The 94,007-nt window shown below is 66.5% G+C and carries 75 protein-coding genes and 1 pseudogene (1 of these 76 cut by a window edge); 44 read left to right on the top strand and 32 right to left on the bottom strand.

Going from position 1 to position 94,007, the window contains the following annotated elements; genetic code table 11:
- The 10 genes and pseudogenes from H3H37_RS15540 to H3H37_RS15495 form a co-directional block, all read left to right on the top strand.
- Positions 1–263, top strand: a pseudogene (locus tag H3H37_RS15540) (type VI secretion system protein TssA); the annotation flags it as partial.
- An 88-nt stretch (positions 264–351) separates the two neighbouring features.
- On the top strand, positions 352–852 hold the full coding sequence (gene tssB / locus H3H37_RS15535; protein WP_182153339.1) for a type VI secretion system contractile sheath small subunit: 501 nt from the start codon (positions 352–354) through the stop codon (positions 850–852).
- A gap of 20 nt (positions 853–872) precedes the next feature.
- A complete protein-coding gene (gene tssC, locus H3H37_RS15530; RefSeq protein ID WP_182164040.1) occupies positions 873–2,366 on the top strand; it encodes a type VI secretion system contractile sheath large subunit in 1,494 nt (497 codons plus the stop codon).
- Between the two features lie 113 nt (positions 2,367–2,479).
- Complete coding sequence (locus H3H37_RS15525; RefSeq protein WP_182164038.1) at positions 2,480–2,971, top strand: Hcp family type VI secretion system effector; 492 nt, start codon at positions 2,480–2,482, stop codon at positions 2,969–2,971.
- Between the two features lie 81 nt (positions 2,972–3,052).
- Entirely contained in the window at positions 3,053–3,886 is an 834-nt protein-coding gene (locus H3H37_RS15520; protein ID WP_182164036.1) for a type VI secretion system accessory protein TagJ, read from the top strand.
- Positions 3,879–4,382, top strand: coding sequence for a type VI secretion system baseplate subunit TssE (gene tssE / locus H3H37_RS15515; protein ID WP_182164034.1), 504 nt, complete (start codon positions 3,879–3,881; stop codon positions 4,380–4,382). The genes H3H37_RS15520 and tssE overlap by 8 nt, the downstream gene beginning before the upstream one ends.
- Positions 4,379–6,265: a type VI secretion system baseplate subunit TssF gene (gene tssF / locus H3H37_RS15510; protein WP_182164032.1), complete on the top strand. Its 1,887-nt coding sequence runs from the start codon at positions 4,379–4,381 to the stop codon at positions 6,263–6,265. Before tssE ends, tssF begins: the two co-directional genes overlap by 4 nt.
- On the top strand, positions 6,250–7,275 hold the full coding sequence (tssG, locus tag H3H37_RS15505; protein WP_182164030.1) for a type VI secretion system baseplate subunit TssG: 1,026 nt from the start codon (positions 6,250–6,252) through the stop codon (positions 7,273–7,275). Before tssF ends, tssG begins: the two co-directional genes overlap by 16 nt.
- A gap of 9 nt (positions 7,276–7,284) precedes the next feature.
- The gene (tssH, locus tag H3H37_RS15500; RefSeq protein WP_182164028.1) at positions 7,285–10,008 is read left to right on the top strand and encodes a type VI secretion system ATPase TssH; all 2,724 of its coding nucleotides are present in this window, start codon (positions 7,285–7,287) and stop codon (positions 10,006–10,008) included.
- Between the two features lie 164 nt (positions 10,009–10,172).
- Positions 10,173–11,315 carry a GGDEF domain-containing protein gene (locus tag H3H37_RS15495; RefSeq protein WP_229218861.1) on the top strand — a complete coding sequence of 381 codons (1,143 nt, stop codon included), beginning with the start codon at positions 10,173–10,175 and terminating at the stop codon, positions 11,313–11,315.
- Here H3H37_RS15495 and H3H37_RS15490 read toward each other — a convergent pair.
- From H3H37_RS15490 to H3H37_RS15480, 3 genes are all read right to left on the bottom strand, one after another.
- A complete protein-coding gene (locus H3H37_RS15490; protein ID WP_182164026.1) occupies positions 11,312–12,682 on the bottom strand; it encodes a tetratricopeptide repeat protein in 1,371 nt (456 codons plus the stop codon). The genes H3H37_RS15495 and H3H37_RS15490 overlap by 4 nt on opposite strands.
- A 21-nt stretch (positions 12,683–12,703) precedes the next feature.
- Entirely contained in the window at positions 12,704–13,291 is a 588-nt protein-coding gene (locus H3H37_RS15485; RefSeq protein ID WP_182164024.1) for a DUF4337 domain-containing protein, read from the bottom strand.
- A gap of 83 nt (positions 13,292–13,374) precedes the next feature.
- Complete coding sequence (locus H3H37_RS15480) at positions 13,375–14,844, bottom strand: type VI secretion system contractile sheath domain-containing protein (protein ID WP_182164022.1); 1,470 nt, start codon at positions 14,842–14,844, stop codon at positions 13,375–13,377.
- A 166-nt stretch (positions 14,845–15,010) separates the two neighbouring features.
- On the opposite strand from H3H37_RS15480, the gene H3H37_RS15475 reads away from it, so the two are divergent.
- From H3H37_RS15475 to tagF, 5 genes are all read left to right on the top strand, one after another.
- Positions 15,011–15,400: a DUF4280 domain-containing protein gene (locus H3H37_RS15475; RefSeq protein ID WP_182164020.1), complete on the top strand. Its 390-nt coding sequence runs from the start codon at positions 15,011–15,013 to the stop codon at positions 15,398–15,400.
- Positions 15,401–15,470: 70 nt separating this feature from the next.
- Entirely contained in the window at positions 15,471–17,417 is a 1,947-nt protein-coding gene (locus tag H3H37_RS15470; RefSeq protein WP_182164018.1) for a type VI secretion system Vgr family protein, read from the top strand.
- A gap of 28 nt (positions 17,418–17,445) precedes the next feature.
- The gene (gene tagH / locus H3H37_RS15465) at positions 17,446–19,146 is read left to right on the top strand and encodes a type VI secretion system-associated FHA domain protein TagH (protein ID WP_182164016.1); all 1,701 of its coding nucleotides are present in this window, start codon (positions 17,446–17,448) and stop codon (positions 19,144–19,146) included.
- 32 nt (positions 19,147–19,178) lie between these two features.
- Positions 19,179–20,510 carry a type VI secretion system baseplate subunit TssK gene (gene tssK, locus H3H37_RS15460; RefSeq protein ID WP_182164014.1) on the top strand — a complete coding sequence of 444 codons (1,332 nt, stop codon included), beginning with the start codon at positions 19,179–19,181 and terminating at the stop codon, positions 20,508–20,510.
- A 12-nt stretch (positions 20,511–20,522) separates the two neighbouring features.
- The gene (tagF, locus tag H3H37_RS15455) at positions 20,523–21,257 is read left to right on the top strand and encodes a type VI secretion system-associated protein TagF (RefSeq protein WP_182164012.1); all 735 of its coding nucleotides are present in this window, start codon (positions 20,523–20,525) and stop codon (positions 21,255–21,257) included.
- On the opposite strand, the gene H3H37_RS15450 is transcribed toward tagF, so the two are convergent.
- On the bottom strand, positions 21,241–22,113 hold the full coding sequence (locus H3H37_RS15450; RefSeq protein ID WP_220456450.1) for a PP2C family protein-serine/threonine phosphatase: 873 nt from the start codon (positions 22,111–22,113) through the stop codon (positions 21,241–21,243). The genes tagF and H3H37_RS15450 overlap by 17 nt on opposite strands.
- Positions 22,114–22,238: 125 nt before the next feature.
- Here H3H37_RS15450 and H3H37_RS15445 point away from each other — a divergent pair, with 125 nt between their 5' ends.
- Entirely contained in the window at positions 22,239–24,962 is a 2,724-nt protein-coding gene (locus tag H3H37_RS15445) for a serine/threonine protein kinase (protein WP_182164008.1), read from the top strand.
- Positions 24,963–24,987: 25 nt separating this feature from the next.
- Here H3H37_RS15445 and H3H37_RS15440 read toward each other — a convergent pair whose 3' ends face one another.
- From H3H37_RS15440 to H3H37_RS15415, 6 genes are all read right to left on the bottom strand, one after another.
- Positions 24,988–25,662, bottom strand: a complete 675-nt coding sequence (locus H3H37_RS15440) for a hypothetical protein (RefSeq protein ID WP_182164006.1) — start codon at positions 25,660–25,662, stop codon at positions 24,988–24,990.
- Entirely contained in the window at positions 25,659–26,711 is a 1,053-nt protein-coding gene (locus H3H37_RS15435; RefSeq protein ID WP_182164004.1) for an ABC transporter substrate-binding protein, read from the bottom strand. The genes H3H37_RS15440 and H3H37_RS15435 overlap by 4 nt, the downstream gene beginning before the upstream one ends.
- Before the next feature lie 32 nt (positions 26,712–26,743).
- Entirely contained in the window at positions 26,744–28,741 is a 1,998-nt protein-coding gene (locus H3H37_RS15430; protein ID WP_182164002.1) for an MFS transporter, read from the bottom strand.
- Entirely contained in the window at positions 28,738–29,427 is a 690-nt protein-coding gene (locus H3H37_RS15425; protein ID WP_182164000.1) for a hypothetical protein, read from the bottom strand. The genes H3H37_RS15430 and H3H37_RS15425 overlap by 4 nt, the downstream gene beginning before the upstream one ends.
- Positions 29,428–29,541: 114 nt before the next feature.
- On the bottom strand, positions 29,542–30,468 hold the full coding sequence (locus H3H37_RS15420) for a lipase secretion chaperone (protein WP_182163998.1): 927 nt from the start codon (positions 30,466–30,468) through the stop codon (positions 29,542–29,544).
- Positions 30,469–30,477: 9 nt separating this feature from the next.
- Positions 30,478–31,392 (bottom strand): lipase family alpha/beta hydrolase, encoded by a 915-nt coding sequence (locus H3H37_RS15415; protein WP_182163996.1) that lies wholly within the window; start codon positions 31,390–31,392, stop codon positions 30,478–30,480.
- Positions 31,393–31,695: 303 nt separating this feature from the next.
- Here H3H37_RS15415 and H3H37_RS15410 point away from each other — a divergent pair, with 303 nt between their 5' ends.
- On the top strand, positions 31,696–32,352 hold the full coding sequence (locus H3H37_RS15410; protein WP_182163994.1) for a TetR/AcrR family transcriptional regulator: 657 nt from the start codon (positions 31,696–31,698) through the stop codon (positions 32,350–32,352).
- 83 nt (positions 32,353–32,435) lie between these two features.
- Here H3H37_RS15410 and H3H37_RS15405 read toward each other — a convergent pair whose 3' ends face one another.
- Complete coding sequence (locus tag H3H37_RS15405) at positions 32,436–34,679, bottom strand: penicillin-binding protein 1A (protein WP_182164081.1); 2,244 nt, start codon at positions 34,677–34,679, stop codon at positions 32,436–32,438.
- Between the two features lie 261 nt (positions 34,680–34,940).
- On the opposite strand from H3H37_RS15405, the gene glpD reads away from it, so the two are divergent.
- Entirely contained in the window at positions 34,941–36,479 is a 1,539-nt protein-coding gene (gene glpD / locus H3H37_RS15400; RefSeq protein WP_182163992.1) for a glycerol-3-phosphate dehydrogenase, read from the top strand.
- Positions 36,480–36,569: 90 nt separating this feature from the next.
- On the opposite strand, the gene H3H37_RS15395 is transcribed toward glpD, so the two are convergent.
- Positions 36,570–38,018, bottom strand: a complete 1,449-nt coding sequence (locus H3H37_RS15395) for a peptide MFS transporter (protein ID WP_446033166.1) — start codon at positions 38,016–38,018, stop codon at positions 36,570–36,572.
- Between the two features lie 360 nt (positions 38,019–38,378).
- Between H3H37_RS15395 and ppnN the strand changes: the two genes are divergently transcribed.
- A complete protein-coding gene (gene ppnN / locus H3H37_RS15390) occupies positions 38,379–39,749 on the top strand; it encodes a nucleotide 5'-monophosphate nucleosidase PpnN (protein WP_182163988.1) in 1,371 nt (456 codons plus the stop codon).
- Between the two features lie 75 nt (positions 39,750–39,824).
- Here the strand turns inward: ppnN and lysS are convergent, their stop codons facing one another.
- The 3 genes from lysS to prfB form a co-directional block, all read right to left on the bottom strand.
- The gene (lysS, locus tag H3H37_RS15385) at positions 39,825–41,354 is read right to left on the bottom strand and encodes a lysine--tRNA ligase (RefSeq protein WP_182163986.1); all 1,530 of its coding nucleotides are present in this window, start codon (positions 41,352–41,354) and stop codon (positions 39,825–39,827) included.
- A gap of 27 nt (positions 41,355–41,381) precedes the next feature.
- Positions 41,382–42,068, bottom strand: a complete 687-nt coding sequence (locus H3H37_RS15380) for an HAD family hydrolase (RefSeq protein ID WP_182163984.1) — start codon at positions 42,066–42,068, stop codon at positions 41,382–41,384.
- A 3-nt stretch (positions 42,069–42,071) separates the two neighbouring features.
- A protein-coding gene (gene prfB, locus H3H37_RS15375; protein WP_182163982.1) for a peptide chain release factor 2 occupies positions 42,072–43,176 on the bottom strand; the annotation gives its coding sequence in 2 pieces (ribosomal slippage) (positions 42,072–43,094 and positions 43,096–43,176; 1,104 coding nt in all).
- A gap of 150 nt (positions 43,177–43,326) precedes the next feature.
- On the opposite strand from prfB, the gene H3H37_RS15370 reads away from it, so the two are divergent.
- Positions 43,327–45,345 carry a bifunctional 2',3'-cyclic-nucleotide 2'-phosphodiesterase/3'-nucleotidase gene (locus tag H3H37_RS15370; RefSeq protein WP_182163980.1) on the top strand — a complete coding sequence of 673 codons (2,019 nt, stop codon included), beginning with the start codon at positions 43,327–43,329 and terminating at the stop codon, positions 45,343–45,345.
- On the opposite strand, the gene H3H37_RS15365 is transcribed toward H3H37_RS15370, so the two are convergent.
- Positions 45,321–47,936, bottom strand: coding sequence for a cation-translocating P-type ATPase (locus H3H37_RS15365; RefSeq protein WP_182163978.1), 2,616 nt, complete (start codon positions 47,934–47,936; stop codon positions 45,321–45,323). The two genes, H3H37_RS15370 and H3H37_RS15365, sit on opposite strands and share 25 nt — an antisense overlap.
- Positions 47,937–48,092: 156 nt before the next feature.
- Here H3H37_RS15365 and H3H37_RS15360 point away from each other — a divergent pair, with 156 nt between their 5' ends.
- Positions 48,093–48,818, top strand: a complete 726-nt coding sequence (locus H3H37_RS15360) for a cytochrome b/b6 domain-containing protein (protein WP_182163976.1) — start codon at positions 48,093–48,095, stop codon at positions 48,816–48,818.
- A 77-nt stretch (positions 48,819–48,895) separates the two neighbouring features.
- Positions 48,896–51,325: a heavy metal translocating P-type ATPase gene (locus tag H3H37_RS15355; RefSeq protein ID WP_182163974.1), complete on the top strand. Its 2,430-nt coding sequence runs from the start codon at positions 48,896–48,898 to the stop codon at positions 51,323–51,325.
- A gap of 9 nt (positions 51,326–51,334) precedes the next feature.
- Here H3H37_RS15355 and H3H37_RS15350 read toward each other — a convergent pair whose 3' ends face one another.
- The 5 genes from H3H37_RS15350 to H3H37_RS15330 form a co-directional block, all read right to left on the bottom strand.
- Positions 51,335–52,621: a glycerate kinase type-2 family protein gene (locus H3H37_RS15350; protein WP_182163972.1), complete on the bottom strand. Its 1,287-nt coding sequence runs from the start codon at positions 52,619–52,621 to the stop codon at positions 51,335–51,337.
- A gap of 163 nt (positions 52,622–52,784) precedes the next feature.
- Positions 52,785–53,693: a PaaX family transcriptional regulator gene (locus tag H3H37_RS15345; protein ID WP_182163970.1), complete on the bottom strand. Its 909-nt coding sequence runs from the start codon at positions 53,691–53,693 to the stop codon at positions 52,785–52,787.
- A gap of 26 nt (positions 53,694–53,719) precedes the next feature.
- Positions 53,720–54,979 carry a permease gene (locus H3H37_RS15340; RefSeq protein WP_229218860.1) on the bottom strand — a complete coding sequence of 420 codons (1,260 nt, stop codon included), beginning with the start codon at positions 54,977–54,979 and terminating at the stop codon, positions 53,720–53,722.
- Positions 54,980–55,064: 85 nt separating this feature from the next.
- Entirely contained in the window at positions 55,065–55,316 is a 252-nt protein-coding gene (locus tag H3H37_RS15335) for a DUF2249 domain-containing protein (protein ID WP_182163968.1), read from the bottom strand.
- Positions 55,313–55,777, bottom strand: coding sequence for a hemerythrin domain-containing protein (locus H3H37_RS15330; RefSeq protein WP_182163966.1), 465 nt, complete (start codon positions 55,775–55,777; stop codon positions 55,313–55,315). The genes H3H37_RS15335 and H3H37_RS15330 overlap by 4 nt, the downstream gene beginning before the upstream one ends.
- Before the next feature lie 128 nt (positions 55,778–55,905).
- Between H3H37_RS15330 and H3H37_RS15325 the strand changes: the two genes are divergently transcribed.
- The 6 genes from H3H37_RS15325 to ipdC all read left to right on the top strand — a co-directional run bounded on the left by H3H37_RS15325 (position 55,906) and on the right by ipdC (position 61,674).
- Positions 55,906–57,069, top strand: a complete 1,164-nt coding sequence (locus H3H37_RS15325; protein WP_182163964.1) for an NAD(P)H-dependent flavin oxidoreductase — start codon at positions 55,906–55,908, stop codon at positions 57,067–57,069.
- Positions 57,070–57,145: 76 nt separating this feature from the next.
- On the top strand, positions 57,146–58,189 hold the full coding sequence (ubiU, locus tag H3H37_RS15320; RefSeq protein WP_182163962.1) for a ubiquinone anaerobic biosynthesis protein UbiU: 1,044 nt from the start codon (positions 57,146–57,148) through the stop codon (positions 58,187–58,189).
- A gap of 17 nt (positions 58,190–58,206) precedes the next feature.
- Entirely contained in the window at positions 58,207–59,109 is a 903-nt protein-coding gene (gene ubiV, locus H3H37_RS15315) for a ubiquinone anaerobic biosynthesis protein UbiV (protein WP_182163960.1), read from the top strand.
- Positions 59,106–59,606 (top strand): ubiquinone anaerobic biosynthesis accessory factor UbiT, encoded by a 501-nt coding sequence (gene ubiT, locus H3H37_RS15310; protein WP_229218859.1) that lies wholly within the window; start codon positions 59,106–59,108, stop codon positions 59,604–59,606. The genes ubiV and ubiT overlap by 4 nt, the downstream gene beginning before the upstream one ends.
- Before the next feature lie 26 nt (positions 59,607–59,632).
- A complete protein-coding gene (locus H3H37_RS15305; RefSeq protein ID WP_182163958.1) occupies positions 59,633–60,052 on the top strand; it encodes a putative zinc-binding protein in 420 nt (139 codons plus the stop codon).
- Positions 60,049–61,674 (top strand): indolepyruvate/phenylpyruvate decarboxylase, encoded by a 1,626-nt coding sequence (gene ipdC / locus H3H37_RS15300; protein ID WP_182163956.1) that lies wholly within the window; start codon positions 60,049–60,051, stop codon positions 61,672–61,674. The genes H3H37_RS15305 and ipdC overlap by 4 nt, the downstream gene beginning before the upstream one ends.
- A gap of 114 nt (positions 61,675–61,788) precedes the next feature.
- Here the strand turns inward: ipdC and H3H37_RS15295 are convergent, their stop codons facing one another.
- The 9 genes from H3H37_RS15295 to H3H37_RS15255 all read right to left on the bottom strand — a co-directional run bounded on the left by H3H37_RS15295 (position 61,789) and on the right by H3H37_RS15255 (position 70,940).
- Positions 61,789–62,496 carry an anaerobic ribonucleoside-triphosphate reductase activating protein gene (locus H3H37_RS15295; protein ID WP_182163954.1) on the bottom strand — a complete coding sequence of 236 codons (708 nt, stop codon included), beginning with the start codon at positions 62,494–62,496 and terminating at the stop codon, positions 61,789–61,791.
- 2 nt (positions 62,497–62,498) lie between these two features.
- Positions 62,499–62,684 (bottom strand): anaerobic ribonucleoside-triphosphate reductase, encoded by a 186-nt coding sequence (nrdD, locus tag H3H37_RS26340; protein WP_511262178.1) that lies wholly within the window; start codon positions 62,682–62,684, stop codon positions 62,499–62,501.
- Between the two features lie 36 nt (positions 62,685–62,720).
- Positions 62,721–64,724, bottom strand: coding sequence for a ribonucleoside triphosphate reductase (locus tag H3H37_RS15285; RefSeq protein WP_182163952.1), 2,004 nt, complete (start codon positions 64,722–64,724; stop codon positions 62,721–62,723).
- Between the two features lie 148 nt (positions 64,725–64,872).
- Entirely contained in the window at positions 64,873–65,499 is a 627-nt protein-coding gene (locus tag H3H37_RS15280; protein ID WP_182163950.1) for an SCO family protein, read from the bottom strand.
- 29 nt (positions 65,500–65,528) lie between these two features.
- On the bottom strand, positions 65,529–66,311 hold the full coding sequence (locus tag H3H37_RS15275; RefSeq protein WP_182163948.1) for a formylglycine-generating enzyme family protein: 783 nt from the start codon (positions 66,309–66,311) through the stop codon (positions 65,529–65,531).
- 2 nt (positions 66,312–66,313) lie between these two features.
- Positions 66,314–67,801: a copper-containing nitrite reductase gene (nirK, locus tag H3H37_RS15270; RefSeq protein ID WP_229218858.1), complete on the bottom strand. Its 1,488-nt coding sequence runs from the start codon at positions 67,799–67,801 to the stop codon at positions 66,314–66,316.
- 110 nt (positions 67,802–67,911) lie between these two features.
- Positions 67,912–68,289 (bottom strand): SirB2 family protein, encoded by a 378-nt coding sequence (locus H3H37_RS15265; protein WP_182163946.1) that lies wholly within the window; start codon positions 68,287–68,289, stop codon positions 67,912–67,914.
- Positions 68,290–68,298: 9 nt separating this feature from the next.
- The gene (locus H3H37_RS15260; RefSeq protein ID WP_182163944.1) at positions 68,299–68,562 is read right to left on the bottom strand and encodes a DUF2249 domain-containing protein; all 264 of its coding nucleotides are present in this window, start codon (positions 68,560–68,562) and stop codon (positions 68,299–68,301) included.
- A 98-nt stretch (positions 68,563–68,660) separates the two neighbouring features.
- Positions 68,661–70,940 (bottom strand): nitric-oxide reductase large subunit, encoded by a 2,280-nt coding sequence (locus tag H3H37_RS15255; protein WP_182163942.1) that lies wholly within the window; start codon positions 70,938–70,940, stop codon positions 68,661–68,663.
- A gap of 221 nt (positions 70,941–71,161) precedes the next feature.
- On the opposite strand from H3H37_RS15255, the gene H3H37_RS15250 reads away from it, so the two are divergent.
- The 10 genes from H3H37_RS15250 (at position 71,162) to H3H37_RS15205 (ending at position 82,474) form a co-directional block, all read left to right on the top strand.
- The gene (locus tag H3H37_RS15250) at positions 71,162–71,656 is read left to right on the top strand and encodes an RrF2 family transcriptional regulator (RefSeq protein WP_182163940.1); all 495 of its coding nucleotides are present in this window, start codon (positions 71,162–71,164) and stop codon (positions 71,654–71,656) included.
- A gap of 105 nt (positions 71,657–71,761) precedes the next feature.
- A complete protein-coding gene (locus H3H37_RS15245) occupies positions 71,762–73,018 on the top strand; it encodes an MFS transporter (RefSeq protein ID WP_311197512.1) in 1,257 nt (418 codons plus the stop codon).
- 55 nt (positions 73,019–73,073) lie between these two features.
- Positions 73,074–74,459 carry a NarK family nitrate/nitrite MFS transporter gene (locus H3H37_RS15240; RefSeq protein ID WP_182163938.1) on the top strand — a complete coding sequence of 462 codons (1,386 nt, stop codon included), beginning with the start codon at positions 73,074–73,076 and terminating at the stop codon, positions 74,457–74,459.
- Positions 74,460–74,545: 86 nt separating this feature from the next.
- The gene (hemN, locus tag H3H37_RS15235; protein WP_182163936.1) at positions 74,546–75,973 is read left to right on the top strand and encodes an oxygen-independent coproporphyrinogen III oxidase; all 1,428 of its coding nucleotides are present in this window, start codon (positions 74,546–74,548) and stop codon (positions 75,971–75,973) included.
- Between the two features lie 7 nt (positions 75,974–75,980).
- A complete protein-coding gene (locus tag H3H37_RS15230) occupies positions 75,981–76,661 on the top strand; it encodes a Crp/Fnr family transcriptional regulator (protein WP_182164069.1) in 681 nt (226 codons plus the stop codon).
- A 31-nt stretch (positions 76,662–76,692) separates the two neighbouring features.
- Positions 76,693–78,390, top strand: a complete 1,698-nt coding sequence (locus H3H37_RS15225) for a methyl-accepting chemotaxis protein (protein WP_182163934.1) — start codon at positions 76,693–76,695, stop codon at positions 78,388–78,390.
- A 14-nt stretch (positions 78,391–78,404) separates the two neighbouring features.
- Positions 78,405–79,055 (top strand): carbonic anhydrase, encoded by a 651-nt coding sequence (locus H3H37_RS15220; RefSeq protein WP_182163932.1) that lies wholly within the window; start codon positions 78,405–78,407, stop codon positions 79,053–79,055.
- A 20-nt stretch (positions 79,056–79,075) separates the two neighbouring features.
- The gene (locus tag H3H37_RS15215) at positions 79,076–79,318 is read left to right on the top strand and encodes a DUF3079 domain-containing protein (RefSeq protein WP_182163930.1); all 243 of its coding nucleotides are present in this window, start codon (positions 79,076–79,078) and stop codon (positions 79,316–79,318) included.
- 128 nt (positions 79,319–79,446) lie between these two features.
- Positions 79,447–80,595 (top strand): ribosomal protein uL16 3-hydroxylase, encoded by a 1,149-nt coding sequence (locus H3H37_RS15210; RefSeq protein WP_182163928.1) that lies wholly within the window; start codon positions 79,447–79,449, stop codon positions 80,593–80,595.
- Positions 80,596–80,755: 160 nt separating this feature from the next.
- Positions 80,756–82,474 (top strand): putative bifunctional diguanylate cyclase/phosphodiesterase, encoded by a 1,719-nt coding sequence (locus H3H37_RS15205; protein WP_229218857.1) that lies wholly within the window; start codon positions 80,756–80,758, stop codon positions 82,472–82,474.
- Between the two features lie 43 nt (positions 82,475–82,517).
- Here the strand turns inward: H3H37_RS15205 and H3H37_RS15200 are convergent, their stop codons facing one another.
- Positions 82,518–82,910: a hypothetical protein gene (locus tag H3H37_RS15200; RefSeq protein ID WP_182163926.1), complete on the bottom strand. Its 393-nt coding sequence runs from the start codon at positions 82,908–82,910 to the stop codon at positions 82,518–82,520.
- A 238-nt stretch (positions 82,911–83,148) separates the two neighbouring features.
- Here H3H37_RS15200 and H3H37_RS15195 point away from each other — a divergent pair, with 238 nt between their 5' ends.
- The 6 genes from H3H37_RS15195 (at position 83,149) to H3H37_RS15170 (ending at position 91,291) form a co-directional block, all read left to right on the top strand.
- Complete coding sequence (locus H3H37_RS15195; protein WP_182163924.1) at positions 83,149–83,700, top strand: nitrous oxide reductase accessory protein NosL; 552 nt, start codon at positions 83,149–83,151, stop codon at positions 83,698–83,700.
- A 155-nt stretch (positions 83,701–83,855) separates the two neighbouring features.
- Complete coding sequence (locus tag H3H37_RS15190; protein ID WP_182163922.1) at positions 83,856–87,551, top strand: nitrate reductase subunit alpha; 3,696 nt, start codon at positions 83,856–83,858, stop codon at positions 87,549–87,551.
- A gap of 29 nt (positions 87,552–87,580) precedes the next feature.
- Positions 87,581–89,137, top strand: a complete 1,557-nt coding sequence (narH, locus tag H3H37_RS15185; protein ID WP_182163921.1) for a nitrate reductase subunit beta — start codon at positions 87,581–87,583, stop codon at positions 89,135–89,137.
- A 34-nt stretch (positions 89,138–89,171) separates the two neighbouring features.
- On the top strand, positions 89,172–89,831 hold the full coding sequence (narJ, locus tag H3H37_RS15180) for a nitrate reductase molybdenum cofactor assembly chaperone (protein WP_182163919.1): 660 nt from the start codon (positions 89,172–89,174) through the stop codon (positions 89,829–89,831).
- A gap of 11 nt (positions 89,832–89,842) precedes the next feature.
- On the top strand, positions 89,843–90,526 hold the full coding sequence (narI, locus tag H3H37_RS15175) for a respiratory nitrate reductase subunit gamma (protein WP_182163917.1): 684 nt from the start codon (positions 89,843–89,845) through the stop codon (positions 90,524–90,526).
- 18 nt (positions 90,527–90,544) lie between these two features.
- Positions 90,545–91,291, top strand: a complete 747-nt coding sequence (locus H3H37_RS15170; RefSeq protein WP_182163915.1) for a peptidylprolyl isomerase — start codon at positions 90,545–90,547, stop codon at positions 91,289–91,291.
- 100 nt (positions 91,292–91,391) lie between these two features.
- Here the strand turns inward: H3H37_RS15170 and H3H37_RS15165 are convergent, their stop codons facing one another.
- Positions 91,392–94,007 carry the 3' portion of a DUF4214 domain-containing protein gene (locus H3H37_RS15165; protein ID WP_182163913.1) on the bottom strand. Its footprint extends 1,728 nt past the window's final position, so 2,616 of the gene's 4,344 nt are visible here — the last part of the coding sequence; the start codon falls outside the window, past its right edge; its stop codon occupies positions 91,392–91,394.

Raw genomic sequence — 94,007 nt, 5'->3', positions numbered from 1 at the left:
CGGCCGATGGCGCGCCCCGTGCCGCCGCCGCGCCGGCCGCCATCAGCGGCGAGATCACCAGCCGCGCCGATGTCGTGCGCATGCTCGACAAAATCATCAAATACTACGCCCAGAACGAGCCGGCCAGCCCGGTGCCGTTGCTGCTGGGCCGCGCCAGGCGGCTGGTGCCCAAGAATTTCTTCGAAGTGCTGGAAGACCTGGCGCCCGACGGCATTGCCCAGTTGCTGGTGGTGAGCGGGCCGCGCGATACACCGGAATCGTAGCAGGAGGGCAGGTGGCCGGCGCCCGCTGCGGCGCCGGCACAGTTGGTTAGCAATGCGGGCAGTGTTTATCAACGTGGAGGAGTCTATCGTGGGCAAAGAAAGTAGCCAGAAATTCATCGCGCGCAACCGCGCGCCGCGCGTGCAGATCGAATACGACGTCGAGGTCTACGGCGCCGAAAAAGCCGTGCAACTGCCCTTCGTGATGGGCGTATTGGCCGACCTGTCGGGCCAGCCGGCCGATCCGCTGGCGCCGGTGGCGGACCGCAAGTTCCTCGAAATCGACGTCGACAACTTCGACGAGCGCCTCAAGTCCATGAAGCCGCGGGTGGCCGTGCAGGTGCCCAACACGCTCACGGGCGAGGGCAACCTGAGCGTGGACATGACGTTCGAGAGCATGGACGACTTCACCCCGGCCGCCATCGCGCGCAAGGTCGGCTCGCTCAACAAGCTGCTGGAGGCGCGCGGCCAGCTGTCCAACCTGCTCACTTACATGGACGGCAAGACCGGGGCCGAGGAACTGATCGCCAAGCTGCTGGCCGAACCGACCTTGATGCAGGCCCTGACGGCCGCGCCCAAGCCCCAAGAATAAAGACCACGAGGAGGAACAACATGGCTGAGACTACAGCGGAATTGCAGCAAGGCGCGACCGGCACGCTCGAAATGAGCGATTTCAGCAGCCTGCTGCAGAAGGAATTCAAACCCCAATCGGACAAAGCCAAGGAGGCGGTGGAAAACGCCGTGCGCACCCTGGCCGAACAGGCGCTGGTGGGGGCCAACGTGGTGTCGGGCGACGTGCTGGGCACCATCGAAAGCCTGATCGCGCAACTGGACAAGAAGCTCACCGAGCAGATCAACCTGATCCTGCACACGCCCGAGTTCCAGCAGCTCGAAGGGGCGTGGCGCGGCTTGCACTACCTCGTCAACAACACGGAAACGGACGAGATGCTCAAGATCCGCGTGATGAACATCTCCAAGAACGACCTGGGCAAGACGCTCAAGAAGTACAAGGGCACGGCCTGGGACCAGAGCCCGATCTTCAAGAAGATGTACGAGGAAGAGTACGGCCAGTTCGGCGGCGAACCGTTCGGCTCCATCGTGGCCGACTACTATTTCGACAACACGGCGCCCGACGTCGAGCTGCTGTCGTCGATGGCCAAGGTGGCCGCCGCCGCCCACGCGCCGTTCATCTCGGCCGCCGCGCCCTCCGTGATGCTGATGGAGTCGTGGCAGGAGCTGTCCAACCCGCGCGACCTGACCAAGATCTTCCAGACCCCGGAGCACGCCGCCTGGCGCTCGTTCCGCGAGTCCGAGGATGCGCGCTACGTGGGCCTGGCCATGCCGCGCTTCCTGGCGCGCCAGCCCTACGGCGCCAAGACCGACCCGGTCGAGGCCTTCGACTTCGAGGAGGACACCTCGGCCCCCGGCAGCAAGAACTACACGTGGGCCAACGCGGCCTACGCCATGGCCGTCAACATCAACCGCTCGTTCAAGGAATACGGCTGGTGCTCGCGCATCCGCGGCATCGAGTCCGGCGGCGCCGTCGAGGGCCTGCCGGTGCACAGCTTCCCGACCGATGACGGCGGCGTGGCCATGCAGTGCCCGACCGAGATCGCCATCTCCGACCGCCGCGAGGCCGAGCTGGCGGCCAACGGCTTCATGCCGCTGGTGCACAAGAAGAACACGGACTTCGCCGCCTTCATCGGCGCCCAGTCGCTGCACAAGCCGGCCGAATACGACGATCCGGACGCCACCGCCAACGCCAACCTGGCAGCGCGCCTGCCTTATTTGTTCGCCACCTGCCGCTTCGCGCACTACCTCAAGTGCATCGTGCGCGACAAGATCGGCTCGTTCAAGGGCCGCGACGAGATGGAGCGCTGGCTCAGCAACTGGATCAACAAGTACGTGGACGGCGACCCGGCCAACTCCAGCGAAGGCACCAAGGCCCGCAAGCCGCTGGCGGCGGCCGAGGTGCAGCTGGAGGAGGTCGAGGGCAATCCGGGCTATTACACCTCCAAGTTCTTCCTGCGGCCCCACTATCAGCTCGAAGGGCTGACGGTGTCGCTGCGGCTGGTGTCCAAGCTGCCGTCCGGTAAAGGCGCCTGACGCCGTATCACGCCGCACCATCTTCATCGCAGGCAGTCGCGCCGGGCGGTTCGCCGCCCGGCATTGTCAGTTCCAACCCGTGCCGGCCACGCCGGCCATACAAGGAGAGCAAAATGGCTGTAGACATGTTCCTCAATTTAGGCGCCACCATCAAAGGCGAAACCAAGGATTCGGCCCAGAAGGAAGCGGGCGACATCGACGTGCTGGCCTGGAGCTGGGGCGCCAGCAATTCCGGTTCCTTCCACATGGGTGGCGGCGGCGGCGCCGGCAAGGCCAACTTCCAGGACATCTCGATCACCAAGTACCTGGACAAGGCCTCGCCCGCGCTGCTGAGCGCACTGGCCAAGGGCTCCCACATCCCCACGGCCAAGCTGCTGGTGCGTAAGGCCGGCGAGGGCCAGCAGAAATACCTGGAGATCACGCTCACCAACGTGCTGGTGACGTCCGTGTCCACCGGCGGCAGCGGCGGCGAGGACCGGCTGACGGAGAACATCTCGCTCAACTTCGCGGAAGTGAAATTCGAGTACTTCCTGCAGAACGAGAAGGGCGTGACGGCGTCCGGCGGCGAGTTCCACTACGATATCGCCGGCAACATCACCAAGTAAAAGACGGTTGCGCGGGGGCGGCAGCGCCGGCCCCGTTCCCGCGACAGACCGCATCGCCACGGGCCGGGGGAGAGCACGGATATGGATGCGCAACAGCTGATCGCCGAGGGCAAGCTCGACGCCGCGCTGGCGGCCTTGCAGGACCAGGTGCGCAAGGACGCATCGAACGCGAAGTACCGGATTTTCCTGTTCCAGCTGCTGGCCGTGATGGGCCAGTGGAACCGCGCGCTGACGCAGTTGAACGTGGCCGCCGAGCTGGATGCGGCCGCGCTGCCGATGGCGCAAACCTACCGCGAGGCCATCCAGTGCGAGGCCCTGCGCGGCGAGATTTTCGCCGGCAAGCGGGCGCCGCTCGTGTTTGGCGAGCCGCCCGCCTGGCTGGCGCTGCTGATCGAGGCGCTGCGGCTCGATGGCGAAGGCCAGTACCAGCGCGCCGCCGATGCCCGCGCGCGCGCCTTCGAGGACGCGCCGGCCGGCGCCGGCGCCATCAACGGCGCCCCGTTTGCCTGGCTGGCCGACGCCGACCAGCGCCTGGGCCCCGTGCTCGAAGCCATTGTCAATGGCCGCTACTTCTGGATTCCGTTCCAGCGCATCAGCCGCATCGAATGCGACGCGCCGGCTGACCTGCGCGACGCCGTGTGGACGCCGGCCCGCTTCACCTGGGCCAATGGCGCGTCGACCGTCGGCCTGATTCCGACCCGCTACGTCGATACCCGCGCCGGCGCCGACGATGCATTGCTGCTGGCGCGGCGCACCGAGTGGGCCGAACAGGGCCCGCTGTGCGGCTACGGCCTGGGCCAGCGCCTGCTGGCCACCGACGCCGGCGAATACGCGCTGATGGACGTGCGCACCATCGCCTTCGAGGGCAATGACGAGGGCGGAAGCCAGGGCCAGGCGGACGGCGAGCATGGCTGAACTGGCGCCCCGTGAACGCTTGCAGCCCTCGCTGCTGGATCGCCTGACGGACGATGAACCCGACAAGACGGTCGAGTCGCGCGAGCGGCGCGTGCTGTCCGTGCGCACGCTGCGCGAGAGCGTGCTGCGCGACCTGGGCTGGCTGCTCAACGCGACCAACCTGTTTTCCGTGACGGAGGGCGGCGGCCTGCCGCACGTGGCCAGCTCCGTCGTCAACTACGGCATGCCCGACATTTCCGGCCTGTCCGTCGCCGGCCTGAACCTGTCCGACCTGGAGCGCGGCATCCGCCAGGCCATCTGGGACTTCGAGCCGCGCCTGCTGCGCGCCTCGGTGGTGGTGCGCGCCAACGCCTCGCAGTCCAGCACCAACAAGGTGATGTTTGAGATTGAAGCCGACATGTGGGCCCAGCCCTACCCGGAACGGCTGTACCTGAAGACCGAACTGGACCTGGACCGGGCCGCCATCCGCCTCAGCGAAATGGGAGCGCCGCGATGAATCCCCGTTTCCTGCGTTACTACAGCCAGGAGCTGCAGCACCTGCGCGAGGTGGGCGGCGAGTTCGCGCGCGAGTATCCGAAGGTGGCCGGGCGGCTGGGCCTGGAAGGCTTTGAATGTGCCGACCCCTACGTGGAGCGGCTGCTGGAGGGCTTCAGCTTCCTCACGGCGCGCGTGCAGATGAAGCTGGACGCGGAATTCCCGCGCTTCACCCAGCACCTTTCGGAGCTGGTCTATCCCCACTTCCTGGCGCCCACGCCGTCGATGACGGTGGTGCAGTTGCAGCCCGATCTGAGCAATCCCAGTCTCAAGCAAGGCTTCCTGGTCCCGCGCGGCAGCGCCCTGCGCAGCGTGCTGGGCAAGGGCGACACCACGGCCTGCGAATACCGCACCGGGCATGACGTGACGCTGTGGCCGGTGGAACTGGCCGAAGCCAAGTTCTACACCCACAGCGGGGTGCAGGCCGGCAGCGAGCTGCAATTGCCGGCCGCCGTCAAGGCCGGGCTGCGGCTGCGGTTGCGCACCAGCGGCGGCGTGCCGTTCGAGGAACTGGCCATGGACAGCCTGGTGCTGCACCTGCGCGGCAGCGACGACATGCCGGTGCGGATCTACGAAAAGCTGCTGGCCTGCGTGGAGGGGGTGCTGGTGCAACCGCCGCAGGCGCAGCGCGGGGCGGGGCGTACCCACACGCTGCTGCCCAAGTCCGTGCTGGCGCCGATGGGGTTCAGCGAGGACGAGGCGCTGCTCCCCACGGGCAAGCGCACCTTCCAGGGCTACCGGCTGCTGCAGGAGTATTTCGCCTTCCCGCAGCGCTTCCAGTTCCTGCGGCTGCAAGGCTTGCGCCAGGCCCTGGCGCGTTGCGGCGGCGAGGAGTGCGAAGTAGTGATCCTGTTGAACCGGGCCGACCCGCACCTGGAGCAGGTGCTCGACGCGTCCAACTTCGCGCTCAACTGCACGCCCGCCGTGAATCTGTTCCTGCGCCGGGCCGACCGCATCAACGTCTCGGGCGAGCAGCTGGAGCACCACGTGCTGGTGGACCGCACCCGCCCCATGGATTACGAGGTCTACCAGATCGAGGAGGTGACGGGCTACGGCACCGGGCCGGAGGCGGAGCAGACCTTCCGCGCCTTCTACACGGCGCGCGACATCGGCAGCCTGCACCAGGACCGCGCCTTCTACCAGGTGCGGCGCGAACAGCGCACGATCTCGCAGCGCCAGCGTCGCGTGGGGCCGCGCTCCAGCTACATCGGCAGCGAGATGTACCTCACCATCGTGGACGCTGCCGAGGCGCCGTACCGCAGCGACCTGCGCCAGCTCGGCCTGTCCGTGTGGTGCACCAACCGCGACCTGCCGCTGTCGATGCCGATCGGGGTCGGCAAGACCGACTTCATCCTCGATTCCGGCGCGCCCGTGACGGCCGTGCGCTGCGTGGCCGGCCCCAGCGCGCCCCATCCGTCGTTCGCCGAGGGCAGCGTGACGTGGCGCCTGCTCAACCACCTGTCGCTCAACTACCTGTCGCTGGCCGACAGCGATCCGCAGCAGGGCGCCGTGGCGCTGCGCGAGATGCTGGCGCTGTATTGCCACGCGGGCGACCTCAATGCCCAGCGCCAGGTCGAGGGCGTGCGCTCCATCACCACCACGCCGGTCACGCGGCGCATGCCGTCGCCCGGCCCCATCACCTTCGGGCGCGGCCTGCAGGTCACCGTGACGCTGGACGACGCGGCCTTCGAAGGCACGGGCGCCTTCCTGCTGGGCGCGGTGCTCAGCCACTTCTTCGGGCAGTACGTGTCCATCAACTCGTTCACCGAGACCGTCGTCAGGACGCTGGCGCGCGGTGACATCATGCGCTGGCCGGCGGCGGGGGGCGTATGCGCGATCCTGTAGCGGTCGAACTGCAGCTGGAGGCCCATTCGGCCCGCATGGATTTCTTCCAGGTGCTGCGGCTGATCGAGGCGGCCCACCCGGAGCAGCCGCGCATCGGCACCTCGCTGCGCCCGCGCGACGACGCCGTGCGCTTCGGCCAGGACCCGTCGCTGTGCTTCCATCCGACCGCGCTGGGGCGCTTCACGCGCGCCAGCGGCGAGGCGCGGGCGCGGCTGGCCGTCAATTTCTTCGGCCTGCTGGGCGCCAACGGCCCGCTGCCGCTGCACCTGACCGAATACACGCGCGACCGCCTGCGCAACGGCGGCGACGGCACCTTGCTCGCTTTTCTCGATGTATTCCACCACCGCCTGCTGTCCTTGTTCTACCGGGCCAGGGCACAGGCCGAACCGGCGCTCAACCTGGACCGGCCGGAGACGGACCGCTTTGCTGAATTCGTGGGCAGCCTGTTTGGCATCGGCGCCCCGGGCCTGCGCGAGCGCGATGCCGTGGGCGACTTCGCCAAGCTCCATTTCGCCGGCCTGCTGGCCAACAACGCGCGGCCGGCGTCGGGGCTGGTGTCGATTTTGCGCGAATATTTCCGGCTGCCGGTGCGGGTCGAGCAGTTCGTGGGCCACTGGATGCGTTTGCCGCCGGAGGTGCAGTCGCGCCTGGGCGGGCCGGGCGGGCTCGGTGAAGGCAACCGGCTGGGCGTGTCCACGGTCCTGGGCAGCAAGGTGTGGGACAGCCAGAACAAGTTCCGCATCGTGATCGGGCCGTTGAATTACACGGACTACCGGCGCATGCTGCCCGGCGGCGACAGCATGAAGCGGCTGCTGGCATGGGTACGCAATTACGTGGGCGGCGCACTGGACTGGGACGTGCGCCTGATCCTGGACAAGGGCGACATTCCGCCCCTGCGGCTGGGTGGTGGCGAGGCGGGCGCGCGATTGGGCTGGAGTACCTGGCCCATGAGCGGGCCGGCCACGCGCGATCCGGACGATCTGCTCATCAACCCCAGTGCCTACCTATAGGACATCATCATGGCAGAAATCAGTCGCGTTGCCCTGTTCGGCAAACTCAATCCCCTGTGCTACCGGGCCATTGAAAGCAGCACCGTGTTCTGTAAGCTGCGTGGCAATCCCTATGTGGAACTGGCGCACTGGGTCCATCAGATATTGCAGCTGCAGGATTCGGACCTGGCGCGCATCATCCGCCAGTACGAGCTGGACCCGGCGGGCCTGGCGCGCGACCTGACGGCGGCGCTGGACCGGCTGCCGCGCGGCTCGACCTCCGTCACCGACCTGTCGTCGCAACTGGAGGAAGCGGTGGAGCGGGCCTGGGTCTACAGCACCCTCATGTTCGGCGAATCGCAGATCCGTTCCGGCCACCTGGTGGTGGGCATGCTCAAGACGGCCAGCCTGCGCAACGCGCTGTATGGCCTGTCGCGCCAGTTCGAGCGGGTCAAGGTGGAGGACTTGTGCGAGCGCTTCGGCACCTTGCTCAAGGAATCGCCCGAGGCCATCATGGGCGCCACGGACGGCTTCCAGGCGTCCGGCGAGGCCGGGGCGGCGCCCGGTGAAGCGTCCGGCGCCATCGCGCCGGCGGCCATGGGCAAGCAGGAGGCGCTGAAGAAATTCACGGTCGACCTGACGGCCCAGGCGCGCGGCGGCAAGATGGACCCCATCGTCGGGCGCGACGACGAGATCCGCCAGGTGGTCGATATCCTGATGCGGCGACGCCAGAACAATCCCATCCTGGTGGGCGAGGCCGGCGTGGGCAAGACGGCCGTGGTGGAAGGCTTCGCCCAGCGCATCGCGCGCGGCGACGTGCCGCCCAGCCTGAAGGAGGTGCAGTTGCTGGCGCTGGATGTGGGCCTGCTGCAGGCCGGGGCCAGCATGAAGGGCGAATTCGAGCAGCGGCTGCGCTCCGTGATCGATGAAGTGCAGGGCAGCCCCAAGCCCATCATCCTGTTCATCGACGAGACCCACACGCTGGTGGGTGCGGGCGGCGCGGCCGGCACCGGCGACGCGGCCAACCTGCTCAAGCCGGCGCTGGCGCGCGGCACGCTGCGCACCATCGGCGCCACCACCTTCGCCGAATACAAGAAGCATATCGAGAAGGACCCGGCGCTGACGCGGCGCTTCCAGACCGTGCAGGTCGATGAGCCGGGCGAGGAACGGGCCATCCTGATGATGCGCGGCGTGGCCTCCACCATGGAGGCGCACCACAAGGTGCAGATCCTGGACGAGGCGCTGGAGGCGGCCGTCAAACTGTCGCACCGCTACATCCCGGCCCGCCAGTTGCCCGACAAGTCGGTGAGCCTGCTGGACACGGCCTGCGCCCGCGTGGCCGTGAGTCTGCACGCGACGCCGGCCGAGGTGGACGACTGCCGCAAGCGCATCGAGGCGCTGGAGACGGAACTGGGCATCATCGCCCGTGAAAAGGCGATCGGCGTCGATATCGGCAAGCGCGAGGCGGAAGCCCACGTGCTGCTCGACAGCGAACAGGCGCGCCTGACGGCGCTGGAGGAGCGCTGGAACGCGGAGCGCCAGCTGGTCGACCAGTTGCTGGCCCTGCGCGCGCGCCTGCGCGACGGCGTGCATCCGGTGGAAGGCACGGGCAGCCAGCTGGAGGAGGCGGCCGAAGCGGTGGCCCCGGTGCTGGACCCGGCCGAGCGCGCGGCCCTGATGGAGCAGCTGCACGCGGTGCAGAACCAGCTGACAGAACTGCAGGGCGAGACGCCGCTGATCCTGCCCACCGTCGATTACCAGGCCGTGGCGGCCGTGGTGGGCGACTGGACCGGCATCCCTGTCGGCCGTATGGCCCGCAACGAGATGGAGACGGTGCTCAAGGTGGCCGATCTGCTGGGCCAGCGCGTGATCGGCCAGGACCACGCGATGGAGATGATCGCCAAGCGTATCCAGACCTCGCGCGCGGGGCTGGACAACCCCAGCAAGCCGATCGGCGTGTTCATGCTGGCCGGGACCTCCGGCGTCGGCAAGACGGAGACGGCGCTGGCGCTGGCCGAGGCCTTGTATGGCGGGGAGCAGAATCTGATTACCATCAACATGAGCGAATTCCAGGAGGCGCACACGGTGTCCACGCTCAAGGGCGCGCCACCTGGATACGTGGGCTACGGCGAGGGCGGCGTGCTGACCGAGGCCGTGCGGCGCAAACCGTATTCCGTGGTGCTGCTCGACGAGGTGGAGAAAGCCCACCCGGACGTGCACGAGATGTTCTTCCAGGTGTTCGACAAGGGCTTCATGGAGGATGGCGAGGGCCGCTTCATCGACTTCAAGAACACGCTGATCATCCTCACCACCAACGCCGGCACGGACCTGATCGCGGGCCTGTGCAAGGACCCGGACCTGATGCCCGACCCGGAAGGCATGGCCAAGGCCCTGCGCGAGCCGATGCTCAAGGTGTTCCCGCCGGCGCTGCTGGGGCGGCTGGTGACGATTCCTTACTATCCGCTGTCGGACCAGATGCTGGGGCGGATCGTGCGCCTGCAGCTGGACCGCATCAAGAAGCGGGTCGAGGCGCGCTACAAGATCCCGTTCGAGTACAGCGACGACGTGGTCAAACTGGTGGTGTCGCGTTGCACCGAAGGCGAATCGGGCGGGCGCATGATCGACGCCATCCTCACCAACACCATGCTGCCCGATATCAGCCGCGCCTTCCTGACGCGCATGATGGAGGGCGGCCAGATCGAACGGGTGCAGGTGACGGCGCCGGATGGGGAATTCGCCTACGCCTTCGAGTAGGGCACCAGACCGCGCCACATGATTGTGGCGTACCTCCGTGCCGCAGAAAGAGGCTCCCCCGGGGAGCCTCTTTTTTCGCCCGGCCCCGTGGCATTTTGTGACGGCGCGACAGGTGCGGCGATTGCCACTGCCACGCCGCTGCGTTACATTGACAGCAAGCGCCCATGGGATACAACGTGCTCAATTACGACACGCTCTTGCTGGTCCAGATCTGCATCACCGTGCTGACGACGGTGCTGTTGGCCATGGCCGCCCTGTATTCGGAGGGCGCCAACGAGCAGCGCTGGTGGGCCCTGGGCAACGTGGTGTCATCCGTCGGCTTGGCCATGAGCAGCCTCGAAAGCGGGCCGGCCGTGCTGCACGCGGTGCTGGGCTACGGGGTGCTGGCGCTGGGCATGGGGCTGGTGTTGCGCGGCCTGCGCCAGTTCTGTGACGCGACCCTGGGCTGGCGCTGGATAGGCGCCATCGTGGCCGGCGCCTTGCTTTCTGCGCTCTTCTTTACCTACGTGGTGCCCAGCGCGAACTGGCGCCTGAGCGCGACCGGCTTCTACTTTGCGCTGATGAACTTCCTGTGCGCTGCCACGCTGGCGCGGCAGGCGGACTGGCGCGCCGTGAGCGCCGCCGTCGCCGGCTTCGTCACGCTGGGACTGGCGCTGGGCGTGCGCGGCGTCTACCTGCTGCAACACGGGCAGGACGAGCAGCGCGCGTTGCTGGTGCAGGGCGTGGTGATGCTGATCGTGCCGCTGGCCCAGGTCAGCATCGCCTTTGGCCTGATCCTGATGGTGATGCGGCGCTACGCCGAACGCTTGCGCAACCTGTCGTGGGTCGACAGCCTGACCGGGGCGCTGAACCGCGCGGGCCTGGAGGCGCAGGGGCGGCGCGTGGCCCAGCGTACCTTGCGGGCCGGCCGCAGCCTGTCCGTGATCATGCTCGACGCCGACCATTTCAAGGACATCAACGATACCTGGGGCCATCCGGTCGGCGACGCCGTGCTGCGCCACCTGACGCGCCAGATCAAGGCGGAACTGCGGCCGCTCGATCTGCTGGCCCGGTACGGCGGCGAGGAGTTCGTGATGCTGCTCGATGGCGTCAACCGGGACGACGCGCTGCGCGTGGCCGAGCGGCTGCGGGCCAGGGTCGAGGCGGAGCCGGTGGAGGTGGCCGGCCATACCGTGCGCTACACGGCCAGTATGGGCGTGGTGTGCTCCGACCAGCATGGCTACGATATGTTGGAACTGATCGTGGCCGGCGACGCGGCCATGTATGCGGCCAAGCGGGCCGGCCGCAACCGGGTGATGGCCGGTTAGCCGGCGGTTTCCGTAGCCGGCGCGCGCGCCGCCACCAGCAGGCCCGCCACGGGTTTGCCCGCTTCCAGCCGCAGCGTCACCGGATCGAGTGCCGTCAGTGTCAAGCCGGCCGCTTCCAGCGCTGCGCGCACGTGCCGCTCCGTATGGCTGTAGCGGCCGTGCCCGTGCAAACGGTAACCTTCCGGCGTGTCGTCGTCCGAGCCTTGTTCGACGGTGAACACCAGCAGCCCGCCGGCCCGCAATGCCAGCCGTGCCGCCGCCAGCACTTCCTGCAGGGCGCCGAAATAGCACAAGGTGTCGGCCGAGACGATCAGGTCGTAGGCGGCCGGATGCTGGGCGAGCCAGGCCGTCAGCTCGGCCTCGTCCAGGGTGTCGTAATCGCCGCGCAGGGCGGCCTTCTCCAGCATGGCCCCGGCCAGGTCGACGCCATGCAGCACGCGCGCATAAGGGCGCAGCAGCGGGCCGCACAGGCCAGTGCCGCAGCCGGCGTCGAGCACGTCCAGCTGGCGCGCCGGCGCGTCGGCCTGGGCGGCCACCAGTTGCGCGCACAGGGCCGGGGCGCGGTATTCCAGCCGCGCCAGCACCTGGTCGAAACTGTCGGCGAAGCGGTTGAAGGTGGTCTGCACGAACGCGTCGGAGGCGCGCGCCGGTGCGCTGGCGCCTTGGCAGGCGGCCACCATGTGGGCCACCACCGGATTGTCCGGCTCCCGTTCCTGCCAGCGGCGGTAGACTTCCAGCGCTTCGGCGTCGCGCCCGTAGGCCACCAGCGCGCGGCCCAGGCTGTGCAGCATACGGCCGTCGTCCGGCTTGAGCAGGATGGCTTCCCGGTAGGCGCTCAGGGCTTCCTCCTGCGCGCCGGTCTTCTTCAGGACGTGGCCCAGATTGGTCCAGGCCTCCACAAAGCCGGGCGCCAGCGCCACGGCTTGCCGGTAGGCGGCGATGGCTTCATCATGGCGGCCCTGTTCCTTGAGCACGACGCCCAGGTTGTTGTGGGCCTGGGCGAAATCGGGGCGCGCGTCGATCACCTTGCGATAGGACAGTTCGGCGTCTGCATAGTGTCCGCACTCCTTTTGCACGTTGCCCAGGTTGTTGCGCGCATCCACGTAGTCGGGCGCCAGCTCCAGCGCGCGGGCGATCAGGCGCAGCGCGTCGTCGCGTTGGCCCAGTTGGTGCTGGGTCACGCCCAGGTAGTGCAGCGCGTCCACATGGCCCGGCGCCACCTGCAGGATGGCGCGGTAGTGGCGCGCGGCCAGCCCCGGTTGGCCGCGCCGGTGCACCGTCATGGCCAGCTGGAAGGCGTCGGCCAGGCTGATTTGCTGCGATGGCCGGCGCGAGTGACGGGGCGTGGGGCGGGACGACTTGGGCATGCGGGCTCCTGGAAAGGGTGGCTAGGACAGCAGGGCGATCAGGCCGTTGGGGTGGATGGGCCAGCCGGCCAGGCCGGCAAGCCCCATCAGCACGCCGAAGCCGGTGGGCACCAGTGCGGCGAGATACAGGCCGCGCTGCTGCGTGAGGGCGGTGATGGCGAGCAGCGAGATGGCGATGGCCAGCAGGGTGTCGGACAGGTCGAACTGGTCGTCGCGGAAGTTGAGGGCGTCGTAGTCCTTCTGGTCCTGTTCGGCCGACGCCTTGGCCTCGGCCTTTTTGGTGGACTGTTCGGTCGCCAGCGTCTGGTATTGCGTGATGGCGTCCTGGTAGCCCGCCTGCTCGGCGGCCGGGCGGCCCACGGCGGCCAGCTTGAGCTGGGTGACCGTGGCGCGCGCCACTTCCTCGCGCAGGTTGCGGGCCTGGTAGTAGTTCCAGTGGTCGACCCGGTTGGCCTGGGCTTGCTGCATGGCCTGGTTGATGTTGTCGTCCTTGACCTTGCAGATGCCCATGAAGGTGGCCAGCAGCGCCACCGTGATGGCGACGGCGGCATTGAGCTTGCCGGCGGCCGGGGTGTCCTTCTGGGAGTCGACGATATCCAATGGTTCCATGTGTTGTCCGGTTGCGCAAAAAGCGGCTACGGTAGCATGTCCCGTGGCGGCCGGTGGCGTGGCATGGTGCGATTTTTTGTAACTTATCTTTGCCAGGGCCCGCACAGCGCCTGCGGCGGCTGCGCCAACGACTGGCAGCGTTGGAAGCGGGCCGCGTTGCGGTCGCGCAGGCTACGCAGTGGCATCAGGCCCAGGCGCAGCACGGCTTCCGCCGCGCGGTCGGACAGCCAGGTTTCGGCGCAGGCCTGCATGTGCGCTTCGCCATCGCGCCGGAAGGTGTGGGCTGGCAGGTCGTCCAGTTCGAGCTGGCCGCCCGGGTCCATGTCCCAGCCTTCGGCGTTGAACGCCTGGCCCAGCAGCAGGGCCAGGCCGAACGCGGCATTGCCCCACAGGTAGTGGTCGTGATCGAGCTGGCCGTCCGCCTCTTCGAAATTGAAGTGGTCGATGCGGTCCGTCAGTTTGCCGTAGGGCAGGCGCAGCAGCATGCGGGGCACCGCCAGCGCCAGCCAGCCGGCGTGCGGGCTGGCGCGCAATGCCTGCCACCGTTCGCTGGCCGCCGCTTCCGGCGCGGTCCAGTCGTCCGGATCGGGCGTGCTGGCCAGTTGGGCGCATCCGAGCACGCTGTCGTGGGCGCCGGCCAGCAGCGGCGCGCCGGCCTGGCTGGCCAGGGCGGCCAGCGCCGACAGCGATTGCACGTCTTCCTCGCCGGCGTCGAAGCGGTAATCGCCGACCAGGATGGACCAGGGCGCGCCATCGGGCGACTGGCGCGGCCGCTCCACCAGCAGCTGATACAGGGCGCTCTGCTGGAGCTGGGCGCCGGCGGACTTCAGGTCGGCCGCCAGTTCGTCCTTGCTGATATCGACCAGGTACAGTTCCAGCCCGCTGTCCAGCTCCAGTTCCGTGACCAGCTTGTGGACGCTGCGCCATGCCGCTTCCAGCCGCTGGAACGCGGGCGTGTGGAGCAGTTCGCGCATGCGCGCGCCGATCACGCTGTCGGCCGCCGCCAGGTAGCTGGACTGGCGGGTATCGGTGCCGGGCACCGCGCCCACCAGTGCCTTGACCAGGGCGTCGATGTCGCTTCGGGGCGCGGCGGGACGGACGGCGCCACCGAGCAGGCTGGCGAAATCACCACCATCGGCCTGCGCGGGCGCGGGCGCGGGGGAGGGGGCCGGCGTGGTTGGGGCCTGCATCTGGGCGGCGGCCGCTGCGAAACTGGTGGGGCAACTGAGGCGCTGGCGCTGGTTGCGCAGCGGCTGGAAGGTCTCGGCTTGCTGGTATAACTGGTCGGGATGGAAGTCGTCCAGGCAGGTGAAGCGCACGGTGGCGGGCGCACCGTCCAGCGTCAGGTCCAGGGCGGGCGCGCAGCGGGCCATCACCTGGTCGAAATGATCGAGGTCGAGACGGTGGATCGGGCGCCGGGCCAGGGGCGTATCGGGCGCACGGCCGGAAAAGTCGCCCAGCACCAGCAAACGCATGGGCTGGCCCGGCGCCACCGGTTCCGCATCGTGCTCGGGCAATTCAAGCTGGAATTCGAAGATCAGTGATCCTGCCATGTCAGCCTCCTCAAGTACATCGTCCTGGTGTCGGCTCGCGTCGTGCGTGCGCCACGCGCGGCCTGGCTTTCGTACGCCAGCTTACCCTAAAAGCTTTCCTTTCTTACAGTTTTATCGGTCATAATAGACCACAGAAATTCGCCCGCAGCAACAACCGGAGGATGCGATGCCCAATCAAGTGTCGATGGGAGCGATGATGACCTGTACCTTCGGGGCGGCGCCGTCGTCGTTGGTGGTGTTGCCCACAAACAAGGTGCTGGCCGAAGGGCCGCCGGCGGCCAACATCATGGACCATATCCCGCTGGTCAACATCATGCCGTTTGGCGTGTGCAGTTCGCTGGCCAATCCCACCGTGGCCGCCGCCACGGCCGCCGCGTTGGGGGTGCTCACGCCCATGCCCTGCATTCCGGCTACGGCCGCCCCGTGGGTGGCGGGCGCGCCGACCGTGTTGATCGCCAATATGCCGGCGCTCGACAACGTCTCTCAGTGCATGTGCAACTGGGGCGGCGTGATCACATTCAGCAACCCCGGCACCACCAAGACCATGATACCCTGAGCCGACCCGGCTTCGACCCCGACCACCACCACGAAGATTCCGACTCCACTCCCCAGCCAGAGACGCCGCCATGCCGATCACCCAAGCCAACCGCGAAGTGGATGTGAGTACTGAACTGGGCGCCGATGTGCTGTTGTTCGACCGCATGAGCGGCACGGAGCAGCTGGGCCGCCTGTCCGAATACCGGGTGCAGCTGCTCAGCACCCGGTCCGACATCAAGATCGCCGACGTGCTGGGCAAGCCGATGGGGATACACCTGGACCTGCCGGCCGGCGGCAAGCGCCATTTCGGCGGCGTGGTGACGCGCTTCGCCAGTTGCGGCTGGCACGGCTCCATGTGCCGTTACGAGGCCGTGGTCCATCCCTGGCTATGGCTGCTGACGCGCTCCTCGAACTGCCGCATCTTCCAGGACAAGTCGGTGGTCGACATCGTCAAGGCCGTGTGCGGTGACGCGGCCTACGGTGGTCTGGTGGAACTGGACGCGGGTTCGCTGAGCGGCACCTACGAGGCGCTGCCTTACTGCGTGCAGTACCGCGAGACGGACTTCCAGTTTGTGTGCCGGTTGTTGGAAACGGCTGGTATCTATTTCTACTTCAAGCACGAGGAAAGCAAGCACACCATGGTGCTGGCCGATTCCTACGGCGCCCATGCGACCATCCCCGGCTATGAAACGGTGGAGTATTCGGGCGAGACTGCACGGCGCATCATCGACCAGGAAGCCGTGTATGGCTGGGAGGCCGCCGGCACCATCCAGTCCAGCAGCTATGAGCTCAATGATTTCGACTTCGAGAAGACCGCTTCCAGCAACAGCGGCGGCTTGCGCGTGAAGTCCACCATCGCGGCCGCCTTTTCGCAGGCGGCCTACGAGATGTACGATTATCCGGGCGGCTACACGGTGGCCAGCAATGGCACGGCGCTGGCGCGCGGGCGCATGGAGGCGCTGCACGGGCAGTGCGAGGAGATCGTCGCCGATACCAATGCGCGCGGCCTGTACCCGGGCGGGCTGTTCGCGCTCAAGGAGCATCCGCGCAGCGACCTCAATCGCGAGTACCTGGTCACCTCGGCCCGCTACGAACTGGTGGGCGACGACTACAGCACGGGCGGCAGCACGCCGGCCGACATGCAATGCCAGTTCACAGCCATCGGCAAGGAGCACAGCTACCGCGCGCCGCAGTACTACGACAAGCCCGTGGTGCGGGGACCGCAGACGGCGATGGTGGTGGGTAAATCGGGCGAGGAGATCTGGACCGACAAGTATGGCCGCGTCAAGCTGCAGTTCCACTGGGACCGCGACGGCAAGGAGGACGAGAACAGTTCGTGCTGGGTGCGCGTGGCGCAGGGCTGGGCCGGGAAGGGCTGGGGCGCCATGTTCTTGCCGCGCATCGGCATGGAGGTGATCGTCAGTTTCCTGGAGGGCGACCCGGACCGGCCGCTGGTGACCGGCTGCGTCTACAACAGCGACGCCATGCCGCCGTATGAACTGCCGGCCAACCAGACCCAGTCCACCATCAAGAGCAACAGCTCCAAGGGCGGCGGCGGTTTCAATGAGATCCGCTTTGAGGACAAGAAGGATTCGGAAGAGATCTTCATTCAGGCCGAGAAGGACTTCAACCGGGTAGTGAAGAACAACGACACGCTCAAGGTGGGCTTCGAGAAGGCCGACAAGGGCGACCAGACCATCTCCATCAAGAACGACCAGAGCCTGGAAGTGGGCGGTAACCAGACCGTGAAGATCACGGGCGACCAGAAGCTGGAGGTGAAGGGCAACCAGACCGAGGACATCACGGGCGACCAGAAGGTGACCGTCTCCAAGACCATCGTAATCGAAGCCACCACCTCGATCGAACTGAAGGTCGGCAGCAGCAGCATCAAGATCGAACCGGCCAAGATCACTGTCAAGTCGCCTGAGATCATGGTCGAATCGGATGCCAACACCACCATCAAGGCGGGCGCCATGATGCAGATAAAATCGGGCGCCATCATGACCATCGAAGGCGCGCTGGTGAAGATTAACTGAGGATTAACTGAGCAAGACGATCAAGCCGATGCCACTGACCCTGCGGATCCAGACCTACCAAAAGCAAGCGCCGGCGCTGCCCGTCGCGCGCACCTTCGACCGGCTGGGCGGCACCATCGGCCGCGCCGCCGGCAACGACCTGGAATTGCCGGACCCGGGCAAGTACATCTCCCGCAACCACAGCAAGGTCGATTACGTCGATGGCCATTTCGTGCTGACCGATATGGGCAGCAATCCGACCTGGGTCAACGACGCGCCGGTAGGGCTGGGCAAAAGCGTGCGCCTGCGCCAGGGCGACGTGCTGCTGATCGGCGACTACGTGCTGGTGGCCGAAGTGGATGAAAGCGCGCCGCCCGCCATTCCCGTGTTCCAGCCCGAGACCTCCGATGCCTTGCCGTTCCAGGCGCAGCCGGCGGCGCCCGGCGCGCGCGCACCGGCCTTTGGCGACGAGCCGTGGCACGACACGCTGGCCGGCGCGCGGATACTGGAGGCGACGGGCAGCTTCGATCCCATCGTGGCGCCGTCGGCCGATGACCCGCTGGGCCTGAATATCCAGCATGGCGGCCGTAGCAGGGCCGCCAATCTGCCCGCATCGGCATTCCGGGGCTCGGAGCCGGACCACGTGGCGCCCCAGTTCGTGCCCATGCCGGGTGTGATGGTGCCGGCACCCGCGCCCGTCGCCGCGCCGGCCGCGCCCGTCCCGCCGCCGGTGGCGCTGATCCCGGAAGATTTCGACCCGCTGGCATCGTTCGTTCCGCCCCGCGTGGCGGTGGAGACGGAGACGGTGTATGCACCGCCACCCGTGGTTGTGCCGGCGGCGCCAATGGCACTCGCACCCGCGCCCGTTACGGTGCAGGTGCAGGTGCCGATGCAGGAAGCGGTGGAAGTGCACGTCCACGTCCAGGCGCCGCCAATGGCTGTCGACCCCGTTTCAAATACGCTATCCGCGTCTGTCGAACCTGCGCCGGCTGCAACTGCGCCTCTACTGATGCCGGTTGAGGCGCAGCCGGTGTACGCCGCCCCCGCGCCGATCGCTGCGACCGCACCCACACACGCGCAAGCACCCACGCAAGCGCCCACGCCCGCGGCATTTGCACCAGCGGATCCTGTGGCCGCCTCCACCGCTCCCGCCGGTGCGGACCAGCAGGTATTGCAGGCGTTGCTGCGCGGCCTCGGTGTGCCCGACATCACGCCATCGCGGGCGGCGGCCGAGACGGCCGAACTGGTGGGCGCCATGCTGCGCGAGGCCATGTCCGGCACCATGGCCGTGCTGCTGGCGCGCGCCATGACCAAGCGCGAATCGCGGCTGGAGGTGACGGTGCTGGGTGCGCAGGCCAACAATCCACTCAAATTCTTCCCCGATGCCGATATGGCGCTGACCCAGATGCTGGCCGGCTCCGTGGGCGGCTACATGCCGCCTGTGAAAGCCGTCGCCAGCGCTTTCGATGATCTCAAGTCGCACGAGCTGGCCGTGATTGCCGGCATGCGGGCGGCGCTGGCGGGCGTGCTGGCGCGCTTCGACCCGGCCCGCGTGGAGGCGACCATGGAGCCGGCCGGGGTGATGGACAAGATGATGAGCGCCAGCCGCAAGGCCCGCATGTGGGACCGCATGGTCGAGCAGTACGGCGCCATAACGCGCGAGGCGGATGACGACTTCCAGCGCCTGTTCGGCGACAAATTCGCCGCCGCGTACGAGGAACAGATAGCAAGGCTGCAGCACAAGAACTGAACCACCCGAACAATTTGCCGAAGCGAGACGCCATGTCATGGAACCGTAAAGTCATCTGGTCCGAAGGGATGCTGCTGCAGCCGCAGCATCTGCAGCAGCACGACCGTTATCTGCAAACCCAGCTCGAAGCGCGCGTGGCGCGGCTGCGGCCCTACGCCTGGGGCTTCTCCTCGCTGCGCATCGACGAGCAGCAGCTGGCGCTGGGTAAGCTGGCCCTGTTGTCCTGCCACGCCGTGCTGCCGGACGGGACGCCGTTCACGCTGCCGGCCGACGACGACCTGCCGCTGCCGCTCGACATTCCCGAGGATGCGCGCAACGTGATGGTGGTGCTGGCGCTGCCCGTGCGCCGGCCGGGCATCGCTGAGACGGGCAACAGCCCCGCGCCCGACAACTACGCCCGCTACGGCACGGTGGACCACGAGGCGTGGGACAGCAACGGCATCGACAACAGCGCGCTGATGCAAGTGGGCCGGCTGCGCCTGCGGCTGGCGCTGGAGCCGGAAGTGGCCAACGCCTACGCCTGCCTTGGCGTGGCGCGCGTGATCGAGCGCCGGCCCGACAACCGTCTGGTGCTGGACCCGGAATACTGCCCGCCATGCCTGGACTTGCGGGTGGCGGCGCGGTTGGGCGCATTCGCTGATGAGCTGGTGGGCCTGCTGCACCAACGCGGCGACGCGCTGGGCAACCGCCTGTCGCAGCCCGGCGCGGCCGGCGCGGCGGAAATCGCGGACTTCCTGCTGCTGCAACTGATCAACCGCAGCGAACCGCTGTTCGGCCATCTGGCCACGATGACGGGACTGCACCCGGAGGACTTCTTCCGCGAGGCCGTGCAACTGGCCGGGGAACTGGCCACCTTCAGTCCCGTCAACAAACGCGCGCAGCAGTATCCCGTCTACCGCCACGATCAGTTGCGCGAAAGCTTCCAGCCTGTGATCGACGATTTGCGCGAGGCGCTGTCGATGGTGCTCGACACCCACGCCGTCCCCATCCCGCTGGAGGAGCGCCAGTTCGGCATCCGCGTGGCCGTGCTGCGCGACCCGGAACTGGTGAAGTCGTCCACCTTCGTGCTGGTGGTGAATGCCCAGGTGCCGCCGGAGACCATACGTTCCACCTTCCCGCGCCAGGTCAAGATCGGGTCGGTGGAGAAGATCCGCGACCTGGTCAATCTGCAGCTGCCCGGCATTGCGCTGCGACCGCTGCCCGTGGCGCCGCGCCAGTTGCCGTTCCACGCAGGCTTCACCTATTTTGAATTGGACCGCAACAGCGAATACTGGCAGCAGCTCTCCACGTCGGCCGGATTTGCCATGCACGTGGCGGGTGAATTCCCGGGCTTGCAGATGGAGTTCTGGGCGATCCGTAAATAACGGGGCATGGCCATGGATGATGTGACTGCCGCCGCCGGGGCCCAGCTTCCCGCTACGTTCAGCACCACGGCCGGATTCTTCGGCAAGGTGGTCTCGAACGGTGATTTCGTGTCGCGCCGGCTGCCGCCGGCGCTGGTGGGCTTGTGGGATGCGTGGTTGCAGGCGGGATTGCAGGCCAGCCGCGAACAGTTGGGTACCCGCTGGCTCGACGTCTACCTGACCAGCCCCGTGTGGCGCTTTGCCCTTGCGCCCGGCGCCTGCGATGACCATGCTTGGGCCGGGGTGCTGATGCCCAGCGTGGACCGGGTGGGGCGCCATTTTCCGCTGACCATCGCGGCCGGGGCGCCCGGCGGGGCGGCCCTGCTGGACTGGCTGACCACGGGCCAGGACTGGTACGCGCAGGCCGAGGCGCTGGCCCTGTCGACGCTGCAGGAGGGCTTCGTGTTTGAGCGTTTCGACAACGCCGTGCAGGCACTGGCGCCATTACCGGACGCGCCGCTGGCCGGTCAGCTGGCCGGTGCGCAGGGGAGCGCCGCCTGGCGCCTTGATGTCGCTTCGTTTGACGCGCTGGCCGCGCTGGCGCCGCAGATCGCGGCGGCCGCATTGCGCGGCCATAGCCTGTGGTGGACGGAGGGTTCGGCGGAAGTGGCGCCTTCACTGCTGATGTGCCGGGGCTTGCCCTCGCCGGAGCAGTTTGGCGGCATGCTGGCCGGGATCTGGCCCGACCCCGTCAGCCCGTGCACTTGACCAGCAAGGCCGTGATGTTGTCGCGGCTGCCGTCACGCTTGGCCATCTCCACCAGCGCGGCGCAGCAGGCGTCCAGGTTGTCGGCGGTGGCGCTGGCCAGGATGGTTTCAATGCTGCCCGGCGCCGATTCGCCATACAGGCCGTCGCTGCACAGCAGATAGACATCGCCCGGCATCATCACCTGCGACTGCAGTTCTGGCACCAGTTCCGGCGCCGGTCCCAGCGCTTGCAGCAGCAGGTTGCGCGGCGGGAGCAGCGCCTGGGCGCCTGCGTCCAGCGCTTGTTGGTACAGGGTCTGGTCGCGCGTCAGTTGTTCCATGCGGCCCTGGCGGAAACGGTACAGGCGGCTGTCGCCGACGTGGAAGATGAACATGGGGCCATCGGGCGGCAGTTGCCACAGGCCCGTCAGGGTGGTGCCCATGCCGCTGCCGTCGGCGCGGTCGTTGGCCAGGTTGGTCTGGTACATGCGGTTGTTGGCGTATTCCACCGCATCGTGCAGCGTGATCATGGCCTTCATGGCGGCGTCGGACCAGGTCGCGTCCGGGTCGGCCAGGGCCGGATCGAACGGCGTGGCGCGGAACATGGGCACCGTGGTTTCGCTGCCCGGCGGCGTGGCCGGCGCGTTGTGGGCGGCGCGCACGAAGTTGTAGACCAGGTTGAGCGCGTCGGCGCTGGCGATCTCGCCGCCGTTGTGGCCGCCCATGCCGTCGGCCACCATCACCAGGCCCAGGTCGGGCGCGATGAAGAAATTGTCCTGGTTCGATTCGCGCACAGTGCCGATGTCGGTCAGGCCGAACGCCACGCCGAAATCGAGGTGGTGCGGCACGGATGGCGATAATTGTTTCCAGTTATCCAAGGTGTCTCCTGGCCAGAAAAAAGCGCAACCGCGAAGATGACTTTTCGCCAATGGGGAAGTATCCCATGCTAGCATGAGCCATGCATTAGTTCGATGTATATTCCCCAAAAAAAATGTGGAGTCGCATGGACCGTAGTGACGATCGTCCCCAGCCTGATGATGCCAGCGGCGATGCCGGCGGCGCCGCGCGCGAGGCCGAGCTGGCGCGCCGGGTGGTAGCGCTGGAGACGGTGGTGACGCTTGAGCGGCGGTTGCGCGAAGTCCACGCGGAGGCGGCCCGTAGCGCCCAAAGCCAGTTGGCGGCGCTGGAGGCGCAGCTGGGCGGCGGCGCAGCCCAGCCGCTGCGCGATGAGCAAGTTACCAGGCTGGCTTCCGTTGAGCCGGGAGACGATGATGCGACCCGCATCGCGCCCGCCGCGTCGATTACGCCTGCCGATGACGTGACCCACGTGCCGCACGCCGCGCCGGTCGCGCCAGCCGATGATGCCACTCGCGTCGCCACATCTGCGCCTGCCGATGACGCCACCCGCGTCGCTGCCAGTGCGCCGGGAGCAGGATCTAGCATGTCGTTGGCGGCAACGCGCAGCGTCACCGATGCTGGCGTCCCGTCCATCGCGCCCTCGGCGCCGCCGCGCAGCGTGCTGCCGGCCGCGCCGCCGCCGGCCCGCGCCGCGCCGGGCGAAGAACTGCCGCTGGCGCTCAGTCCCGGTTTCCAGCTATTCGAGTACCGCATCGACGCCGTGCTGGGGCAGGGCGGTTTTGGCATCACCTACCTGGCCACGGACGTCAACCTGAACGCCAAGGTGGCGATCAAGGAATACCTGCCCGGTGACTATGCCACGCGCGCGTCGGACCATTCCGTGTCGCCGCGCTGGGCCGAGGACAACGATTTCTACCTGAGCGGGCTGGAAAGCTTCCTGGTCGAGGCGCGCACGCTGGCCACGTTCCGCCATCCGAATATCGTGCGGGTGGCGCGCTTTTTCGAAGCCCATCGCACCGCCTACATGGTGCTCGAATACGAGCGGGGCAAGCCGCTCAAGCAGTGGTGGGAAAAGCGCAAGGCGATGCCCGAAGCGCAGTTGCTGTCATTGCTGCACCCGCTGTTCGATGGACTGGCGCTGGTGCACGAATCGGGTTATCTGCATCGCGACATCAAGCCCGATAACATCTACGTGCGTAAGGAGGACGGCAGCCTGGTGCTGCTCGACTTTGGGGCCGCGCGCCAGACGGCCGGCGGCGCGCAGGCGGCGGCCGACGTGGTCACGCCCGGCTATGCTCCGCCGGAACAGTACGAGGGCGGTCCGCAGGGGCCGTGGACCGACATCTATGCGCTGGGCGCGACGCTATACTGGATGGCCACCGGCACCAAGCCGCCGCCAGCGCCGGAACGCCAGCACGGGGTCGCGCACTACGTGCCCGCGCGCGAGGCGGCTGCGGGCCGCTACAGCGACGCCTTCCTGGCGGCGATCGACCAGGCGCTGATGCTCGATCCCGCGCAGCGCCCGCAAACGGTGGCCGACTTCGCTCATGGCCTGTTCTCGGCCCACGCCGGCAGCCTGGGATTGCAGGATGCGCTGCGGGTGGGGGAGCTGGAGGCGCAGCGGCGCCTGTCCAAAGGCATGCGCAGGCTGGGCCGCGCCGTGTGGCGGCCCGCTTCCTGGCCGCTGGGCGTGAAGCTGACGCTGGCGCTGGTGCTGGCCGCGCTGCTGCCGATGACCATCACGGCCTATTACAACCTTCGGGCCAGCGTGGCCACGGTGTCGGCCAGCGAATTGCGCAACCTGGAAAGCCTGGCCCGGAGCACGGCCGGGCGGGTGGCGCAACTGCTGGGCGACAGCCGCCATCTCGCCGCCTACCTGTCCACCGATCCCGTCTTCATCCAGTACCTGCGGGCACCTGCGGCGGCGGGGCGCGACGCCGTGCACGCGCGGCTGGTCAGCGTGGTCAAATCCAATCCCGACGTGCACCTGATGTTCCTCATGAATGCGAAGGGCGACGCGCTGGTGTCCAGCGAGCCCGGTGTGGCGGGCCTCAACTTCAAGTTCCGCGAGTACTTCCAGCAGGCGATGCGGGGCCATCCCTTCATGACGGGCGTGATCGTGGGCTCCACGGAAGGCAAACCCGGCGTCTACTATGCCTATCCCGTGTTCGACGCGCGTCATGCCGTGATCGGCGTGGTCGTGTTGCGTATCAAGGGCTCGACCATCGCGACCATCCTGGATCAGGTGCGGGCCAAGAGCTCGCGGCAGCCGCTCATGATCGACGGCGACGGGGTGCTGGTGCAGTATCACGACGACCGCATGCTGTACCGCAGCCTGATGCCGCTGTCCGGCGAGACGCTGGGACGCATCGTGGCCGACCAGCGGTTCCGGCGCCAGCGCATCGAGAGCCTCGACATGCCGACGCTGGCGCATGCCATGGTCGGCACGCGTAACACTGGCAGCATCCGCTACCATTCCACGCTGACGGGCGTGGATGAATACGCCGGCTACGCTCCCGTGGCCGGGCATGACTGGGTGGTGGGCGTGACGGAATCGCGCGCCCGTTTCGAAGCGCCGTTGCGGCACCTGTTCGACAATGTGCTCTACAGCGTGGCCGTGGTGGGACTGGTGTTCCTGTTGCTGGCGCTGTGGTTCGCGCGCGGCATCGTGCGCCCGGTGAAGCGCTTGACGGCTGCCGCCAATGCGCTCAAGGAAGGCGATTATGAACGTGCCAATATCCAGGTCAAGGTGACGGCGGATGACGAGATCGGCCAGTTGGCCCGTACCTTCAACGTGATGATCGATGTGCTGCGCCAACGTGAGCGTGAGCAGCGGCGCGGGGGACTGGGGCGTCGTCGCAACCAGTGAACGTCAAGCCGACATCAGGCGAACATCAGGCGATGGGCTGTGCTTCGCCATAGCTGATATGCCAGGCCTTGGCGGCGTCTTGCTGGCAACCGTAGCCGCGCAGGCCGCCGGCCAGGGCCGACTGGTGGCCGGCGTGGTCTGCGGCCGGCACCTGGCGCGTCAGCCGCCATTCCTTTTGTGGCCGCAGCAGGTCGCGCGCCATCAGCAGCCGGGGCAGGCCGCCATAGACGGTGGCGTAACCGTGCACCGCATAGCCTTGCAGCAGCAGGCCGCGCAGGCTGCGCATGTTTTCCGGCGCCACGGTGGCCAACACCAGTGTGCGGCCCAGCGACCGTGCCAGTTCGCCGCGCGCGTCGATGGCGGCCTGGTGCAGGTTGTGGCCGCGCCACGGTGGCAGCGAGGCCGCGCCATCCAGCACGCAGGCGCGCGCGCGGTCGGCCGGCGCCAGCGCAAGCAGCTCCGCCAGGTGCGCGACCGTCTCGGACCGCATTCCCAGCACGCCATAGGCCACCAGCTGGTCGCCGATGAAGCAGCCCAGTATCCGGCCCAGTGCCTGGATGTGCTGCTCAAAATGGCCCGGCTGGTCCGGCCGCACCATGCCGACCGGCGTGGCAGCGAACACCTGGGCGTGCAGTGCCCAGGCGATGCGGGCCTCCTCCTGGCGCAATGGCCGCCAGCGGAACGGGCTGTCTTGGTTCATCGCAGCAGCTCCCCGTAGTTGATGACCTTCAGCGGCGGGTACAACTGGAGCTGGTCGGCCACCGCCATATTGACGAGGTAGGAAAAGCGGGCCAGCGTTTCGATCGGAATGGCGGCCGGCGCCATGTGGTGCACAAGGATCTGCGCCGCCTTGTGGGCGGTCAGCCGTCCCACGCTGTCGTAGCCCGATACCAGTCCGAACAAGGCTTTGCCATCGCGCAGATAGACTTCCGTGGCGGCGAAGGTCGGCAGGCGATGGGCCAGCGCGGCGGCCGTCAGCGCCTTGCGGTTGGCGGCCAGGAAGCTGTCCGGGCCGATGTAGAGTAGCTGCGTGCCGGTGCGGGCAAGGCCGGCCACCAATTCGGGCAGCGCGACCGCGTCGGGCTGGCCCTTGGCGTCCAGCGGTACTGGCTTCTCGAGCAGCCGCAGGCCGTTGGCGGCGGCCATGGCGCGCCACTCGGCCACGTTCTGCACCGAATTGGGTTCGGCCGGATTGTAGATCACGGCGATCCGCTCAAAGCGGCGGTAGGCGCGGATGGCGCTCAGTTGCTGCTGCAAGGGCACCACGTGGCAGGCCCCTGTCAGGTTGCGGCCCGACGAGGCGAGCGAGGTGACCAGCCCCGAACCGAGCGGGGAGGCCACCATCGTGAACACGACGGGAATATCCGTCACGTGGACGGCGGGATCGACGGCGCCGGCCCGTCCGGCTACGGCCAAGGTGATGGGCGTGCCCCAGGTGTAGATCAGGTCCGCGTGCAGCGTGCGGGCTTCGGCCACCAGCTGCGGCACCTTGCCGATATCCTGGGCCACGTCGCGCACGACCAGTTCTACGTCGATATCGTTGACCGCGAAGTAGTCGCGGAAGCCTTGTTCGACGGCACTCTGGCCCCGGTAGAGCATCATGTAGATGCGGTACGGGCGCGGCTTGGCCCGTAGCACCGGGCAGGCCAGCCAGGCGCCGGCGGCGCAGGTGACGTGGGCGGCGCGTAACAAGGCGCGCCGGCGCGGCGGCGTAACAGCCATGCCAGCCATGTTAGCCGTGTCAGTCATGTTAGCCATGGTAGCGATGGGCGGGGCGTTGGTCATGGCTGGCCCGCCATGCCACGTGCGCGCCTGCGCCCACGCCGGGCTGGCCATAGCGTGGCCGCGAATAGCAGCGACGATACCAGTCCCGCCACGCCCAGTATCAGCATGGCGCCGGCCGCGCCGTGGCGGGCCACCAGAGCGCCCGTGACCACAGGGCCGGCGGCGGCGCCCAGGCGCTCGATCAGGCGAAATACGCCCATGACAGGACCGCTGCCCACCTCCAGCGTTTCCTGGCGGGTGGCGCGGGCCACCAGCACAAGTTGCGCGGAGATGCTCATGGCCTGACCTATGCCCAGTCCTGCGATGCCCAGCAAGACCAGTGGCGGGCTGGCACCGCGCAGGACGGGAAGCATCGCCACTGCCGTCAGCAGGCCGCCGCCGGCGACCATGGCGCCGTAGGCATCGCGGCGGTCGGCCACGTGGGCGAACAGGGGCGCCAGCAGCAGACAGCACAGGCCATATAACATCGTGTAGCGCCCGATCTCGGACTTGGACAGTCCGAGTCCGTTCAGCAGCATGGGGACGAGGAAGATCAGGAAGCCGGAATAGAGGAATTTCGCCGGAATGCCGGACAAGACGGTGAGCGCGACAAAGCGCCGGTTGTGGGCCAGCCTGAGTAAGGGGGCCCGTTGCGGGCCCCGGGGCGCCGCGTTGCCGTTGTCGAGCACCGCGCCGGCGATGCAGGCGGCGATCATGGCGATCCCGGCGCCAAGCGCAAACACGGTCCGGTAGCCCAGCCGGTCGGCCAGGATGCCACCCACGGCCGGCGCGCAGATTTCGGCCACCATGATGGCGCCCACGAACAGCGCCATGCCCCGGCCCTGGTTCGCGCTGTCGGTGCTGTCGAACACATAGCCCTGGCAGGCCATGAACATGAGCGCGTAGCCGGCGCCGGTAATGGCGCGCGCCGCCAGCAGCACCCAGTATTGCGGCACCAGCGCGGTGGCGATCAGTCCCCCGATCACCAGCAAGGCGCCGCTCAGGTAGCCGCTGCGCCGCCCCGCGTGGTCCGACCAGCGGCCCGCAGCGGGCATGCTCAACGCGACGGCGAGCAGGAAAGCCGTCACCGGCAGGCTGGCGCGCAGTCCTTCCGGCAGCGCCGTGGCCCCCATCGGCAGCGTGGCCGCATAGACGGGCAGGAAGGGCCGCGACAGCATTTCCGCGAACATGAACAGGAAGCTGAGCACCCGCACCAGCACGATGCGTTGCTGCGCCAGTTCGCTGTCGCCGCTGGCGTCGCCGAACGCATATTCGCGCCGCAGCTCGCCCAGCATCCCGGTCTGGTGCACATTACCGGCCAGCGCCACCAGACGCTCATAGCCCTGGTTGACGGCGGCTGCGATTGCGCCCAGCCGCTGGGCCAGCGGTTCGCTGCCTTCGCGCAGGGGCGCGCGGCGGAAGTCGCCGTCCGCCAGCCGCGTCATCATGGCGGCGATCTGGCGCATGGGCGCCGTGAAGTTGAGTGTGACGACGAACCACAGCACCTCGAACGCGATCAGCAGGCTGGCCAGCAGCACGATGCCGATGTCGTAGCGCAGTTCGCGCACGCGCGCGGCCAGGTAGTTGCGGTGCACGCCCACATGCAACTGGCCGACGATGGCGCCATGCAACCGTAGGGGCAATGGCTGGTCCAGGTAGCCGGCCGGCGGACCGCCATCATCGCCGCTGCTGAACAGCGTGGCGCCATCCGTGCCGCTCACGCGCAAGTAGGCCAGGTCGGGGTTTTGTTTGAGGACGTCGGCAAAATATTCAGGCACGCCCACCAGCCGGGGCAGCGGGATGCCATAACCGAGCGCCCGTTCCAGCCTGGCCGCCAGCGACAGCGCAGCCGTGTGGGCCTTGTTGCCGAGTTCCGGCAGAAGGCGGTCCTCGGCCCGGGTCCAGGCGTAGTAGGACATGGCCAGCTGGGTCGCCAGCAGCAGCGCCAGTGCGAAAGCGAACAGCTGGCGTACCGGCCGCGTGGTCAGGCGCTGGTCCGGCGTCGTGGCGGTCATGGTCGCTCCCGTTGCAGGCTGGCTTCCCGCATGGCGCGCGTGGCCTGTTCCAGCTCGCGCAGCGCGTGGTCGGCGCGCTCGCGCGCGCGGCCGGCCAGGATGGCGGCTTCCGGGTCCGGGTGGGGCGGCGGCGGCTTGCGGTCGAGCGTGGAGGCGATGGTGTCGACGGTGCGGCCGATGCGGCGCATCCAGAAACGGATCGCGGCCAGCGCCAGCAAGGCGCCGGTGGCGGCGATCCAGGCGGCCGCCCGCGCCAGCTGGTCTGCGTAGGCCGCGACCGACAACTCGTCGGCCTGGCGCGCGTAGCGTAGCTCGATGGCGCCCATGGCTACACCCAGGTTGTTGGACAGGGCCGCACGCAGCGGCGCGCCATGGGCAGGGTCGCCGGTGCTGAACACGGGGGCGCCGTCTGCATCCAGCACGCGGATGCCGACGATGGCGCCGTCCTGGCGCGCTTCCCGTTCGATGGCTGCCTGCGCGTTGCCCAGGCTCTTGAGGGGCAGGCCCAGATCCAGGCCCGTTTCGAGGTTGTCGCGCAGGTCGTCGAGGATCAGGTGCAGGCGAGACTGCTCCAGTTCATTGAGCGTGCGATCGAGCTTGCCCACGCTCAGATAGGCGTTCAGCGCGATGGCCAGCACGCCGATCAGGATGATGGGCGCGCTGATGGTGACGCTGAGCCGAGACATCGCCATATCGCACCCGGAGGATGTTTGATGTGCAAGAATTGTAGCATCGAAACTACCCGGTGCGGCGGCTGCGGCAGGCCCATGGGTGTTGAGCCGCCGCAACAATTGTCCCTGCTATTCGTAGGCCGGCAGCCGCTTCTGCTCCAGCGGCGTAAATCCCGCGTCGCGCAGTTGCTGCAGCTCGGCCGCGCTGGGCGGCGTGGCGCGCGCCTGCAACTGGTGGCGCTGCTGCTGGTATTCGGCGATGCGGCGCTGCCAGTCGGCCTGCTCGCGGTCGAGATCCGCCAGCCGGTCGGCGGCGGCCGGCGACAGCGTGGCCGCGCGCAGCTGGTAGATATCGTTGTCGCCTGCACCTTGCGCGCGGCGCCGCTGTACTTCATCTTCGAGCCGTAGCACGCGGGTGGGCGCCTCGCGTTCCTCGCGCAGCGCGGGGGGCAATTTGGCGTCCAGCGCGGCCAGCTTCTGCTGGCGCTGGGCCGGCGTGAGCGTGGTGTCGGCGTTCACTTCCATGCGGGCGATGGCGTCCGTGTCATAGGCGTCACTGTCGCCAAACAGGCCGTCGATCTCCTTCTGGCTGAAGTAGCGGTGGCGCAGCTGCTGCACGGCGTCCAGCCGGGCGCGCGCGCCATCGGTCATGCTGGCCGGCTTGGGCAAGCCCTGTTCCACCTCCACCAGCGCGCGCTTGTAATCGAGGTATTGCCCCAGCAGCCGGCGCGCTTCGGCCGCTGCCGCTGGTTTCAGGCGTCGATCGAGTTCGCGCCCGATCTCGGTGCGGATCGCGTCGAGCGTGCGTTCACCGATGCCCGCCAGGTAGTAGTCGAACAGGTGCGCCAGTTCGGCGTCGACCACCAGCTGGTCGGCTGCGTTCTGGCGCACCTCGCCGTCGGGCGTGGTGCCATCCATTGAGCGCACGAACGCAAAGTAGTCGGGGTCGGAGCGGGCTGGCTGGGCCGGCGCTTCCGGCTGGTGCAGCGTGAAGTACAGGGCGCCGGCGGCCAATGCCAGGCCACCGGCCCGCAACAGTTTTGCGCGTGCGTTCATGGCTGCTCCTTACAGGCCCAGGCCCTGCAGGCGATTGGCCTGCTGGCGGAAGATCGTGACGGGACTGGTTTCGAACAGGTTGGTGATGCCGATCATCTGGTTCACTTCGTCCAGGTGGTTCATGGCGTAGTCGTCGCGGATCACGCGGCCCAGGTGGCTGGAGCAGCTGCTGACCAGGCCATCGTTCTTGGCGCCGTTGAAGGCCAGCGACGTGAGCGCCAGCACGGGGTCGCTGATGTCGAACACGTTGGTGTAGGGCTGGGCGCCGCTCCACGAGAAGTAGTAGACGCCGTTGACCTGGTAATCGCCTTCACCGCAGGCGGTGGTGGGCACGCCTTCCGGATGGCGGCTGTTGAAGGCGGCCGTGCCGGCGGTGCTGAGCGACTGGGCGGCCGCTACGGAATCCTGGGGCAGGGTGGGGCTGCCGGACAGGAAGCTGATGAACCCGGCGACGGCGTTGGCCACCGTGTAGGTGACGTCTGGCACCGCGCCGATCAGCACGTCGGCCACGCGCGAACCCTTGTTCACGCCACCGACGCTGCTGACAGAGGCCACCAGGTCGGGCCGCACGGAGGCGACATAACGGGAGGTGGGGCCGCCGTGGCTATGGCCGATCAGGTTGACTTTGGTGGCGCCGGTGGCGGCCAGGATTTGCTGGACCTGGGTCAGCAGCTGCTCGCCGCGCACTTCCGTGCTGTTGGCCGCCGACACGGTGGTCACATAGACCTTGGCGCCGCCGCTTTGCAGGGCGGAAGCGATGCCGTAGAAGTAGTCGACCGGGCCCAGGCTGTCGAAGCCGAACAGGCCGTGCACCAGCACGATCGGGTATTTGGTCTGGGTGTAGCCGGTGGCCCACGAGGGCGCGGGCAGCGCCGTAAGCGCGATCAGCAATAGTGACAGGGTCTTCCAGAAGCGATGTTTCATGTTGTCTCCGTAAAGTTATCAAGAATGGGACGGCCGTTGCGCCGCGCACGATGCGCCATGGCGGCGGCCGTCGTACCCCGGCGGCCCGCGTTCCTTCCCGCTCTCCGGCAGGAATAAAACGAGCGCTCGCTCGGTTTTTGGACTGTAACATTGTTGTTACGTTAAGGTTTTGTGCTGGTCGAATTCGGGCGCACAAATTGGAAAATCGAGCGGGACAGTTGTTTTCCTGCGTTATAATCGTTCCCGAAATCAATCTTTGGGGTGACCTTGCCTGTCCACTTCACTTTTCAGCAGTTCCAGCGCATGACGCCACTCGATGGCGCCAATATCTGGGCCTTCCTGCTCGACCGTTATGCCGACCGCATCGGCGTCAAGCGCCGCAAGCCGGCACTGGAAAATCTGGAGAACATCTTCAACGCCACCTTCCGCCTCGCCAACGAGGTCGGATTTCGGGCCATGAACTTGCGCGACCTGTGCCGCGAGACGGGGCTGTCGATGGGGGGCTTGTACGGCTACATCAGCGGCAAGGACCAACTGGCCGAGATGATCGAGGAAGTGGTGCGCCACGCCACCCAGGAAGTGCCGCGCATGTTCGCCCATGTCGACGATCCGCTCGACCGGCTGGAGGCACTGATCCGCGCCTCCATCTTCCTGTCCGAGATTTTGCAGCCGTGGTTTTATTTCGTGTTCATGGACTCGCGCGCGCTGCCGCCGCAGCAACGGGCCATGGCCAAGGAGTCGGAGCTGTATGTGCAGGCGCTGATCGCTGGCCTCGTCGACAGCGTGGAAGGGCGCCCGGACGGCGCCGCGCCGCTGCTGGCGGCCCACTGCATGGCCATGTTCCAGGACTGGTACGTGAAGCGCTGGAAGTACCGCGCCGCCAAGGTCACGCCCGACCAGTTCGCGGAAAGCACGGTGCGTTTCGTGCGCAGCCACCTGGCGGCGCCGCGCACCGCGTGAACCGGGCCTGACGTCCAGCATTTGAATTCGTCGTACCCGCGCACGCGGGTACCCATGGAACGCGTGCCCTGTGTGATCGCCACCTAGTTGGTGGCAGGCTTCTCGGCCGGCGCCGCAGGCGCATCCAGTTCCGGCGCCGCGTCGCCCATGTCGAGCGAGTGGACGGCCGCGTCGCCCATGAACTCATCGTACAGCCATTCGCCGTTGAGCTGGGTCAGGCCAGCCGGCACCGGGCGGTCCTGTGGCGGACGCTGTTGCAGGGCCACCCGCATGTAGTCCATCCAGATCGGCATGGCCACCGTGGCGCCAAATTCACGCCCGCCCAGCGACTTGGGATCATCGAACCCCATCCACGACACGGCCACGATGCCGCCGCCATAGCCGGAGAACCAGCCGTCCATGGCGTCGCTGGTGGTACCGGTCTTGCCGGCGATATCGGGTCGGCCCAGCTTGGCGGCGGCTGCGCCGGTGCCGCTGCGCGTCACTTCGCGCAGCATGGTGTCGGTGACGAAGGCGTTGCGCACGTCGATCACGCGCGCGTTTTCCTGCAAGCCGGCGGGCGGCTTGGTTTCCGAGATCACGGCGCCGTTGCCGTCCACGATGCGCGAGATCAGGTAGGGCTCGATCTGGTAGCCGCCGTTGGCGAAGATGGCGTAGGCGCCGGCCAGTTGCAGCGGGGTGACGGCGCCCGTGCCCAGCGCCAGCGTCAGGTTCTTGGGCTGGCGGCTCAGGTCGAAGCCAAACTTGCCCAGGTAGTCGTGCGCGTAGCCCACCGTGATGTTGCGCAGGATGCGCACGGAAGCGACGTTCTTGGACTTGGCCAGCGCCGTGCGCATGGTGATCGGACCGTCGTACAGGCCGTCGTCGTTACCGGGGCGCCAGGTCTCGTTGCCGGTTTCGGCGCCGGTCAGCTCGATCGGCACGTCGTTGATGATGGTGGCCGGCGAAAAGCCTTTCTCCAGCGCTGCCGAATAGATGAAGGGCTTGATCGAGGAGCCGGGCTGGCGCCAAGCCTGCGTCACGTGGTTGAACTTCTGCAGGTTGTAGTCGAAGCCACCCACCAGCGCGTGGTAGGCGCCGGTGACGGCGTCGATCGACACGAAGGCGGCCGCCACCTGCGGCACCTGGGTAATGACCCAGGCGTTCTTCTCTCCGCGCATGATGCGCACGATGGCGCCGGGGCGCAGCTTGAAGCCATCCTTGGCGCTGGCCGCCAGGGCGGGCGCGGCCAGGCGCAGGCCGTCGCCGCTGATGGTGATCTCCTGGCCGAACGGGTCCTGCACCTTGACGGTTTTCGGGCCGGCCTCCAGCACGACGGCCGGGATCAGACGGTCACTGCCAGGGCGCTTCTGCAGCGCTTCCTCGATGGCGTCGTCGCGTTCCTCGTCGCCTGCGGGCAGTTCGATGAAGGCCTCCGGACCACGGTAGCCGTGGCGCTGGTCGTAGGCCAGCACGTTGCGGCGCACCGATTCGTAGGCCGCGTCCTGGTCAGCCTTGAGGATGGTGGTGTAGACGCTGATACCCTTGTTGTACGAGTCATCCTTGAACTTGGCGTACACCACCTGGCGTGCCAGTTCGGCCACGTATTCGGCGTGGGTGTCGAATTCCTGGCCGCGGTTGTTGACGCGCAGCGGTTCGTGCAGGGCTTTCTGGTACTGGTCTTCCGTGATGTAATCGAGTTCACGCATGCGCTTGAGCACCACGTGCTGGCGCTGCTTGGCGCGCTTGGGATTGACCGCCGGGTTGTGGTGGGCCGGGTTCTTGGGCAGGCCGGCCAGCATGGCCATCTCCGCGATGCTCAGGTTCTTCAGCGGTTTGCCATAGTAGACCTGGGCCGCGCTGCCAAAGCCGAACGAGCGCTGGCCCAGGTAGATCTGGTTCATGTACAGTTCCAGGATCTGGTCCTTGCTGAGCGCCGCCTCGATTTTATATGCCAGCATGACTTCGTTGAGCTTGCGGGCGATGACCTTGTCGCGGGTGAGGAAGAAGTTGCGCGCCACCTGCATGGTGATGGTGGAGCCGCCCTGGCGGAAGCTGCCGCCCAGGTTGGAGCGGGCCGCGCCCAAGGCGCGCAGCCAGTCGATGCCGCCATGTTCGTAGAAGCGCGTATCCTCGATGGCGAGGAGGGCCTTCTTCATCATCTCCGGCATCTCCTTGATGGGGATGAAGTCGCGGTGTTCCTCGCCGAATTCGCCGATCAGCACCTTGTCGGCCGTGTAGATGCGCAGCGGGATCTTGGGACGGTAGTCCGTGATCACGTCCAGCGACGGCAGGTTGGGCGCGATGACCAGCAGCAGGTAGGCCACCAGCAGGCCGGCGGCGATCATGCCAGCCAGCACGATGGCGATCAGACCGCGCACGACGTTACGGCGCTTGAACAAGGGGGATGCGGCAGGTTGGGAGGCACTCAAGACAGAATTCTCGTGGTTGCGAAGTGGGGGGAATTATAGACCAATCGCCCCGCCGCGCTGCGTCCCGCCGCGTCGTGCCGCGCCACGATACTGGCGGTGGCGTGTGGGAAGTCCTTATAATGGACCCGACGCCGCCTCTCCGGCGGCTTGGGCGGCGATCGGCCTGGCGGGAATTCTATGACAGAACCGCAGCATACGATAGATTGCGACATCCTCGTGGTGGGCGGCGGCATCAATGGCGCCGGCATCGCGCGCGACGCGACCGGGCGCGGGTTGTCGGTCGTCCTGTGCGAAAAGGACGACCTGGCCGCGCATACGTCGTCGGCCTCCACCAAGCTGATACACGGCGGGCTGCGCTACCTGGAATTTTATGAATTTGGCCTGGTGCGCAAGGCGCTGCTGGAGCGCGAAGTGCTGCTGCGCAGCGCCCCGCACATCATGCGGCCCTTGCGTTTCGTGATGCCGCACGTGCAGGGCCAGCGTCCGGCGTGGATGATACGGGCCGGCCTGCTGCTGTACGACAGCCTGGCCCGGCGCGAACTGCTGCCCGCGTCATCCGCGATTTCGCTGCGCTGCCATCCGGCCGGCCAGCCGCTGAAGCCCGTGCTGACGCGCGGCTTCGTCTATTCCGACGGCTGGGTGGACGACGCGCGGCTGGTGGTGCTGAATGCGCTCGACGCGTGCGAACGCGGCGCCACTATCCTCACCCGCACCACCTGCCTGTCGGCCCGGCGCGAGGGCGATCGTTGGCAGGCCTTGCTGGACAAGGTGGATTGCGGGCGTATCCGCGTCAACGCCCGCTATCTGGTCAACGCGGCCGGGCCGTGGACGACGGCCTTCCTGCAAGCGGCGGCGCCCCAGGCGCAGGCGCGCCAGCTGCGGCTGATCAAGGGCAGCCATATCGTCGTGCCACGCCTGTTCGCGCACGGCTACGCCTACATCTTCCAGCACCCGGACGGGCGCATCGTGTTCGCCATCCCCTACGAACAGGACTACACGCTGATCGGCACCACGGACCTCGATTATCAGGGCGACCCGGGCCAGGTTGCCATCACGTCCGATGAAATCAGCTACCTATGTGAACTGGTCAGCCAGTATTTCACCGTGCCCGTGACGCCGGCGGACGTGGTGTGGAGCTATGCGGGCGTGCGCCCACTGGTGGAGGATGAGGCGGCCGACGCCAGGGCTGTCACCCGTGACTACCGGCTGGAGGTGGAGCAGGGCGGCGCCCCGCTGCTGAGCGTCTTCGGCGGCAAGATCACCACCTTTCGCAAGCTGGCCGAGGAAGCGGTGGACCTGATCGCGAAATCCCTCGACAACCGGCAGGGCGGCTGGACAGCGGGCGCTTGCCTGCCAGGTGGTGACCTGTTCGGCGCCGTGCCGCAGAACCGTTCCGTGCTCGAATTTGCTGGCTGGCTGCGCGAGCAGCAACTGCGCTACGGCTGGCTGCCTACGTCCCTGGTGGCCCGCTACGCCCACGCCTACGGCACGCGAATGCATACGCTGCTGGCGGGGCGCGAGGCGCCCGGCGCCATGGGCGAAGAAATCGTCGCCGGCCTGTACGCGGCGGAAGTGGACTACCTGCGCCGTTACGAATGGGCGCGCAGCGCGCAGGACATCCTGTGGCGGCGTTCCAAGCTGGGTCTGCACCTGCCGCCCGGCGCGGCGGCGCGCTTGCAAGCGTGGCTCGATGCCCATCCGTTGCGCAAGTCCTGAGGCCTGCTGCCGAACGAAAGCGCAAACGAAAACGCAAACGCAAACGGCGGCCCGCAGGCCGCCGTTGTCATGGTCAAGCCGCCGTGCGGCTTACTTTACGCCATGCATCAGCTTGTTGATCAGCGGTGCGATCAGGAACAGCAGGATGCCGCCTGCCATCAGCGAGTAGAAGCCCAGCGTGTAGCCTTCCAGCGCCGACGTCACCGACATGCCTTTTTCGCCGCTCACGAAGCTGGCGAAGATGCCCGACAGGTTGTTGCCGATGCCGGTGGAGAGGAACCAGCCGCCCATGCCCAGGCCCACCAGGCGGGTCGGGGCCAGCTTGGTCACCATCGACAGGCCGATCGGCGACAGGCACAGTTCACCGACGGACTGGATCACGTACACCATGAACAGGGTCCAGAACGGGATCTTGTTGTGCACGTCGACCAGGGACGACAGCGCAAACATCAGCAGGCCGAACGCCAGGCCGTTAAACACCAGGCCCAGGCCGAACTTGCGCGGGATGGACGGGTTGACGTTCTTGCGGCCCATGGCAACCCAGATGAAGGCAATGATCGGCGCCAGAGCGATGATGGCGATCGAGTTTACGCTCTGGAAGTAGGCGTTCGGGAACTCCCAGCCGAACATGATGCGGTCGACGATCTTATCGGCCAGGAAGGTGAACGAGCTGCCTGCTTGTTCGAAGAACATCCAGAACATGATGTTGAAGAAGAAGATCACCAGCATGGCGATCACCTTGTCGCGCGCCACCTTGCCGTTGCGGATACCTTCGATCATCAGCATCACGGACAGGATGATGAACAGCACCGACAGCACGCCCTGCAGGTTGTTGGCGCCCACGGCCAGCAGCATGTAGACGACAGGGATCACGCACAGCGAGCCCAGTACCACCCACAGCATGCGCTTGGGGTCCTGCATCTGCGCTTCGGGAGCGCCGATGCCTTTCAGGCCGCGGCGGCCGATGCTGAACCAGAACAGGCTGATGAGCATGCCCACGCCGGCCGAGATGAACACCACCTTGTAGGCCGGCATGCCGCCGGTGCCGAAGATTTTGGTGGCCAGGAATTCCGTCAGCACGGGGGCGATCAGCGCGCCCGAGTTGATGCCCATGTAGAAAATGGTGAAGCCCGAATCGCGGCGCTCGTCGCCCAGCGAGTACAGCTTGCCCACCATGGTCGAGATGTTCGGCTTGAACATGCCGTTGCCGACGATGATGGTGGCCAGGCCCAGTTTGAAGATATTCGGATCGGGCAGCGCGATCATGAACAGGCCGGCGGACATGAAGGCCGCACCAACGAGGATGGAGCGCTGGTAGCCCAGCACGCGGTCGGCCACGTAGCCGCCGAACAGGGCGCCCGCGTACACGAGCGCGAGGTAGGAACCGTAGGTCAGGTTGGCGAACTGTTCGCCGGCGGCGTCGCCGTGGTAGAACTGGGCGACGATGTAGAGCACCAGGGCCCAGCGTATGCCGTAGAAGGCGAAACGCTCCCAGAACTCGGTCATGAACAACATCCAAAGCGGAGCGGGATGTCCCATGATCTGTTTGAACTCGGGGACAGCGACTTCCTGGTTAGCTTGGGTAGCACCGCTCATGCGGTTTCTCCTAAAGTTTATTATGGTCGATAAAAATGGGTGGAGCACCGCACCCTGGCTGGATAAGCTTGGGGGCACAATGAACCACGCCGGTCTTCCGGGTGCGGCATTTTAATCTACAAATCAGTCCAGGGGCATGTTTTGGGACGCCGTCTGCAAAATTGTAGCGTTTGTGCTAATAATGGGCGAGCAGCGCCGCAGGGGACGCGCCCTGCAATCTCCGGCCCCAAATGCGCTCAGTTGTCGTATATTGGCATTGCAAGCCATCACGTTGCAGCGAATCTGAATAAGGATTTTTGTACCATGGAACATGACGTTGTCGATACCCTGATCGCGCCCGAAGGACAGCTGGAAGTTTTGTCCAAGGCCGAAGTCAACAAGCTGCTCGACACCAGCCAGGGCGGCCTCTATAACATCTTCCGCAATTGCGCGCTGGCCGTGCTCAATTGCGGCAGCACGATCGACGATGGAAAGGAACTGCTGGAACGCTACAAGTCGTTCGACATCAGCATCATTCAGCGCGAGCGCGGCATCAAGCTCGATATCAAGGGCGCGCCGGGGATCGCTTTCGTGGACGGCAAAATGGTCAAGGGCATCCACGAGCACCTGTTCGCGGTGCTGCGCGATATTATCTTTGTCAGCAATGAGGTGACGGACAATCCCGAATTTGACCTGGAGAGCACGGAGGGCATCACCGACGCCGTGTTCCACATCCTGCGCAACGCGGGCATCCTCAAGCCGCAGATCAATCCCAACCTGGTGGTGTGCTGGGGTGGCCACTCGATCAACCGCGCGGAATACAACTACTCGAAAGAGGTCGGTTATCAGATGGGCCTGCGCGGCCTTGATATCTGCACCGGCTGCGGACCGGGTGCGATGAAGGGGCCGATGAAGGGCGCCACCATCGGCCACGCCAAGCAGCGCATGGACACGGGCCGCTACCTCGGCATCTCGGAGCCGGGCATCATCGCCGCCGAGTCGCCCAACCCCATCGTCAACGCGCTGGTGATCATGCCGGACATCGAGAAGCGCCTGGAAGCGTTCGTGCGCACGGGCCACGGCATCGTCGTGTTCCCCGGCGGCGCCGGTACGGCCGAGGAAATCCTCTACATCCTGGGCATCCTGCTCCACCCGGACAACGCGGAGATCCCGTTCCCGCTGGTGTTCACGGGGCCGGAAACGTCGCGCGAGTACTTCGTGCAGATCAACCAGTTCATCCACGACACGCTGGGCCCGGAGGCGCAGCAGCGCTACAAGATCATCATCGACGATCCGGAACTGGTGGCGCGCGAGATGCAGGCCGGGATCAAGCAGGTGCGCGAGTTCCGCAAGTCGCGCAGCGACGCCTACTATTACAACTGGCTGCTGAAGATCGACCACGAGTTCCAGAAGCCGTTCGCGCCCACGCACGAGAACATGCGCAACCTGAGCCTGCACAAGAACCAGGAAGTGCACCTGCTGGCGGCCAACCTGCGGCGCGCCTTCTCGGGTGTGGTGGCGGGCAACGTGAAGGACGAAGGCATCCGTGCGATCGAAAAGCACGGGCACTTCGAAATCCACGGCGACGCCTCCATCATGGGCCCGATGGACGCGCTGCTGGCCTCGTTCGTGGCCCAGCACCGCATGAAGCTGGCCGGCAAGCACTACACGCCGTGCTACCGTGTGATCCAGTAAGGCGTTTCGGCCCCAAGTAAAAAAGCCGTCCGGTCTCGCGACCGGGCGGCTTTTTCATGTGGCGCGAGGCAGCGCTTACTCTTCGCGGCGCAGGTGCGGGAACAGCAGCACGTCGCGGATGTTGGGCGAGTCGGTGATGATCATCATCAGACGGTCGATGCCGATGCCGCAACCACCGGCTGGCGGCATGCCGTATTCCAGCGCGCGGATGTAGTCGGCGTCGTAGAACATGGCTTCCTCGTCGCCTGCGTCCTTCGCGGCCACCTGGGCCAGGAAGCGGGCCGACTGGTCTTCCGCATCGTTCAGCTCCGAGAAGCCGTTGGCGATCTCGCGTCCCACCATGAACAGCTCGAAGCGCTCGGTGATGCCGGGGACCGTGTCCGAGGCGCGCGCCAGCGGCGACACTTCGACCGGATAGTCGATGATGTAGGTCGGCTCCCACAGCTGCGCTTCAGCCGTTTCCTCGAACAGCGCCAGTTGCAGCGCGCCCAGGCCCGAGTGGGCGTGCGGCTTGACGCCGAACTTGGCCAGTTCCGCCGTGATGAATTCGGCGTCGTGCAGCTGCTCGTTGGTGTAATGCGGCGCGTACTTGTTGATGGCGCCGACGATGGTCAGGCGGTGGAAAGGCTTGGCCAGGTCCAGCTCGCGGCCGCCGTAGGTCAGGGTGGCGGTGCCGTGGGCGTCGATGGCGGCTTGGCGGATCACCGCTTCCGTGAAGTCCATCAGCCACTTGTAGTCGGTGTAGGCCGCGTAGAACTCCATCATCGTGAATTCAGGGTTGTGACGGATCGACACGCCTTCGTTGCGGAAGTTGCGGTTGATCTCGAACACGCGGTCGAAACCGCCCACCACCAGGCGCTTCAGGTACAGCTCGGGCGCGATACGCAGGTACATTTCCATGTCCAGCGCGTTGTGGTGGGTGACGAAGGGCTTGGCCGCCGCACCGCCGGGAATGGTGTGCAGCATCGGCGTTTCCACTTCCATGAAGCCGTTCTTGTCCATGAAGCGGCGGATCGACGAGATGGCAGCCGTGCGGGCCTTGAAGGTGCGGCGCGTTTCCTCGTTCATGATCAGGTCCACGTAACGCTGGCGGTACTTGGTTTCCTGGTCGGCCAGGCCGTGGAACTTGTCGGGCAGCGGACGCAGCGACTTGGTGATCAGGCGCAGCTCGGAGACCTTGATGGTCAGTTCATCGGTCTTGGTCTTGAACAGGGTGCCGACCACGCCCAGGATGTCGCCCAGGTCGTAGTGGTGCAGGGCGGCCATGGCCGCTTCGCCGGTCAGGTCCAGCGTGGCGTAGATCTGGATACGGCCATCGGCGCGCGGGCCCGAGGCATCCTGCAGCGTGGCGAAGGCGGCTTTCTTGCCTGCTTCGCGCTTGAGCATCATGCGGCCGGCCAGCACCACGGTGACGGGGTGTTCTTCCAGTTCCTCGCGCGACTTCTGGCCATACTGCTCGTGCAGGTCGGCCGCCTTGTGCTGCGGCTTGAAGTCGTTGGGGAAGGCGACGCCCTGTTCGCGCAGCGCGGCCAGCTTGGCGCGGCGCTCGGCGATGATCTTGTTGTCGTCCGGGGCGGCTGCTTGTTCTTGAAGATCGGTGGTCATATTGTTCTCGTAGAGGGATGTTTTTATTTAGATGGCGGTGGCCGCCGGCGCGGCGGCGAACAGTTGTTCGATATCGAGTTCGCTGAAATCGCGCGCGATGCAGATCACGTTGTCGAATTCGGCGAAGGCTTCAGCAGGCAGCGTGGTGGTCAGGGCCACGGCGCGCATGCCGGCGCGGCGTGCCGCTTCCACGCCCAGCGGCGCATCCTCGAACACGATGCTGTGGGCGGGCAGGGCGCCGCTGCGCTCGGCCGCCAGCAGGAACACGTCCGGGTTCGGTTTGCCGCGTGCCACGTCGGCCGCGCCGACGACGGCGCGGAAATGGCCGCGCAGGTCCAGCCCGTCGAGCGTGAAGGTGATGTTGTCGTTGGGCGCGGCCGTGGCGACGGCCAGCGCCACGCCGCCACGCTTGGCGTTGGCGATGAACTGGTCGAAACCACGTACGGTGGCCAGGTGCGGCGCATACAGCTCGCGGTACAGCGACTCTTTTTCAAAGTCCAGCTGCGCGCTTTCTTCCTTGGTCAGGTGCTCGCCCAGGTAGTGGCGCATGATTTCGTGCCCCTGGCGGCCGGCCGTGGCCCGGAAGAATTCGTCCGGATCGATCTGGTGGCCACGGCGTTCGAAGAAGGCCACCCACGACTTGGTGTGGAAGGCCATGTTGTCGACGATCGTGCCATCCATGTCGAAGATGAATGCGCGCTGCGGATTGCTCATACCTTAGACGCCTTGCTTGAGGGAGGCCGAGATGAACTCGTCCAGGTCGCCGTCCAGCACACCCTTGGTGTTGCCGGTCTCGAAGTTGGTGCGCAGGTCCTTGATGCGGGACTGGTCCAGCACGTAGGAGCGGATCTGGTGGCCCCAGCCCACGTCGGTCTTGGAGTCTTCCAGCTTCTGCTGCTCGCTCATGCGCTTGCGCAGTTCCTGCTCGTACAGCTTCGCCTTCAGCATTTCCATCGCTTCGGCGCGGTTGCGGTGCTGCGAGCGGTCGTTCTGGCACTGCACCACGATCCCGGTCGGCATGTGGGTCAGGCGGACGGCGGAGTCGGTCTTGTTGATGTGCTGACCACCGGCGCCCGATGCGCGGTAGGTGTCGACGCGCAGGTCGGCCGGATTGACTTCGATGTCGATCGAGTCGTCCACTTCGGGGTACACGAACAGCGACGTGAACGAGGTGTGGCGGCCGTTGGCCGAATCGAATGGCGACTTGCGCACCAGGCGGTGCACGCCCGTTTCCGTGCGCAGGTGGCCGTAGGCGTATTCGCCTTCCACCTTCAGCGTGGCGGTCTTGATGCCGGCCACCTCGCCGTCCGATTGTTCCATGATCTCCACCTTGAAGCCTTTGCGTTCGCAATAGCGCAGGTACTGGCGCAGCAGCATCGAGGCCCAGTCCTGGGCTTCCGTGCCGCCAGCGCCAGCCTGGATGTCGATGAAGCAGTTGTTGGGGTCCATCGGATTGTTGAACATCCGGCGGAATTCCATGCCTTCGATGACTTTGCGGATGTCTTCCGTGTCGCCGATGACCGCTTCCAGCGTGTCGTCGTCGTTTTCTTCCTTGGCCATGGCGAACAGGTCGTTCATGTCGGCCAGGTCGGCGTGGGCCTTGGTGAGGGCGAACACCACGGATTCCAGCGATTTTTTCTCTTTACCGAGGTCCTGGGCGCGCTTGGGGTCGTTCCAGACGGTGGGGTCTTCCAGTTCCTCGTTGACTTGCTCTAGTTTCTCCGACTTCTTATCGAAGTCAAAGATACCTCCGAAGTTCGGCTTCGCGCGTCGTGAGATCGGCGAGCAGGGCGGAGAGGGAGTTGATGCGTTCGGCTTCCATATTGGATCTTCTCTAGGCTGAAATCAAACCTTGGATTATACCCGACGCAGGGGTGTTCCGGGCCATTCGCATGGCACGGCGGGTAGACCGGCGCCCCGGGCGGGCGTATCATGCGGCCGATATTGCGAAAATCATACGACTGAGCCGCCCATGCATGCCGTTTCCCCCCTGTCCGCCCTGACCCTGCCGCTGCTGCTTTGCGCCCCATTGTGCGCGCCAACGGCGCTGGCAGCGCCGCCGGCCGGCAGCGCCGCCACCCTGGCCGTGCTGGAGACGACGGACTTGCACGCGAACGTGCTCAGTTATGATTACTACAAGCTCAAGCCGGAACCGTCCATCGGCCTGGAACGCACGGCCACGCTGATCCGGCAGGCCCGTGCCGAATTCCCGAATACGCTGCTGCTCGATAACGGCGACGCGATCCAGGGCACGGCGCTGGCCGACTATCAGGCGCTGGTGGCGCCGCCGCCATGCGACCGGGCGCTGGCCATCTACCGCGCGCTCGACGCGCTGGGCGTGGAAGGCGGCGGCATCGGCAACCATGAATTCAACTACGGACTGGCCTACCTGAGCCGGGTGACGGGCAGCGCCTTCCAGGTGGACGGCGTGGACCCGGCCGCGCCCCGCTGCGCCGGTCCCCATTTCCCGCTGGTGCTGGCCAATGTGTACAGCAGCCGCACGCACCAGCCCTTGTTTGCCCCGTACCGCATCCTCGACAAGGAGGTCAGCGCCACCGGGCCGGACGGCCAGGCACTGCGCACCACGATCCGCATCGGCATCATCGGCTTTACCCCGCCGGCCATCCTGGATTGGGACAAGCGCGCGCTCGAAGGCAAGGTGTACACGGAGGGCGTGCGCGAAACGGCGCAAAAATACCTCCCCAGGATGCGGGCCGAAGGGGCCGACCTGGTGGTGGCCATCGCCCATGGCGGCATCGACGGCGCGCCGTACACGCCAGCCATGGAGAACGCCGGCCTGTATCTGGCCCAGGTGCCCGGCGTGGACGCCATGTTGATCGGCCACGCCCACCAGACCTTCCCGGATGCGGCCAGCACCGTCCCCGCCTTCAACTTGCCGGGCGTGGACAAGGTGCGCGGCACCGTGTTCGGCGTGCCGACCGTGATGGCCAGCCTGTGGGGCAAGCACCTGGGTGTGATCGGCCTGCACCTGCGCTACGACGGCCAGCGCTGGCTGGTGGACAAGGAACGCACCACGGTGGAGGCGCGCCCCATCCAGAATGCCGACCGCAGTGTCGTGGCGGCCGATCCGTCCATTGCGCCGCTGGTGGCGGACGAACACGCGGCCACCATCGCCTATGTGCAGGCGCCGCTGGGGCAAAGCGCGTTCCGCATGGCCAGCTATTTCGCCGACGTGGGAGATCCCAGCGCGATCGAACTGGTGAATCTGGCCCAGGCGGACTACGTGCGCCGTTACGTGCAGGCCAACTTGCCGGCGTACGCGGGGCTGCCCGTGTTGTCGATGGCGTCGCCGTTCAAGACCGGCGCAGCGGGGCCGGGCGACTACACGGACGTGAAGCCCGGCCCGGTGGCGCTCAATAACGCGGCGGACCTGTACCTATATCCGAACGCCCTGTACGCCGTGAAGGTCACGGGTGCGGAACTGCGCGCGTGGCTGGAAAAGGCGGCGGGCCGCTTCCGCCGCATCGATCCGGCCGCGAGCGGGGCGCAGGAACTGGTCTCCACGGCCTTCGCCGGCTTCAATTTCGACATGCTCACCGATCCTGATGTGCGCTATGAAATCGACATCACGCGGCCTTTGGGCCAGCGTATCGTCGATTTGCGCCATCGGGGCGCGCCGGTGTCGGCAGCGCAGTCGTTCGTGGTGGCCACCAACAGCTTCCGGGCCAACGGCGGCGGCGCTTTCCCCGGCCTTGACGGCAGCAAGACCGTGCTGGCCGCGCCGGACGCCAGCCGTGATGTGCTGATCGCCTACATCCGCGCCGCCCGGCAGTTGACCCGAAGCGCCCATGGCGGCGCCCGCAGCTGGCGGTTCGCGCCCGTGCAGCACGCCGGACCGGTCGTGTTTCACGCGCCGCCTGGCTTGGAAGGGCTGGCGCAGGATGCAGGCTTGAGCAACGTGCGCCAGTTGCAGCCCGACGATGGCAGCGGCAAGGGCTTCGCCCTCTACGGCATCGACTTGTCCCACTGACCGTTGGCGTGTGCTGCCGGCCGGTTCAGCATCTTCTTGCAGGCCTCGAACCACAGCGTACTGACCAACGCGGTCGCCATCGCTGCGGCGACCAGCGGCGCCGGCGGCAGGTCGAAACCGAACAGGGCGCGCACGCTGGGGACGCCCAGCACCAGCACCAGTAGCGTCAGCGTCGCGGCGCTGCTCCAGCGGTAAGCGTGGTTGACAGCGCCGGCGCGGGTCCAGCTCAAGCCGCTCCAGGTGCGGTTGGCGAAGATGAGTCCAAGATTGGAGAAGACCAGGGCGATGAAGGTGAGCGCCCGTTCCTGCGCGCCATCGATGCCGGTGGCGCGCAATGCCAGCGATTGCGCCAGCAGGATGGCGAGCAGGCCGCTGCCCTGCACCAGTCCCCGCACCAAGACCTCGCGGTCAAACAGGCGCGCATTGGCCGGGCGCGGCGGCGCCGTCATGGCGTGGGATTCGATCGCTTCCGCTTCGAACACGACCGAGCAGGCCGGGTCGATGATCAGTTGCAGGAACAGGATATGCACCGGCATCAGCAGCGCCGGCCAGCCGAACAGCACAGGGAAGAACGACAGGCCGACGATGGGCACGTGCACGGCCACGATGAAGGCGATCGCCTTGCGCAGGTTGGCGAACACACGTCGTCCGTGGCGCACGGCCGTGACCAGTGAGGCGAAATCGTCGTTCAGCAGCACCAGCGCTGCCGCTTCGCGCGCCACGTCCGTGCCGCGCACGCCCATGGCCACGCCGATGTCGGCCGCTTTCAGGGCCGGGGCGTCGTTCACGCCATCGCCCGTCATCGCCACCACCTCGCCGCGCGCGCGGAAGGCTTGCACCAGCCGCAGCTTCTGGGCCGGTTGCACGCGGCAGAAGATGTGGGTGTCGGCCAGGCGCGCGTTCAGCGCCGCGTCGTCCATCGCTTCCAGTTCGGTGCCGGTGATGGGGGCGCCATCGGCCGTCAAACCGGCTTGCCTTGCGATGGAGCGGGCCGTGGACGGATGGTCGCCGGTGATCATCACCACCTGCATGCCGGCGCGGCGGCATTGCGCGATCGCTTCGGGCACATCGGCCCGCACCGGGTCTTCCAGCGCTACCAGTCCCAGGAATTCGAAGTCGAAATCGTGCTGCTTGTCGGGCAGGCCGGTGGCGGCGGCCGGGGTTGCCGGGTTGGCAACGGGGTTGGCGAATTCTGCGCGCGCCACGCCCAGCACCCGCAGGCCTTCGTTGGCCATGGCAGTGACCTGGCGCGCGATGTCGGCGCACCGTTGCGGAGGCAGGTGGCATAAGTCCATGATCGCTTCCGGTGCGCCCTTGGCGGCGATCAGCAAGGCGCTGTGGTCGGGCGACTGCCACACGCGGGACATGGCCAGCATTTCCGGCGAGAGCGGGTAATCGTCCACCAGCGTCCAGTCGTCGTGCAGGTGTTCGGTGTTGGCCAGCAGCTGTTTGCCGGCCGCCGCGATGGCCGTCTCCATCGGGTCGAAGGCGCGCCGGTGGCTGGCCAGCACGGCGTATTCGAGCACGCCGTGCAGCTCTTCCTGTAGCGCCTCGGTCGCGTTGGCCACCGTGTCATAGCGGCCATCGTCGCACCACAGGGCGCGCAGCTGCATCCGGTTCATGGTCAGGGTGCCGGTCTTGTCCACGCACAGGACCGTGGTCGCGCCCAGCAGTTCGATGGCGGGAATGCTGCGCGCCAGCACCTTCTCGCGCGCCAGCCGCCAGGCGCCCAGGCCCAGGAAAATGGTCAGCACCACCGGCAGTTCTTCCGGCAGGATGGCCATGGCCAGCGTCAGCCCGGCCAGCAGGCCATGCAGCCAATCCCCCAGCCGCAGCCAATAGAACAGCGCCAGGCACACGGCCAGCGCCAGTCCGGCGGCGGCCACCAGCTTGACCACACGCGCCGTCTCCGCCTGCACCGGCGTGGGTTGGGCGCCGATGGCCGCCAGCGACTGGCCGATGCGCCCGAGCGCGCTGCGCGGTCCGGTCGCGATCACGCGGCCGCGCGCCGTGCCCTGCGTGACGAGCGTGCCGGAATAAGCCTGGTACGCGGCTTGGGGCGAGTCCGGTGGCGCGACGTCCGGCGGCGTGTCCGGCGCGGCCGCATATTTGGCCACGGGGACCGATTCGCCGGTCAGCATGGACTCATCGACGGTCAGGTTGGTGGCGGCCAGCAGCAACAGATCGGCCGGCACCCGGTCGCCCTCGGCGATGAGGACGATGTCGCCGCACACCAGGGTGGCGGCCGGCACTTTGGCGACCTGGCCATCGCGCATGACCATGGCGACAGGGCTGGACAGCACCCGCAGCGCTTCCAGCGAGCGTTCCGTGCGGCGCTGCTGGACGAAGGAGATGCCCATTACCACGAACACAAAGCCCAGCAGCATGAGCGCTTCGTTCTGGTCGCCCAGCAGCAGATAGATGGCGCCGCAGGCCACCAGCAGCAGGAACATCGGTTCGAACACGACGCCCAGCAGCAGGTGCAGCGCGTTGCGCGGGTGGGAGACGGGCAAGGCATTGGGGCCGTCCTGTTCCAGACGCCGCAAGGCTTCGGTACTGCTCAAATCATCCTGCATCAGGTCTTCTGGCATGTCACTGGCTGGCCGCGCGGCCGGGTGGGGGCGGGTTTAGTCTAGCACGCCGCGCGGTCAAATTCGCTGCGTAAGAATTACTTAATATGCACACCCCATGATCGCAGCCATGAGAGGTCGGGCATGGCCGGACCGGAATTGACCAAGGAGAGCAAGATGAGCGAATTGAATGGCGCCGCGACAGCGGCTTCGGATGGCAAGGTGCTGGTATGGGACGCGCCGGTGCGCGTGTTCCACTGGCTGATGGTGCTGTGCTTCGCCGGCGCCTACCTGACGGCGGAGCAGGACGGCCTGCGCCTGCTGCACGTCACGCTGGGCTACAGCATGGTGGGGCTGGTGGTGTTCCGGCTGCTGTGGGGCGTGATCGGCACGCGCCACGCGCGGTTCACCAGTTTCGTGCGCGGGCCGGGCAAGGTGCTTGAATACCTGAAGGGGCTCGCGCAGCGCAAACCCGCCCATTACGTGGGCCACAACCCGGCCGGCGCGCTGGCCATCGTGGCGATGCTGGGCCTGACGCTGGCCATCGGCGTCACCGGCTGGACCCTGTTCCAGGACCTGGGCGGCGACGCGCTGGAGGAGACCCACGAGCTGCTGGCCAACCTGATGGTGGCGCTGGTGGCGCTGCACGTGGCGGCGGTGGTGGTGAGCAGCCGCCTGCATCGCGAGAACCTGGTGGCGGCCATGGTCACCGGCCGCAAGCGCGGCACGGCGGGCGAGGCGATCCGCAGCGCGTGGCGTCCGCTGGCCGTGGTGCTGCTGGCGGCCGTGCTGGGCTTCGGTGCGGTGCAATGGTACGACGCGCCGACCGGTATCGCGGCGCTGAGCGGCAAGGGCGAGCATGCGGCCGGGCAGGTACGGCATCATGAAGGCGACGAAGACTGATCCCGGCGCCGTGCCCTTGACCTTACAACGGTGGTAAGGTACACACTGTAGGACGTGTACCGCTACCGGAGTAAGGAATGACCGCAGTCAGCATCAAGGAATTGGATCTGCCCATCTCGGGCATGACATGCGCCTCGTGCGCGGGGCGGGTGGAAAAGGCGCTGGCCGCCGCCCCCGGCGTGCGCAGCGTCTCCGTCAACCTGGCGACCGAAACGGCCCGGGTGACGGGCGAGGCGGGCCTGTCCGCCAACGCCCTGGCCGCCGTGGTGCGCAAGGCGGGCTACGACGTGCCCACCCATGAATATACCCTCGCCATCGGCGGCATGACCTGCGCGTCCTGCGCCGGGCGGGTGGAAAAGGCGCTTGCCGCCGTGCCGGGCGTGTTGTCGGCCTCGGTCAACTTGGCCACCGAGCGGGCCAGCGTGACGGTGGCCGGCGACGAGACTGACATGGCGCGCCTGGCGGCGGCCGTCACCAAGGCCGGCTACGAAGCCAGCGCCGCCGATGCGCCGGCCGGGGCGGGCGCCTCGACAGCTTCGGCCACCCCGACCACTTCGGCCGCCGCATCCCGCCAGTTGTCCGAACCGTCGCAGATCGCCATCTCCGCCGCGCTCACCCTGCCTTTGCTGGCGCCCATGGTGTTGGAGGTGTTCGGCGTCCACCTGATGCTCCCGGCCTGGTTGCAATGGGCGCTGGCCACGCCGGTCCAGTTCTGGATCGGCGCGCGCTTCTACCGCGCGGCGTGGAAGGCGCTGCTGGCGCGCACCGGCAATATGGACCTGCTGGTCGCGCTGGGCACGTCGGCCGCCTATGGATTGAGCCTGTACCTGTGGCTGACGCAGCCGGGCGGCATGATGAATCTGTACTTCGAGGCGGCGTCCGTCGTTATCACGCTGGTCCGGCTGGGCAAATGGCTGGAAGCGCGCGCCAAGCGCCAGACCACGGAGGCAATCCGCGCTCTGCAATCGCTGCGGCCCGAAACGGCGCGCGTGCGCAGCGGTACCACCTGGCGCGAGGTGCCCGCCGCCGCCCTGAAAGTGGGGGACGAAGTGCAGGTGCGGCCCGGCGAGCGCATTCCGATGGATGGCGTGATCCTGGAAGGCGGCACCCATGTGGACGAATCGATGCTGACCGGCGAGAGCCTGCCCATCAGCAAAGGCCCGGGTGAGAAGGTGATCGGCGGCGCCGTCAATGGGGAAGGGCTGTTCGTGGCCCGAACCAGTGCGGTGGGCACCGAATCGACGCTGGCGCGCATCATCCGCGCCGTGGAGGACGCGCAGGCGGCCAAGGCACCGATCCAGCGGCTGGTCGATCAGGTCAGCGCCGTGTTCGTGCCGGCCATCGTCGCCATCGCGGCGGTGACATGTATCGGCTGGTGGCTGGCGGGCGCCGGCTGGAGCACGGCCATTATCAACGCGGTGGCCGTGCTGGTGATTGCCTGTCCGTGCGCACTGGGTCTGGCCACGCCGACCGCCATCATGGCCGGCACCGGTGTCGCGGCCCGCCACGGCATCCTGATCAAGGACGCGGAAGCGCTGGAACTGCTGCACGGCGTGCAGGTGGTGGCATTCGACAAGACCGGCACGCTCACGGTGGGCCATCCGCGCCTGGCGGCCCATGTTGCGGCCGATGGCGACCATCAGCGCCTGCTGGCGCTGGCGGCGGCCGTGCAGCAAGGCAGTGAGCATCCATTGGCGCGGGCCATGCGCGACGCCGCGCAGGCCGACAACATCGCACCGCTCCCCGCGCAGGACATGAAGGCGGTGCCGGGCTACGGCGTGACGGCGGTGGTGGACGGCCAGCCACTGGCGCTTGGCAATGAGCGCATGCTGGACCAGCATGGCATCAGCGTCGCCCCCTTGCGCGAGCAGGCGCGCGCGCAGGAGCAGGGCGGGGCCACGGTGTCGTGGCTGGCCAGCATTGGTTCTTCGCCCGCGCTGATCGGCATGCTGGCTTTCGGCGACGCCGTCAAGCCGGAGAGCCGGCAGGCCGTGGAACGCCTGCATGCGCTGGGCGTGCGCACCGTCATGCTCACCGGAGACAACCAGGGCGCCGCCGACCACATTGGCCGCGAACTGGGGATAGACGAAGTGCATGCCCAGGTGCTCCCGCAGGCCAAGGGCGTCGTGATCGCGGAATTGCGCAAGGCCGGCAAGCGGGTGGCGATGGTCGGTGACGGCATCAACGACGCCCCCGCGCTGGCCTCGGCCGACGTGGGCGTGGCCATGGGCAGCGGCACCGATGTGGCCATGCAGACGGCGGGCGTGACCCTGATGCGGGGCGACCCGCGCCTGCTGGTGGACGCCATCGACATCTCGCGCCGCACCTACAGCAATATCCGCCAGAACCTGTTCTGGGCCTTCATCTTCAACCTGGTGGGTGTGCCGCTGGCCGCCTTCGGCCTGCTCAACCCGATGATCGCCGGTGCGGCGATGGCATTTTCCAGTGTATCCGTGGTGAGTAATGCGCTGCGCCTCAAGCGGTGGCGGCCAGCGCAGCACGACTGACGGTGCGCCTTATACCTCCGAAGGCGGCGGCGATACCGCATCGATCAGGATGGCGCGGAAGTCGTTCACATTGGTCAGCGTGGGGCCGCAGATGACGGAATCGCCGAGCGCCTGGAAGAAGCCGTGGCCGTCGTTGTTGGCCAGCGCGTCGCGCGGCTTGATGCCTTGCGACCAGGCCCGTTCCAGCGTGTCCGGCCCGAGCAGGGCGCCGGCGATTTCTTCCTGGCCGTCCACCCCGTCCGTGTCGCAGGCGATGGCGTGGATGGCGGGCGCGCCGTTGAGCGCGACGCCCAGCGACAGCAGGAACTCCACATTGCGCCCGCCGCGGCCGTTCCCGCGCACGGTGACCGTGGTTTCGCCGCCGGAGAGCAGCACGCAGGGCGCCGGGAACGGCTGGCCGCGCGCCGCCACCTGCCGCGCGATGCCGGCCATGACGATGCCCACGTCGCGCGCTTCGCCTTCGATGCTGTCGCCGAGGATGTAGGGTGTGACGCCGGCCGCGCGCGCCACGCCAGCCGCCGCCTCCAGCGCCATTTGCGGCGTGGCGATCATGCGGATCTCGCTGCCGGCCAGGCGCGGGTCGCCCGGCTTGACTGTTTCGCCGGCGCCGCTTTCCAGCAGGGCGACGATATGGGGCGCCACAGCGATGCCGTAGCGGCGCAGGATGGCCAGCGCGTCGGCGCAGGTGCTGCGGTCGGCGCAGGTGGGGCCACTGGCGATATCGGCCGGATCGTCGCCGGGCACGTCCGAAATCAGCAGCGTGACCACGCGCGCGGGATGGCAGGCCGCCGCCAGTCGTCCGCCCTTGATGGCGGACAGGTGGCGCCGCACGCAGTTCATTTCGGCGATGGTGGCGCCGCTCCTGAGCAGGGCGGTGTTGATGGCCTGCTTGTCGGCCAGCGTGAGGGACTCGTCGGGCAGCACCAGCAGCGACGAGCCGCCGCCGGAAATCAGGCAGATCACGAGATCGTCGGCCGTCAGCCCTTCGACCATGGCGCGGATGCGGCGCGCCGCGTCCATGCCCGCCTGGTCCGGCACCGGGTGGGCCGCCTCCACGATTTCGATGCGCTGGCACGGCACGCTGTAGCCATAGCGCGTGACCACCAGTCCTTGCAACGGACCGGACCAGTGCTGTTCCAGCGCGCGCGCCATCTCGGCCGAGGCCTTGCCGGCGCCGATCACCAGCGTGCGGCCCTTGGGCGCGGGCGGCAGGTGGGGCGGCAGGCAAAGCGCTGGCTGGGCGGCGGCAACGGCCGCGTCGAACATGCGGCGTAACAGTTGGCGGGGTGGGTTCATGGCGTTTCCTTGGCTGGACCGCCAGCGGCGGTCAATGCGCTAGTGTGCCACGGCTGTCGGGAAACGAACAAATGGACCGGGGTCAGGTCATGCAATCAGGCAGCTTGCCCGACTTCATGACCTGACCCCGTCTTAGGTCTTGCGGCTTGGGTGGCAGCGGATGTCAGGCCGCCTGGGCGCACAGTTCGGGCATCGGCCTGGCCAGCATGGCCGGTATCACCACCGGGGCGCTGTGCACGTGGCGCTGCGCGCCCACCTGGGTGTGGCGGCGCAGGTCGCGGTACAGGTCATAGGCACTGCGGGCGGGCCAGTCTTCGGGCAGGAATTCCAGCGGCAGCATGGGGTCGTTGTGGCGGCACTGGTGCCAGGCCAGGCCGACCAGCACCCGGATCACGAACGCTTGCTCCGGCGACGGCGTATGGCCGCTGCGCAGCGCCTCGCGCAATGGGGCGCACTGCTGCAGAAAGCGCTCGTAATCGGTGCGCGCGGCGCTCAAATCCCACGCTTCGCGCCCGAATTCTGCCGGCGGGCGGCCACCGGTCACCTGCCGGCCGCTGACCTTGAAGATCTCCATGTGGGCGTCTTCGCCCAGTTCCGCCAGATCGTCCTGGCCGCGCGTTTCGTGGTCCGTGGGGCGGGCCAGCACGTTGGGCGCCAGCGCGCAGTAGCCGTGATTGGCCAGGGCCTTGCGCAAGGTGGCGTAGGTGGCGGCGCCGATGCGGCCGCCGGCGTTGATCAGCAGCGTCCAGTCGCCGTCCCAGTGGCGCTCCGGTGCGGCGTTCAGGCGGCGCCAGGCGGCGCGCAGGCCGTCGACGGCCGATGGCGCGACTTCGTAGCTGGCGCGGCGGCCATGGCGGCGCGATTGCAGGCAGCCTTGCTCCGTCAGGCGGAACACACTGGTGCGCGTGGCTCGCTCGTCCAGCCCGAACGGCGCCATCAGCCGTATCAGCTCGTGCAGCCAGACCGGCTCGTCGCCGGCCAGGTCGGGGTCGCTGAAGATCAGCTTGAGCAGCGCCGTCGAGCGGGGCGCCATCTGCCGGGTGTTAACGCGGATCCAGTGTTCTAAGGTCATGATGTTCTCGTTCGGGGACAGGATGTTCAGGCCGGCGCCAAATGCTTGCCGGTTTGTGCTTGGCGTTGCAGGCGGCGGTACATGCGCATCACCTGCAGCAGGTTAAACCACAAGAACAGGCACGAGGCGCACATGGCCGCGCCGGCTGGCCGCGCCAGTTGCTGCGGCCAGTAGCAGGCGGCCAGCAACAGCAGCAGCGCCACCAGGTGCAGCGCGAACTGCAAGCGCGCGTGCCGTTCCGGGATGATCTTGTTGACGTTGGGCGCGCCGCGGCCGATCGCTTCCTGCAGGTGATACCACGTCAGAAAAGGCACGATCTTGTACAGCATGCCGTTGATGGTGGTGAGCGCGAAGCCGGCGATGAACAGCACGCCCAGCGCCAGCGGGTGGCTGGCGTCGCCGGCGGCCACGGGCAGCAGCCACAGGACCAGCGCGGCCAGCAGGCTGGCCATGGCGGTGCGCCAGAACAGCGTGGTGGGGTCGGCCTTGGGGCGCTTGCGCCGCGCCAGCAGCGCCAGCGTGATCGCCGCGAACAGGCCGTAGCCGGCCACCACCGCCGATTGGGTGACCGCATGGAACCATAGATCTTCCGGCCGTTGCAGGCTGGCGCCGATCGAGCAGACCAGCAGCAACAGGAACAGGATGGTGGTGAAGTTGCGCGTCAGCCAATGCGGATAGGGTTCCGTCACCTGGAACATGGGCACCACCTGGAAGGCCACGCCCACCACCAGCAAGCCTACCCAGCCGAACAGGCCCCACATGGCGTGGACGTCGGTCAGCACGGGCAGCGGCAGCGACAGCAATTCGGGCCAGGCCAGTGCGCCGGCCAGCAGGCCGCCCAGCATGATGGTGATGGCCAGCGCCGCCAGCGACAGGCGGATGGCGGCCACGGTGGCGGTGGCGCCGCTGGCATGCTGCTGCCACAGGCCGATGGTGCAGGCCACCAGCAACAGGCAGAGGGCCGTCAGCAGGGCGGCCAGCGCCAGTTGGAACAGGGCCGGCGCTTCCAGCCAGAATGCGCTGGCCAGCAGCAGCGTGCCCGCGCACAGCGCGATGTGGACGATGACGGCCACGGGCCGCGCGTGGGGCAAGCCCACGCCTGCCACCACGGGCAGCATTTGCAGGAGCGCACCCACCATGGTCATGCTGAGGCAACCGAGTGTGAGCAGGTGGGTGAGTGCCAGCGTGGCCGGGGTCCAGCGCGAGGCCAGCGCGGCGTCGCCCTGCCACAGCAGCAGTGCGGCGGCCAGCGCCGCGAACAGCGGCGCGCTCAGGAAATAGCGCATGGGTAGCGCCAACGGCGGATTTTGATCGAACGACAGGGCGCGTTGCATGGTGTCGGTGGTGCGCAGTAGCGGAGAGTCAGTCGGTTCAGCCGGCCTGCTGCGGATCCCAGATCAGCAGTTCGAAACGGTAGTCGGGACGGGTCGAGATGCTGTGGGCGTAACCGTTACGCTCCAGTACCCGGTACAGCGGGTGCGGTTCGCGGTCGATCAGCACGCGCAGGCGCTGGCGGCCCTCCAGCCGGTCCAGTGCTTCCAGTATCAGGACCATCGGTTCGGGCGGTTCGAGGCCGCCCACGTCCAGGTCCTGGTCGATCCATTCCACGTCGGCGTTGCTCATGGTAGTGCTCCTTGTTCGGCGGCGGCCTCGAAGGCGCGCATCTGTTCCAGCAGCTGGGGCAGTTGGCCGTCCAGGAATCGGTCGGCCATCGGGTAGAGGATGCCTTCCTCTTTGAGGTTGTGTTGGCGCATCAGCATGCGCAGCGTGTCGGCATGGTTGAAGAACTCCTCGCCGTCCTGGGCCACGATGGCGTCGGCCATGCCCTGCACCAGGTCGCGCATGTGGGCGTGCTCGCCGCGCATCACGGCGGTGGGGCCGCCGCTGTGGCCCATGGCCTGCTCCAGTGCGGGGAACATCAGTTGCTCCTCCATGCCCAGATGGTGCTCCAGCATGCCCCGGAAGGTCGCGAAATCGCCGGCGGCCAGTTCCCATTGCTTGCCTACGACGCGCGCCTCGGCCAGGGCGTACTGGTCGTCACATTGCTGGTGGTCGCGTCCTAAAAAAGTGCCGATGCTGCTCATGTTTGTTCCTTGGCGAAGTATTGGATTGCATTGTCACATTCTGGCAAGCCGTAAATCTTTGATACACATCAAGGATTCCAACGATGCATGAGCGTTACAGTTCGGGCTTGCAATCAGGAAGGCCTTTTATGCTGTTGACTGTTTTGAACAAGTTCCAACTTCGGGACAAGCTGCTGCTCCCCATTGTCCAGGGGGGCATGGGGGTCGGTGTGTCCGCGCACCGCCTGGCCGGCAGCGTCGCGCGCGAGGGCGCGATGGGCACCATCGCCAGTGTGGACCTGCGCCGCCACCACCCGGATTTGATGGAGCGCACGGGCCGCAGCAAGGACCAGGGCCTGATCGAAGCGGCCAACCTGACGGCGCTGGACCGCGAAATCGGCAAGGCCCGTGAGCTTGCCGGCGGCAAGGGCATGATCGCCGTGAACGTGATGCGGGCTGTCAGCCAGTACGCCGATCTGATACGCCAGTCCTGCGCCAGCGGCGCGGATGCGTTGGTGGTTGGCGCGGGCTTGCCGCTGGACCTGCCGGAACTGACGTCCGAGCACCCGAACGTGGCCCTGATCCCGGTGCTGTCGGACGCGCGCGGCATCGCGCTGCTGATCAAGAAATGGATGCGCCGTAACCGGCTGCCGGACGCCATCGTCATCGAAAATCCCCGCTTCGCGGCCGGCCACCTGGGCGCGCCCAGCACGGAAGCCGTGAAGGACCCGCGTTTTGGCTTCGCCACCGTGCTTGAAGGCGCGCATGCGCTGCTGCGCGAACTGGGCCTGGAACGCGAGCGCATTCCCCTGATCGCCGCCGGCGGCGTCCACTCGCATGAACAGGTCAAGGACTTGATCGGCATGGGTGCCAGCGCCGTGCAACTGGGCACGCCGTTCGCCGTCAGCACCGAGGGCGACGCGCACCAGACGTTCAAGGACGTGCTGCTGGAGGCGGGCGAGCAGGATACCGTCACCTTCATGAGCGCTGCCGGGCTGCCCGCGCGCGCCGTGCGCACGCCCTGGCTGATGCGCTATCTCGACAAGGAAACCAAGCTGCAGTCGAAAGCGCGCCCCAAGCCCTGCACGGTGGGCATCGAATGCCTGCAGCAGTGCGGCTGGCGCGACGGCGACGCCAGGGCCGGCCAGTTCTGCATCGACACCCAGCTGGCCTTCGCGCTGGAGGGCGACCGCAAGCGCGGCCTGTTCTTCCGGGGCAGCGAAGCCTTGCCGTTCGGCGCCGCCATGCGGCCCGTGCGCGAACTGATCGACTACATGCTGAACGGTACGCAGCCGCCGCCGCTGGCCGCGTGAACGCTACCCGCATCGTCACTTTTTCCGCCGGCCGCCGCGGGTGCGGCCGGTTCACCCTAGCCTTGATCTCGCACACATGAGTAATTTATCCGTATCTTCCAGTCCGGCGGACAGCCTCGCCGGCATAGAACTGGTTTGCCCGGCCGGTAGCCTGCCCGCGCTCAAGGCCGCCATCGACAACGGCGCCGATTGCGTCTACCTGGGCTTCCGCGACGCCACCAACGCCCGCAATTTCGCCGGCCTCAATTTCGATGACGTGGCCATCGCCCAGGGCATCGAGTACGCGCACAGCCGCGGGCGCAAGGTGCTGCTGGCCCTGAACACCTATCCGCAGCCATCGACCAGCGGCTTGTGGCGCACCGCCATCGACCGCGCGGCCGGCGCCGGCGTGGACGCCGTGATCCTGGCCGATCCGGGCCTGATGCAGTACGCGGCCGAGAACTTCCCCGACCTACGCCTGCACCTGTCCGTGCAGGGCTCGGCCACCAACTACGAGGCGATCAACTTCTACCAAAAGCACTTCAACGTGCAGCGCGCGGTGCTGCCGCGCGTGCTGTCGCTGGCCCAGGTGGAATCGGTGGCCGCCAATACGAGCGTCGAAATCGAAGTCTTCGGTTTCGGCAGCCTGTGCGTGATGGTGGAAGGCCGCTGCGCGCTGTCGTCCTACGCCACCGGCGAATCGCCCAACACCCACGGCGTATGCTCGCCGGCCAAGGCCGTGCGCTGGCAGCAAGGCCCGAAAGGCCTGGAATCGCGCCTGAACGGGGTGCTGATCGACCGCTACGACGAGGAGGAGAACGCCAGCTACCCCACGCTGTGCAAGGGCCGCTTCAACGTGGAAGGCGAAACCTACTACGCCGTCGAGGAACCAACCAGCCTGAATACGCTGGAACTGCTGCCGCAGCTGATCAACATGGGCGTGCGCGCGGTGAAGATTGAAGGCCGCCAGCGCAGCCCCGCCTACGTGGCCCAGGTCACGCGTGTGTGGCGCGACGCCATCGACCAGGCCAAAAACAACGCGGCCCGCTATTCCGTCAAGCCGGACTGGATGACGGAACTGAACCGCGTCGCGGAAGGCCAGCAGCACACGCTGGGTGCGTACCACCGGTCGTGGAAATAATCTTTTAGGGAGCAAGCATGTTGAAACTCGCCCTGGGCCCCATTTTGTACTACTGGCCCCGCGACACCGTAATCAAGTTCTACGAGCAGATCGCCACCTCGCCGGTCGATATCGTCTACCTCGGCGAAGCCGTCTGCTCGCGCCGCCATGAACTGCGCCTGGCCGACTGGCTGGAGATCGCCGAGAAGCTGCAGGCGGCCGGCAAGGAAGTGGTGCTGTCCACCCTGGCCCTGCTCGAATCGGGCTCGGATGTGACGACGCTGCGCCGTCTGACCGGCAATGGCCGCTTCGCCGTGGAGGCGAACGACATGGGCGCCGTGCACCTGGTGGCCGGCGGCATCCCGTTCGTGGCTGGCCCGCACGTCAACGTCTACAACCCGCCCACGCTGCAGTTGATGGGCCAACTGGGCGCGCGCCGCTGGGTCATGCCGCTGGAAATGGGCCGCGAAGGCCTGGAGCAGATGCAGGCGGGCCGTCCGGGTGGTATGGAAACGGAAATCTTCGCCTACGGCCGCATGCCGCTGGCGTTCTCGGCGCGCTGCTTCACGGCGCGCAACCGCAACCTGCCCAAGGATGATTGCCGCTTCAGCTGCCTGGACTATCCGGACGGCCTGCTGATGCAAACCCGCGAGGACGCGCCTTTCCTCGTCCTGAACGGCACCCAGACCCAGTCCGCGCTGGTCTACAACCTGATCCAGGAACTGGACCAGATGGCCAAGCTGGGCGTGGATGTGGTGCGTATCAGCCCGCAATCGCAGCACACGCAACGCGTGATCGAAAGCTTCGACGCCGTGCGCCGTGGCGACATGTCCGGCGCGGCGGCCAACGCCATGCTGGCCGACTGGATGCCGGCCGAAGCGTGCAACGGCTACTGGTACGGCAAACCGGGTCTTGAACAACAAGCAGGGAGGGCAGCATGATGCAGACCGCAAATCCATCCATCAAACGCACCGGCCAGACGTTGCCGGCGCCCGTGGCAGCCTTCTTCGGCCGGCTGCCGCCGTTCCCCGGCTCGCTGCTGTTTGTCACGGGCCTCAATCTGACGCTGCGCCAGCACCTGCCAGCCGACGTGCGCGCCAGCCTGCAAGGGCGCAGCCTGCGCATCACCGTGCGTGACGCTTCCGTGTCGTTCGACTTCGAATGGCAGGGCGAGCGCTTCGCCGCACGCCGCCGCGCGCCGCAGGTGGATCTGGAGATCGCCGCCAGCGCGCGCGACTTCCTGGCCCTGGCGCGCCGCGAGGAAGACCCGGATACGCTGTTCTTCTGCCGCCGTCTGTCGATGGAAGGCGACACGGAACTGGGCCTGCTGGTCAAGAACACGCTCGACGCGATCGAGGCGCCCATGCTGGATCTGGCGCGCCAGGCGCTGCAACGCTGGCTGCAAGGCTTGAGACCCGGCGTCGCCAAGCGCGGCTGATGCATCACTGAACGGAGGAACCCGCGATGGCTGGAAAACACAAGGATCTGCCGCTGGTCTACTCGTGTTCCGGCTGTTCCAGCGCCGCGCAGACCGCCAACCAGGTGGCCCTGCAACTGGACCGGCGCGGCGTGGCGGAAATGTCATGCATCGCCGGCGTGGGCGGCGACGTGCCGTCGCTGGTCAAGCTGGCCAAGTCCGGCCGCACCATCGTCGCCATCGACGGCTGCGCGCTGGCGTGCACCCGCAATTGCCTGGAACGGCACGCCGTCGTGCCCACCCACCATGTGCTGCTGCAGCACATGGGTATCAAGAAACGGTTCCATGCCGATTTCGATCCCGCGCAGGCCGACCAGGCCGTCGCGGAGGTCGAGGCCTTGCTGGAGGGCGCCCGATCGGCCCCTCCAGCGCCCCCATCAAATCTACCCGAGGAGACCACACCATGAACCTGTCTTTATCCCTGCTGCATGCGCTCAAGGCGCACGGCGCGCGCGAACTATTCGGCCTGCCCGGCGACTTCGTGCTGCCGTTCTTCCAGCAGCTCGAACAATCGCAAGTGCTGCCGCTGTACACGCTGAGCCACGAACCGGGCGTCGGCTTCGCGGCCGACGCGGCGGCCCGCTTCCAGGGCGGTGGCCTGGGCGTGGCCGTGGTCACCTATGGCGCCGGTGCGCTCAACATGGTCAACGCCGTCGCCTCGTCCTACGCGGAGAAGGTGCCGATGGTGGTGATCTCCGGCGCGCCGGCCGCGCATGAGCGCCGCAACGGCTTCCTGCTGCACCACCAGACCCGCACGCTGGACTCCCAGCTGGCGATCTTCCGCGAGATCACCTGCGACCAGGTGGTGCTGAACAACGCGGAGACGGCGCCGGCGGACATCGCCCGCGTGCTGCGCAACTGCCAGATGCAGTCGCGGCCCGTCTACATCGAACTGCCGCGCGACATGGTGGCCGTGCCATGCGAGCCCGTGCCGCGCCTGCCCGCGCCCGCGCACGACATGGAAGCGCTGCACGCCTGCGTACAGGAACTGCTGGCGCGGCTGGCGCGCGCGCGTAATCCGGTGCTGCTGGTCGGTATTGAAATTCGCCGATTCGGCGTCGAAGACAAGGTGGCGCGGCTGGCCAAGCTGCTGCGCGTGCCGGTGGCTACCACCATCATGGGCCGCGGCCTGCTGGCCGACACGGACGCGCCGCTGCTGGGCACCTACCTCGGCGTGGCCGGCGATCCGGCCATCACGCAGGCGGTGGAGGAATCGGACGCGCTGCTGATGCTGGGCGTGCTGGTCTCCGACACCAATTTCGGCGTCTCCGAACGCAAGATCGATATGCGGCGCGGTATCCTGGCGCTGGACGGCCAGGTGTCGATGGGCTACCATGTCTATCCCGACATTTCGCTGGAAGCGCTGCTGGACGGCCTGCTGGAGAGCGCGCAATCGCTGGCGCCGCAAGCGCCCGAGCACAAGACGGCCCGCTATCCGCATGAACTGAAGGCCGACGGCGAGCGTATCGAACCGATGGACATCGCCCGCGCCGTGAACGACCTGATGGCCCGCCATGGCCGCATGCCCATCGTCTCGGACATCGGCGACTGCTTCTTCACGGCGCTCGACATCGAAAACACGGCGTTGCTGGCGCCCGGCTACTACGCCACCATGGGCTACGGGGTGCCGGCCGGCCTGGGTTTGCAGGCATCGAGCGGCGAACGCCCCATCATCCTCGTCGGCGACGGCGCGTTCCAGATGACGGGCTGGGAACTGGGCAACTGCCAGCGTTATGGCTGGGACCCCATCGTCATCGTGTTCAACAACTGCGGCTGGGAGATGCTGCGCACATTCCAGCCCACGGCCTGCTACAACGACCTCAGTGACTGGCACTTCGCGGACGCCGCGCCGGCCCTGGGCGGCGACGGCTACCGCGCCGAAACGCGCGAACAATTGCAGCAAGCATTGCAGCAAGCCCTGGCCACGCGCGGCAAATTCCAGCTGATCGAAGCGATGCTGCCGCGCGGCGCGCTGTCAGCCACGCTGGCGCGCTTCGTGGACGGCGTGCGCCGCCTGCAAAGCCAGTAAGCAGCAAAATCGAAAACCGGGGTCAGGTCATGCCATATCGCAACTTGTGCGTAAGTTGCGATATGGTATGACCTGACCCCGGTTTATCTTTTTGCGCCAACTTGGCGGACCAACTCAGTGGCTGCGCCGCATGGTGAAGTGGGGGAACATGTCCGACACGGCGCTGACGATGGCCGGGCCGGGATAGCCTGCCACCGCACCGGCGTTCAGTGCGCCATCACCGCAGCCTTGCGACCGGAATTCCTGTAGAACGTAGTTCTTCACCCCCATGTCCGCCAAGGTGGACGCCAGCGCGATGATGCCGTCCGGCTTGAGCAGGGTGGGATGGACGGTGGTGCGGCATTCGTAGGGGATGCCGCTGTCGAGGATCGCGCGCGCGCACGCTTCCGCATCCACGCCGCTGCCCGGCGCGCCCGTCACGGCCGCATACCGGTCGAACGGGGCTTTGACGTCGAATCCCACCCAGTCCAGCTTGGGCAGCAGCTCGCGCAACCGGTCCGGGTAGATGCAGGCCGTGTGCAGGCCTACCTTGAATCCCAGTGCGCGCACTTCGTCCACGGCCGCCGGCAGGGCCGGGTCGGTCGTGGGCTCGCCGCCGCTGAAGACGACGCCGTCGATCAGGCCGGCCCGCTTTTGCAGCACCTTCAGCACGCTGGACCAGGCCAGCGGACTGCGCTTGGGACGCGATTGCAGATGCGGGTTGTGGCAGTAACCGCAACGCCACGCGCATCCCTGCACGAAGACCACGGCGGCCAGGTGGCCGGGGTAGTCGGTGGCGGTGAACGGCGTGAAGCCGCCCACCTTGAGCTGGCCGGCGTCCATGATCAGCAGGCCGCAGTGCTTTGCGGCTCCTGGAAGTATTTGCGCTCGTAGAATTCACCCTTCTTGCCGGTGTTGAAGGACGAGACGGGACGGTGGTAGCCCATCACGCGGGTCCAGATTTCGCACGGTTGGCGGTCGGCGTCGTTCAGCACCACGGTGCGTGGCATGACTTGTACGGGTTGGCTCATATTTTGGCTCATATCGTTCATGGTGGTTCCTTTCGTTTAAATGGTCGCAACGTCGCGTTGCTGGCGTGCGATCAGGTCTGCATCGCATTTCGGACAGAACTTGTGGCTGCCGCTCAGATAGCCGTGTTTCGGGCAGATCGAGAACGTCGGCGTGATCGTGATGTACGGCAGGCCGAAGCGGCCCAGCGCGCGGCGCACCAGCGTGCGGCAGGCGGCGGGACTGGACAGCGCTTCCGTCATGTACAGGTGCAGCACGGTGCCGCCCGTGTATTTGCGTTGCAGCGCGTCCTGCTGTTCCAGCGCCTCGAACGGATCGTCCGTGTAACCGACCGGCAGTTGCGAGGAGTTGGTGTAGTAGGGCATATCCTTGGTGCCCGCTTGCAGGATATCGGCATAGCGCTTGCGGTCTTCCTTGGCGAAGCGGTAGGTCGTGCCTTCGGCCGGCGTGGCCTCCAGGTTGTACATATGGCCGGTCTCGTCCTGGAACTCCAGCATGCGGGCGCGCACGTGGTCCAGCAGGCGCAGCGCGAAGTCACGGCCCATCGGCGTGGTGATGTCGTCGGCGTCGTCGCTGAAGTTGCGGATCATCTCGTTGATGCCGTTCACACCCAGCGTCGAGAAGTGGTTGCGCAGCGTGCCCAGGTAGCGTTTGGTGTACGGGAACAGGCCGTTGTCCATGTGGCGCTGGATTACCTTGCGCTTGATCTCCAGGCTTTGCTTGCCCAGCACGAGCAGGCGGTCCAGCGCGGCCAGCAGGCCCGCTTCGTCGCCCCGGTGCAGATAGCCGAGGCGCGCGCAGTTGACCGTGACCACGCCCAGCGACCCGGTCTGCTCGGCCGAGCCGAACAGGCCGTTGCCGCGCTTGAGCAGCTCGCGCAGGTCCAGCTGCAAACGGCAGCACATGGAGCGGATCATGTTCGGTTTCAGTTCCGAGTTGATGAAGTTCTGGAAGTAGGGCAGGCCGTAGCGCGCCGTCATCTCGAACAGCAGTTCCGCGTTCGGGCTCTCCCAGGCGAAATCCTCGGTGATGTTGTAGGTCGGGATCGGGAAGGTGAACGCGCGGCCCTTGGCGTCGCCCGTCATCATGATCTCGATGTAGGCGCGGTTGATCATGTCCATCTCGGTCTGCAGGTCGCCATAGGTGAACGGCATTTCCTGGCCGGCGATCACGGGCACCTGTTCACGCAGGTCTTCCGGGCAGACCCAGTCGAAGGTGAGGTTGGTGAACGGGGTCTGGGTGCCCCAGCGCGACGGCACGTTGAGGTTGTAGATCAGCTCCTGCACGTACTGTTTTACTTCGTCGTAGCTCAGGCTGTCCTTTCGGATGTAGGGCGCCATGTAGGTGTCGAAGGAGCTGAACGCCTGCGCGCCGGCCCACTCGTTCTGCAGCGTGCCGAGGAAGTTGACGATCTGGCCGATGGCGCTCGACATGTGCTTGGGCGGGCTCGATTCCACCTTGCCCGGCACGCCGTTCAAGCCTTCGTTGAGCAGGGTGCGCAGCGACCAGCCGGCGCAGTAGCCGGCCAGCATGTCGAGGTCGTGGATGTGGATGTCGGCGTCGCGGTGGGCCTGGCCCACTTCGGGCGGATACACGTGGTTGAGCCAGTAGTTGGCGATCACCTTGCCCGACACGTTGAGGATCAGGCCACCGAGCGAATAGCCCTGGTTGGCGTTGGCGTTCACGCGCCAGTCCTGCTGATTCAGATATTCGTTGATCGACGATTCCACGTCCACCAGCGATTTGCGGTCCTGGCGCAGGCTGCGGTGCTGCTCGCGGTAGACCACGTAGGCACGCAGCGTTTTGCGGTGGCCGGCGTCGTACAGCACGGATTCCACCGTGTCCTGCACGCGCTCCACGGTCAGTTGCGCCAGGTCCGTCATGTCGCTCAGGCGCAGCACGGTCACCTGGGCCAGGCGGTTGGCGCCGTCGGCGTCGAATTCGCCGGTGGCCTGGCCGGCGCTTTGCAGGGCGGCGACGATCTTGGCGGCGTCGAAATGCTGTCGCGAACCGTCGCGCTTGATGATGTTAGTTTGTTGCATGGCTTCGCCCACAATCCCTCCGGATACTATCTGTAGTTTGGAACTACAGATTAATCACTAGATATGGTGTGGTCAATCTATCCCGGCACATCTTTGTTTATTCTTGATTCAGGTTAAAAAAATCAGAAGTCCCGTCGCCGGCACGCGGTCAGCCGGCCTTCAGCGCGGCCGCGATCTGCTTGACGAATTCCGGCTCGGGATTGGTATCGAGCTTGCTGCTGGCGCCCAGCACGTTGCCGCCGCCGTCGATCAGCACGATGCGCGTGGTGTGGTTGATCTCACCACTGCCCATTACGCGGAACTTGATGTTGAGGGCGGCCGCCAGCATGCGGGTCTGCGCTTCATCCTTGGCCACGGCCAGCTTGAACTGGCTGGTGTCGAGGTGGTGCACGCCGGCCAGTTGCGCCAGCGAGGCGGGGGAATCATGGAAGGGGTCGAGGCTGACCATCAGCACCTTGACCTTGCGGCCCTGCGGCCCCAGCGCGGCCACCGTGCGCTTGAGCGTTTCGATCACCACCGGGCAGGCCGTGTTGCAGTCGCCGTAGAACATGGTGACGATGGCCACCTGGCCGGCCATGTCGCGCAGGCTGCTGCGCTGGCCCTGGCTGTCGGTGAGGGCGGTGTCGAGCTGGTACAGCGAGGTGCCGGTGAAGGCCGGGCGCGCGGTTGCGGCCGGGGTGGATTGGGCGGCCAGCGGCGCCGTGGCGGGCAGGGCGCAGGCGGCCAGCAGCGCGCCGGCAAGCGCGCCGCGTACGAGGGTTGAACGAATTGTCATGATGAAGTCCTAGAGTTCAGGGGGCGGCGTCAGGGCGTGGCGTCGCGGGCGCAACGGAAGCCCAGATTGGCGCCATCCTGCTGGCTTTCCATGGCCGACAGCAGGGCCAGGCGCATCAGCACCGCGTAGTTGCGGCGGTCGGCCAGCGAGACGGCGGCGCCGCCGCAGTAGTCGAGTGATTTCTGTTCACCGCGCGCGCGGCTGTCGGCGTTCACGAACAGGCCGCTGTAATCGTCCACCCATTCCCAGATCAGGCCGTGCATGTCGTACAGGCCGTAGTAGTTGGGCGCGTTGGCGGCCACGGAGTGGGGCGGATGGGTGCCGGGCGAGGCGTACCAGTCGAGGATGCGGGCCAGCCAGGCCGGGTCGTCGCGGGCATCGGGCCGGCGCTCGTCGGCGGCGGCCGCGAATTCCCATTCATACCAGCGCGGCAGGCGGGCCTGCTCGCTGGCGCAAAAAGCGGAGGCCGCGTACCAGCTCACGCGGGTCACGGGCGCGTCCGGCGCCAGCGGCGCCGGATCGTCCGCGCTGCCCCACGTTTGCAGATACGTGGGGGAAGCGAATAAGGCCGGCGCCTGGCCGCGTTCCCATTCCGGATGCTTGTGCAGGAATGCGCGGAACTCGCCGTTGGTGACGGGGCGGGTGCGCATCTGGAACGGGGCCACGGTGGCGTCGGACGCCACGCCATCGGCCGGCAGCACGCTGCGCAGCTGGCCGCCGGGCAGCGGGCGGTATTCGCCGCCGCTGGCGCCGGCCGCGCACAGCAGCGCTGCCAGGCAGGCTGCCGCAAGATGGCGTGGCGTGGTGGCCATGATTACTTGGCCTTGCGCATATCGCGCACTTGCGCCGGGGTGATCACCGGCTTGCCCTTGTTGAGCTCCACGTTGACGTAGTTGATCACGGCTGCCACGTCTTCGTCGTTCAGGTCCTGGGCCGGCATCACACCGTTGTAGTGATCGCCGTTGACCACCAGCTCGCCGCTACGGCCGTTGATGACGATGTGCGCCATCTCATACGGACGTTGCTGGAAGAAGTCCGAGTTGGCCAGTGGCGGGAACACGCCGGCCACACCCTTGCCGTCGGCCTGGTGGCAGGCCGCGCAGGTGCTCTCGAACACTTGCTTGCCGCGTACCTGCTGGGCCGTGTGGGCGGCGCCGGTGACGACAGGGGCGGCTGGCGCGGCCGGTGCGGCCTTGGCGACCACGCCTGGCAGCGGCGTCTTGATGCCCTTGCTGTAGATGTCCGGGCGCTCAGGGCCCGAGATCGACAGCAGGCCGATGGCGCCCTTGTTGAACGCGCGCGACAGCGAGTGGTCGACCAGCGTCAGGTTGCCCGGCACGCGCGGCACGAATTCGACGATGGTGGAGCCGCCGGCCGGCACCATGGTGGTCTGCACGTTTTCCTGGTAGTGCTTGCCGCCTTCGGTGTACACCTTGTCGAAGATGGTGCCGATGATGTGGAAGCTGGAGGTGACGTTGGGGCCGCCCACGCCGAAGTACATGCGCACTTTCTCGTTGGCGTTGGCCTTCAGCGCGTTGGCGCCGGTCAGCGCGCCGTCGGCGCCGTTGAACAGCACGTAGGTGGGCTTCTCGTCGATGGTCTTCTGCATGTCGAACGGTTGCAGGCCCGGTGCGCGGTAGGCGCCGGTGGTGTAGAACTCGCCCTGCATCACGTAGAACTCTTTATCGACCGGCGGCAAGCCTTCCTTCGGCTCGACCAGGATCATGCCGTACATGCCGTTGCCGATGTGCATATCGACCGGCGCCGTGGCGCAGTGGTACACGTACAGGCCCGGATTGAGGGTCTTGAAGGTGAACGTGGCTTCGTTGCCCGGTGCGATCAGGGTCTGCGCGGCGCCGCCGCCCGGGCCGGTCACGGCGTGCAGGTCGATATTGTGGGGCAGCTTGTTGCCGGGCAGGTTCTTCAGGTGCAGTTCCACCGTGTCGCCTTCGCGCACACGGATCATTTTGCCCGGCACGGTGCCGCCGAAGGTCCAGAAGGTGTAGCGCGTGCCGGGAGCGATCTCGCGCTCGACTTCTTCCACCGTCAGGTTGACGACCACGCGTGCGGCCGTGGTGCGCGTGATGCGCGGGGGCAGCGCGGGCGGCGCCACCAGTTCCTGCACTACAACGGGCAGGGCGGCTTCGGCAGCCGGAGCCGCAGGCGCGGCAGCGTTGACGGGAACCATGCTGAGAGCGGCGGTGACGCTGGCCAGCCAGGTCGCGGCAAGTTTGTATTTTTTCTGCATCTTCTTCACCTTGTTGGTTGATGGCGCCATCCCTGATGTGGATGACAGTTCCATGCTACGGTCCGGGTGGAAGACTTTCCTTGATGTAAGTTACCGATTTACGGTGGGTGCAGGACAATCCTTGATCCAGGTTGTCGATTTGCGAAGCGTGCGCGGGGCGCCGTTCAGAACGGCCACACCTGCTTGGTGAAGGCCACGCTGCCGATGTAGAGGAAGGTGGTGACGGCGGCCGCGAATGCGGTGGCGCGCACGGCGCGGGTCTTGCCGCGCTTGAGGGCGATGGTGCCGAGGACGATGTAGAGCAGCAGGGCCAGCACCTTGGCGGTGAGCCAGCCTTGCACGAACGGATATTGGTGGGACAGGACTACCATGGTCATGGCGCTGGCCAGCAGCGCCGTGTCGATCACGTGGGGCGCGGTGCGCACCCAGCGCTGCTGCAGGCGGGCCGGGTTGGACCACATCCAGTAGCCGCGCAGCAGGAACAGGCTGCCGCTCATGGCGGCGCAGCCCATATGGAAATGCTTGATGGCGTAGTAGTCCATGGCCGGCGGTCAGGCCGCGACCAGGAAGTCGATGATGACCTGGCCCGGCTGGCGCGACACGTACGCCACTTTCACGCGATCACCGAAGAACTGGCCGATCTGGTTCAGCAGCGGCAGGGGATCGTGGTCGTTACAAAAGCGCATGACTTCTCCGGGGTTCAGGGAATCCAACGCGCCGAAGATGGCGGCGTGGCGGAATCGTTTGGCAACGCCGCGCGCGTCGAAGGGATAGATGCCATCGGGGCCGGTCGGTTGCGAGCAATCGTGGGACATGTTAACACTCCAGGTCACTAAATCAAAGTTGGGGGAGGCGGCTTGCGCCTCCCCGGAGGATGGGCCGCGGCTGCGGCCCGGGTAGGGACTACTTCAGATCAGGCGCGGTCGGCGCCCGTCACCACGCCTTGCGATGCGGTGGCTTTGCTGCCGCCGGTCATCAGGCGCCATGCGAACAGGGCCAGGAACAGCGTGCCCACGGCGAACACGATGTCGCCAGGGACGCGCAGCCAGACCAGGGTTTCCATCACTTTCGAGTGGATCACTTCAGGCGAGCGGGCGAACCACATGCCTTCGGTGACGCTGGCCCAGGCCTGGTAGATACCGGCCGGCACCAGCGAGATGAACACCATCATGGCCAGGCCGATGTTGAGCAGCCAGAACATGGGCTTGAGCAGGCTGTCGGCCCAGGCGGCACGGGCCACCAGGCCACGCAGGCAGAACAGCATCAGGCCGATACCGAGCATGCCGTACACACCGAACAGGGCGGCGTGGCCGTGAGCGGCCGTCATGTTCAGGCCTTGCATGTAGTAGAGGGCGATTGGGGTGTTGATCGAGAAGCCCAGCAGGCCGGCGCCCACCGTGTTCCAGAAGCCCACGGCGATGAAGCACAGGATGGACCACTTGTAGCTCTGGACCCATGGTGCGGCCTTCGAGCGCTGGTAGTTACGGTACGCTTCGATACCGATCATCGACAGCGGCACCACTTCCAGGGCCGAGAACATGGCGCCGATGGCGATCACGAAGGTCGGCGTGCCGGTGAAGTACAGGTGGTGCAGGGTGCCCAGGATGCCGCCGAACAGGAACACGATGGTTTCCAGCACGATGGCGCTGTTGGCGGTGGCGGCGCGGATCAGGCCCAGGCGGGTGAACAGCAGCGCGATGACAGCGGTAGCGAACACTTCGAAGAAGCCTTCCACCCACAGGTGGACCAGCCACCAGCGCCAGTATTCGATCATCGAGTAGTGGGTGCTGCGACCCCAGGTCAGCGAGGTGGCGTAGAAGCCGCCGATGCACAGGGCCGACAGGAACACCATGGCGATCAGGCCGCGGCTTTCCGATGGTTTTTTCAGCGCAGGCCACAGACCACGGCCCAGCAGGGTGACCCAGAACAGCAGGCCGACGAACAGCAGGATCTGCCACACACGGCCCATGCTGGTGAATTCCAGGCCCTGGTTACCGAGCCAGAACGAGAAGGCGCTGCCCTTGTGGGCGACCGAGCCGATCCAGCCCATGGCGGTCGAACCGACGACGATGAACAGCAGCGCGTAGAACAGCAGGTTCACGCCCAGTTTCTGGAACTTCGGTTCGTGGCCCGAGATGGCGGGGGCGATGTACAGGCCGGTGGCCAGCCAGGCGGTGGCGATCCACAGCACGGCGAACTGGGTGTGGATGGTGCGGCTGACGGTGAACGGCAAGATGTGGGCCAGCGGGAAGCCGAAGAAGCTGTGGCCTTCGACGGCGTAGTGGGCCGTGATGGCGCCCATGCCGACCTGGGCCAGGATCAGGCCGATGACGACGAAGAAGTACTTCTTGGTGGCCAGCATGGAAGGCGTGGCCTTCAGGCTGAACAGCGGATCGTTCTTCGGTGGGACGGGATCTTCCTCTTCCTTGGCGGCCGAGTGGTACATGATCATGGCGGCGATGGCGCCGATCATCAGGATGATGGAAGCGACCGACCAGATGCCGGCGGTGGCCGTTGGGCGGTTGTTGATCAGCGGTTCGCTGGGCCAGTTGCTGGTGTAGCTCAGCAGCGTGGCGCCCGGACGGTCGGTGCCGGCAGCCCACGAGGACCAGAAGATAAACGCAGGCAGCGCTTGCAGGTCGTCATGGTCGGGCAGCGAGTTGGCGTTCATTGCGTATTGCACGCGCAGCGCTTCCAGCTTCGGATCGGTACCGAACAGGCCCATGTAGTGGTCGGCGACCACGCGCACGGCGGCGGCACGGTCGGCCGACAGCGTGATGGTGTCGGTGGCCTTGTCGTAGGTGTTGTGGCGCATTTCCTCCTGCAGGCGTGCGTTCAGCGCGCCCTGGGTGGCCTTGTTCAGCTGGTCGAACGGCACCTTGTATTCACGCTGGGCCCAGATGTCGCGCAGGGCCAGGGATTCGCGGTGCAGCCAGTCGGCCGACCAGTCCGGCGCCACGTAGCTGCCGTGGCCCCAGACGGTGCCCAGCTGCTGGCCGCCAGCGGACAGCCATGCTTCCTGGCCGCGCTGGACCTGCTCGCCCGAGTAGAGCTGCTGGCCATCGGTGGTGACGATGTGTTTAGGGATAGGCGGGGCTGTCAGGTAAATCTCCGCGCCTACCCACCCCAGAACGGTGAAGGATAGAACGCAGATGACGGCCAGCCAGGTCCAGAGTTTGCGCGTAGCGTGCATGGCTAAGTTCCTCATGGTTGGTGTTTGAAATCAGGGCGAGTCATTCAATTGGCACTCGTCTGATACGCATCATAGGCCGGTGTTTTAAAGAAGCATAACAAATGTATGTTTTTCTTGATCCAAGTTATGAACAAATATTTTGGATGCATCAATAATCCAACAACGCCTTCTCGCGAGGTGTTTACGCGTATTGATTTGCAAGACAGACAACGGGGGGAGCCATGAGGCTGACCGCATATACCGACTACACGCTGCGCACGCTGATTCATTTAGCGGGCCAGCCCGGCCGGCTGGTGACGATCCAGGATATCGCCAGCCAGCACGGCATTTCCAAGAACCACTTGATGAAGGTGGTCTATCAATTGGGCCTGACGGGCCTGGTGCAGACCGTGCGCGGCCGCAATGGCGGCCTGCGGCTGGCCAAGGCGCCCGAGGACATCAGCGTGGGCGCCGTGGTGCGCCACACGGAGAACGACTTCTATATGGCGGCCTGCTTCGACGCGGCGCGCGAAGTGTGCCCCTACGCCAGTTGCTGCGGCCTGAAAGGCTTGCTGGGCCAGGCCACGGCGGCCTACCTGGGGGTGCTGGACCGGGCCACGCTGGCCGACCTGGTGGCCATGCCGGGCGGGGGCGGCGGCCTGGGGCTGGGGCAGGGTGGCGGCGTGCCCATGCAATTGTTGCAACGACTGGATGTCACAACTAGTTCTTTTGGCTGATGGAGCTAGCCTGATTGCCGTGCGGATTTAGCCCTACGGGTAATAGTGTCTCTGAGGACGGACGCGTAACCTGACGTCATCCCATAGTGTGTCAGGAGAAGCAAAGTGGAAAATAAGAGAAAGGCGATACAAGTGCTGGTCAGCAGTACGACGGCTTTCACCATCTGTTTCGCAATTTGGATGATGTTCGCCGTGCTGGGTATCCCCATCAAGAAGTCGCTGGGTCTGAACGAAACCGAATTTGGCCTGTTGGCCGCCATGCCCGTGCTGAGTGGCTCGCTGGTGCGCGTCCCGCTGGGCATCTGGTGCGACCGCTTCGGCGGCCGTATCGTGTTCTTTGTGCTGATGCTGGCCACCGTAATTCCGATCTACCTGATCGGCCGCGCCACCGCTTACTGGCAGTTCCTCGCCCTGGGCCTGTTCGTCGGCCTGGCCGGCGGTTCGTTCTCGGTCGGCACGCCGTATGTGGCGCGCTGGTTCCCGAAAGAGCGCCGCGGCCTGGCGATGGGTATCTTCGGCGCCGGTAACTCCGGCTCGGCCCTGACCAAGTTCGTCGCGCCGGCCATCATCACGGCCTTTGGCTGGCAGATGCTGCCCACCGTGTACGCGGCCACCATGCTGGTGACGGCGCTCGCGTTTTGGGCCTTCACCTACAGCGACCCGTCGCACCTGGTGTCGGGCAGCGTCACGTTCGGCCAGCAGCTCAAGGTGCTGAAGGACCGCCGCGTATGGCGCTATTGCCAGTACTACTCCGTCGTGTTCGGCGGCTATGTGGGCCTGGCCCTGTGGATGACCAAATACTATGTGGCCGAATACGGCTTCGACCTGAAGCTGGCCGCCTTGCTGGCCGCCTGCTTCTCCTTGCCCGGCGGCGTGCTGCGCGCCTTGGGTGGCTGGATCTCGGACCGCTACGGCGCCCACAAGGTGACCTGGGCCGTGATGTGGGTGTGCTGGGTGTGCTTCTTCCTGCTGTCGTATCCGCCAACGGCCATGGTGGTCAAGACCGTCAACGGCGACATGACGCTGAACCTGTCCGTCTCGCCCTGGATGTTCACGGGCCTGCTGTTCATCGTCGGCACGGCCATGGCGGTGGGTAAGGCATCCGTCTTCAAATTCATCGCCGACGACTTCAGCGACAACATCGGTGCCGTGTCCGGCGTGGTGGGCCTGGCCGGCGGCCTGGGTGGCTTCATCCTGCCCATCATGTTCGGCGCGCTGGTCGACCTGACGGGGGTGCGTTCGAGCGCCTTCATGCTGCTGTACGGCACCGTCTGCGTCTCGCTGGTGTGGATGCACTTCTCGTTCCGCCCCTCCGCCACGGCGCCGGCGGTGGGGAGTACCCGCCAGGCTGCGGCTGCATGAGCCGGCCGATGAAACGATCCGAACCCAAGAATATCAGTGAAATCAGGAGAATAGTATGAGCAAATACATGATCAACACCTGGGAGCCGGAAACCCCGGCCTTCTGGCAAGCGACGGGACGAAGTACCGCCAACCGCAACCTGTGGATCTCCATCCCCGCGCTGGCCCTGGCCTTCGCCGTCTGGATGGTGTGGAGCGTGGTGGTGGTCAAGCTGCCCGCCATCGGCTTCAAGTACAGCACCAACCAGCTGTTCTGGCTGACGGCCTTGCCCGGCCTGTCGGGCGCCACGCTGCGCATCTTCTACTCGTTCATGGTGCCCATCTTCGGCGGCCGCAAGTGGACCACGATCTCCACCGCCTCGCTGCTGATCCCGGCCATCGGCATCGGCTTTGCCGTGCAGGACACCAGCACCGGCTATCCCACCATGCTGATCCTGGCGCTGCTGTGCGGCTTCGGCGGCGGCAACTTCGCCTCGTCCATGGCCAACATCAGCTTCTTCTTCCCGAAAGCGCAGAAGGGCTACGCGCTGGGCATGAACGCCGGCCTGGGTAACCTGGGCGTGTCGGCCGTGCAGTTCGTGGTGCCACTGGTGATCACCATGGGCATCTTCGGCACCATCGGCGGCGAAGCGCAGACCATCGGCAAACTGGGCCAGACCAGCAACCTGTGGCTGCAGAACGCCGGCTTCATCTGGGTGCCGTTCATCGCCGTCAGCAGCCTGCTGGCCTGGTTCGGCATGAACGACCTGGCCTCGGCCAAGGCGTCGTTCGCCGAGCAAGCCGTGATCTTCAAGCGCAAACACAACTGGCTCATGTGCTGGCTGTACACGGGCACCTTCGGCTCGTTCATCGGTTACTCGGCCGCCTTCCCGCTGCTGATGAAAACCCAGTTCCCCGACGTGAATCCGCTGCAGTACGCCTTCCTCGGCCCTCTGGTCGGCGCCCTGGCCCGCGTGGTGGGCGGCATCATCTCCGACAAACTGGGCGGCGCCCGCGTCACCTTCTGGACCTTCATCTTCATGATCTGCGCCGTGCTGGGCGTGCTGCACTTCGCGCCGCATGACGGCGTGGCCGGCAACTTCACCGGCTTCTTCTGGATGTTCATGGCGCTGTTCGCCGGCACCGGCGTCGGCAATGCCTCGACCTTCCGCATGATCCCCGTGATCTTCCTGACCGAGCACCAGCGCGCCGCCGCCGGCAAGCCGAAAGCCGCGCAGGAGCAAGCCATCGTGGACGCCAACAAGGAAGGCGCCGCCGTGCTGGGCTTCACCTCGGCCATGGCTGCCTACGGCGCGTTCTTCATTCCGAAGAGCTACGGCACCTCGATCGCCATGACGGGCAGCCCCGACACGGCCCTGTGGTGCTTCATCGGTTTCTACATGAGCTGCATCGCCATCACCTGGTGGTGCTATTCTCGCAAGGGTGCCGCCATGCCTTGCTAAAAGATGGATTCGGAAAGACCGCGACACAATCGCGGCCTTTCCGGAAAAGTCTACCTGGCGGTCAACGCCTAACCTGGAGTTACAATATGTCTACCCCCAAAGTCATCCCGCTCACGCCGTCGGTGGAGTTCGATGCTGCGCTCGTGCGCAAGCTCAACCAGATGGGACCGCGCTACACGTCCTATCCGACGGCGGATCGTTTCGTCAAAGGCTACGCTCAGCAACAATATGAGGAGGCCGTCGAGCGGGTGCGGGCCCGGGGGACCCCGAGCGGGCTGTCGCTGTACATCCACATCCCGTTCTGCGAATCGCTGTGCTACTACTGCGCCTGCAACAAGATCATCACGCAGGACCACAGCAAGGCCGTCACCTACCTCGACTACCTGCGGCGCGAGATCGCCATGCAGGCCAAACTGTTCGCCGGCATCAACCGGGTCGACCAGCTGCACTTCGGCGGCGGCACCCCGACCTACCTGACGGACCAGCAGATGGACGGCCTGCTGGCCTATCTGCGCCAGCATTTCGACTTCGTTCCGGACGACGAGGGCGAATTCTCGGTCGAAGTCGACCCGCGCACCGTCACCCCGCAACGCATCCACACGCTGCGCCGCCAGGGCTTCAACCGCATCAGCCTGGGCATCCAGGACTTCGACCCCGAAGTGCAGCAAGCCGTCAACCGCATCCAGCCCTACGAGCAGACCATCGCCGTGCTGGAGGCCGCGCGCGCGGCCAATTTCCGCTCCATCAGCGTGGACCTGATCTACGGCCTGCCCAAGCAGACCGTGGCCAGCATGGGCCCCACGCTGGACAAGGTGATCGCGGCCCGTCCCGACCGTATCGCCATCTACAACTACGCCCACATGCCGCACCTGTTCAAGGCCCAGCGCCTGATCGACGCGGACACGCTGCCCGACGGCGAAACCAAGCTGGAGATGCTGGGCCTGTGCATCGCGCGCCTGACGGCGGCCGGCTACGTCTACATCGGCATGGACCACTTCGCGCTGCCCGAGGACGACCTGGCCCGCAGCCAGGTCGAGGGTGAGCTGCACCGCAACTTCCAGGGCTATTCGACCCACGCCGACGCCGACATGGTGGCGCTGGGCGTGTCGGCCATCAGCGACGTTGGCGGCAGCTACAGCCAGAACGAGAAGGTGCTGTCGGCCTACTACGAGCGGCTCGACGCCGGCCAGCTGCCGATCGCGCGCGGCATCGACCTGACCGAAGACGACCTGCTGCGCCGCAGTGTGATCGGCAAGCTGATGTGCGACTTCGAACTGCGCTACGCGGACCTGGCCATCCCCGGCAACCAGGAACCGGCCGACTACTTCGCGGCCGACCTGGCCCGCTTGAAGCCGCTGGAGGAGCAGGGCCTGCTGACCGTGGACGGCGACGGCATCAAGGTCAAAATGCGCGGCCGCCTGCTGATCCGTAACGTGTGCATGGCCTTCGACAGCTACCTGCACGCGCCGCGCGAGGAAGGACCGAGCCCGATCCGCTATTCAAGGACGATTTGAGGACATGATGGACAAGACCAAGATCAAAGTACAAACCTTCCTGTCACGCGTACCGCTGTTTAATTCGATGCGCCAGGAAGAACTGGACCGCATCGCGCTGGGCACGACGGAAGTGCGGGCCGAGCGCGGCGAAATCATCTTCCAGCGCGGCGACCCGTGCGTGGGCTTCCACGTGGTGCTGTATGGCCAGATCAAGCTGTCGTTCACCTCGGCCCAGGGCGCGGAAAAGGTGATCGAGCTGATCGGCCCCGGCCAGAGCTTTGGCGAAGCGTTGATGTTCATGGGCAGCCCCTACATCGTGTCGTCGCAGGCCATGGCCGACTCGCTGCTGCTGCACGTGTCCAAGCAGGCCATCTTCCGCGAGATTGAGAACGATTCCGCGTTCGCGGTCAAGATGCTGGCCGGCCTGAGCCAGCGCATGCACAGCCTGATGTCCGACATGGAGTCGTACTCGCTGCGTTCGGGCACCCAGCGCGTGGTGTCCTACCTGCTCAAGGACCATAGCGCCGACACCGGCGCCGAGCTGACGCTGCCCGTGGCCAAGGCGGTGCTGGCATCGCGCCTGAACCTCACGCCCGAGCACTTCTCGCGCATCATGGCTGATTTGAGTTCGCAACAACTGATCGCATTCAAGGGCCGCAAGGTCACCATCCTCGACGAAGAAAAACTGCGTGCCTGCGCCGGTTGAACCGGTGCGGCGCACGCGCCTGGAGTCCCCCATGTTCAAGAACCTCACCATCCGGTTGCGACTCGTGTTCGTGATCGGGTTTTTGTCCGTCCTGCTGGTGCTGGGCGGCGTGATCGGCCTGGTCAGCCTGGCCGGCGCCAACGACACCCTGCGCAACAACTACGAGCAGCGCATGCTGCCCATGTCGCAGCTGGACCAGATCGTGCGCCTGATCGACGCCAACCAGCTGGCCGTGGCCCAGGCGCTCAACGAGACGCCGGAAGTGGTGCAGCCCGAGATGGCGCAAGTCGAGCAGCGCATGGCGCAGATCGCGCGCATGTGGGACACCTATGTACAAAACGGCCTGCGTCCCGAGGAAGTGGGGCTGGCCCACGACTATGCCGAGGCGCGCCAGCAATTCGTGGCGCAAGGCTTGCGGCCCGCGATCGAGGCGCTGCGGCGCGACAACCACGGCGCCGCCCGCACCCTGATGCGCGGCGAAATGGCCCGTTTGTTCCTCCCGGTGCGCAAGAACATCGATGCGCTGATGGCGCTGCACCTGAGCAGCGCGCACGCCGAATTCGAACACAGCCAGTTGATCTACCAGCGCGTGCGCCTGGCCTGCCTGACGGGCATCGCCTTTGGCCTGGTGCTGTCGGCCGTGATCGGCGTGTTGCTGCAACGGGCTATCGTGCGGCCGCTGGAGCAGGCCGTGCGCGTGGCCGGCAGCGTGGCCGCCGGCGACCTGACGCAGCGCATCGCCGTCGAGACCCGTGATGAAACGGGCCAGTTGCTGCAATCGCTGGCCGACATGAACACCAGCCTGACCAGGATCGTGGGCGATGTGCGCGGCGGCACGGCCGCCATCAACGGCGCGGCCCACAGCATCGCGGCCGGCAACGTGGAGCTGGCTGTGCGCACCGAACAGCAGGCCAGCGCCCTGCAGCAGACGGCGGCCTCGATGGAGCAGTTGACGGTGGCCGTGCGCGAGAACGGCGCCAGCGCCCAGCAGGCCAACCAGCTGGCGCAATCGGCCGCGCAGGTGGCCAACGAAGGCGAGGCGGTGGTGGCGAAGGTGGTCAGCACCATGGGCGCCATCAATTCGTCGGCGGTGCGCATCGGCGACATCATCGGCGTGATCGACCGGCTGGCGTTCCAGACCAACCTGCTGGCGCTGAACGCGGCGGTGGAAGCGGCCCGCGCCGGCAATCACGGCAAGGGCTTCGCCGTGGTGGCCAACGAGGTGCACCAGCTGGCGCAGCAATCGGCCGCCGCCGCGCGCCAGATCAAGCAACTGGTGCAGGAGTCGCAGGAACAGGTGGCCGAAGGGGCGGAACTGGTCGACCAGGCCGGCGCCACCATGCACGCGATCCTGACCAGCATCGGCCAGGTGACCTCCATCATCGCCGACATCAGCCGCGCCGGCGCCGAGCAGAGCGCCGGCATAGAGCAGATCAACCAGGCCGTGAGCCAGATGGACGAGGGCACGCGCAGCAACGCCGTGCGGGTGGAGGAGGTGGCTGCCGCTGCCCAGGCCTTGCAGGAGCAGGCCGACGGCCTGTCGGCGCTGGTGGCCGTGTTCAAGGTTGACGGCGCCCCGGCGCCCCGGACGTTCCCGGCGGTCCCTGCGGGCCGGACTTCACCGGCGCCGCGCGCCACCGTGCTGCCGTTCGAACGCCCTGCGCGCAAGTCGCCCGCCGCGCGCGCCGCAGCGCCCGGCCTGCGCAAGCCGCAAGGCCGGCCGGTCTGAGGAAGGGCGGGACGATGGAAGCAATCGAGAAATTCCTGCGCGGTTTCAGCCGGTTCCAGCAACAGTATTTCAGCGATTCGCAGTCGCTGTACGACAGCCTGCGGGCGGGCCAGCGCCCGGCCACGCTGCTGATCGGCTGCTGCGATTCGCGCGTCGATCCCATGCTGCTGACGGGCAGCGAACCCGGTGACCTGTTCGTGGTGCGCAATATCGCCAACCTGGTGCCGCCTTGCACGCCGGACGCGCCGCCGGGTGTCAGTTCGGCCATCGAATTCGCCATCTGCAACCTGGAAGTCGCGCGTGTGATCGTGCTCGGACATGCCCGCTGTGGCGGCATCCGGGCGCTGATGGCGCCGCGCCAGAAGCTGGCCGACACCGATTTCGTGGGCCGCTGGATGAAGATCGCGGAACCGGTGGCCAACGAGGTCAAGCGCAACCTGGCCCACCGCAGCGAGGAACACCAGCACAAGGCGTGCGAACTGGCCAGCATCCTGCATTCGCTGGACAACCTGCTGACCTACCCGTGGCTCAAGGAGCGGGTGGAGAAGGGGCTGGTCAAGCTGCACGGCTGGTATTTTGACATTGAAAGCGGGGCGCTGATGGCTTATTCCCCCCGCCAGCAGCAATTCCTGCCGCTGGTCTGCCCGCTGGAGCGGCGCGGATAAATCAGCACAAGGAGCAGGGTATGGCCAAGGTATTCCCAATCAATCCCAAGCACCCGGAGCGCATCTGCTGGGGGTGCGACAAATACTGCCCGGTCGATTCGCTGGCCTGTGGCAATGGCTCGGAGCGTACCCAGCACCCCATCGAACTGTGGGGCGAAGGCTGGGAAAAATTCGGCCTGAACGCCAAGACCGAGCCGGCCGGGCCGGCGCAGGAAGTCGTCGATCCCTCGGCCGACGCCCCGCCTGAAAAGAGCGGGACATAACACGCTCCCGGACAATCCGGGACGTCACAGACATACCATCCTCGCGCGGTCTTGATCCCGTTGCTATCGCCCGGCGCGCGCCGGTGATAGAACGGCGGGCCCGCTTATTTTCTCCACATTGGTCACGCATGCACACCTTAAACCTGCCCGGCATCACGCCCGAACACTTCCTGCAACACTACTGGCAACGGCAACCGCTGCTGATACGGGGCGGCTTCCGCCAGTTCGAGGACCCGATCAGCCCAGATGAACTGGCTGGTCTCGCGTGCGAGGAGCAGGTCGAATCGCGCCTCGTGTACCGCCGCGACGGTCGCTGGCAGGCCGAGACCGGGCCGTTCGACAGCTACGAACATCTTGGCGAACGCGAATGGTGCCTGATCGTGCAGGCGGCCAACCACTGGTCGCCCGAGGTGCAGGCGCTGGTCGAACCCTTCTCTTTCCTCCCCAAGTGGCGGCTGGACGATGTGATGATCAGCTATTCCACCAAGGACGGCGGCGTCGGCCCCCACATCGACCGTTATGACGTCTTCATCTGCCAGGGTTCGGGCAAGCGCCGCTGGCGCGTGGGCGCGCGCGGCAACCACCGCGAGTTCGCGGCCCACGAAGCCTTGCTGCACACGGACCCGTTCGAGCCCATCATCGACGAGGTGCTGGAGGCGGGCGACATCCTCTACATCCCGCCCGGCTTCCCGCACGACGGCGTGACGCTGGAACACGCCATGAGTTTCTCGGTCGGCTTCCGCGCCAAGTCGGCCTGCGACATGTTCAGCGCGCTGGCCGACCACCTGATCGACAAGGAACTGGGCAACGAACTGCTGGCCGACCCGGGCCGCCCGCTGCACACCCAGCAGGGCCGCATCGACGGCGCCGACTTCGCCCGCATCCGCGCCCAGTTGCAGGCCGTGCTCGACGACGAGGCGCTGCTGGCCGACATGGCCGGCGGCTACCTGTCGCGCGCCAAGTGCCAGCTCGACCTGCAGGCGCTGGAGTCGCCCTACGAGGATGCGGAGCTGGCCGAAGCGCTGGCCGGCGGCGGTGTGCTGGTGCGCACGGGCGGCCTGCGCTGCTTCTACGTGGACGCCACGGCGGCGCAGGGCGTGTGCTACGTGGACGGGGAGCGGACCGACTTCGGCCCCGAGGGCGCCGGCTTCGTGCCCGTGCTGTGCGACCACGAGCGGCTGGACGGGGTGGCGCTGGCGCCATGGCTGTCCCAGCCTGCCATCCTGGCCGCGCTCACGCGCTGGGTGAACGCCGGTTACTGGTACTTTGCCGACTGAGCATGGGTCGTTAATGCCACCGGGCAACCCGCTGTCGTGAATGGTTGTCGCAATCCGATACGTGGATGTGCATCATAACTTGACGATTTGAAACAATTTGGCTAGCCTGAACGACAGGGTTGTCGACCAATAGTCGCCTCGCTTGCGGGATGGTGTCGCCATGATGGAATCGGAAGCGTGGGCCCAGCGTGCCCCGGAAGACGAGGTACTCAAGCAGCTCAGGCTGGCCGACACCTATTTCAGGCACAGCGTTGCCAGCCTCGTCATCCTCGACCGCGATTTCAATTTCGTGCGGGTCAACCAGACCTACGCCGATGCCTGCCGGCGCGACATCAACGATTTCGTCGGCCATAACCATTTCGACCTCTTCCCCTCGGACGCGCGCTTGATTTTCGAGGAGGTGCTGCGCTCCAAGCAGGGCTATGTGACCTTCACCCGGCCCTTCGAGTTCGCCGACCAGCCCGAGCGTGGCGTCACCTACTGGGACTGGACCCTGGTTCCCGTGCTGGACCTGGCAGGCGAGGTCGAATATCTGGTGTTCTCGCTGGTCGAGGTGACGGCCCGCAAACGCGCGGAGCAGTTGATCTGGCACCAGGCCAATATCGACGGCCTGACGGGCGCACCGAATCGTTACCTGTTCAAGGAAAGGCTGCAACAGCGGCTGGACCTGGTGCCGCCGGCGCCGTTCGCGCTGCTGTTGCTGGACCTCGACCATTTCAAGGAAGTCAACGATACGCTGGGCCATGACAAGGGCGACGAATTGCTGATCGAGGCGGTGCGCCGCATCGACGCCTGCCTCGGCGGCCCCGGCCAGGCGGCCCGGCTGGGCGGTGACGAATTCGCCGTGACGGTGACCGACCGCGAACAACTGGCCACGCTCGACAACCTGGCCGGGCGGCTGGTGGCCAGCGTGGCCGCGCCCTACCACCTGGGCGGGGAGCGCGCGTTTGTCTCGGCCAGCATCGGCATCGCCCACTATCCGACCGACGGCGCCACCATCGCGGACCTGCTGCGCCATGCCGACCAGGCCATGTATGCGGCCAAGAGCGCGGGCCGCAACCGCTACACCCGCTTTAGCCACGCGCTGCAGGACGCCATGCAGCAGCGCATCAGCCTCAGCAACGATCTGCGCGACGCGTTGGGGCTAGGGCAGCTGGAGGTGCATTACCAGCCCATCGTGGAGCTGGCCACAGGACGCGTGTGCAAGGCCGAGGCGCTGTTGCGCTGGCACCATCCGCGCCGGGGCGCCGTATCGCCGGCCCATTTCGTTCCGCTGGCCGAGGCCAGTGGATTGATCGTCGATATCGGCGACTGGGTGTTCCGTCGTGCGGCGGAGCAGGTGCGGCGCGTGATGGCGCTCGATTGCCCCGAATTCCAGATCGGCGTGAACGTGTCGCCGCTGCAGTTCCGTAACGATGCCGGCATGCGCAAGCGCTGGCTGGCCCACCTTGCGGCACTGGGCCTGCCAACCCGCAGCGTGGGCATCGAGATCACCGAGGGGCTGCTGCTGGATGTGAGCGCGGAACTGACGGAGACGCTGCGCCGCTTCAGCGCGGCTGGCATCCAGATTTCACTCGATGATTTCGGCACCGGTTATGCGTCGCTGGCCTACCTGACCCGCTTCGACCTGGACGTGCTGAAGATAGACCGCACGTTTGTGCACCGGATGGACAGCCACGCGTCCGACCTGGCCCTGTGCGAAGCCATCGTGGCGATGGCGCACAAGCTGGGCATGACGGTGGTGGCCGAGGGCGTGGAAACGCGGCGCCAGCGCGACCTGCTGGAGGCGGCTGGCTGCGATTACGGGCAGGGCTACCTGTTCGCACGCCCCATGGCGGGGCCGGCACTGGAAGCCAGCCTGCGGGGCGCCCGCCACTGACGGCGCGGCCCTGCTGGCTGTCCCTGCTATTCAGTCCTGCAACTCAGGAGAACTGCAGCAATTCGCCGTCCGGGTCGAACGCGAGGAAGCGCTCCATGCGGCCTTGCTGGATGGCCTGCACCATGTCTTTCAGCGCGCCTTCGGTCTGGCGCGCGTCCGGCAACTGGCCAGCGCTGCCCGACAGGCTGGTGACCAGCACCACATCCCACGGCGCACCCATGGCGCGCGATTCGGCCGCCAGGTTGGCGAAGGTGTCGAGTTCCCCCACCTGCTTATCGACGCACATCACGGGCGTGAGCGTGCCGCGCCGCGGCGCGCCGGCGTTGGCCGGGTCGATGGCCTCATATTCGGCGCGGGTGAAGGTAAACAGCAGGCGCTGGGGTTCCGCTTGCAGCGCGGCGGCCGATAGCAGGTCGGTAAAACTGGCGATATTCACGGGGACTTCCTTTCAATGTGCGGGCGCGATGCGACACACGGATCGTGCGCATGCGCCACCCGTATGTATAACCCGGCGCGGGCCGCGTGGCCATCGGCGCGAGTGGCTAGCGGGCCTAGTTCTTTTGGCCGAGGGTGGTCACGGAAATCCTTGAGCCACATCATATTATTTGCGCGTGCCGTTTCGGACAATGGTGGCTTGGGCGGAGATGCCGCCGTGTGGAAGGAAAGGTTATACCATGTTGTCGAGGAAGCGCCATTATCTGAGCGTGGCCACCCAGGCGGTGGCGCTGGCGGGATTGCTGCGGGTGCTGTTCCTGGCCCCGTCGCTGCAGCCGGCCGATGCGGACGCCCAGCCGGCGCCGCCGCCGTCCGCCCAGGCCGCGTCCTGCGCCACGGCGCCCACGGGGCAGATCCAGTACGACCAGGGCCGCCCGGTGTTCTATTGCTCGCTGTCGGCCATGTTCGCGATGCTGGCCTCGGTGGAGCAGCCCGGCTTCGTGCGGGCCAGCTTCGTGCAGGACGCGGGCGCGCCGGCCGCCGCCGCAAACAGTGGCAACGATGTCAACGCGAACGGCTGGGTGGCGGCGCGGCTGGCCACCTATGTGTTGCGTGGCCCGCAAGGTCAGGGCAAGGGCGAGGGTGTGGTGGCCGCGTTCGCGTCCGCGCACCATGCGCAAGCCTACGCGCGCGCCGGTGGCGGGCGCTTGCTGTCTTACCAACAATTGCTGACGGTCGCCAGCAACGTCGCTGTCACGGAATCCACGGCCGGCCTAGTCACAAAGACCTAAACGGACTAGTCCTTCTCGCCCCGCCCGCCAGACTTCTTGCCGATTCACACTAAACACCCCCCTGCGTAGACTGCATGGTATCGACGGCCTCACGCATGTTGCGTGAGGAGGTGTTTAGTTCCTGGTACCGCACAGGGTGCAAGTGAGGAGGCAGCATGAGTCATTTTCTGGATCGCCTGAAATTCTTCAGCAAAACAAAATCAACGTTTTCCGACGGCCACGGGGCAGTTGTCCACGAGGACCGGACCTGGGAAAACGCCTACCGCCAGCGCTGGCAGCATGACAAGATCGTGCGTTCCACGCACGGCGTGAACTGCACCGGCTCCTGCAGCTGGAAGGTGTACGTGAAGAACGGGCTGATCACCTGGGAAACCCAGCAGACCGATTACCCGCGTACGCGGCCCGATCTGCCCAACCACGAGCCACGCGGCTGCCCGCGCGGCGCCAGCTATTCCTGGTACGTGTATTCGGCCCAGCGCGTCAAGTACCCGATGGTGCGCGGCCGCCTGATGGACATGTGGCGCGAAGCGCGCAAGACCATGGACCCGGTCACGGCTTGGGACTACATCAGTCAGAATCCCGAACGCGCCAATCAGTACAAGTCCGTGCGCGGCCTGGGCGGCTTCGTGCGCGCCGACTGGGACACCTGCAACGAGATGATCGCGGCCGCCAACGCCCTGACCATCAAGAAATACGGCCCTGACCGTATCGTCGGCTTCTCGCCGATTCCCGCCATGTCCATGGTCAGCTACGCGGCCGGTACCCGTTACCTGTCGCTGATCGGCGGCGTGGCACTGAGCTTCTACGACTGGTACTGCGACCTGCCGCCAAGCAGCCCGCAAGTGTGGGGCGAACAGACCGACGTGCCGGAATCGGCCGACTGGTACAACTCCACCTTCCTGATGGTGTGGGGCTCGAACGTGCCAATGACCCGTACCCCGGACGCCCACTTCTACACCGAAGTGCGCTACAAGGGCACCAAGACCGTGGCCGTGTCGTCCGACTTCGGCGAAATGGCCAAGTTCGGCGACATCTGGCTGGCGCCGAAGCAGGGCACCGACGCCGCGCTGGCGATGGCCATGGGCCACGTGATCCTGAAGGAATTCCACACCGAAGGCCAGTCCCAGTACTTCAAGGACTACGCCAAGCAATACACCGACTTCCCGATGCTGGTGCTGCTCAAGGAGCAGAACGGCACGCTGGCGCCCGAGTACTTCCTGCGCGCCTCGCACCTGGCCAACAACCTGGACGAGACCAATAACCCCGAATGGAAAACCCTGCTCATCGACGACGCCAGCGGCGAGATCGTGGCGCCGGCCGGCTCGATCGGCTTCCGTTGGGGCGAAGAGGGCAAGTGGAACCTGGAGATGAAGCAGGGCGGCAACAGCAAGCCTGTTGATCCGCGCCTGTCGCTGATCGGCTGCGCCGATGAAATCGCATCCGTGGGCTTCGCCTACTTCGGCGGCAAGGATGCCAGCGATCTGCTGATGCGCAACGTGCCCGTCAAGCGCCTGACCCTGGCCGACGGCAGCACCGCGCTGGTCGCCACCGTGTTCGACCTGACCATGGCCAACTACGGTATCGACCGTGGCCTGGGCGGCGGCAACGTCGCCACCAGCTACGCCGACGACGTGCCTTACACGCCGGAATGGCAGGTCAAGCACACCGGCGTGAAAGCGGCCGACGTGATCACCGTGGCCCGCCAGTTCGCGCAGAACGCCGACCAGACCCGTGGTAAGAGCATGGTCATCGTGGGCGCCGCGCTGAATCACTGGTACCACATGGACATGACCTATCGCGGCATCATCAACATGCTGATGATGTGCGGTTGCGTGGGCCAATCGGGCGGCGGCTGGGCGCACTACGTGGGCCAGGAAAAGCTGCGTCCGCAAACCGGCTGGACTCCGCTGGCGTTCGCCCAGGACTGGAACCGTCCGATGCGCCAGATGAACGGCACCTCGTTCTTCTACAACCACACCAGCCAGTGGCGCCACGAGAAGCTGCACACGGAAGAAATCTCGTCGCCGACGGCCGGTCCGGACGTGGCGCCGATGACGCTGCTCGACTACAACGCCAAGGCCGAACGCCTCGGTTGGCTTCCATCGGCACCGCAACTGGAAACCAACCCGCTGGAAGTGGCGCGCGCCGCCGCAGCCGCAGGCCAGGACCCAGCCGCCTACGCCGTGCAGCAGATCAAGGACGGCAAACTGAACTTCTCGTGCGATGACCCGGACAATCCGGCCAACTTCCCGCGCAATATGTTCGTGTGGCGTTCCAACATCCTGGGCAGCTCGGGCAAGGGCCACGAGTACTTCCTCAAGTACCTGCTGGGCACCCAGAACGCGCTGATGAGCGACGAGTCGCAGTGCATCAAGCCGGCCCACGTGAAGGTGCGTCCGGCCGTGGAAGGCAAGCTCGATCTGCTGGTGGTGCTGGACTTCCGTATGTCGACCACCTGCCTGTACGGCGACATCGTGCTGCCGACGGCCACCTGGTACGAGAAGGACGACATGAACACGTCCGACATGCACCCGTTCATCCACCCGCTGTCGGAAGCCGTGCAACCGCTGTGGCAATCGAAGTCGGACTGGGAGATCTACAAGGGCCTGGCCAAGAAGTTCTCGGAAATCGGCGGCGCCGCGCTGGGCACCCAGAAGGATCTGGTGCTGTCCCCGCTGATGCACGACACCCCGGGCGAACTGGGTCAACCGTTCGATCCGAAGGACTGGCGCGCCGGCGAGTGCGAACCGATCCCGGGCAAGACCATGCCAAGCATGACCGTGATCGAGCGCGATTACACCCAGATCTACAAAAAATTCACCTCGATCGGCCCGCTGCTGGAGAAGATCGGCAACGGCGGCAAGGGCATCAGCTGGAAGACCGGCCACGAAGTGGACGTGCTGCGCGGCGTGAACCGCACCGTGCTGGAAGAGGGCATCTCGCAAGGCCAGCCACGCCTGGAGTCGGCCATCGACGCGGCGGAAATGATCCTGTCGCTGGCGCCGGAAACCAACGGCCACGTGGCGGTCAAGGCATGGGATGCGCTGTCCAAGATCACGGGCCGCGACCACACCCACCTGGCGCTGCCGCGTGAGCATGACTCGATCCGCTTCCGCGACGTGCAGGCCCAGCCCCGCAAGATCATCTCCTCGCCCACCTGGTCGGGTCTGGAGTCGGAAGAAGTCAGCTACAACGCCTGCTACACCAACGTGCATGAACTGATCCCATGGCGCACGCTGACGGGCCGCCAGCAGTTCTACCAGGATCACCTGTGGATGCGTGATTTTGGCGAAGGTCTGTGCGTCTACAAGCCGGCCATCAACACCAAGACCACGGCCGCCATGCTGGGCGCCAAACCGAACGGCAACAAGGAGATCGCGCTCAACTGGATCACGCCGCACCAGAAGTGGGGTATCCACTCCACCTACTCGGACAACCTGCGCATGCTCACGCTGTCGCGCGGCGGCCCGCACGTGTGGCTGTCGGAGATCGACGCCAAGGCGGCCGGCATCGTGGACAACGACTGGATCGAGGTGTTCAACGTGAACGGCACGTTGACGGCGCGCGCCATCGTCAGCCAGCGTGTACCGGAAGGCATGACGCTGATGTACCACGCCCAGGAGAAGATCATCAACGTCCCTGGCGCGGAAACGTCGGGCAAGCGAGGTGGTATCCACAACTCGGTCACGCGGGCGGTCACCAAGCCGACCCACATGATCGGCGGCTACGCCCAGCTGTCGTATGGCTTCAACTACTACGGCACGGTCGGTTCCAACCGCGATGAGTTCGTGTTGGTCCGCAAGATGGATAAAGTCGATTGGCTGGAAGGCCCATTGTCCTCCAAGGCCTGAAACCGTCAACGATAGCGAGGTAAAAACATATGAAAATCAGAGCCCAAATCGGCATGGTGCTGAACCTGGACAAGTGCATTGGTTGCCACACCTGTTCCGTCACCTGCAAGAACGTGTGGACCAGCCGCGACGGCGTGGAATACGCATGGTTCAACAACGTGGAAACCAAACCCGGCGTCGGCTATCCGAAGCAGTGGGAGAACCAGGACAAGTGGAACGGCGGCTGGCGCCGCACGGCGGCCGGCAAGATTGAGCCGCGCCAGGGCAGCCGTCTGAAAATCCTGGCGAACATCTTCGCCAACCCGAACCTGCCGAATATCGACGAGTACTACGAGCCGTTCACCTACGACTACGAGCACCTGCAGCACGCGCCGCTGTCGGAGACGCCGCCTACCGCGCGTCCGATCTCCGTCATCACCGGTAAGAAGATGGACAAGATCGAATGGGGCCCGAACTGGGAGGATGACCTGGGTGGCGAGTTCGCCCAGCGTAGCCAGGACAAGCTGTTCGACAACATGCAGAAGGAGATGTACGGCACCTTCGAGAACACCTTCATGATGTACCTGCCACGCCTGTGCGAGCACTGCCTGAACCCGACTTGCGTGGCCTCGTGCCCGTCCGGTTCCGTGTACAAGCGCGAGGACGACGGCATCGTGCTGATCGACCAGGACAAGTGCCGCGGCTGGCGTATGTGCATCTCCGGCTGCCCGTACAAGAAGATCTATTACAACTGGTCTTCGGGCAAGGCCGAGAAGTGCACGTTCTGCTACCCGCGTATCGAAGCGGGCCAGCCGACCGTGTGCTCGGAAACCTGCGTGGGCCGCATCCGCTACCTGGGCGTGCTGCTGTACGACGCCGACAAGATCGAGGCGGCGGCTTCCGTGGCCGACGAGCGCGACCTGTATCCGTCGCAACTGGGCCTGTTCCTGAACCCGCACGATCCGGAGATCATCGCCGAGGCGCGCCGCCAGGGCATCCCTGATTCGTGGCTGGAGTCGGCCAAGCGTTCGCCCGTCTACAAGATGGCGATGGAATGGAAGGTCGCCTTCCCGCTGCACCCGGAATACCGCACGCTGCCGATGGTGTGGTACATCCCGCCACTGTCGCCTATCCAGGCGGCGGCTGAATCGGGCCAGCTGGGCAAGAACGGCATCCTGCCGGACACCAAGAGCCTGCGCATCCCGGTGCAGTATCTGGCCAACCTGCTGACGGCGGGCGACCAGGTGCCGGTGCTCAAGGCGCTGGACCGCATGCTGGCCATGCGTGCCTACATGCGCGGCAAGAGCGTGGAAGGGGTGGAAAACCTGGAAGTGCTCAAGCAGGTCGGCCTGGAGAAGAACATGGTGGAGGACATGTACCACATCATGGCGATCGCCAACTACGAGGACCGCTTCGTGATCCCGAGCAGCCACAAGGAAATGGCCGAGGACAGCTTCAACGAGAAGGGCAGCTGCGGCTTCAGCTTCGGTAACGGTTGCTCGGACGGCGTGTCCGACCACAGCCTGTTCGGCAAGAAGAAGCAGGGTTCCACCATCTTCGTGCAGATGCCGAAGTCGCGCAAGAAGAAGGAAGTGCTGGACGTCTGATGACGCGGTCCGCTTAGCCCACCAAGGAATGAAGATGAAAAGCTATCAAGTCTTATCCGCGCTGCTGCTCTACCCGGAGCAGGAATTGTGCGACGCCCTGCCCGAACTGCGGCAGGCGCTGGCCGACCGGCCCGAATGGGAGGCCAGCCTGGCCGGCCTGTTCGAGCACCTGGCCAGCACCCCGCTGATCGATCTGCAACAGCAGTACGTGGCCACGTTCGACCGTAATCCGTCGCACTCGCTGCACCTGTTCGAGCATATCCACGGCGAGTCGCGCGATCGCGGCCAGGCCATGGTCGACCTGCTTGCCGAGTACCGCAAGCACGGGCTGGACATGGTCGGCAACGACCTGCCGGACTATGTGCCGCTGTTCCTCGAATTCCTGTCGCAGCAGGAGCGCGACGAAGGTCTGCGCCTGCTGGGCGACGCGGTCCACGTGCTGGCCTACATCGGCCGCAAGCTGAAGGCCAACGCCAGCCCGTACGCCGTGCTGTTCGACCTGCTCGAGGCCGACAGCCCGGTGGCGGCCGAGGAACTGGCCGAGCCGCCCATCCGCGACATGGACGAAGCGCTGGAAACCTTCGGCCCCGGCGCCGACGGCGTCGAGCCGCTGCTCCAGACGTCGCTGGCCAGCGGCCCGCAACCGATTAACTTTTATCCCAAGGCTGCGGCTGCCGCGCCGCAGCGTGCCTGAAGGAGACTGCAGTGAACTATTTACATCAATTCGTGTTCGGGATTTATCCCTACATCGCGCTCGCCATCTTCCTGCTCGGTAGCCTGATTCGCTTCGACCGCGAACAGTACACCTGGAAGTCCGAGTCCAGCCAGACCTTGCACACGGGCGCCCTGCGCCTGGGCAGCCCGCTGTTCCACGTGGGCGTGCTGGGCCTGTTCTTCGGCCACGCGGCCGGTCTGCTGACCCCGGTCGCCGTGTGGGACGCGCTGGGCGTCGAACACGGCACCAAGCAGCTGATCGCGATGACGGCCGGCGGCATCATGGGCTCGTGCGCCATGATCGGCCTGCTGTTGTTGCTGGCCCGCCGCTTCTCGAACGACCGCGTGCGCGCCGTCACCACCTTCAAGGACAAGATCGTCCTGCTGTGGATCCTGGTGACGCTGACCCTGGGCCTGATCTCGATCGGCGCCTCGGCCTCGCACATGGACGGCCACATGATGGTCCTGCTGATGACCTGGGCCCAGCACGTGGTGACCTTCCGCGGCGACGCGGCCGGCTTCATCGAAACGGCGCCGCTGATCTTCAAGCTGCACCTGTTCATGGGCATGTCGCTGTTCGTGATCTTCCCGTTCACCCGTCTGGTGCACGTGTGGAGCGGCTTTGGCGCCGTCGGCTATCTGGGCCGCGCCTTCCAGCTGGTCCGCACCCGTTAATTAATCAGGAGTCTCAACATGGGTATCGCCGTCAACGGAATCGAGGTCAGCGACCTCGCCATCGAACAGGAACTGCCGCACCACCAGGACGCGGCCAATCCCCTGAAACAGGCCGTGCACGAAGTGGTGCTGCGCCAGGTGCTGCTGCAGGAGGCCGACCGCCTCGGCATCACGGGCGAGACGGACGACGCCCGTGTGGAAGCGCTGTTCGAGCGTGAAGTGAAGGTGCCGGAAGTGGACGAGGCCGCGTGCCGCCGCTACTACCAGAGCCAGATCGAACGCTTCTCCAGCGGCGCGCTGGTGGAAGCGCGCCACATCCTGTTCCAGGTCACGCCAACCGTGCAACTGGATTTGGTGCGCAGCACGGCCGAATTGATCCTGGCCGAGCTGCAAGCCAATCCGGACCGTTTCGACGAACTGGCGCGCCAGTACTCGAACTGCCCGTCGGGTGCCGTGGGCGGCAACCTGGGCCAGCTGGCCCGGGGCCAGTGCGTGCCGGAATTCGAGCAACTGCTGTTCCGCATGGCGCCCGGTGAGCTGGCCGGCCGCCTGCTGGAAACCCGCTTCGGGCTGCACATCGTGCAAGCGATGCGCCGCATCGAAGGCGAAGCGCTGCCATTCGAAGCCGTGCAGGCGCAGATCTCGGACGAGCTGCAACGCCAGTCGTGGCAGCGCGCGCTGCACCAGTACCTGCACATCCTGGTCGGCCAGGCTGACATCGAAGGCGTGGAACTGGAAGGCGCGGACTCGCCGCTGGTGCAATAAGGCCAGCGCCACCAAAAACCGGGGTCAGGTCATACCAATTGGCAAGATGCGAACATCTTGCCAATTGGTATGACCTGACCCCGGTTTGCTTTTGCGGCGATCAGGCCAGGTCGGTGGCGTGGAGCTGGGCGGCGTTCACGCCGATCAGGGTGGCCAGGTGCACCAGCTCAGCGGCGTCGACCTGGTGGTTGCCGTTGGCGTCGGCCGTCACATTGCCGGTGGAACCGGCGCCAAAGCGCCATGCTTCCATGTTGCCGCTGCTGTCCTGGCCGATGAAGGTGATGTGCTCGGTCGATGTGGCGGCCACGGCGTAGGCGGCGTTGATGGCCGCTGCCGCCGCGCCCGCGCTGCCGTCGCCCAGGCTGCCCACCTGGATCACATAGCCCTGGCTGCTGTTGAGCGCGGCGCCGCTCACCTGGCTGGCCGCTGCGCTGAGCAGGGTCGGCTGGCCCTGGGCCAGGTGCAGCGTGGCGCCGCTGCCGGGCGCGAAGTTGATCACCAGGGTGTCGCTGCCATCGAGCAGGTCCAGCCGGTCGGCGCCGTTCATGTGGATCGTGTTGCCGACGCCGTCGATGGCGATGGTGGCATGGCCGCCGCTGTAGATCTGGTTGTTGTTGCCATGTCCAAGCAGGTGATCGACCACCGATGACAGCACCACACTTTGCGCCGTCAGGCCTTGCGCCAGCGTCAGCGTATGGCCGGCCAGGCTGATGCCGCCGGCCGCCACGCCGGTGCCGATGCTGGCGGCGGCGATCAGTCCCGTGTTCAGGTAGCCGTTGGCCAGGCCCTGGTTGAGCACCGTGGCCGCAGGCAGCAGGGTGGCGCTGTCGGCGTAGCCGCCCTGGTTGGTGTCGATCAGCCAGCCATTCTGGTGGCCCGGCGCCGCGTGGGTGTTGCTTTCGTCCTCGGGGCTGAGTGCGAACGACACCAGCACGTCGGCCCGGCTGCCGCCGTTGGCCAGCCGGTCCAGCCAGTAATGCAGGCCGCCTGCGTCGGGCGCGCGGTGCAGCACGTTCTGGTACAGCGCGGTCACGAAGGCCTGGTCGGCAGCGCCACCCAGATCGGCGGGGCTGGCGGCGGCGGGGAAGCGCAGCTGGAATTCCTGCGAGGCGATGAACGAGGCTGCGATGTCGGTCAGGGCCGAGCCGCCGCCGAGGAGGGTTTCCCAGTATTCGAGACCGCGCAGGTCCGGCAGCCGGCCCAGCGCCGCGACATACAGTTCGGCCACGGCCGCGTTGTGGGCGTCGGCGACGAAGTACATATTCGGGTAATTGCCGCCGGCGTCCGTCGCCGCGCCGTTGAAGACGATGTAGGAAACGCCGTGGATGGTGACGCTCTTGTTATAGTCGGCGTCGCCGGCGGCGATGTTCTTCAGTTCCAGCTGGCCGCTGCTGTCGAGGCGCACGGCGTAATGGTCGCGCGCGCCGTCGAGCACCACGGCGTGGTGGCCCTGGCCCAGCGTGGCGTTCTGGAAGCCGACCACGGTGTTGACCTGGCCCGCCAACGCCTGGCCGTCAGTCGACGGGTGGAACTGGACATCGGCCGTGCGCATCGCGCCCTGCTGCAGGACGAAGCGGGCGGCACCGGCACCGACGCCGGCCACGGACAGCTTGTACGGGCTAGTTATGGCGCGCAGCAGTGCGCCATCGTCCACCAGTTGGTCCGCCGTCACGCTCAGCACGGGCATACCGCCGTCGGTCAACGTCAGGCCGAACAAGCGGCCCTGCGCGGCCAGCGCCTGCAGCGCGGCCAGGCTGGCTTGCACCTGGGCCGCGCTGTCGCTGACGGTGAAGCTGGCCTGCGGATAGTAGGGGGCCAGTTTGGCCGCGTCGGCTGCGTTGGCGCCGGTCGCGGCCAGCGTGTAGTGTCCGAGCAGCTTGTCCAGCGCGGCGCCGTCCGTGAACAACTTGGCGACGCCGAGCTTCAGGGTGGCCTGGCCGCTGTCGGTCAGCGTGATGGCCGACAGTTTGCCGGCCGCCGCCAGCGCTTGCAGCGCGTCCAGGCTGGCGTTGACGTTGGCCGCGCTGTCGCTGATGGTGTAGCTCAGCGCGACAGCGCTGGTGGCGCTGGCCGCCAGCACGGCGGCCACGCTGTCCTGCACGGCCACATGGTAGTCGCCGGCGATCAGGCGCAGGGCGGCGCTGTCGGCGGCCATCTGGGTGCCGGTGATGGACAGCGTGGCCGTTCCGCTGTCGGTCAGCGTGATGCCTGCCAGTCTGCCGGCGGCGGCCAGCGTCTGCAGGACGTCGAGGTTGGCGGCCACATCGGCCGCGCTGCCGCTGAATCCGGCCGAGGCCACATGCTCGGCCAGGCTGGTGCCCAGCAGGGGCGCGTCGGCCAGCGACGCATCCGTCACGTGCAGGCTGAAATTGCCGCGCATGGCGGCGAACACGCCCCGGTACTGGTCGAACTGGGCGCCCGTCATGCTCTGCACCTGGGCGACGTCGTCGGTGATCTGGATGAAGCCGAGGCGGTCGCTGTGCAGCAGCGTGTTCAGGCCGTCGAGGTTGGCGAACACGGCTGCGCTGGCGTCGTGCACCGGGCCGATGAGGGCCAACTGGCCATTGGCATAGTTTTGCAGTGCATGGGCGACGTCGCGCGTGCCGACCTGGATGTTGATGTTTTGCCAGCCACCCCAGCCGTCGCCGTGGTAGGGGCAGATTTGCAGTGTGACCATGCCGGCCGTGGACGGGGCCTGGTAGGTGACCAGGCGCAG

It is taken from the genome of Rugamonas brunnea (genome assembly GCF_014042345.1).
In the GTDB taxonomy this organism is placed as follows: Bacteria; Pseudomonadota; Gammaproteobacteria; order Burkholderiales; family Burkholderiaceae_D; genus Rugamonas; species Rugamonas brunnea.
Note: the sequence above shows the minus strand (reverse complement) of the source record. Positions and strands in the feature narration are given on the sequence as shown.

Bases quoted from the DNA above. Each gene is read 5' to 3' on its own strand.
- tssC (WP_182164040.1), top strand. From the start codon at position 873: ATGGCTGAGACTACAGCGGAATTGCAGCAAGGCGCGACCGGCACGCTC.
- H3H37_RS15525 (WP_182164038.1), top strand. From the start codon at position 2,480: ATGGCTGTAGACATGTTCCTCAATTTAGGCGCCACCATCAAAGGCGAA.
- H3H37_RS15520 (WP_182164036.1), top strand. From the start codon at position 3,053: ATGGATGCGCAACAGCTGATCGCCGAGGGCAAGCTCGACGCCGCGCTG.
- tssE (WP_182164034.1), top strand. From the start codon at position 3,879: ATGGCTGAACTGGCGCCCCGTGAACGCTTGCAGCCCTCGCTGCTGGAT.
- tssF (WP_182164032.1), top strand. From the start codon at position 4,379: ATGAATCCCCGTTTCCTGCGTTACTACAGCCAGGAGCTGCAGCACCTG.
- tssG (WP_182164030.1), top strand. From the start codon at position 6,250: ATGCGCGATCCTGTAGCGGTCGAACTGCAGCTGGAGGCCCATTCGGCC.
- tssH (WP_182164028.1), top strand. From the start codon at position 7,285: ATGGCAGAAATCAGTCGCGTTGCCCTGTTCGGCAAACTCAATCCCCTG.
- H3H37_RS15495 (WP_229218861.1), top strand. From the start codon at position 10,173: ATGGGATACAACGTGCTCAATTACGACACGCTCTTGCTGGTCCAGATC.
- H3H37_RS15490 (WP_182164026.1), bottom strand. From the start codon at position 12,682: ATGCCCAAGTCGTCCCGCCCCACGCCCCGTCACTCGCGCCGGCCATCG.
- H3H37_RS15485 (WP_182164024.1), bottom strand. From the start codon at position 13,291: ATGGAACCATTGGATATCGTCGACTCCCAGAAGGACACCCCGGCCGCC.
- H3H37_RS15480 (WP_182164022.1), bottom strand. From the start codon at position 14,844: ATGGCAGGATCACTGATCTTCGAATTCCAGCTTGAATTGCCCGAGCAC.
- H3H37_RS15475 (WP_182164020.1), top strand. From the start codon at position 15,011: ATGCCCAATCAAGTGTCGATGGGAGCGATGATGACCTGTACCTTCGGG.
- H3H37_RS15470 (WP_182164018.1), top strand. From the start codon at position 15,471: ATGCCGATCACCCAAGCCAACCGCGAAGTGGATGTGAGTACTGAACTG.
- tagH (WP_182164016.1), top strand. From the start codon at position 17,446: ATGCCACTGACCCTGCGGATCCAGACCTACCAAAAGCAAGCGCCGGCG.
- tssK (WP_182164014.1), top strand. From the start codon at position 19,179: ATGTCATGGAACCGTAAAGTCATCTGGTCCGAAGGGATGCTGCTGCAG.
- tagF (WP_182164012.1), top strand. From the start codon at position 20,523: ATGGATGATGTGACTGCCGCCGCCGGGGCCCAGCTTCCCGCTACGTTC.
- H3H37_RS15445 (WP_182164008.1), top strand. From the start codon at position 22,239: ATGGACCGTAGTGACGATCGTCCCCAGCCTGATGATGCCAGCGGCGAT.
- H3H37_RS15440 (WP_182164006.1), bottom strand. From the start codon at position 25,662: ATGAACCAAGACAGCCCGTTCCGCTGGCGGCCATTGCGCCAGGAGGAG.
- H3H37_RS15435 (WP_182164004.1), bottom strand. From the start codon at position 26,711: ATGACTGACACGGCTAACATGGCTGGCATGGCTGTTACGCCGCCGCGC.
- H3H37_RS15430 (WP_182164002.1), bottom strand. From the start codon at position 28,741: ATGACCGCCACGACGCCGGACCAGCGCCTGACCACGCGGCCGGTACGC.
- H3H37_RS15425 (WP_182164000.1), bottom strand. From the start codon at position 29,427: ATGTCTCGGCTCAGCGTCACCATCAGCGCGCCCATCATCCTGATCGGC.
- H3H37_RS15420 (WP_182163998.1), bottom strand. From the start codon at position 30,468: ATGAACGCACGCGCAAAACTGTTGCGGGCCGGTGGCCTGGCATTGGCC.
- H3H37_RS15415 (WP_182163996.1), bottom strand. From the start codon at position 31,392: ATGAAACATCGCTTCTGGAAGACCCTGTCACTATTGCTGATCGCGCTT.
- H3H37_RS15410 (WP_182163994.1), top strand. From the start codon at position 31,696: ATGACGCCACTCGATGGCGCCAATATCTGGGCCTTCCTGCTCGACCGT.
- H3H37_RS15405 (WP_182164081.1), bottom strand. From the start codon at position 34,679: ATGATCGCCGCCGGCCTGCTGGTGGCCTACCTGCTGCTGGTCATCGCG.
- glpD (WP_182163992.1), top strand. From the start codon at position 34,941: ATGACAGAACCGCAGCATACGATAGATTGCGACATCCTCGTGGTGGGC.
- H3H37_RS15395 (WP_446033166.1), bottom strand. From the start codon at position 38,018: ATGGGACATCCCGCTCCGCTTTGGATGTTGTTCATGACCGAGTTCTGG.
- ppnN (WP_182163988.1), top strand. From the start codon at position 38,379: ATGGAACATGACGTTGTCGATACCCTGATCGCGCCCGAAGGACAGCTG.
- lysS (WP_182163986.1), bottom strand. From the start codon at position 41,354: ATGACCACCGATCTTCAAGAACAAGCAGCCGCCCCGGACGACAACAAG.
- H3H37_RS15380 (WP_182163984.1), bottom strand. From the start codon at position 42,068: ATGAGCAATCCGCAGCGCGCATTCATCTTCGACATGGATGGCACGATC.
- H3H37_RS15370 (WP_182163980.1), top strand. From the start codon at position 43,327: ATGCATGCCGTTTCCCCCCTGTCCGCCCTGACCCTGCCGCTGCTGCTT.
- H3H37_RS15365 (WP_182163978.1), bottom strand. From the start codon at position 47,936: ATGCCAGAAGACCTGATGCAGGATGATTTGAGCAGTACCGAAGCCTTG.
- H3H37_RS15360 (WP_182163976.1), top strand. From the start codon at position 48,093: ATGAGCGAATTGAATGGCGCCGCGACAGCGGCTTCGGATGGCAAGGTG.
- H3H37_RS15355 (WP_182163974.1), top strand. From the start codon at position 48,896: ATGACCGCAGTCAGCATCAAGGAATTGGATCTGCCCATCTCGGGCATG.
- H3H37_RS15350 (WP_182163972.1), bottom strand. From the start codon at position 52,621: ATGAACCCACCCCGCCAACTGTTACGCCGCATGTTCGACGCGGCCGTT.
- H3H37_RS15345 (WP_182163970.1), bottom strand. From the start codon at position 53,693: ATGACCTTAGAACACTGGATCCGCGTTAACACCCGGCAGATGGCGCCC.
- H3H37_RS15340 (WP_229218860.1), bottom strand. From the start codon at position 54,979: ATGCGCTATTTCCTGAGCGCGCCGCTGTTCGCGGCGCTGGCCGCCGCA.
- H3H37_RS15335 (WP_182163968.1), bottom strand. From the start codon at position 55,316: ATGAGCAACGCCGACGTGGAATGGATCGACCAGGACCTGGACGTGGGC.
- H3H37_RS15330 (WP_182163966.1), bottom strand. From the start codon at position 55,777: ATGAGCAGCATCGGCACTTTTTTAGGACGCGACCACCAGCAATGTGAC.
- H3H37_RS15325 (WP_182163964.1), top strand. From the start codon at position 55,906: ATGCTGTTGACTGTTTTGAACAAGTTCCAACTTCGGGACAAGCTGCTG.
- ubiU (WP_182163962.1), top strand. From the start codon at position 57,146: ATGAGTAATTTATCCGTATCTTCCAGTCCGGCGGACAGCCTCGCCGGC.
- ubiV (WP_182163960.1), top strand. From the start codon at position 58,207: ATGTTGAAACTCGCCCTGGGCCCCATTTTGTACTACTGGCCCCGCGAC.
- ubiT (WP_229218859.1), top strand. From the start codon at position 59,106: ATGATGCAGACCGCAAATCCATCCATCAAACGCACCGGCCAGACGTTG.
- H3H37_RS15305 (WP_182163958.1), top strand. From the start codon at position 59,633: ATGGCTGGAAAACACAAGGATCTGCCGCTGGTCTACTCGTGTTCCGGC.
- ipdC (WP_182163956.1), top strand. From the start codon at position 60,049: ATGAACCTGTCTTTATCCCTGCTGCATGCGCTCAAGGCGCACGGCGCG.
- H3H37_RS15295 (WP_182163954.1), bottom strand. From the start codon at position 62,496: ATGGACGCCGGCCAGCTCAAGGTGGGCGGCTTCACGCCGTTCACCGCC.
- nrdD (WP_511262178.1), bottom strand. From the start codon at position 62,684: ATGAGCCAACCCGTACAAGTCATGCCACGCACCGTGGTGCTGAACGAC.
- H3H37_RS15285 (WP_182163952.1), bottom strand. From the start codon at position 64,724: ATGCAACAAACTAACATCATCAAGCGCGACGGTTCGCGACAGCATTTC.
- H3H37_RS15280 (WP_182163950.1), bottom strand. From the start codon at position 65,499: ATGACAATTCGTTCAACCCTCGTACGCGGCGCGCTTGCCGGCGCGCTG.
- H3H37_RS15275 (WP_182163948.1), bottom strand. From the start codon at position 66,311: ATGGCCACCACGCCACGCCATCTTGCGGCAGCCTGCCTGGCAGCGCTG.
- nirK (WP_229218858.1), bottom strand. From the start codon at position 67,801: ATGGAACTGTCATCCACATCAGGGATGGCGCCATCAACCAACAAGGTG.
- H3H37_RS15265 (WP_182163946.1), bottom strand. From the start codon at position 68,289: ATGGACTACTACGCCATCAAGCATTTCCATATGGGCTGCGCCGCCATG.
- H3H37_RS15260 (WP_182163944.1), bottom strand. From the start codon at position 68,562: ATGTCCCACGATTGCTCGCAACCGACCGGCCCCGATGGCATCTATCCC.
- H3H37_RS15255 (WP_182163942.1), bottom strand. From the start codon at position 70,940: ATGCACGCTACGCGCAAACTCTGGACCTGGCTGGCCGTCATCTGCGTT.
- H3H37_RS15250 (WP_182163940.1), top strand. From the start codon at position 71,162: ATGAGGCTGACCGCATATACCGACTACACGCTGCGCACGCTGATTCAT.
- H3H37_RS15240 (WP_182163938.1), top strand. From the start codon at position 73,074: ATGAGCAAATACATGATCAACACCTGGGAGCCGGAAACCCCGGCCTTC.
- hemN (WP_182163936.1), top strand. From the start codon at position 74,546: ATGTCTACCCCCAAAGTCATCCCGCTCACGCCGTCGGTGGAGTTCGAT.
- H3H37_RS15230 (WP_182164069.1), top strand. From the start codon at position 75,981: ATGGACAAGACCAAGATCAAAGTACAAACCTTCCTGTCACGCGTACCG.
- H3H37_RS15225 (WP_182163934.1), top strand. From the start codon at position 76,693: ATGTTCAAGAACCTCACCATCCGGTTGCGACTCGTGTTCGTGATCGGG.
- H3H37_RS15220 (WP_182163932.1), top strand. From the start codon at position 78,405: ATGGAAGCAATCGAGAAATTCCTGCGCGGTTTCAGCCGGTTCCAGCAA.
- H3H37_RS15215 (WP_182163930.1), top strand. From the start codon at position 79,076: ATGGCCAAGGTATTCCCAATCAATCCCAAGCACCCGGAGCGCATCTGC.
- H3H37_RS15210 (WP_182163928.1), top strand. From the start codon at position 79,447: ATGCACACCTTAAACCTGCCCGGCATCACGCCCGAACACTTCCTGCAA.
- H3H37_RS15205 (WP_229218857.1), top strand. From the start codon at position 80,756: ATGATGGAATCGGAAGCGTGGGCCCAGCGTGCCCCGGAAGACGAGGTA.
- H3H37_RS15195 (WP_182163924.1), top strand. From the start codon at position 83,149: ATGTTGTCGAGGAAGCGCCATTATCTGAGCGTGGCCACCCAGGCGGTG.
- H3H37_RS15190 (WP_182163922.1), top strand. From the start codon at position 83,856: ATGAGTCATTTTCTGGATCGCCTGAAATTCTTCAGCAAAACAAAATCA.
- narH (WP_182163921.1), top strand. From the start codon at position 87,581: ATGAAAATCAGAGCCCAAATCGGCATGGTGCTGAACCTGGACAAGTGC.
- narJ (WP_182163919.1), top strand. From the start codon at position 89,172: ATGAAAAGCTATCAAGTCTTATCCGCGCTGCTGCTCTACCCGGAGCAG.
- H3H37_RS15170 (WP_182163915.1), top strand. From the start codon at position 90,545: ATGGGTATCGCCGTCAACGGAATCGAGGTCAGCGACCTCGCCATCGAA.